This window comes from Paenibacillus sp. WG02 (assembly GCF_055396115.1).
In genome coordinates this window covers 1-115,343 of sequence record NZ_AP036016.1, presented here as the reverse complement: position 1 = coordinate 115,343, position 115,343 = coordinate 1, and the positions used below count along the sequence as shown (strand labels likewise).

Sequence of the window (115,343 nt, the reverse complement as noted above, 5' to 3'; positions counted from 1 at the left end):
CCCCTGTTGCCTCACTTAAATCATTTATGGTGATACCTTTGTTTTCACGCAGGTATTTCAAGCATTTATCATACTGCTGCTCCAAATCCTTTACACAATTCGGACAAACCTCAGCAAAGCCCTTTACGAATATTTTCCCACAACGTGGACAATTAGCTACATTCATGCCCATTGTATAGCCCCTCCTATTATTCCCAATTACCCAATTATTAATTCCAGTTTACAGCAATTCGACAGCGTTTGCACAATAATATTTTTGACAGATGTGGTGATATATCCTGTTATCGCGCCCATGTTAGTCCGAATACTTCAGCAGATAAATACTCTCCAAGAACCTTGGCACATTGATTCATGGTGCTTCCTGTCGTATAAACATCATCCACAATATAAATAACGTATGAGGCATTCAGGGATTTTCCCAAATAAGCATGAATCGAATCATTTACCTCAAAGACATGCTCCAAATCGTCCAGCCGTTCACTCCTCTTCTTAAAACTTTGTTTATCTGTATGCTTGGAACGCTTAAGGAGGGGTATTACAGGAATCCCTATTCTTTGACCTAGTTCAATTGCCATCTGCTCTGCTTGATTAAACCCGCGTTCCAGCATTCTGCGCTCGCTTACAGGCACGAAAGTGATAAGCTCCTTCACAGAACCGGATTCTGAGGGAAAAGTGTCTCTAACCTTATGTAATAAGTGATACGAATGAACAAGCATTTGTCCGAGGACCGTTTTCAAACGCTCATCTCCACGATACTTATATCGCGCCAATAATTCCTTCATCGTTTCATCATATCTGACAGCGCTACGGCTTCTTACAAAATAGAAATGCGGCCTCCGTTGACAATCTGAGCACAACTCCCCTCGTCCACAAGTTGGACAAAGCGCTTCTCGAATCCAAGGAATTCGTGTGTAACATGAATGGCAAAGTCCTAATTCATCAACTCGGAGAGTGCTATTCTGCTTGCAGAGCGAACATTCTTTTCTTAGCGGACTAAGAAGCGAAGCCACCGAACCTATCACTTTTTTAATCAAAATTCTCATATCCAATTGCTGATAGCTCATTCATTTCCCCCTTAATAAATAACCTTGTTTACGCGCGATACGATTCATCTGCTTAATTTGTCGAATGGCCTCCTTTTGAGATTGCGTGATTTCTTTTGCTGCAAAATAGACCTTCCCTGCCGGATCGTCCTGCGATCTACCTGCACGCCCAGCCATCTGAACAAGCGCTGCTTCATCGAATAGCTGCGAGTCGGCATCCATAATGAACACGTCTGACTTGGGAACCGTGACTCCTCGCTCCAAAATCGTTGTTGTGACCAGCACTCGGATCTCTCTGTTTCGAAAAAGTTGGACATTTTCTGTTCGAGCAAGATCCTTTGATGAAGTTCCTTCGATGCATATAATGGCTTCACTTTTATCATGGCTTAATTTAACCCTTAGTAGATTAACCATCGACTCAACCAATTGAATGTTGGGGACAAAAACAAACACCTGCGCACCTCGTTCCACCGAGGCCACCAACTTAGTAAATAATGACCTCGGCAATGTTTCTGACTGAATCACTTTCCTAAGAGGTGGGACCGAAACCAACTGAGGTACTGGCAATGGGTGCCTATGAAAACGTACCGGAACCCGGACATGTGGTAATCGCCCCCGCTTTGCAGCTTGCCTAACTGCTCTCGGAGGTGTGGCCGAAAGCAAAATATTCGTTCCGCTTGGCTTACAGACTTTAGCTGCCGCATAAGTAAGCATGGGATTGTTATGGTAGGGGAATGCATCAATTTCATCGATAATGACAAGGTCAAAGGCCTCATGAAAACGGAGCAGTTGATGCGTTGTCGCGATCGTGATCTGCCCCTGCTCCCAGCGCTGTTCGCTTCCACCATACAGCGTCACCACGCTGTAAACGGCAAAAGCGCGACCTATTCGTGGTTGCAGCTCCAACACCACATCTTTACGAGGTGTCGCGATAAGTACGCGCCTTCCTCTCGCAACAGTGTGATGGATAAATGGAAAGATCATCTCCGTCTTTCCCGCGCCGGTAACTGCCCAGATTAGAAACCTTCGAGGCGTCCGATCGTTCCTTTCTGCTCGTGATTTTACTCTTGCTCGCGCCCACGGTCCGACCTCTGCCATCTCCCCGCTTATATAGCGCAGTCCCTCCAGAGAAGCCCTCGCTTGTGCATCGCTCAGCCCCCACGGCTCCAAATAGGTACGAAAATGCTCATATGGAGCACTTTCCTCATGGTCACTCTGTCCCCGACGAGACTCCACCACGCCCTTCCCAACTGTTACTATCTCCTCCGACCGCCCAAGAATAAGCAAAGAACAAAACCGCGACCTCCCCATGGTCAAGCATTCTTCACAATAAGGGCATGCTTGTCCGCAATGTAGGCAGTCCGACCAAAACATGCGCTCCTCACCACTGCCGCAACGATTGCAGCGATAGGCTATCATTTTCCTAAATCCTTTGCGCCAATCTCTGCGCTCCATAATCTCCAGTCCATTCCCCACTTCTAAGTCATCGTTGAGATGACCCAGTTGCAAGTAAGATATCCAAGCATCCTCAGAGTGGAGATCTATCCCAGCAGCCTCCAACAGCTGTTGAAATTCCTCAATAAGCAGCGACCTCCCGCTGCAAGCTTCAACAATCTTGGCGTATACCGTGGCATTCAACGGTATTCTTGGAAACATTCCTTGTCTCCACATTTCATAGCGAATCATTTTCATATCCAAATCTTTACCGTTTGGTATCTCACATTCTTTTGCTATAAGACGAAAACGTTGCAGCATTCTCCCGTCATCCATCCCGAACTCGAATAAACGCTCCCTCCGAAGCCTCTCAAGCATCCGCACACCCTGCCCTAACGAAATAAAAGGTTCGAACAGTACGAGGCCGGCGTCGGCTGCGTATTGCTCGAACCAATATTGGATGTCCGTTTGCGAGTGAATCGTTAATCGCCACTCCCATTCTTTCCCCAAACTTACTGCGTAAAGTTGAACCTTCATTCCTCACCGTACTCTCTTTGTAATCTAAGTACTTGAAACCGTTGCCTTCAACCGACATGGATCTTCACAAGATCCTCCCTGCTGCTTAGATGAACGACCGTCACTGGTTCATTATCGTGTTGACGTAAATAATGGTCAACCGCATCATAATCCGTCTGATAGCGCAGCTCTAATGCATGGCTAAGGGATAAGCGCTCAATGATTTTCCTCGTATCGTCGGACGATCCTTCATCGAAAACCGTTGCCTTTACTTCATTGCCCTTAAATCGCGAGAAAAAAAACAGAGAGCGAATATACCATTCAATTTGGTTTTGATTATTTTTGGTGACGAGCAGCACATTAGCTGTTTTCCTGCTTCTCCCTCTGCGGGTTCCGAGCAATAAATGGAGCACAGCAATGCTGATTCCGTAGCAACCTAAGATCCAAAGCAATCCAATCCACATAGCGGTCCCTCCCTTACCTGCAGTGTATGCTGCAAAGTTAAGGGGGGTTCCTCTCGTAAAATGGAGATTACAACGTTACCCAACCATTTTTGATTGCTATAATAACCGCTTGTGTACGATCATCAACTTCCATTTTTTGGAGGATGCTGCTGACGTGGTTTTTCACCGTTTTTTCACTGATATAGAGGAACTCTCCGATAAGCTTATTGCTCTTACCTTCCGCCATAAGACGAAGAACTTCTGCTTCACGCTTGGTTAGCGGACTATTTGCATTATGTATGTATTTAAGACCAGAATCTTTGACACCTTGACCGGAACCAACTACACCCACATCATCCAAATAGGTCATACGTCTAAGTTGATTAATCAGCTTGCCAGTAACCTTCGGGTGAATATAAGCATGACCTGCCACTACGGAACGAATCGCATTAATAAGCGACTCCGCTTCCATATCCTTCAGCAAATAACCTGAAGCCCCTTTGCGAAGAGTTTCGAACACGTAGCTCTCATCATCATGAATGGATAAAATGATTACTTTGATGTCTGGAAAAATAAGCTTAAGCCGTTCAGTCGCTACAACGCCATTCTCGAGAGGCATATTAATATCCATGAGAACAATATCCGGCGTAATTTGATTACATAGCTCGATAACCTGGATACCATCACCGCACTCACCGATGACTTCCATATCATCTTCCATATTAATAATTCGTTTAACACCTTCGCGAAACAGCTGATGATCGTCCGCAATGACAATATGCACATTGCGTTTATGACTCGCCGTGTTGTCCATTCTGATTTTCCTCCTTGTTCTCTCCAACGCCGCCGATAGGGATTAGCATCGTAATTTTTGTACCTGAATCTTTTTCGGACTCTAGAACCATCGTGCCTTCCAGCAGCTCGACACGCTCACGCATGCCCAGCAAGCCAAAATTATTCCCCTTGGCTATTCTTTGTTCTGTCTGCGGCACGTCGAAACCGATCCCGTTATCTACAACGTAGATTTGCACTTGATCCGGCTCCAGTGTGAGCTCAACAGATAGGAAAGTAGCTTTTGCATGCTTATTTACATTAGATAAAGCTTCCTGCACAAGTCGGAAAATAGCAATTTCAAGCCCAGACGGAATGCGAGTCTCCTTGCCTACGAGATTAAACTGTGTGCGAATTCTATACTTATCTTCGAAATCCTGTACATATTTACGCAGTGTCGGAACGATTCCTAAGTCATCGAGCGCCATCGGACGGAGGTTGAAGATGATCTTGCGAACTTCTTCAAGCCCCCCTCTGACTTGACCCTTCAAATCTACTAATTCTTCCTTCACCGCGGGAATATCCTCTTTTACAAGCATACGCTGGGCAATTTCGGTTCGAAGCACAACATTCGCCAAGGTTTGAGCCATACCATCGTGAATTTCACGCGCAATTCGCTTCCGCTCTTCCTCTTGGGCCAAAATGATCTTCAAACCGAGTAGTTGCCTGTTCTTGGCGGATTCGAGTATACGAGTCACCTGATTAAGGTCGCCTGATAAATATTCCAGTACCACATTCATTTGCGATACGATTGTTTCTGCTCGCTCCACCTGCTTGTCCACATTTTTCGTGCGAACTTGCAGATCATTGCGCCGAGTCTTTAGATTATTTTCTTTTTCCCTAGCAATTGTCAGCTGTAATTGAAAAGCAATCGCGGCTTCATAAGCAATCTTGATATCTTCCTCACGGTACTTGTTGAAATCACGACTGACCTCCGTAAGTCGAATACGAGACCGCTTGTAATCCTTCTCCAAATTGTCAACCAGCTCGATGGTAACACTCGTTTCATACTTTATCTCTTCGAGCTCGCGAGTAAGTGACTCTTTTTCCAAACGAGAAGCTTCAGCGATTTCAAACATTTGATACTTGCTGCTCTCCATGACGTTAATTGCGTTTTTAATGACACGATCTATAGCGTCTGGCTGCAAATGAAACGAGCTCCTTTATAAAACAATATTAGAAATTAGTCTACCCCATATTGTATCATAGTTCTACCCGTTTGCCGTGTACTTCTAGCACTATTTATTCGATCGTTATCCCATAATTTTTGGGTTCCCAGCCTACCTTAAAGCCTAATTTCTCTGAAATGAGCCGCAAAGGCACCATCGTCACATTATTCATGATTTTAGGAGACACTTCAGCCGTCACACGATCCCCGTTTACAAGCAGATCAGCATTATCAATCCATAGGTCAATAAGCTTATCGCCTCTTACGACGGTTACCTTCCGCTCTTTGTCATCCCACTTCACATTGCCGCCTAATGCTTCTGTTACGAAACGAATCGGAACCAACGTATTATCATTCACAATCGTCGGTTCTTGCTCCAATGTATAGGATTTATCATTCAATGTCGCTTGCTTCTTATACACATTCAGTTTTATCGTATTTTTCGGCAAAGCGGCTAGCTGTCCTTTGTAAATAAAAGAAATATCATCAATATTAATTTTCCCTTTGAGTGCTCTTTCATCCTGCCCATTCGCGGGATTAGCGACATATACACTCTTGATCTTGATCGGGAATTTGAGGTCGGACACATCAGCCGTTACCTTGCGCCAGCCTGTCCAGTTCATATTTTCAGTGAAACTCACGTAATTCAGCTTACCATCCGCATCAATAATTTCTGCACGCACCCAGTTAAAGCTTCCGTCACCAAGCACTTTGGCTGTGATAAAATCCGGTTCTCCTTCAATCGGAGCACCATTCATCCCATTGAATCTAGCATAAGCTGCTTTAGTACCAGTTCCTTTTGTAAAATCATACGAAATTTCCAGACTTTTATTACCGCTAATTGGCACAATATTAACTGCGGAGACAACCTCTGCCGGGTACTTATCACCTGTTGTCATAACCGCAAATTTATCAAGATCATACCAAACCTTTTCCTGGCCAATAGGCAGTGTAACCATTGTGCTATAACCATCATATCTCGCAATAACTTGAGCAGCTTGAGAGCCCGAAGCGCTATCCACATGAAGAATACCGTCTTTCAGAGTCCCTTTAATCCCACTTAGCTCCCAAGTCGCTGATGCCGGAGGCAATTCACGTGTTGCGCCACTTCTAGTCGTTACAGATATGGGCAGCTTGAAATCCCCGCCTTCTGTAAGTGAAAAGGATCCTGAGTTAAATTTCATGGAAGTTATCTGATCTCTTCCGACAACCTCAACGTCCATGGATGCTGAACCTTTGCCTGACTTGGCAATGATTTGCGTTTTACCAGGTAGTGTCGGTGTAAACACATTATCTTTGAACGCTCCGTTCGTCGTGGAACTACTCCACTGTGGAACAATACCATCTACGGAAATCGGATTATAATAATCATCGTAAGCTTTAAATTGATAAGTGCTGGATTCATTCATGAATAAAATATTTTGACCTTTTAAAATAAGTCCCTTCAAATCGCCCTTAGGTGCTGTCGAATACACACCCACACCATTTACAACCGAACGCTGATTGCCATTCTCTGTTTTATTAACTAGCTTCGGATCAAAATCTCCGAGTGGTCTTGAAACCATCTGAGTCGATCCCCCGCCATCCAGAACCATCCCTCTCCAAACGCCAGCACTAATCATAAACTGTTGAAGCTCTGGAAGCGTCATTCCTGCACTGCCTGCACTACGATCAGAAGTAATGATATAAGCCGTCTTCATGTCTTTGGAGTAGCCTATAGCCGTTCGGGAACGTGGGCTGTAGCCACTGAAATCTCCAATATTACGTGTAAAATAACTCGGCTTCGCCTCATCCACTAGCAGTGTGCTGCCGCCAATGAGCATTTTGAAATTCTTCCAATCATACGTCTTAGACGCATCATGCGGGACCATATCATATTTGGTAGTGATCTTATCTCCGACTTTGAAGTGATTTACGATGAACTCCCTAGCTAGGCCTGAGCCTCTGAGGATATAGCCATCTGCAGGAGCTACCATTTTAATATTCGTATCTACGGCAATTTCCTTGACCACATCATTCTGTATGAGTGCTTCCGTTGGAACATGGGTTCCATCTACCGCACGCTGCGTTAAAGCCCAAGCATTCGTATAGAGGAAAAGTCCATCTGCGATCATTGCAACATCGTTATCGTCCCAATAATACGTTTTGTTCACACCGCCAAGATCAAAAGAAGTCCCGTCCTTCGCCGTCACCCTGCCTTGAAAATCAAAAATATCAATAATCGGTTGATTACTCTTCGTAATTGCAAAAGAATAAAGTCCAGATATTTTCGCCGGGGTCGCCATTACTTGACCATTCGTAATTTGCGCGCCTTCCGGAACACCTTCCGCTTGTGTATTGAAGAAATCCCCATTCACACCTGCCACGGCACCGGTATCTTTCACCATCCCCAGAACACTCTGGTTTTTCGTGAACTGATTCTTCGTTCCAGCCATTGCGTCTATCTTCACGTTCGGATTCGTCAAATCGACCTCTACCACATTGGCGTTCACCGAAACGTCCTTATTGCTTCTCGTTGTTGTCCAAATGTAATTCTTCATAACTGCACCAGATGTAATCGTCTCCTGCGAACTAAGTGTCAACGTCGGCCCTGCCGCGTTTACCGTAGTCCCCGCCACCAATTGCCACACCAATGCGCAAGCCAGCGCACCCATTCCTACTTGCTTCTGTACCGTCATGTTGCTTTTCCACTCTCCTCTTTCAGTCTAAGACTAGTATCTATCTTTTTGAACGTACTTATATAGACTCATAAACTAGTAAAAAAGTTACGATAGATTGAGAGTTGTATTTATACGTCAAAAATATGACCAAGCACCAGAAAAATAAAAGAGAGCACGACCCTAATCGGATCTGCTCTCTGCTTGAGATGCTTGATATTATAATTAAAGGATTCGTTTTATTTTAGCTTCGTGTTCAATGGAACGTGCGGATAAGAGTTCGATAATCCTATGCTGCTGCTCTTGAATGACTTCAATTCTCTTCACTGTTTCATTGGTCTCCAGAACAGCTTGTTTAATTTGAGCTTGTTCTAATTCCAATCTGTCCAATCGATTGTCGATTCCATCTAGTCTCTCTATTACAGGTGATAATTCAGCCTTAAGTAACGCGGTTAGTGCTTCTTTCAAGTCATTATCCAACATCATCACTCCCGATCCATTTACTTAATTCTGTTTTACGATTATACCATAAAAATTGACTCTCATGCATCTTCCGGCTACATATATATTATACCATAAAATAGAAAATAAAACAAACATATGTTCTCTTTTTATTGTGATTTCCAGTTATCAAAAATGCAAAAAAGTCGCCCAATAAGGACGACTTTCATTATTTTAAACCAATGCTTGTGCTTTCAAAGACTCAGCTTTATCTGTGCGCTCCCAAGGAACATCCAGATCATTACGGCCAAAGTGGCCATAAGCAGCTGTTTGACGGTAGATTGGACGACGCAGGTCAAGCTCTTTGATGATTCCCGCAGGACGAAGGTCGAAGTTAGAGTGAATCAGCTCAACAAGCTTCTCTTCACTAACTTTACCTGTACCAAAAGTATCCACAGCAATGGACACTGGACGAGCTACACCAATTGCGTAAGCTAATTGAACTTCACATTTTTCAGCAAGTCCAGCAGCTACGATGTTTTTCGCAACATAACGTGCTGCGTATGCACCGGAACGGTCAACTTTCGTTGGATCCTTACCAGAGAATGCGCCGCCGCCGTGACGAGCATAACCACCGTAAGTATCAACGATGATTTTACGACCAGTCAAACCAGCATCCCCTTGAGGTCCGCCAATAACGAAACGGCCAGTCGGGTTAATGAAATAGTTTGTGTTCGCATCCAGCAAGTGAGCTGGAACGATTGGGTTAATGACATGTTCTTTAATATCTTTTTGGATTTGCTCCAACGTAACTTCTTCACCATGCTGTGTGGATACAACAATTGCATCAACACGAACTGGTTTATCATCTACATACTCAACCGTTACTTGTGTTTTACCGTCAGGACGCAGGTATGGAAGAGTTCCATTTTTACGAACTTCGGTCAAACGACGAGCCAATTGGTGAGAAATCGAGATTGGAAGAGGCATAAGCTCAGGCGTCTCGTTAACCGCGAATCCGAACATCAGACCTTGGTCACCAGCACCGATTGCTTCAATTTCCTCATCAGACATCGAACCTTCTCTTGCTTCAAGAGCTCTGTTAACACCTTGTGCAATGTCAGGGGATTGTTCATTCAAAGAAACGAGAACCGCACATGTTTGGGAGTCAAAACCATACTTCGCACGCGTGTAACCAATTTCCTTAATTGTTTGTCTAGCGATTGCTTGAATATCAACATATTCAGAGCTTGAAGTAATCTCACCGATTACCAAAACCAAACCAGTTGCTACAGATACCTCACATGCTACACGAGCATTCGGATCATTGGCAAGAAATGCATCCAATACCGAGTCAGAAATTTGGTCACAAATTTTATCCGGATGACCTTCTGTTACGGATTCGGATGTAAATAAACGACGTCCACGTACTTGCGCCATATCATTCATCCTCCTAATATCATTTAGTATGTTTGAAAAGCTTCTACACGATGCCTCTATATGAAAAAAAGTGGGCCCGGCTTTAGCGGCAGCTTTTCACGCCAAACGGAATCCCTCTTTTGCGCTCAAGCGCTGACAAGATCCTTGAATTCCGCAATGGTAAAAATAAGAATCAAACAGTAATCCATAAATAAAGACAACAAAAAAATGAACCTTTCCCGATTGGAAAAGGTTAAATTAAATATTGACCTTCAATTAGTTATCTTACGTCATTTGTAGTCTAGTGTCAATGCAGAAAACCGTGAAGAAATTATGAATAATTCAACAAAATACATAAATATCTATAAAGAAAATAGCGCTTCTTCTGCCTTCTGAATCAATCTTTTAGTAATCGTTCCTCCTACAGCTCCCGCATCTCTCGAAGAAATATGTCCCCAGTAGTCTTCCTTCATAGAAGAGGAGGGAATCGCTCCCAATTCCGTAGCAAACTCTGTATCCGCATTAAGCGACATTTGCTTACCAACAGGCAATCCTAATTCAGCAGCAATCTCATACTTTAGAATATCCAAAGCCTTTTTCGATTCTGGAACCACTTTATTATTGTTTCTAGCCATAACAAACGCCTCCTTAGAGTTTTTGTTGTGATTACGACACTCCATAAGCAATTGCCGATGATGTGAGTACATCACTAGTATGGCTAGATTCCTGAAGTCGAACCGCATAAGAACTTGTCAGTTTGGGTAAAATTATGGAGAAGACTTTTATTGAAATACATGCAGTATTTAGCATAGCATTACACAAAAATTTTATTGAGCCGCCTTACTTCCGTCGGCATTCAACAATAAATAGCTTCCTCGTACCATGACAAAGATGTCTGCCGTATTCTTCGGCGACGGCTTAATACCGCGGCCTTCGGCCGGGAAGATCAAAAGATGATTCAGCGCGACTTCTGTTCCCGCTGGCAGATCTTTGCCTCCCGTTACATCCGGGATGCCATTTTCATCGTTGCTCACAGCGAGTACCTTGCCTGTTCGCACGATAAACTCAGCGCCAGCACCGGCGTAAAGCGTTTGTCCATTTTGCAATTGGACAACCTTCATTGTCGCTGGCGTGGAAGTGCCCGCGCCTCCGTTGCTCCCGCTAGGCTGGCCTCCGCCAGCATTGGCCGCGATCGCTGAGGCGACAAGCTCCTTCACCTTTGCTTCGCTTAAGGTGTTCTGGTCAAAGTAGCTCTTTGTGATCACCGGGTCGGTGGACGAGCCTGGGGATGGGGCTTCGGCTAGGACAGGATTAAACTGTGAAAGTACTAATAACAAAAGTATTGAACAAACAATTAAAGTTACTTTATTCATTTTTCACCTTCCAATAACAAAGAAAGACCCTCGCAAGGGCCTTTCTTGTTTTTAAAAATTAGCGCATAAGAGCTGTAACTGTTTTTCCACCAGAAATAGCTTTGATAGTGAAGTTAGTTACACCAGTACCGATTGTAATTGTTCCATTATTGTTAACAGTTACCGTACCACCAACTACATCAGTTACTACATACTGTAAACCTAAGAATTCACGGTATTTAATAAGTTCGTAAGTTGTGTACTCGACTCCATAATTGTCTACAACTTTAAGACCAGAAATTAAGTCCGCAGCTTGACGAGTTGTGTTAGCAGCCCAAACTGTACTTGTTGTTGCATCAGCAGTAATTGTGCTAGCTACAACTTGATCAGCCTTAACATTAACATCAAGAGTTGTATCAGAAGTTGAACCACCATTTGTTTTGTAAACTACAGTAATGGATGATTTACCAGCTTTGTTACCAATAACTGTAGCTTCGTTTCCATTTTGTACAACTTTTGCAGCATCTTGGTTGGATGAACTTGCACTTACAATTAGACCACCAGGAAGTTTAACAGCATCTCCTGATTTATCTTTTGCACTAACTGCAAGAGCTCTACCAATGCTGCTGTTGAATGCCCAATCTACTGATCCATCACCATCTACATCAGTCGCTGGAGTTGATCCATTAGTGACCAATAATTTATCAAAAGATGGAGTCAATGAACTATCAAGTGCAGCATATAAATCTTTAATTGCATTTACGCTGTAAGTAAGGTCAGCGTTTGGAACAACTGTCAAAGAACTATCGATAGTTTTCAAAACATTTGGCGAGGAAAGTAATGCATGGTTGGAATCTCTAAGTTGAATTAATTGTGCTTTAATTTTAGTAGTACCTGGTGTATTTCCAGCTGTTAGTACAAGACCTTTACTGTTAAAACCAGTTCCAAAATTAGCTGCAGTTACATCAAATGTTTGATCGCCAGCTTGATTATAAGTGTTAGTACCATCAGTATAGGTAGCATATGTGCTATCCGTTACTGTCACAGTTACTTTATAATCAGCTTGGTAAGCTGCAATTGTGCTACCCAATTTCTCACCGTATTGATCTTTTACAAACCATTTAACAGTTGTAGCTGCAGTTGCAATACCTTTTTGTGCTGGTTTGTCACCATCTAATACAATTGTTTCAGGTTTACGAGTAGATTGAACTGTAAAGCTTTGTTGTGCATTGTTTTGAACGTTTGCAGAATAGATACCAACGTTTACAAATACAACACTGTTAGCTGTTGCAGTTACACCATTAAGTTGTAATTGACCTTTGTGTTCACCGGATTGAACAATGGCAGCATTACCGTTTTTATAAGTATCGGATCCACCATTGATTGTGCCACCATCTGCAGGAATTGTTGCTCCAGATACAGAAATAGCAAATCTGTTACTGTTTGCGTTGGAAGCAATGTCAGAAGCAGACAATTTATTACCAGCAGCATCGTATGCTACGATAGGAAGATATTTAACTCCGTCACCTTCAGCCAAAACGCCAGTAAAGCTTCCGAATTCAACCTTATTCGCCACTTTTGTGGATTCAACTTTCACTGTAGCTGTCGCACTGCTAGCGCCAACGTATACAGTTGCTGTGTAATCACCAGTTTTTTCTGTGTTTTTATCCAAAGTAATTCTAACTTTGTCATAAGCGCCACCTGCAGATTGCTTCTTAACCGAAAGAGCATCAAAGCTGTATGGTGTAATGATAGCATCATAGTTAGTGCGAACTGCATCAACTGCACCTTCATCAACTACATCACCATATTGGTCAAATCTCGACAAAGCGAACTCTGCATAATCACCTGCTTCTGTTAAAGCAGTCTTAACATTTGGATATTTAGCAGCCCCAAGTTCGATTTTAGATACGATTGGCTCAGTTCCAATTTTATATGTTTTTTGAACAGATACAGATGTATTAGTCAAGAAGACGTTAATTGGAAGAACATCAAGCTCGGATTGGTACTCAGTATTAGTAGGTGCAGTTCCTGTAGCACCAGGTGCCATGTTTTTCCACTGAGTATTCAGTTTAATTTCAAGCAATCCTGTATCTTCGTTTCTTGTAACACTTTTAGATTCACCAAGAACGTATGCTGTGTAGCTACCACCATTGATACTAGCAACTTCGCCGTATTGGTTTTCAGCTTTGATTCTTATAGTTACGCTTTTGGATTTAGCGATTTTGTCGCTAGCATTTACGAAGCTAAGTTTAGTAACTTTTTCTGTTTCACCAGTAAATGTAGCAGTTGTTTTGTCAACACCAGCTGCATCAAGACCAGAAAGAGTTGCTGTGTAAGAACCATCGCTAATTTTCACATCTGTCAATGTAAGCACAACTGATTTCTTGTCATCAGCGAATTTAGCTGTTGTAGCAACAGCAACATTACCTTTTGTCAAAGCTACTTTTGCTTTGTCAGTATCAACCGGTTTATTGAAAGTTACAGTAACAGTTTTAACACCTGTTGCTTTAGCTTCAGTTACGGATACTTTACCTGGGGATACGTATTGAGCTTTCGCTTCATATGCACCAGTCAAAAGCAAGTCGCGAGTAGCGTTTGCTTGGCCGCCAAATTTACCGTCAGCGCCAGCTGGAAGAAGTTTCAACTCAAGAGCAAGTGCTACATAGCCTTGTGCCCAATCTGTTACAGTTGTATCAGTACCAGTTTTTGCTTTTGCAGCAGCATCTTTACCTAGAACGCGAACCAAGAAAGTAGCAAGTTGTTCTTTTGTTACTTTACCAGCTGGGTTGTAAGTACCTTCGCCATAACCATCAGTGATTCCATTAGCTTTAAGAGCTTCGATGTAAGGAAGCGCGTAACCGTTAGCTGCATCATCGGATTTAACGTCAGTGAAGCTGGAAGTTTTCAAATCTTTGTTAACTTCGATTCCAGTGATCAAAGCTGCAACTTTTGCGAATTGAGCACGGTTCATTTCGTCTTTAAGACCAAATGTAGTTTCGCTCACTCCATCAAAAATACCTGCGCTAATCAATGCGTCAAATTTTGCTTTTGTAGCTGCATCAAGATCTTTAAGATCTGTGAAATCAGCAGATGTTTTACCGAATGCTACGGAAGAAAACATGGATAATGCCATTGCTGTAGAAAGAATTACGGATAAACTTTTTTTCATAACCTTTTTTTCTCCTCCTTGAATATCTTTGGTTTTATTTTTTAGGTTGAATCTAACAATATTTGAGCTCGATTTACTCATTGTTTGGTTCACCCCCTTTCCAGAGTTAGAGCATAATATAACTAAGTTCGCTTGTGACACAATATTGCCACGCGGAAACTAGTAAACTAGTTAGAAAATATAGACAGTCACGCCAATGTATATTATACAGTGGTCGAATTGCCTCGTAAAGAATTATTTTTAAAAATACGTTTTGGAAATAGGAAATCATTTGTTTTTGTTTTCAAAGTATTAAACGCGTGTCTCGCAAAAAAGTTGCGCTTTTAAAAAAGAAATTTCAAAAATATTGTATAATGCAAAAAAAGAGGACCCTTGCGGGCCCTCTTTATCTTCAGTATTTCTTTAATTAGTTAACAAATGTCGTAACTGTTTTGCCGTTCGAAATAGCTTTAATGTTGAATTCTGTTACGCCTGCGCTGATTGTAATTGTGTGATCAGCATTTACTGTCACCGTTCCGCCTTTAACATCAGTCACTACATATTGGATACCAAGAAGATCTGCATATCTGTTTAATTCAGTATCTGTGTACTCCACACCATAGTTATCAACAATTTTAAGGTTTGGCAACAATTTATATGCATCTATCGTTGTCGTTCCTACAGTCGGTGTTGTAATGTCGTTATTACCATCTGCTGTTATAGTTGCTGCAACTACTTGATCTGTTTTCACATTAACATCGATTGTTTCATCTTTTGCAGATCCATCAGCTAATGTGTAAACAACTGTAATTGTTGCTTTACCTGCTTTGTTACCTATAACAACGACATCTCCACCATCTTGTGCTATCTGTGCGACGTTTTGATCGGAAGAAGCTGCACTTACTACACGACCTGTTGGAATCGCTACTTCATCTCCTGATGTATTCTTCGCTATAATCTCAACTTTTCTTCCAAGACTTCCGTTGAATACCCACTCACTAGCTGGTGTCATGAGTTTCTCAGAAGCTGCAACCACGCCGCTATCAAGAGTTGCATATAAGTCGCTTACTGGTTTCAAGCTGTAAGTTAAATCAGTATTATTTGCTACTACTTCCATGGAGCTGTCAATCGTTTTGAGTGTGCTTTCATTCGTAGCACCTGGGTTTTGGATTAGCTTCGCTTCAACTTTTGCTGTTCCTGCAGTTAGAGCCGTGAATTTCAGATCCTTGCTGTTGAAATCCTCTAAATGTGTAGCTGTGAAGTCATAAGTCTTATCAGCTGCTTGTGTCAGGTTTGTTGAGCCTAGTCCTGTGAAGTCAGCGTACGTTGAACCCGTTACCGTTACTAATACTTTGTAATCTCCATCGTAATCAGCAATCGTTTTATCTAATTTCTCACCATATTGGTCTTTTACAAACCATTTAACTGTTGTTGTTGCACCAGCAAGCGCTTTTTGTGCCGGTTTGTCACCATCAAGTACGATGGTTTCAGGTTTACGAGCTTCTTGAATTGTAAAGCTTTGTTGCGCGTTGTTCTGAACGTTAGCAGAGTAGATGCCTAAATTCATGAATACAACACTGTTAGCAGAAGCATCGATGGAATCCAGTTTGATTTGACCTTTGTGCTCGCCCGATTGGACAATCGCGTCATTTCCGTTATTTCCTGTTGCCGCTGTTGCACCAGATATCGAAAGGGAGAATCTTTTCGCTGCAGCTTGATCAGCGATATCTTGTGCGCTTAATTTGTTCCCATTCGCATCATAAGCAATGATAGGAATGTATTTGTTGGTGTCACCGTGTGCTAACACACCTGCGAATGAATCAAACTCTACTTTATTAGCTACTTTGGATGATTCGGCTTTCACTGTTGCGGTCGCACTTGCAGAACCTACATAAATCGTAACGGTGTAGTCTCCTGCTTTTTCAACTGCTTTATCTAAGCTGATTTTTACTGTATTGTAGTCGCCTGTTACCATTTTAAGCGCCTCAAAACTATACGGCGTAATTATTGAATTATAATCAGTACGGTTTGTCGGAATTGCTGTTTCAGGAATCACATCGCCGTACTGATCATAACGAGTGATTCCGATCTCTGCCACATCGCCAGTGCTTGAAAGTGATGTTTTACCAGTTGGATACTTTACTGTACCTAACTCTACCTTAGTTACATAAGGTTCTGTACCAACTTTAAAAGTCTTTTGAACAGATACTGAGGAGTTTGTTAGAAATACATTGACAGGAATAACATCAATTTCAGACTGATTCGCACTTGTATTCAGTGTAAGTTCTAGTAAACCTGTGTCTTCATTTCTAGTCAATGGTTGGGTAGCTCCAGATACATATGCTGTATAACTACCACCATTAATGGATGCATTTTCACCATATTGGTTTTCTGCTTTTACTTTTACAATGACTTTAGCTGATTTAGCAATGTGATCACTTGCATTTACAAAGCTAAGTTTTGAAACTTTTTCATTTTCAGCTGTAAATGTTGCTGTTGTTTTATCAACGCCAGCTGCATCTAAACCGGAAAGCGTTGCTGTGTAGCTGCCTTCGCTTACTTTTACATCAGTTAACGTTAGTACAGCAGATTTCTTATCATCAGCAAATTTTACCGTTGTTGCGATATCAGCAGTACCCTTTGTTAGAGCTAATGTTGCTTTTGCTGTATCTATTGGTTTGTTAAAGTTTACTGTAACTTGTTGTACACCCGTTGCTTTCGCATCTGTGACAGAAACTTTACCAGCTGGTACGTATTGTTGTTTTGCTTCATATGCACCACTCACAAGCAAATCGCGAGTTGCATTAGCCATGCCGCCGAATGTACCGTCAGTACCGTTGGAAAGAAGTTTCAATTCAAGTGCCAAAGCAACATAACCTTGTGCCCAACCAGAAACCGTTGTGTCTGTACCTGTTTTGCCTTTTGCTGCTGCATCTTGGCCAAGAACACGAACCAAGAAAGTAGCCAGTTGTTCTTTTGTTACTTTACCGGCCGGGTTGTACTGACCTTCTGCATAGCCATCAGTAACGCCTGCAGTTTTCAGAGCCTCGATGTAAGGAAGTGCATAACCATTGGCCGCGTCGGTTACACTAACATCAGAGAAAGTGGAAGTTTGCAAGTCTTTGTTGATATCAAGGCCCATGATCAATGCTGCTACTTTGGCGAATTGTGCGCGGTTCATTTCGTCTTTTAAACCGAATGTAGTATCTGATACTCCGTCAAAGATACCGGCAGAGATCATCGCATCAAATTTTGCCTGTGTTGCTGCATCGAGATCTTTCAAATCTGTGAAGTCAGCGGATGTTTTAGCGAATGCTAGGGATGAGAACATGGAAAGAGCCATTGCAGATGTAAGAACTACGGATAGTGTTTTTTTCATAAGGATTGTTTCCTCCTAATATTTTTAAAGTTTTTGTTAAAAACTAGTTTTCAGAAACAACTTTTTAAGAATCACTCTCTTTCTAATGTATGATTACCTCCCAGACAAGTTTAAGATTACTACTTATTTGTAAAGTAAATATGTATAGAAGCTGAATTTCCGCTAAAAGTTAGCTTAAAATAAACTGAAAATCTCTAATTGATCTCTATAAATCCTCTTATCATCCATTACTTCAAATAGAACTAGAACGCAAAACAAAGAAGACCCTCGCGGGTCTCCTCTATCTGCTCTATAACTTGTATTAGTTAACCAAAGTCGTAACGGACTTGCCATTTGCAATAGCCTTGATGTTGAACTCAGTCACGCCTGCGCCAATCGTAATTGTGCGGTCAGCATTAACTGTTACTGTTCCACCTTTAACATCAGTTACTACATATTGAACACCAAGTAGATCAGCGTATCTTACCAACTCAGCGTCTGTGTACTCAACGCCATAGTTGTCAACGATTTTCAAGTTTGGCAACAATGTGTTTGCAGCTACCGTTACTGGTGTTACAGTCGGCATTGTAATATCGTTAGATCCATCTGCTGTTACTGCTGCAGCAACGACTTGATCTGCTTTTACATTAACCGCAACGGTTTCGTCTTTTGTTGAACCATTAGCTAGTTTGTATACAACTGTGATAGTCGCTTTACCAGCTTTGTTACCTACAACAACGATATCGCCACCGTTTTGTGCTACTTTTGCAACATTTTGATCTGAAGAGGAAGCACTAATTACACGACCTGCTGGGATTGCTACTGCATCTCCAGATGTGTTCTTAGCTGTAATTTCTACTTTTCTTCCAAGACTTCCGTTAAATACCCACTCCGTTGCTGGCGTCAAAAGCTTCTCAGCATCTTTAACTACACCACTATCAAGTGTTGCATACAGGTCACTTACTGGCTTGATGCTGTACGTTAAATCTGTAGTGTTCGCAACAACTTCCATGGAGCTATCCACGGTTTTTAGAGTGCTTTCGTTCGCTTTACCAGGGTTTTGGATTAGCTTCGCTTCAACTTTCGCTGTTCCTGCACCAAGAGCCGTAAGTTTTAGATCCATGTTGTTAAAATCTTTAAGATTTGTAGCTGTATACTCATACGTTTTTGGAGCTGCTTGTGTCAGGTTTGTTGAACCTAGACCTGTGAAGTCAGCAAACGTAGTACCTGTTACAGTCACGAGTACTTTGTAATCTCCATCATAATCAGCAATCGTATTGCCTAGTTTCTCGCCGTATTGGTCTTTAACAAACCATTTTACTGTTGCTGTTGCTCCAACAAGTGCTTTTTGTGCTGGTTTGTCACCATCAAGTACGAGTGTTTCTGGTTTGCGAGCTTCTTGAATCGTGAAGCTTTGTTGTGCGTTGTTTTGAACATTAGCAGAGTAGATACCTAAGTTGACGAATACTACACTGTTAGCGGAAGCATCGATCGAGTCAAGTTTAATTTGACCTTTATGCTCACCTGTTTGTACAATCGCATCATTTCCGTTGTTACCAGTTGCAACTGTTGCGCCGGAAACGGAAAGGGAGAATCTTTTTGCTGTTGCTTGATCAGCAATGTCTTGTGCACTTAATTTGTTACCATTCGCATCATAAGCAACGATCGGGATGTATTTATTTGTATCGCCATGTGCTAATACGCCATTAAGTGAACCAAACTCAACTTTGTTAGCTACTTTTGAAGATTCTGTTTTTACCGTTACTGTTGCACTTGCTGAACCAACATAGATCGTTGCTGTGTAGTCTCCTGCTTTTTCAACTTCTTTATCCAAGCTGATTTTCACAGTATCATAATCGCCAGTTGCAAGTTTAAGAGCATCAAAGCTGTAAGGCGTGATAACTGCATCATAAGCCGTACGGGTTGCTGCTATTGCACCTTCAGGGATTACATCACCGTACTGATCGTAACGTGTGATTCCGATTTCTGCAACGTCGCCTTTGCTGGAAAGCGTCGTTTTACCCGTTGGATATTTCACTGTACCTAACTCAACTTTCGTTACGTAAGGCTCAGTTCCAACTTTTAATGTTTTTTGTACCGATACAGAAGAGTTCGTTAAGAATACATTCACAGGAATAACATCAATCTCGGATTGTTTAGCACTTGTGTCAAGTGTAAGCTCTAACAAACCTGTATCTTCGTTTCTAGTCAATGCTTGAGAAGCACCCGCTACATATGCTGTATAGCTTCCACCATTGATTGAAGCATTTTCACCATATTGGTTTTCTGCTTTTACTTTTACAATGACTTTAGCTGATTTAGCAATTTTATCACTTGCATTTACAAAGCTAAGTTTTGTCACTTTTTCATTTTCAGCTGTGAATGTTGCTGTTGTTTTATCAACACCAGCTGCATCCAAACCAGAAAGTGTTGCTGTGTAGCTGCCTTCGCTTACTTTCACGTCAGTCAATGTCAGTACAGCGGATTTTTTATCATCAGCGAATTTGATAGTAGTTGCGATATCAGCAGTACCTTTTGTCAAAGCAACTGTTGCTTTTGCTGTATCTACGGGTTTGTTGAAGCTTACTGTTACTTGTTGTACGCCAGTTGCTTTCGCGCCAGTGACAGATACTTTACCAGCTGGTACGTATTGTTGTTTTGCTTCGTATGCGCCGCTCACTAGAAGATCGCGAGTTGCGTTAGCCATACCGCCGAATTTACCGTCTGTGCCGTTAGAAAGAAGTTTCAAGTCAAGTGCAAGTGCTACATAACCTTGTGCCCAATCAGAAACGGTTGTGTCTGTACCTGTTTTACCTTTTGCTGCCGCGTCTTGACCAAGAACACGAACTAAGAAAGTAGCCAGTTGTTCTTTTGTTACTTTACCAGCCGGGTTGTACTGACCTTCCGCATAGCCATCAGTAACGCCTGCAGTTTTCAAAGCTTCGATGTAAGGAAGTGCATAACCATTCGCTGCGTCGGTTACACTAACGTCAGTGAATGTCGATGTTTTCAAGTCTTTGTTTACTTCCAGACCCATGATCAATGCCGCTACTTTCGCGAATTGTGCACGGTTCATTTCGTCTTTAAGACCGAATGTTGTGTCAGTCACGCCGTCAAAAATACCAGCAGAGATCATCGCATCGAACTTTGCTTTTGTTGCTGCATCCAGGTCTTTCAAGTCTGTAAAGTCAGCAGACGTTTTAGCGAATGCTAGGGATGAGAACATGGAAAGAGCCATAGCGGATGTAAGAACTACGGATAATGTTTTCTTCATAAAGGGTTGTTTCCTCCTAATATTATGAAAGTTTTTTGTTATAAAAACTTATAACCAACGGGGCGACTTTTGAATCTCGGTATGATTCTATGTAGCTTCGCGTCTATCACCTTGGCTACATGAATTAGTATACGCGACTGTATGCATAATTTCATTGATAAGTATTTTCCAGTTGAACTGTAGCCTACATATAAAGAAAGAAGGCCCTCGCGGGCCTTCTTAGCTTGTATTAGTTAACCAAAGTCGTAACGGACTTGCCATTTGCAATAGCCTTGATGTTGAACTCAGTCACGCCTGCGCCAATCGTAATTGTGCGGTCAGCATTAACTGTTACTGTTCCACCTTTAACATCAGTTACTACATATTGAACACCAAGTAGATCTGCGTATCTTACCAACTCAGCGTCTGTGTACTCAACGCCATAGTTGTCAACGATTTTCAAGTTTGGCAACAATGTGTTTGCAGCTACCGTTACTGGTGTTACAGTCGGCATTGTAATGTCATTAGATCCATCTGCTGTTACTGCTGCAGCAACTACTTGATCTGCTTTTACATTAACCGCAACGGTTTCGTCTTTTGTGGAACCATTAGCTAGCTTGTATACAACTGTGATAGTCGCTTTACCAGCTTTGTTACCTACAACAACGATATCGCCACCGTTTTGTGCTACTTTTGCAACATTTTGATCTGAAGAGGAAGCACTAATTACACGACCTGCTGGGATTGCTACTGCATCTCCAGATGTGTTCTTAGCTGTAATTTCTACTTTTCTTCCAAGACTTCCGTTGAATACCCACTCCGTTGCTGGCGTCAAAAGCTTCTCAGCATCTTTAACTACACCACTATCAAGTGTTGCATACAGGTCACTTACTGGCTTGATGCTGTACGTTAAATCTGTAGTGTTCGCAACAACTTCCATGGAGCTATCCACGGTTTTTAGAGTGCTTTCGTTCGCTTTACCAGGGTTTTGGATTAGCTTCGCTTCAACTTTCGCTGTTCCTGCACCAAGAGCCGTAAGTTTTAGATCCATGTTGTTAAAATCTTTAAGATTTGTAGCTGTATACTCATACGTTTTTGGAGCTGCTTGTGTCAGGTTTGTTGAACCTAGACCTGTGAAGTCAGCAAACGTAGTACCTGTTACAGTCACGAGTACTTTGTAATCTCCATCATAATCAGCAATCGTATTGCCTAGTTTCTCGCCGTATTGGTCTTTAACAAACCATTTTACTGTTGCTGTTGCTCCAACAAGTGCTTTTTGTGCTGGTTTGTCACCATCAAGTACGAGTGTTTCTGGTTTGCGAGCTTCTTGAATCGTGAAGCTTTGTTGTGCGTTGTTTTGAACATTAGCAGAGTAGATACCTAAGTTGACGAATACTACACTGTTAGCGGAAGCATCGATCGAGTCAAGTTTAATTTGACCTTTATGCTCACCTGTTTGTACAATCGCATCATTTCCGTTGTTACCAGTTGCAACTGTTGCGCCGGAAACGGAAAGGGAGAATCTTTTTGCTGTTGCTTGATCAGCAATGTCTTGTGCACTTAATTTGTTACCATTCGCATCATAAGCAACGATCGGGATGTATTTATTTGTATCGCCATGTGCTAATACGCCATTAAGTGAACCAAACTCAACTTTGTTAGCTACTTTTGAAGATTCTGTTTTTACCGTTACTGTTGCACTTGCAGAACCAACATAGATCGTTGCTGTGTAGTCTCCTGCTTTTTCAACTTCTTTATCCAAGCTGATTTTTACAGTATCATAATCGCCAGTTGCAAGTTTAAGAGCGTCAAAGCTGTAAGGCGTGATAACTGCATCATAAGCCGTACGGGTTGCTGCTATCGCACCTTCAGGGATCACATCACCATACTGATCGTAACGTGTGATTCCGATTTCTGCAACGTCGCCTTTGCTGGAAAGCGTCGTTTTACCCGTTGGATATTTCACTGTACCTAACTCAACTTTCGTTACGTAAGGCTCAGTTCCAACTTTTAATGTTTTTTGTACCGATACAGAAGAGTTCGTTAAGAATACATTCACAGGAATAACATCAATCTCGGATTGTTTAGCACTTGTGTCAAGTGTAAGCTCTAACAAACCTGTATCTTCGTTTCTAGTCAATGCTTGAGAAGCACCCGCTACATATGCTGTATAGCTTCCACCATTGATTGAAGCATTTTCACCATATTGGTTTTCTGCTTTTACTTTTACAATGACTTTAGCTGATTTAGCAATTTTATCACTTGCATTTACAAAGCTAAGTTTTGTCACTTTTTCATTTTCAGCTGTGAATGTTGCTGTTGTTTTATCAACACCAGCTGCATCCAAACCAGAAAGTGTTGCTGTGTAGCTGCCTTCGCTTACTTTCACGTCAGTCAATGTCAGTACAGCGGATTTTTTATCATCAGCGAATTTGATAGTAGTTGCGATATCAGCAGTACCTTTTGTCAAAGCAACTGTTGCTTTTGCTGTATCTACGGGTTTGTTGAAGCTTACTGTTACTTGTTGTACGCCAGTTGCTTTCGCGCCAGTGACAGATACTTTACCAGCTGGTACGTATTGTTGTTTTGCTTCGTATGCGCCGCTCACTAGAAGATCGCGAGTTGCGTTAGCCATACCGCCGAATTTACCGTCTGTGCCGTTAGAAAGAAGTTTCAAGTCAAGTGCAAGTGCTACATAACCTTGTGCCCAATCAGAAACGGTTGTGTCTGTACCTGTTTTACCTTTTGCTGCCGCGTCTTGACCAAGAACACGAACTAAGAAAGTAGCCAGTTGTTCTTTTGTTACTTTACCAGCCGGGTTGTACTGACCTTCCGCATAGCCATCAGTAACGCCTGCAGTTTTCAAAGCTTCGATGTAAGGAAGTGCATAACCATTCGCTGCGTCGGTTACACTAACGTCAGTGAATGTCGATGTTTTCAAGTCTTTGTTTACTTCCAGACCCATGATCAATGCCGCTACTTTCGCGAATTGTGCACGGTTCATTTCGTCTTTAAGACCGAATGTTGTGTCAGTCACGCCGTCAAAAATACCAGCAGAGATCATCGCATCGAACTTTGCTTTTGTTGCTGCATCCAGGTCTTTCAAGTCTGTAAAGTCAGCAGACGTTTTAGCGAATGCTAGGGATGAGAACATGGAAAGAGCCATAGCGGATGTAAGAACTACGGATAATGTTTTCTTCATAAAAGTTTGTTTCCTCCTAATATTATGAAAGTTTTTTTGTTATAAAAACTTATAACCAACGGGACGACTAATGAATCATGACATGACTCTATGTAGCTTCGCGTCTATCACCTTGGCTACATGGATTAGTATACGTGACTGTTTGCATAATTTCATTGATAAGTATTTTCCAGTAACGAAATAAAAAAGAAAGACTGCATCCGATGAATCGGACACAGTCTTAAAATGATTTTATTATTTAGGAAGCTTTTTTTGCTGCTTCATTACACGAATCGCTACTTCAGCAGCTTCGGCACGTGTGAAGTTCTCTGTTGGATCAAAACGTTGAGTCAATTTCTTTTGGCCTTGAAGAAGTACATTATCTTTTCCTTCAATTAAAGCAGCCTTTGCAACAGCCTCCACAGAAGGAACTGCGTAGATATCAACGCTATTAGCATCCGTGAAGACCTTTTGAAGCGCCGCTAACGATTTCTTTTCATCTGAGGTCAGTTTCAGTTCCGCAGCTCTTGCTATAATTACAGCTGCATCTTGTCGCGTAATTGGAGCTCGAGGTAAAAATGTCCCGTTTGCATTACCACGAATGATCCCTGCCCTAAGCTGCCGCTTCTATGGATAAGAAGTTAGTAAGACCTGTAGGGTCTGTGAAACCTCTTTGAACATCCAAGAAGGTAGATGAATTGTTATTAAATGCACTTTGTTGTGTGTCTTGATTTAAAAGTGGAATATCAAAAATTTTAACTAGCATAGTGACAAACTCACCACGAGTAATTGCATCGTTAGGCATGAACTGATATGGCGTTTTTGGCAACATAATTCCTTTTGAATATAAGGTATCCAAATTATCTCTTGCCCATGGATGATTCGTCACATCATTAAAACTATCATCCATATACATAACCTGGAAATATCCAAACGAGTCTACTGGGACTGTTATTGTATTATTTTTCTGATCAACAATACCACCAATGTTTTTCCAGCTTGGTAAAGCAGGCCCTAAACCAGTAGGATTATCAAAATATCCAAACTGAAATACGGATATATATTTCCCTGCATCACTTGTTATATTGGAATCATAGCTGAGGGTTAGTGTCCCTCTTTTGGTTGGTACAACTAGGTCGTTATAATTACGCACATAAAATGCTGTTTGGCTAGGGTTTGTTGTATTCGGTAAAATACCACTACCCAAGTAAGCATCCTGCAGTCCTGGCGTTGAGGCATTGGACGTAGGCGGTATAATACCGGCATCGATCCAGTATTTTTTGCTAGCTGTTCTATAATGAGCTGGTGTAGTTAAGTAATTTACCCCAATTAAAGATTCATTAGGTTTATCAATTCTACCATCATCATTATTAGCAATCCCAAATAAAATCTGGCGGTCGGTTGTGATAAATTGCGTTGTACTTGTTCTATCATTACGCATTAATTTAGTGTCTTTAGGAAAATTAAGCTGAATTTGACCGTTAAATATCTTTAAGCTGCTAGAAGCAAGTGGCGTCTTGTATTGCTCGCCTTCAATATCTGTATTTGTATTGAAAAGGATAATACTTGCATTCGTTTTGGAGGTACCTCGATTAACAGTAAATTTGATGGTATTAGCTCCGGCTTTAAGGTTTTTTACTTCATAAAGGTATTTTTTATTTATTTTGTCATAGACAGCAACGTCTTTACCGAATGTTATTGAATCGGCATTATCAGCTTGAAGCTGTATCATATAAAAGTTTTGATTAATACTCGCCTGATCCAAACCACTACTATTTTTAATGATTTGGTTCTGTTGTGGGCTAATAAAAGCATAAGGTACAGGCTCACGTGTAATAGTAATTAATTTGTTCGCAGTTGATCCAGAAGTATTATTAGCTGAAACCAATTCAAATACATAATTCCCGTACTCAGACATTGAAATTGCTGATGGGTTTGGAACTGTAGGTGTACTAACTGGTGTGTTGAATACTTGCAAAGGCGCACTTGTAAGTATAGCGTTTAAAACAACTTGACCCCCTACAGGTATCAAAGCATTTGAGTAATTTGCAGGAGCTTTACGTAAATAAAGCGCTGTTCCTGGCGTTGCGCCAATTACTGAGTTAACAATCTCACCTTGAAATTGCACTGTTGTTGCTCTAGTCACATACGTGTCAGGCTGCGACGTTGCAATAAATTGCGGATTCAAAGGATCGGCCTCAACAGGTTTCAAATAGTTAATGGCCGGTACATTATTAGATAATACAAAAATATCAACACTAGATGTCGTAATAAGTTGACCATTTACTTTTAGCTGAACTTTGAACGTGTATTTGCCATCACCTTTAAAGATTGTGTTAAGTTCAGTACTGGTCAATTTAAATGCGCCATTATTTCCATTAGTTGGTATATTGCCTGCTGCTGGCGTTATCACGGTGCCATTAATTGAATATATCTCGGTGCCATAGTCAGCTGTAGGCACGTTTACTAACCGTCCTGTAATACAAGGGCCACTAGTACCTGTACCACATGTTAGTTTGCTTGAACTATCAACCACCATGCCTGTAAAAAGATTGTTGATGATAACATAAGGTGCACCTGAGATATTTAAACTATATTGTTTGGTCCCAGCAGTATATGCAGCTGCCCCGATATACGGAATAACTTTCATAACAACAGGTCCATCTGTAATGCCTTGCAAACTTATTGAAAAATCTTTTAACTGATTACCATTGGCATCATTAATTGCATTACCACTGGCATCTACAGCCGGTTTACTAACAGTAAACAATTTATTACCCGGACTTGGATTGGCAGGATAATTGACTCCATTTAACTGAATTTCCACAGCATCTGTGTTGCTACTAGCATAAGCTTCCAATGTCGCTGGAAATTCTGAGATTTGTGTTGTACCTGATGGACTAATAGCTGTCTCGTAAGCAGTCCCACCTACGGATGGGGTTCTCTTTATGTTAACATGATCAACATAAGGCTGATTTGGATCTACATAAGAATACGAGTATTGAGAAGTTGTTGTAAGTCCGTTGCTATCAGTAAACACAAAGTTCACTTGCTGAACGGTACTTATTGGATTTACGGGTAACTTACCCGTGAATACATAACCATAATAGTCCGCAGTTGAAAGCGCCGGTTTTTGGACCAATGTTGCAGAATTAAGAGTTGCATTGCTACCTGTGTTCAAAGAACCTGAAGTTGTAAGTGTAGGATTAATTGAAGTATTCGTAAAATCAAAGTGCAGTTTAGTACTGGCCATACCTGATGTATAAACGTCTACATATACAAACTGGGTAACGGTGCTGTTCGCACTTATTAATGGATTTTTAATATTGGCTGTCAATGCAACATCTTTAATGGGTGTTGCTGAGGCATCCTGCAAAGTTGGATTATCAACTAATTTTTGGTTTTGGGACGGATTGATGCCATTAAGATCAATGAATGCATTATATGCAAAAGCTTTACCATTATCGTAAATAAATGATCTATTCGTCGTGTAATAGTTAGTTAAATTATTAGCAACAAAGACTACTTTATTGTCCCCTGGGTTAAAATTCAAATCTGTTGGTCTTGTAGTATTGGCTACGTATGTAAAATTACCATTTTGAAAGGCCGCAGGTTGATAGACAGTTCCACCGTAATTGGCTTCAATGGCGTTTGCATTGGAAGATGTTCCTGTAATAGAAACTCCTGTATAAGGAGGCCCTTTAGGATATATACCACCATCTAAAAAGTCTACACCGTTAAATTGAAGGTTAGAAATATTCGTAACCGGTGTATAGTAGGCATATGCAGGCGTGGATGCAATATTCCCTGTAGTTCCGAACTTAATAGTAATTACGTTTTTACCCGGTGATAACTGAACATTTTTGAAAGATACTTCACTGCTATTGGATATACTTTTAACAGCTTTATTCGTTTTAATTGTACTTGTTTGATTGGTATTGGCATTAAAAATTTCATAATACATATCCGTAATTTGATCATCTGCAATGCCGTTAATCAATGCATCTACTTCAATTGGATTTACCGTAAATTTATTGACTAATGAGTCATCATAATTGCCTGGAGCAGGAGCGTTCGGATTTGGTGAATATAGATTCGTGATACTGATTGTAGCTGCCGCACTAACGGTAAGTGGCGGTAGAATTGCGAGCAGCAGAGCTATCATGAGGCTGATGCTAATCCACTTATTTCTTTTTTGCTTGGTTTTCAAAACTAGTTCCTCCTTATGTAATCTAAATGTTGTTAGTTTCGCCATGGTATAAGTATTATCTTCAACTTACTTGCTAGATTTCGACAATCCCTCCCATATTCTTCTACCATTCCACATGATTAGACGCGGCAAATAGCCAAAAGTTCTTGTACTCTACTTATCGGTCATAACGAAGGAAATGTTTAGAGAAAGAAAAAAATTCATAAAATGCAAAAAAAATCCAACCCGAAGGTTGGATTCTGATTTTGTAGCTTATTTGCCCATACGATCGCTCTGAACTTGCTTGCCCACAAGTCTCTGCAGGAAGTTCAGCACCGGCTTACGGCTCTTACTGATGATACCAATAGCTTCTGCTCCGACTAGCATAACTAGGAAGAGTGCCACGATGATCATGATAAGACCCCAAGTGGAATCTTGGGAGATAAAGACTGAGCACACCACCGCGCTGCCGCCGAAGATGGAGGCAATTCCGTAGATGATCAGTACGCTTGTACGATGACTGAAACCAAGCTGCAGCAAGCAATGATGCAGATGGCTTTTATCCGGTGCAGAGATCGGTAATTTATTGACGTAGCGGCGCATGATCGCAAAGAAGGTATCGGATAATGGCACGCCTAGAATCATTATAGGAATTAAGAGTGAAACAACGGCCGCTTGCTTAAAGCCGAGAATCGATAGTGTTGCTAAAGCAAAGCCTAGGAACAAGGCGCCGGAGTCGCCCATGAAGATTTTGGCCGGATGGAAGTTATAGAACATGAAGCCTATGATACTGCCTAGTAAAATAACGCAAAGTAAAATAACGGTAACATTGCCCATCATCAAGGCAAGAATTAGTATTGTAGTGGTAGCAATACCCGATACACCAGCTGACAAGCCATCTAGGCCGTCAATTAAGTTAATCGCGTTGGAAACACCGACGATCCATAATATCGTAATCGGAATACTTAACCAGCCAATTGGCAGGTTGGTCGTTCCGAAAGGAATGTTAACGAGGTCGATCTTAAGACCAAAGGAGACAACGATGCAAGCGGCAATCAATTGCCCGAGCAGCTTCCATTTGGGAGATAGCTGAAAACGATCATCCAAGGCACCCGTGACGACAATCACAAAGCCTCCGATTAGCAACCCAAATGCAGCATTGGAGTTAACGGCATCAAGTGCTGGAGAGACGACAAAATAAGCTCCGACGAATGCAAGGAATATCGCTAATCCTCCGAGACGCGGCATTATTCGGGTATGTACCTTACGATGGTTAGGGGCATCAACGGCTCCAACCCAGAAGGCAAATTTTTTGACTAGGGGTGTCAGCAGCAGCGCCATTAAGCAAGCAGCGATAAACCCAATCGCATATAATCCATACATGTCTTCTTCACAGCTCCTCTTGTCTTGGGTGGCAGGTAATCCGCCGAAATGAATTATACTCCCATTTGCTCACAAATACCACTGCTAAATTCATCTGAAATGACCGTTTTCAGCCAATTTTCATAAATATTTTCATGGTTTGGTGACTTTCTCTTTGTCCCGCATCACTTTCAATGCGAATTTTGGGAGTAGAAGCATTCGTTTGTAGCGCCAAGGCTCCTGCATTAGGCGGTAGAACCACTCAAGACGTAGTTTTTGAAATAATACGGGTGCTCTTTTTAGCTTGCCCGAAAGAACATCAAAACTTCCCCCGACACCCATCATAACAGGGACACCAATCTGTTGTTTGTATTTCCCAATCCACGGCTCTTGATTTGCAGCAGATCTTCCTACGAGAAGAATATCCGGAGCCGCATCCACGATATCTTGAATCACTTCAGCATCCTGCTCGTCTTTAAAATATCCATCACGTACGCCAACAAGCTTTATCCCCGGATAAGTAGTACGAAGCTTCTCAGCTGCAGCTTGGATAACCTCATTGGAAGCACCAAGTAAGTAAACTTTCCAACCTTTTGACTCTCCGACTTTCATCAGCTCATGGATCAAATCATAGCCTGGAACCCGTTCTACAACAGGCTCACCTACGTATTTAGCCGCCCAGACGACACCGGTTCCATCAGGAACGATGAGTTCAGCGCGCTGCATCATGCTCAGATAAGCAGGATCCTCTTGCGCAGCCATGACCATAATGGGATTGGCGGTAATGACCTGATGGGGTTGTCTTTGTTCAATAACGTTCGCAAGGTAAGCTACGGTTTGGTCCATGCTCATTTTGGAGATGGGCACTCCGTAGATGCGAACTTTGGGTACAGCATTCGCAGATGCGACCTTAGATTGGATCGTTGTTGATGTTGAACTCATAGATATCTCTTCCTTTAATTGACGTTGGAAATCGGATTTTGGTTGCTTTTTTATTATTTCCTATTTGTTAGTTCTTTGTTTGTAAAAAGAAATGATGCGCTGCGCAGGAAGCTGAGCCTGCGCTTTGAGCTCTTCAATGGCGGCGCGGCAGGACGCCGCCCAAGCCTCTCGGCCGGCCAGCAGGCGCTGCGCCTCGGCCGCGAAGGCATCCGCATCGAAGCGAGCTGTCGATGCGGCGGCTTTCATGCCAAGCCTATGGAGGAACTGGTCGATCTTCGGATCGTACGAGATGCCTACCATAGGCACGAACTGCGAGGCTGCATAAATCAAAGAATGCAGCCTCATCCCGATCAACAGGTCGCATTCCGCGACCTGCGCGAGCATATCCTGCGGATGGGCGATGCCTCGCACCATCTCCACCCGGGACCCGTGATCACCGAGTCGGTCGATCACGAACTGCGACGCCACCTCATCCGAGGGGAGGTGGAAGGGCAAGAACCGCAGCCGCACGTTCGCATCGGCTGCGAGCAGCACTTGCAGGGACCGCGAGAGAGCTTCCAGCTCTGAGCGGTCCTCATTCCAGAAGCGGACGGACACGCCTATCGTCCGCACAGAACCTTCCGGCGCGAGGTCCGACGCGCCGCCAACAGAACCGCGCCGCGGCAAGCCCATGACCGGGTCAGGCACTACCGTAATGCGCTCCCGCGGGAGTCGCATCTTCCCTAATAAGTCAGCGGACTCCGTGTCGCGGACCGACACATACGCGCAGCGCTGGAACACGCTGCGGATCCAGCCATAAAACATAGGGCGGCTAACTGGCCCGATGCCCTGCGAGTAAATAAAAGTGGGCTTGCCCAGCCACTGCGCTATTTTCAAAACAGCCAAGTAATACGGGATCGTCTTTGAGCTTGTAGCATCCTGCAATAAACTGCCACCGCCGCTTATCAAACCATCGGCTTCACGCAAGGCTCGAAACAGCGAACCAGGCTTCATGCGATGATAGGCCTTCACACCATACATCGCTGTTGTTTTCTCAGGATTAGCAGAAAGGACGATAGGCTCTATCTGTATGCCTTGCTCTCGACTTTGCTCCTGCAAAGCAATCAAAATCGATTGCAGCACAGCCTCATCGCCGCTGTTATCGAAGCCATAGTAGCCAGATAGCGCTATTTTGACGACTGTGGCACCCATCGTTTCCAACTCCTTGTGATTATTTCCCAAGCTGCAATTAGAACGAGGCCAATCAAAGTACCAAACATAAGACCGTAGGTTATACGGATCAAAGAGATATGAAGCGGTGTATGCAAGTGAGCGAATGTATCTACAATAGAAAGCTGCCCAATTACACCGATGAAGATCAAATAGACGGCATGTCTATAACGAACTGACAAATATGCGCCTAGCAGGAACAACGGATGTGCGAACAAAAATTCTTTGGTTCGAGGGCGCACGCCCAATGTATTTTCCAAGAAGGAGCGGAATAATTTTTCAAGAGTAGAAGCCTGTCCTTCATTTCCTGTACGTGACAAGTAATAATAAACAGCGGCTAGAGCTACACCAGCGACTACAATCCATAGCACACTAATGTAGGAAGAAAGGATACTGCGAATATTCGCAAGCTTATCTCTGTATGTGTTATTTTCGCTAAAGAATAGTAAATACACACCTGCGATTGCAATTGGAAGCAAATGCAGTACGCCAACGCCGCGGAACTGCTGCAGCACGAGTGAATACGTAATGTGATTGAGAAGTGCTACTTCGTAAACGACACCAATCAACGAAATCGCAGATGTTTTGATTAGTGTCCATAAAGCGTAAGCAAGACCTGACTTCCATTTCGCTGCGGCTCCTGAACGAACGGAACGAATGGCCAACATGATCGCTATGCTCGGTGCGCTAATGGCTGCACTTAAGGCAAGTCCTTGCGCGTATAGATTAGCCGAAAGTGTATGCAAAGCAATAAGTCCAAGTATACCTAAGACGAAGAGGAGCAGCATGGCTTCCGGTACGAAGAAGGACACCATCAGCACGATTAAACTAGCTCCGCCAATCAGCATGAAGATGCGGGCGATCTTCTGCCAGCCTGTCGTTTTTACGTCAAATGGCTCAGCTGGTCCAAGCGTAAACCCGCCTTGTTGTATGCGAGGAATAGCGCCATCTTTTCCTTGCAAACTTTCGTAGTAAGCTGCTAACGGATCGACGATTTTGCCTTTATCCAAGCTTTTGACTGGCCTTGCATTCAAGAACACCATGCGGATATTGCGGTCTTTCACTGCAAGGACAAAACGATCCGCTACGCCTTGAATGCGATCCTGCAGTTCCGATTTTTTGAGCGGCTCTGTTAACTTTTCTCCGTCTTTCTCTGTGAACGAATGCAATCGAACGACGTTATAATTCGTTTGCTTCGATAGTGTACTAAAACCTTTTTGCGGCTCTTTTAATAGCTCAATAGCAGCTAGGCCAATGCCGTTTTTATTAAGAAGATCTGCCATTTTATTCAGGTTAATTTCTGTATTTTCTTCCGTGTAGCCCGGAACTTCATTGCCATCGACAATGATGCGCTTCACGCCGAAATCATGCAGTTGTTTCAGCAGTCGATCCATTTCATTGGTTACAAATGGTCTGCGATTCGATAGACGAACCACGATTTGGAACCCTTGATTTTTCAGCATTTGTAAGGTCATCGGGTCTGGGTCCATCCCCTTGATCGATGCATCGTCCATGCTCATTTGGATGATGAGTCCGTTTCTATTTTTGAAACTCCACGGCTTCGTAGCAACCTTCAGATCCGCGAACGTTTTCTGAATCAAAGGCTCCAGCTTCTGTTGTGTGGCACTGTCTGCGTAAAGCACGTAGGTAAAATTCTCGTTAGGATCACCCAAGGTCTGGGTAAGTGCAGCAGCGTCTCGTGAGTTATATACCTCGATGCGGCGGCTCTCTTTAAGCTCCGCTAGTGTACTCTCATACACAGCCATTGAGCCAATGCCCGCTGCTTTCATATTCTTCAACTGCTCAGCGACAAAAGCTTGCGGATTCGTCTGAATATCCGAAATATCCAGTAAATCACGATAATCGAAAACAAACTCGACTTGGTTGGCCGAAGTTTCCGTTTGGTGACGCGTGTAAGCTAGCGGCAGGGAGACTACCATTCCAATAATGACGAGCCACCATAGGATTTTTTTGAGAGGTTTATTCCATGTTTGATACCGTTGTGCCAAGTTGTCCACTCCTTAGAATCTTTCCGATAGAAAGCTAACTTCGTAAAGCATGTACTTACATTCGAAAACCCCTTCAGTTCCTGCCTCGGGTAATAGGCTAAATGAATGCGGATTTAATTTCCATCTATTCATTAGACGACCTATCCCTGACTTAGGTTCTGAAGAGGTTCAGTTTTCCTATTTCATTATCCGTCTACACGGTTAAGCACATATTGAATAATGCCATCCAGTTGCTGTGCGGCTGCTGGACCTGTAGATCCTTGTACCGCAAAATAAAACTTAATTTTCGGTTCCGTTCCTGAAGGACGCAAGCAGAACCATGAACCATCATCCAGCTTAAATTTCAGCACATTTTCACGAGGAAGGCCATTTATGCCCTCTGCGTAATCTTCCACTTGGCTTACACGAGTGCCACTGATCACCGTTGGTGGATTCGTTCTCCAAGCCTCCATGATGCGCCCGATTTGTTCCACGCCGTCTTTCCCTTTCAGCGTCCTTGATTCCAGCTTTTCCAAAAAGTAGCCAAAGGATTCGTACAGCTCTTGAAGTACTTCATATAAAGTCTTGCCTTGCTTCTTATAATAAGCTGCCGCTTCAGCAATCAGCATCGCTGCGATAACAGCATCCTTATCTCGGGCATAGTCCCCGGCCAAGTAGCCATAACTTTCTTCGTATCCGAATAAGAACGTATACTCACCATTTTGCTCGAACTGGGACATTTTCTCCCCAATATATTTAAAGCCAGTTAGCGTATTTAATGTAGGAATCCCATAATGATTCGCGATAACTGCGCCCATTTCACTTGTAACGATCGTTTTGACGACGACGCCGTTCGCAGGCAGTGTTCCACGCTCTTTCAAGCTTGATAATAAATAATTTACTATGATAGCACCAGACTGATTACCTGACAAAACGACATACTCGCCGTTCGGATCCTTCACAACAGCACCCATGCGATCAGCATCAGGGTCGGTTCCGATGATGATATCGGCGTCCCACTCTTTCGCTTGTGCAATAGCGAGTGTGAAAGCTTCCCGCTCCTCTGGATTCGGAGACTTAACCGTCGAGAATTGGGCATCCGGCAGTTCTTGCTCGGCTACAACACGTACTTGTCCGAAGCCAACTGCTTTCAACACTTCGCGTACCGGCACATTGCCTGCTCCATGCAAAGGAGTGAAAATGATGCGGAAATCGCCTTCGATCTGCTTAATCACGTCCGGGTTCTGGCTGATCGCCGTTACGGCCTGGATATAAGCTTGGTCGACCTCTTCCCCTATCCAGGAAAGCAGTCCTTGCGCTTCCGCTTCTTGTTGCGTAATTTTCTTGACCTTGTCGAAGGAATCGATGCTCTGTACTTGTGCAATGACCTGCTCCGCAAACTCAGGAACGAGTTGTCCCCCGTCTGCTCCATATACTTTATACCCATTATATTCAGGTGGGTTGTGACTAGCTGTAACGACAACCCCTGCGGACGCACCTAAGTATCTCACGGCAAAGGATAGCTGTGGTGTCGCGTGCAGTGTTTGAAAGAGATAAGCCTTAATTCCATTCCCTGCGAATACGAGAGCAGATTCTAAAGCGAACTCTGGCGACATATGACGTGAATCATAAGCTAGAACAATGGAAGGACTTGCAGCGCCTGTCCCTTTCACATATTGTGCCAAGCCTTGGCTTGCGCGTCCAACGGTATACACGTTGATTCGATTCGTTCCAGCGCCAATCACGCCGCGAAGTCCTCCTGTGCCAAATTCAAGGTCTTTATAAAAGCGATCCTCAATTTCTCTCTCATCTTCCCGAATAGCACGCAGTTCTTTCTTCGTTTCGGCATCCACTGCTGGATCCTCTAACCATAATTGATACTCTGTTTGTACACGCGTCATAGTAGTCAGGTTCATCTCCTTTTTATCTATGGGTTATTTATTAGCAAGGGCGAACATAAGCTCGCCTTCGACTACCACTTTGTCGCCTACCTTAGCCACAGCTTGGCCTTTGACAATGGTTCCTTTTACACGTGTAATCGTCATTTCTAAAGTTAGTGTATCACCAGGTACGACCTGTTGTCGCCAGCGAATACCATCTGCACCCGCAAATAAACCAATTTTACCTTTATATTCAGGCATCGACAGAACAGCCACAGCACCTACTTGTGCCAAAGCTTCAACAATCAGCACACCGGGCATAACCGGATAGCCAGGAAAGTGTCCTGCGAAGAACGGTTCATTGATCGTAACATTCTTTATACCTACAGCTCTAACCCCTTCTTCGACCTCCAAAATACGGTCAACAAGCAGGAAGGGTGGGCGATGAGGAATGATCTCTTGAATCTGGTTAATATCTAGCATAACGGTTTAAAAACTCCTTTCAAAATACTTGTATAAAATACAAGGTAATCACTTACAATAGGGGTGTCCCTTCATTAACTGCAGAAGTGAAGGTTCATATAGGGAGAGCTTATGTACAGGGGCTGTGTAACAGACTTATGCATAGGCTCTTTTTTCGTAGCATACATTAATTTTTCATTTTAGCTCTTCGATTTAATACAAGGAACTGAAGAATATAAATGAAGGAAGTTAAGAATGAGACCCCGATTACAAACCATAAATAGGTCATAGCAAAGGTTAAATGAAAAACGATGAAGAGGATAGCAAAATAGTAGAGAACCGTCGTTAACTTTCCCATCACATTGGCGGGAACCGTTAATTTGCCCCTGAAATGAAAGAAGGCAGAGCCCACAATCATACCTAAATCACGAATGAACATCGCCGCAGCTGCCTGCCAAGGAATCAAGCCCGATATGAGCAGGGATAGGATCACTGCAATCATCATGCTTTTATCAGCGAGTGGGTCCAGCATGACACCAACGGGTGTAATAAGTCCGCGAGTTCTTGCGATATAGCCATCTAGGATATCCGTAAGTCCGGCTGCCAGTAAAATAATAAAGGCAACTTGGATATGACCACTAAAAAAAATCACGAGGTACACAGGGATTAGAACAAACCTGCTGATAGTGAGCATGTTCGGTATATTCAAAGTACCCCTCCTGCGCGTTAGTATCCGATATCTGGGACATTTAGCCTTCATTCATTATACCGCTGCTTAGACAAAAATAAAACTCCCACGAGGGAGTTAGAGTTATTTCGCAAATACCAGATCGTATAAGTGCCGCCAAGTACTCATATGAAAAATTTCCCCCGCTGGCTGATGACCAAGCTTGGAGTAACCTACCCATAGGCCAATAAAAACGGCCAGCACGCATAGCACAGGAATTCGAATGATTTTGAAAATAAGCCATATAATATTCAGCCATTTCGGCCTTGTTTTCTTCTTTGGTGGAGCAGGCTTGTCTGACATCGAGCCCTATCCCTCCCTTTCTAAGATCAGGCGCGCAAATTATTAGCGATATTCATCATCTGATCCGAAGATGTAATAGCTCGGGAATTGAGTTGAAGCGCTCTTTGCACGATAACCAGATCTGTCATTTCATCCGAAAGCGTAACGTTAGATTGCTCCAGAAAACCCTGCATGAGACTAACACGGTTAGCCGGGTTATCAACCAAAGGGTTCACATCTTGTAAGATATTTGCCTTCTCAGCAGCCGTTATGCCATTAGGAATAGCATAAAGGTTATCTCCAACGTCTTGGAGCAGCTGTGGACGTACAACGCGAACTAGCTTGATCTGTCCCAAATTAATGGGTGCAGCGCTTGGATCCTGCTCATTATATCCTTTGATCGTACCGTTCGGTTCAACGACAGGTCGAAAACCAGCCGGCACACGGATTGGACTAATATTCGCTCCTGTACCATCCACACCCGTGATGAAGTGGCCTTCTTTCGTTGTAAGGACGGTACCGCCAGTCGCATCCGGACTTAAACTGAAAGCACCATTACGAGTCCATGCAGGTTGGAACACTTGGTTGCCGTTCTCATCTGTCTTACTCATGGATACTTCAAATAATCCGTCACCTTGAATGGCAAAATCCGTCACATTCCCCGTAGACTGAATAGGTCCTTGGGACAAATTAGTCTGGATTTGCACCAGCCTCGAGCCCCACCCTTGGTTAAAACCAAGCGGCGAGAACCGGCCTAACTGACGGAATCCTTCTGGCTGCGACTTGACGTTAGTCAGAACGTCCTCGAAGGAGGCTTCCTTCTTCTTAAACCCGTTCGTATTCACATTCGCGATATTATTGGAGAGAATATCCAGCTTTTGCTGTAAGCTATGCATGGATACCGATGAGTTAATCATAGAATTGTTCATGGTCCTGCCCCTTCGCCAGCTAGATTAGACGCGCCCAACTTCATTCGCGGCTTTTTCCATACTTTTATCATAAGATTGGATCACTTTTTGGTTTGCTTCATAAGCGCGAAGCGCTGACATCATATCAACCATCGATTGCGCGGAATCAACATTAGAGCGTTCTATGAAGCCTTGACGAACTTGTACTTGGTCACCTGCAGCAACCTGCGTTACAGTTGCTTCATCGCCTGGATTAATGCGCAGCAGCCCGTTACCTTCACGCAGCAATAGATTCGGATTCTCTGCACGCGAGAGCATTAATCCTATGGGTTGACCCGTCGGCCCTAGAAGCGGAAGACCATTCGCATCAATGAACTCACCCTTGTCTGTAACCTTGAAGGAGTGAATCGGTTGACCCGCTCCATCAATCAGCAGCAGGGGTTGTCCATCTCGGCCTAGCACAAGGTTCCCGTTGGCATTAACTAGCTGGCCTGCCGTATCAACGGTGAACTTTCCGTTCAAGGAATAACGCTGCTCACCATTCGCGTTCAACACCGTAAACAGTGCCTGCGGCTGAAACGTGCGTTGTCCATTCGCGTCCACGAACTTACCTGAAGCATCAAAGGACATACCAGGCACTTGTATTTTGGAAACAAGGGCAAAATCGAAAGGGTTTTGCGTTTCTTGCAAATCACCCTGTGCATGGAGGGAGATGCTCTCCTCGGAAAATACACCTAAACTCATCTTCCCAATGGGGACTGTCGAGGCACCTTGTCCACCGCGAATCGTCGATATCAGCATCTCCGGGAACGATCGAGACAAAGCATTGCCTTGTTTAAAACCCGGGGAATTAATGTTGGCAATATTATTCGTAATGGTATCGTGTCTGCGCTGTTCGGAGATCATGCCTGCCGCCGCGGTATACAGTCCTCTTAACATCTCTTCACCTCTTAGGTAGTATGTCTAATTAAAATTTACGTTTGGTAACCTTGTCTAGGTTATCGAGCATAATGCCTGTTCCTTTAACGACACAGGACATCGGATCTTCGGCAATTAATACAGGTACTTTCAGCTCGTCCGCCAGCAGTTGATCAAGCCCGTGAAGCAATGCTCCGCCGCCTGTCAAAATAACACCACGGTCAATAATGTCTGCCGATAGCTCTGGAGGTGTTCTCTCCAATACACTTTTGGCCGCCGTCACGATGGAGGAAACCGGATCCCACAGCGCTTCTTGTACTTCACTGGAGTGAATCGTGATCGTCAGTGGCAAACCGGATACCATATCTCTACCGCGAATATCCATCTCTTGATCTCTACCGTGTGGATATACCGTTCCGATTTTCAGCTTGATATCTTCGCTCGTCCGTTCACCAATCAGCAGCTTGTACTTATTTTTGATATATTTCGTGATCGCAATATCGAACTTGTCGCCTGCAATCTTAATGGAGGAGGAGGTGACGATGTCACCCATGGATAACACGGCCACATCCGTCGTCCCTCCGCCGATATCTACAACCATATTGCCGCTAGGCTGGAAGATGTCCATGCCGGCACCAATTGCTGCTGCCTTCGGTTCTTCTTCCATGAATACCTCTCGGGCACCGCTGCGCTCAGCCGCTTCGCGGATCGCCTTCTGCTCAACCGAGGTGATGTTGGTAGGGGCGCAGATCAGTATTCTCGGATGAGAATACCAATTCTTGCCCCCTACTTTCGCGATAAAATGCTTCAACATCATTTCCGTAATATCAAAGTCCGCAATAACGCCATCTTTCAATGGACGAATCGCGATAATGTTGCCGGGAGTTCTTCCCACCATGCGGAAAGCTTCTTCTCCTACAGCCAGCACGCGTTTCGTATCGCTTTCAATCGCTACAACGGAAGGCTCATCGAGCACAACACCGCGTCCTTTTACATGAATAAGCACATTCGCCGTGCCGAGATCTATTCCAATATCCTTGCTTAACATTTCTAATTAATCCTCCCTAAACCTACCGTCCATCCCGTGAAGAATCGGCGCTCTTGTATATATTTCTAATTATAAGCTAAATTCGTTATAAATGCATTAATTCCTCTTTTTGCGTGAAATTTCGACAAGTCCAGTTATAGGAAACCTATCGGGATGAAGGGTACATTTAGGACTTAACCGTGACCAGGTTTTCGGAATGCTTCGGATTTCGAGTTTTTCGGTACTTAATTTTCGTCGCTTCTCCTCCTCTTAGGTGCCTGATGGACTTGTGATACTCCAGAATGTGCTTCACCTGATTGGCCAGGTCCGGGTTGATTTCCGGTAGTCTTTCCGTCAAATCCTTGTGCACCGTGCTTTTGGAAACGCCGAATTCCTTAGCAATGGTGCGAACCGTATTCTTGGTCTCGACGATACAGGTACCAATCTTAATGGTTCGCTCTTTGATGTAATCGTGCACTCCCCTCGCCTCCCTACTCGAGATAGTTTGGTAAAGTATATGAGGGGCATGACTAGATATTCTACGTAGCCAAGCCTGACAAGCCCATTTCCCATATTTATTTTCAAAATAATCAGGAATAATCGATTCTGGCGCCCTTCGGACAAGCGTTTTTAGCAAAATGGATGCGAAGCAACGTAAAAACGAATCCATATCTCCATGCAAAAAAGCAGCAGGATTTACCCGCTGCCTTAATTTATGTAGGCTGTCGCCTATGCGTCGAACCGAATTACTGCTTAGCGTTTAAAAGCGTTTCTGGATTAACCGCTGCATTATCACTAACTTGGCGGACTTCAAAGTGCAGATGCACGCCGTCCTCTTTCTCGAACTCGTTGCGTCCTGCTTTCGCGATGATATCGCCTTTTTTCACTTCAGCGCCTTTGGCTACTTTCACATCGGACAAGCTTTGGTAAATGCTGGTCAAGCCGTTGCTGTGTGTAATTTCTACGAGACTGCCAACAACCGGATTCTGCTCAACCGCAGTCACCTTGCCGCTTAGAGCAGCTAATACATCAAATGCTGAACCATCTTTGGCTTTCAAGTCAATTGCAGTATGCGGCGTCAATTGATCGTTATATTGAATCATTGCCGCCTGCTTTACTTCATTCGTTGCATTCGTGTCATAGAAGGGGATGGAGACTTCGACTAGTGTTCTGTCTTTAACAGGCCACTGTATCGTTTCGGTTTGTGCGTTGACCGCAACGGCCCCGTCCGGTGCTTTGGAAGTGTCTGTCGCTTTGTCGCTGGTAACCTTAATGCCCAGATCTTCTTGGCTGACTGTCTTCTTCCCGGCGTCCTGGTACACCCACATTAAGGTTAAGATAATTGCTGCTGCTGCCATATACGTTGCTGGGAATACCCACTTCTTAGCAAGCAACCTCTTCCATGTGGATGTCGTACTTTGTGCTCCTTGTGCAGTTTTAGGACTTCTTCTTTTTGAAAACCTTTGTTTTGATCATTCATGGTTATCACCTCATCAACCATTCTTGACACATTTAAAGGTTTTATACTTGAAGAAAGATATTTTTATAGAAACGGTAAAGGATTACGATTTTTGGATAAAAGGTGTCGCTTTTTCGATAGAGATGCCTGTGTAATAATAGGTTACAATTTGCTCCGCGGTTTTACCTTCCTTCGCCATACCATTGGCGCCCCATTGACTTAGGCCAACACCGTGGCCATATCCGTAGGTGGTAAACGTGATTTTGGAGCCTGACCATGTCCACGTAAATTGAGAGGATGCTAGTCCTAGCTTCTCTCGTACTTCACGGCCTGAGAATATTTTACCGCCTATCGTTATAGCTTTAATCCGGTGGCCGGCCGACCACGCTAGTACTTTCATATTTTTGGTGCTTGTACCTGTTGTTGCAATACTCGTAACGCCTAGCTTCTGAAGCATACTCTTGTAACTGAAATCAACAGTTTCCTGATAGCGAGAAGATAGCTTAATATCCCAAGGGCTTGGTACACTGCGCAGGTAAGGACTCTTGAACGGCCAGTAATCTTCCGAGTTTTCAGTATATCCATTACTAGTCGAGAAAAAGGTGGCGTTGATAGGTTTATGCTCATAAGTGAGGATTAGATCTTTGGTTTCATTCACGGCTCTATCGATTTTGGCCATATTCGTCTCGTAATGCTTGTCCCATCTGTCTCTTAGCTCTTGATCCGTGATATAAGCTTGATGCGCAGTTGTGTCTGTCACAAGTGCATCGTTAACCGGCATATTGCTGTAATCCTTCTCTAGCACTCTACGCACAACATAAGTCCTGGCTGCCATAGCCTGCGCTTTGAGCGCCTCCAGCTCGAATTCCACCGGCATTTCGGCGGCGAGCACACCTTTCACATACTGTTCCAGCGGTACCGTCTCAATCGTCGCTTTCTTGGTCAAATAGACGGGGATCATTAAGCCTTGTTCCGTGATAGTTTCCTTGAGCAGTCCGTCTTTCACTATTTGGATAGGAGGTTGCCCGCCGCCATCCGGAATCTTCTTAACTAGCAATCCTGGAACGATAATAGTCACACATAGCATGGAAGATAAGCAAACAGCCATCCATAGGATGACCCTGTGGTTAATCACGCGTTTCTTCTTCAACTTCATCTAAGCAGCCTCCATAAGCGCGTTTACTAGCAGGTAGTTGATATGACTTAGCTTATGAGAGGGATTGCTAGAATAGAACAATGGACTATCTTGTAAAATGCGTGAGAATGTGGATGCTAGAGCATCCGGGGAACCTCGACCGTTGCTTGTAACTGTGCAGCCACTGCTTTTCCATTATTACGGAGTGCTGGTAAGCATCGTTGTACTTCGTCACATTAATGCACAAGTTCCCATGACAGATCAAACCGCCACTAGCAAGAATAAAAATGCATGTACTATGATTTCATGCCTTGTACAAGCCGACTACCAGTCATCTTCATCTAACCGCAGAACTCATAAGGCGCTGTTCAAGTTACATTAGTTGTAAAACATGCAGTTAAATTAGACTCAGCAACCCTATTTTTATGAATTACCTGCATTTCCTACATCAAATTCACCCGATATGCTCCAATTTGTACTTGAGTCAATAGAGTGGACACAAAAAAAGGTTAAGAAATTAGTTTAGCTTGCTTGTAATACTGCATTTCAAACTTGACTGGGGACAAATAGCCGAGCTTGCTGTGCGTACGCTTCCGGTTGTAGAAAAACTCAATGTACCAGTAGATTCGCTGGTGTGCTTCTTGGCGGCTTTGAAATTTATACCTGTACACCAATTCCCGCTTGAGGATGCTGTGGAAAGCCTCTATACAAGCATTATCGTAGCAGTTACCTTTTCGGCTCATGCTACGAATCATATGGTATTTTTTCAGCTGTTTACGGTATTCACTGGACGCATACTGCGATCCGCGGTCTGAATGATGAATAAGGCCCTTAGGCGGTCGTTTGGCTTCGTATGCCTGGTTTAAGGCATCTAGCGTCAGTTCCACAGTCATGCGATTGCCGAGCTGCCAGCCGACAATTTTGCGGGTAAACAAGTCAAGAACGCTTGCTAAATAAAGGTTTCCTTGACGCGTGTGGATGTACGTAATGTCGGTAACCCATACTTGATTCGGTCTTGTACACACATCAAAATGCTGATTCAGCCAATTAGGCGCAATAGGGTGGCTATGATTTGAATCCGTTGTTTGTACGCTGAATTTCGCTACAGCTTGTGAGCGTAATCCCTTCTCTTTCATGATGCGTCCAACCGTTTTGACAGCGACTTTGAAACCTTTCTTTCTCAGTTCCTCTGTGATCTTCGGACTCCCGTAATTCCGATCTGAATCCAAGTACTCAAATTCGACCTCTTTAGCCAACGCTTCTCGGCGCTTTTTCCGCTCACTTGGGGCTGTCAATCGCCATTTATAGTAACCGCTCCTGGATACACCTAGTACGCTGCACATCTTCTCAACTCGAAATGTAGAACGGTGGTCATCAATGAACTTGAATCTCACTTCGGGTCTTTGCTGAAGATGTGCAGCGCCTTTTTTAAGATGGCTAGCTCTTCCTCTAGGTCTTTGTTTCGCTGCTCCAAGTCTTTCACGATCTGATCGTGGCTGCGCAGATTCCCACTGCCCACGAAGGGCTCATCTGGAAATTGGCGATATTTACTCACCCATCTGCTCAAAGTCTTCGCTGGAATGTTCAGTTCGTTTGCAATTTCCGTGATCGATTTACTATGTTGTTGAATGTACTTTACCGTTTCCTCTTTAAACTTTTGATTGTAACGTTGGCGGGATTCACTCATCTTGGACACCTCGTAATTTGGATAGATCTATTATCTAACTCCCCAATTCGTTGTGTCCACTATTAAGTCTAAATGCAATTGAATCCTTTGAGGTACTATTTGCTGCACATTTTGCAGGTAATTACCTCCAAATAGCATACAAAGAATATTTTTGATGCACTAAATGCATCATTGTTTCGCACTTATTCTCACAAAACGAGGGGGCATAAGGGCACACAACAAAAAAGAACCATCGGAGTTACCTCCAATGGCTCTTCAAACTAGGCAAGCGTCGGCTGAATGTTGAAAAAACCCAACTCCGCAACTTCTTGCTCCACTTCTTGCGGCACGGATCTTTGAATATCGGCACCTAGCTCACGCAGAACGTCAGTAATATCGACATACCCGCGATCAATATGGTGAACGCCAGTAATCTCGGTTTCACCTTCTGCAGCTAGCGCCGCTAGAATAAGGGCTGCTCCTGCCCGAAGGTCTGTTGCGCATACCTTCGCACCCTGCAGCTTGGCATTGCCGCTTACGATAGCTGTACGGCCATCGACTTTGATATGAGCGTTCATGTTCGTGAACTCCTCAACATGCATGAACCGATTCTCGAACACGGTCTCGGTCACGAGGCTCGTGCCGTCCGCCACCATCAGCAGCGCCATCATTTGCGACTGCATATCGGTTGGGAAGCCCGGATACGGCAGCGTCTTCACGTCAACGGCGCGAAGCGGCCCCGAAGCGCAGACACGAATACCGTTCTCATCTTCTTCGATGATAACGCCCATTTCTTGCATTTTAGAAATAACAGGTCGGAGATGGTCACCAATAGCGCCCTCCATATACAGTTCACTACCAGTAATAGCTGCGGCAATCATATATGTACCCGCTTCTACGCGATCCGGAATAACCGTATGTACAACCCCACGAAGTTTCTCTACGCCTTCAATGCGAATAACACCTGTTCCTGCCCCGCGAATCGTCGCGCCCATGGCATTCAAGTAATTCGCCAAATCGACAATTTCCGGCTCTTTAGCAGCATTCTCAATGATGGTTGTGCCCTCAGCGAGCGTAGCAGCCATCATGATGTTCTCGGTTGCGCCTACACTGGCTACATCGAGATAAATTTTGGCACCCTTCAGGCGCCCTTTCACTTTAGCTTCGATATACCCTTGACCCAGTTCAATATCGGCACCCATCGCTTCAAAGCCTTTGAGATGCTGATCAATTGGCCTTGTGCCAATCGCACAGCCGCCTGGGAGCGAAATTCTCGCTTGACCCAGCCTTGCTAACAAAGGACCCATCACGAGGAAAGAGGCTCTCATTTTACGGACTAGATCATAAGATGCTTCACATGTGGTAATGTTGTGAGCACGAACACGAATAACCTGACGGTTATATTCGACTTCGATACCCAAGCTTTGCAATACTTTATTAATGACTAGTACATCGTCAAGGGGAGGCGCATCATGGATGACGCTTTCACCTTCCGAACCCAGAATGGAAGCTGCAATAATCGGTAGAACCGCATTCTTTGCTCCGTTGATTTTCACATTGCCAGCTAACTTTCGGCCACCGCGGACGATAATTTTGCTCATCATGGTCCCTCCGCGCACTTATTTTAAATTACAAGGTTTTGCACATTTCCTAAGTTTATCATTTCAACCCATACAGTTACAACTGTGTTCTTTTGGTATTCAAACTGCCCTACATAGAGTTCGGAGAAGGATTCGTTTTTCGCTCCGTTCTATTATCCATTGTTGACAACAAACTTGTTCATTATTCGAAAAATGTGATTAAAACATCTTTCCGAAGCCCATAGAGAGGCCTAAATATTGAATAAAAAAACTCGCAACCAAGTGTCCGAGGGCAATAGAAAGCAAAATTTGCAGCATAATCGCTTGAGCAGCCTTAGGCCTTTTGAGCAGGACATCGAAGCGGAACGCTTGCAGCGCCCACCACGATAGGCCAATACACATGATGTAGACAGCAATATCCACCATATTCATCATCGAAGCATATTTCGCCGCTTCACTCCATTTACCTGTATCTGCCATAAGTCACTCCTCTTCGGTTTTACCGATTGATTACTTTTGCGAGCAGTGTTACGAACTCAGCTCGTGTGGCTTGCTCATCAGGCCGGAAGGTGCCGTCCGAATAGCCGCTAATCCAACCATCCGCCGACATTTGTTTCAAGATCCCTACACCCCAATACGAATCATTCACATCGCTAAAAGGGGAGTTGCCCCGTCGTTTCCCTGTCATATTCATACTGCGGGCAAGCATCTGTGTCATCTCCATACGTGTAAGCGTACGATCTGGCCCGAATGTTCGGTCCGGGTAGCCGTCTACAATATTCGCTTGAACCGCTTTGGCTACGTAATCGTATGCCCAATGCGAAGCATCCATATCACTGAAACGCAGACTCCTGACGCTTAGACAGCTTCAAAGCTCGCGTCAATACCGTTGCTGCCTCCGCACGGGTAATGGGCTGATTTGGAGCAAAACGGTAGTTTCCATATCCGCTAATCACGCCTTGCTCCGTAAGCTGGCTAATGGCATCCTTTGCCCAGTGCCCCTCAATATCAACAAATCCGCTCACCAGCGCGTAACTGCTTACTTTTAACCGATACATTTGACTCATAAACCATTGGTTGGCTTGAAGCTTGATATAATAAGTGCCTGCAGGTAAAGTTTTCTCAATAAAAAATTGATCTGACCCATAATCATTTCGATAAAAGCCTTGTTCCTTCAAAGAACTATCATATAGCGTTGCATATAAAATGCGTGATGTCGGTATGTTCGTTAAACGCACTTGGGCGAGGCCGTCTTTGCTCATGCGGAATTCGAACCAATCCACATCATCATTATTGTTAAATAAACCTTCATACACGGAGTTCATCGCAGCAAAAGTAGCTTGATACGATTTATCATTCGGCTCATTCGGATCGATTAACTTCGGCGTGTACTCAATATCTAACGTGTACTCACCCGTAATTGGCTCGGAGTAGTCCTTTACATTGCTAACACGAATGTAATATTGACCAGGGAGCAGATCCATTAGATTGCTGACCTCGGTACCTCCATCTCCAGCTTGGTCGATCGTAATCGCCTTCTCCCCTTCCTTCTGAAAAAGGATCATGGGGTCTATACGCCCTGTATCTACGGATAGTCTGATACGCATTGTACCTGAGTTTTCTAGGGATATGGCAAACCAATCCAGATCTCCTTTTTGATGAAAAGTACCTCGGATCGTTTGACTTCGAGCAGGTAATACGAAAGCTTTATACTGCTTATCATTATCCTCAAATGGATCCTTATAAATAATAAAATCCGTTCGCATCGAATAATTTAACGCCGTCTTACGGGAACGATCCACCGTCTGAAGCTGCACGTACGTGCGCCCTTTGGTCACAGGGACCGTGAAAGGCTGACTTCCGTCCGAGGTACTGTTCGCGATAAACGTTTCTCCGGAATCGAATCGCACTCGGATACCCGAGCTATCTGCGTTATTCAGCCATAATTTAATAAAACCATCATAGGGCGCATCAATGGCGTACCAATCTTGGTCTTGTGCCGAGCTAAGATCAGCTCTAATAGCTGTATGAATCGACAATACGGCAGCCTGATTCATAGTATCGTTAGGCTCAAAGCGATCCTCTTTGTACGGCTTCGTCAGTGCCAAGTCCACTCTTAACAAGCCATAGCCCGTTTTGGGATCCCATCCCCCTGGCGTCAAGTCTTCTGCCGTCTGCTCGAGCTGCGCACGAACTTGATACACGTTCATACTCGGGTATTTGCCCCATACCAAAGCAGCGGCTGCGGCAACCTGGGGGGCAGACATGGAGCTTCCATCTTGGTACTGATAACCGCCACCCAGTGCTGTTGTATATACATCCCAAGGCGCTACAAGATCCAGTTCCGGCCCAAAATTCGAACGAGGGTCAGCAAGCTTTTCCGAATTAACGCCCCCTACAGCTAGAACAGTTGGATAGGCCGCAGGGTATTTCACACTCGTACTTTCATTGCCCACTGCGGCAACGAGAAGAACATTGTGATCCTCTGCGTACTGCACAATGCCTTCCATATACTCGGAATATTTGTTCAACCCTAGGGAAAGCACCACTATTTTCGCACCGTGATCCACGGCGTATTTAATGCCTTCGCCAAGCTTGGCTTCGCCGCCTGTTCCGTCGGCCTCCAATGCTTTGATTGGCATAATCTTCGCATTAGGGGCAATGCCTGCAATACCTTTATCGTTATTGATCGAAGCCGCAATGACACCTGCTACGTTCGTTCCATGTCCATTATCATCTTGAGGCTTTTTCGAAGGCTGGAGCAGGTTCGCACCATCGACCAAATTACCTACTAAATCAGGATGCGTAAGATCAACGCCCGTATCGACGACCGCTACGACAATAGGCGTCCGGGAATCTCCTGCTGCAGCCCATGCTTGATCGATATGGATCATGTCCAGATAGGTTTGTTTCACCCTCATAGGATCCGTCGACACCGGGTAGGCTGCTTCTACTTTCGTTATCATCCCTGTAAGTCCCACAACAAGCATCATTAGTACAATGAGCCAAAGGTGTCGAGTATATTTCATGAAATCACAAGTCCTTTTTGTTGGTTGATCTTTTTTCCTTCTCTATCTATACCACATTACCCGTCTTCTCGATACCTATAACGGTTTTTCGTCGCAAAAAGTTCAGAACTTGAGCAAAAATATTTTTGCGTGTATGTATGGGATGGCGGTAGTCCATCATTCTCATGTATATTGTACATCGAAATGACGGGCCGTGAAGTCCTTGGAATAATTTGCTGCAAAAGCGCGAAAACCAAAACGAACAAATAAGCGCGAAAACCGCGCTTTCAGCGAAAGTTCGGTGAGCTGATGCTCGCCAACAGCGTCTGAGAGGTCGGAAATCGACTTCTCAGATGACCGTCCCGCGCGTCCGTACTGAGAAAGGTCAGAAAACGCGCTTAAATTTCCAATACAAACAAAAAAGCCTTCCCCCAATTTTACAGGGAAAGGCTTAGTCATACAGTTACATAATCAGAAAATCTTTCGTCAAGGTGAAAATGGCCTCAATGCCTTTCAGCACAAGGTGCGGGACAACGCCCAACGCCACGCTGATGAGGGCACATAACCAAACCGTTATCCCTAACGGAATCGACACCTTAATCTCGGCAGGCTCGTAATCGCTGCGCATAAACATTTGGCGTACGATGCCAAAGTAGTAATAAAAGGATACTACGCTAGTAGCGATCATCAGTGACCCTAGCCAATAATGCTGAGTCTGCATCGTTCCTAGGATGATGTAAAGCTTCCCGAAAAACCCGCCAGATAAAGGAATACCAGCCAATGAAAGCACGATAAGCACCATGGCTACTGCTGTTATTGGGGCCCTGTAATAGAGACCGCCGAAACCTTTTGCCTCGGTATGTCCTTCTGCTTGCTCAATGATCATCAGCACTGCGAAAGCTCCGATGTTCATAAACAAGTACGCGATCAGATAGAAAATAAATTCAGAGAAGTTCGCGTAGTGAGTACCGGAAAAGTAAGTTCCGATCGGAACGAGTAGGTAACCTGCATTGGCAATTCCTGAGTAGGCCAAAAGCCTTTTCATATTCGTTTGCTTCAGCGCAATGAAATTACCGGTTACCATCGCAATGGCCGCCATTACCGATATAGCAAGGAACACATCCGATTGAAAACTGCTTCCTTCAAAACTGCTAAATCCAAACAACACGTAAAATACGCGGAATAGGATGGCGAAGCCGGCGCCTTTGGATACGACAGCCAAGAATGCCGTCACTGGCGTCGGTGCGCCTTGGTACACATCCGGTGCCCAGCTGTGGAACGGGGCAGCGGCGATTTTGAAGCCGAAGCCAGCCAATAGCATGAAGAATGCTACATAAAGCAGCGGTTCGTAAGCCGTTACGAGCGTTGGAAGAGCAGCACCAATTTGCGATAAATTGCTGGAACCGGCCATTCCGTATAAGAAGGACATGCCGTACAAGATGATCGCAGATGAAATACCGCCCATGACCAAATACTTGAAGGCACCCTCGTTCGATTTGTTATCTTTCTTCTTCATAGCTACGAGCAAGTACGAAGTAATACTCAACAGCTCCAACCCAACGTACAGCGTGATAAGGTCACCCGAGGATGACATAATCATGGCACCGAGTGCGGCTGGCAGATAGAAGTAGTAATACTCCCCGACATGCGGGATGGCATCTTCTTTGATGAAGCCTACGCTCATCAAGATAACGAAGCCCGTACCTATTAAAGTGAACAATTTGAGCAGGTTCGAGAAATCATCCACTCTGTAGCTATTGTTGAGCAGACCAATAGCCTCTTCCGGATTCAACTGCAGAACAACGAATATCGCGGAAATAGCGATGCCAACCAACGTCAGCCATCCAATGATCGAGCGACTAAGTCTGTTTGGGAGGACCAAATCCAAGAGAGATAGGATGATCGCGGTGGCAACCAGCGAAAGCTCAGGGAGCAGATGCACTAAATCAGCGACATGGAGTCTTATCTGTTCCACCGGTCTAACCTCCTATCTTCCCGGCTACGCTGTGGATCAATTGATCCAAGCTGCCTATCGTTTGCTGTAGCGGCTGACTCAGCACGTCTGGGTAAACACCGAGCAAGAGAATGAACGCCACCAATGTAATCATCGGCACCGCCTCGATTAATCTGGCGTCGCGCATGCCTTGCAGCTGCAGGTTCGGCTGTTTAGGGCCGAACGTGATGTTCAGAACCCCGCGCAGCACGTAAACCGCGGTAAAAATGATCCCCAGTGTACCGACGATCGCGTACACACGGTGCGTTTCAAAGAGTCCGAGAAACGCGAGGAACTCACTGATGAAGCCGGATAAGCCCGGCAATCCGAGCGATGCCATACCAGCGACCAGCAGAATGCCGCTGATGAAAGGTACCGAGCTGGCTAGACCTCCTAACTGGTCGAGCTGCGTCGTTTGGGTCCGCTCGTAGATGCTTCCTACGAGCAAGAACATCAGGGCCGAAATGAGGCCGTGCGAAATCAGTTGGAACACGGCGCCCTGCAGGCCCGACACGTTGAACGCGGCGAGACCGAGCAGGACGATGCCCATGTGGCTAATACTCGAGTAGGCCAGCACGAGCTTGAAGTCCTTTTGCACCATGGCGAGAATCGCGCCGTACACGATGTTGATGACACCGAGGAGCGCCAGCATCCAGGCCCACTGCTTGGCTTCCCCCGGGAAGAACAGGATGCCGAATCGGATGAGGCCGTAGGCCCCCATTTTCAGCAAAATCCCGGAGTGAATCATAACAACAGCAGGCGGAGCCTCTGTATGTACTTTGAGCATCCATGTATGGAACGGGAAGATCGGCAGCTTAATGCCAAAGGCGACCAGCAGCATAATGAACACGGTCCACTTCATGGTCGGACTAAGGAAGAACGGCGATCCTTCTTGATTGACATAAGCGGCGGGATCTTGCAGCAAATTATGTGCAATCGCATGAATGTCACCGCTGTAGTAAATGACAGCTTCTGTCTGTGAAGGCACCTGATTAAATCCAGCCGTGCTGACTAGAATTAAGAACGCGATCAACATGATCGCCGAGCCAAGTCCATTGTAAAGCAGGAAGCGGTTGGCAGCTTGCTCCCGGTTCATATACCCCCAAATACCAATCAAGAAGAACATCGGTACGAGCGTAATTTCGAAGAACAAGAAGAACAAGAACAGATCCTGTGCCATGAAGACACCGAACATACCGGTTTCCAGCAGCAAGAACAGAATGAAGTACGTTTTCCAGCGTTTCTTGATATACACCGAAGCTAAAGCAGCCATTGACGAGATTAGTGCGGTTAGAAACACGAGCGGCAAGGAAATGCCGTCTACCGCGAGCGAATACTTAAACTCGAAGAAATACGAAGTAATTTGTTGAATTCCCTCATGGTTAAGCGGAACCTTGATCCAATCCAGCTGTTCTTTGTACTGAATCGGATCACCTTGATAGTTGTAATCACTATACAACCACGCCGCCAAAATAAGCGGGATCAGTGTCGTGACAATCCCAATTGTTTTAATCAAACGGCCTCGATCACCACGGATGAAGAGCAAGACTAGAACGCCAAGCAGAGGCGAGAAGGCGATCATACTTAGGATGGGTATACTAGCCAGCATGGATGAACCTCCTTCCTGCGATGGCGAGTACCAGAATCAGCATCCCCAAAATCATGATGACACCATAGGTTTGTAGTTGACCATTTTGGAGACGTGAGCCTAATCGCCCTAGTCCGACCACAGTAAAGGCGACCAAACGCACAATACCGTCAACGATATACACATCAAACAGTTCGAGTATCCAGCCTAAACCGCGAAGCGGTTTTACAATGACACCGTCATAAATTTCATCAATAAAATATTTACGATTCAACAGCGTATACAGCCACGGCATTTTACTGGAAACCACATCGCGCGGAATCGTACGTTTGAGGTAGATCAAGTAACCGAGCCCAATTCCAAGCACTCCAGCCAGTGTGGACAAAATAATAACGGTCCAATTGGCTTTTTCATCATGATCATGCCCTGTCAGCCATTGACTGAGCCATTCGTTAAACGGTGTATTCACAAAGCCCGCAACAACAGCTAGCACAGCAAGAATAATCAATGGCGTGGTCATTGTTGCCGGAGATTCATGGGGTTCATGAGCGGTATGCGATGCATGACCATGATCATCGTGATTGTCAGCTGTTTTTGCTTTGCCTCTAGGCGATCCCATAAACACGAGGAAGAACAGACGCGACATATAGAACGCCGTGAAGAAGGCAGCAATGACACCGACCCAGAACAAGAGTTGGTTATGCTCGTAGGCTTCTGTCAAGATCATATCCTTTGACCAGAATCCTGCGAAAGGGAAAATACCTGACAGTGCCAGCGTGCCTATCGCGAATGTCCAGGTCGTGATTTTCATTTTGCGGGATAAGCCGCCCATTTCGTTAATGTCTTGCGTATGAACAGCGTGAATCACACTGCCTGCGCCCAAGAAGAGCAGTGCTTTGAAGAAGGCGTGCGTGAACAAATGGAACATTCCCGAAGTATAGGAAACACCAATCCCCAGCGCCATCATCATATAGCCGAGTTGACTTACTGTCGAGTAGGCGAGAATACGTTTGATATCGTTCTGAGCAATACCAATTGTGGCCGCAAAGATTGCCGTGAAACCACCCACATAAGCGACAACAAGCAAAGCATCCGGCGATGCGTGGAAAATATCAAAGGTTCGCGAAACGAGATACACCCCAGCGGCAACCATCGTTGCAGCGTGGATTAGCGCACTTATCGGCGTTGGACCTTCCATGGCATCTGGCAACCATGTATGCAGCGGAAATTGACCAGACTTACCCATCGCCCCGATGAAGATTAGTATAGCAATCCATGTGATGATCGTTGGGTCGATTTTGCCCGTTGTAAAAGCATTATGAATAGATGTGAAATCAAGTGCATGCCCTGGCATATACCAGAACAGCAGCAGAATGGCAATAAACAGACCCACGTCCCCGATGCGGGTAACGATGAATGCCTTTTTCGCAGCAGCCTTCGCCTCTGGCTTGAAATACCAGAATCCAACGAGCAGGAAGGAACACACCCCTACAAGCTCCCAGAAGATGTACAGCTCCAGCATATTTTCCGAGATGACAAGGCCAAGCATGGAGAAGGAGAACAAAGCGATATAGCCAAAAAACACATGAATTCGCTCGTCGCCTTTCATATAACCTTTGGAATAAATATTCACCAGCAAAGACACCAATGTTACAATCACGAGCATCAAGGCGTTCAGATTGTTAACCTCGAAGCCCATATTCAGCGTGAAATCGCCCACTTGCAGCCAGTGCAGCTTATTCCACGTGTAATCCTCCACTTTACCGCCAATTCGTTCAACGAAAATCAGCAAAGCCACGATAAATGAGGCCAGCATCGCGAAAATGCTGATGTAAATACCTAGATCTTTTAATTGACGTCCCATAGCCGTAAGCGCTAGAAAAGCAAGCAGCGGAAACAACGGAATGAGCCAGGCGTACTGTGAATAGTCCGATACCATATCCTTGTTAGCCTCCTAGCGCTTCATAGAATCCAAATCCGTAACTTCTACTGTCCCTTTATTTCTGTAAATGGTAATTAGAATCGCGATCCCAACAGCCGCCTCAGCAGCTGCAATGGTGATGTTGAAAAGTGAGAAAATCTGTCCGGTAAGAGCCGGATGGTCACCAAACTTCGAAAAAGCAATCAAATTCAAGTTCACCGCATTCAGCATAAGCTCAATCGAAAGCAGAACGATAACCCCGTTCTTCTTCGTTAACGCACCGTATAAACCGATGCAGAACAGGATTGCCGCCAGCGTGAGATAGGGAGTAATGATATTGCCCACAGCTAATCCTCCTCTCTCTTCGCGACCACGATGGCACCGATGAAGGCTACCGTCAGCAGCACCGACATGATTTCGAAAGGAATAACGTGCTCGTTATAGAGCAGCTTTCCGATTTCTAATGTGTTATCCTTGCCTGCATCCAGGGTACCCGAAGCGACGAAGGTCGTTTTTTGTATGGCATAAAATAACACCCCGAACAGTCCCAAAGCACCAATAATCGCTAGACCTTCATGCCAAGGACGCTTAGGCTCCTCTTCTTCCCCTTGTCTGTGCCTCGTCATCATAATGCCGAAAATCATCAGAATCGAGATTGCCCCTGCGTAGATCAACACTTGCACGAAAGCTACAAACTCAGCCTCAAGAATGACATACAGCCCAGCCAAACTAATAAATGTAAGGGCAACGGCAACGACCATATGAACGACTTTGGTAAAAGAAATCATAAAGATGGCTCCGCCAATAGCAAGTAGAGCGAAGACGAAGAAAGCCCAGCTTGAACCGTTGGATAAGAAATCACCAATTCCGCTAAACATCTTTCTTGGCCCCCCCTTTTGGCAAGGCTGAGTTGTTCTCTTGACGGATATTTTGCGTGTTCTCGCTTAACCACTGCATATTTTTGAACAGATCATCACGACTGTAGGTACTCAGCTCAAAATTGTTCGTCATGACGATTGCTTCTGTCGGACATACCTCCGTGCAGAGATCGCACAGAATACAAATTTCGAAGTTGATATCGTAGGTATCGATAACCTTGCCCTTTTTCTCTGGGTCGGGGTTCGCTTTACCGGTTAGCGTAATACACTCCGTCGGACAAACGCGTGCACATTGATTACACACAATGCATTTCTCTGGATCAAAATATTGAATACCGCGAAAGCGGTCCGGCATTTTAATCGGGACGTCAGGGTACGCGTACGTTATTTTTTTCTGTGTCATACTTTTAAACGTTACGCCTAAACCTTTCATTATGCCCTTCATTCGTTTCCCTCCTTAGAGTTTTGCTTTAGCAAAACTGACTTCGAAAGCATGCCTGCGAGCAAAAACTGGCTTATGTCGGTGTGATCTGGGCAGTATCCAGAAATCCTTTTCGCGAGAGGAACGTCGATGCGCTATTTGTTCCTTTTCTTCGATAAAAAGCGCTTCAACGGAACGTCGTTCCGCTATTCGCTTGAAATAGATGCTTTTTCCATTGTTTCGGTCTTAATAGCGTATCGTAGTTCCCTTTCGGGATCGAAAACAGCATTTTGCCAGAATTAAGGTACTCAGGTTCCGCTTGATCATCACAGAAGCCTATTCTACATGTTTTCAACCTATAGCAATGCTTTCTACTTTTTTCCTACATGATGGTCATTACGATCGCCGTAATCAGCATATTAGCCAGTGCCAGTGGAAGCAGCACTTTCCAGCCGAATCCCATGAGTTGGTCTACCCGTACACGAGGCAGCGTCGCGCGCAGCCAGAATAGGAAAAACACAACCGAAGAGAATTTCAGCAGGAACCAGATAATACCCGGAATGAAATCAAGGAATGGGAACGGCGAGTGCCATCCACCCAGGAAAATCAAGCTCGTAAGGGAAGCAATGACGAATACGTAAACATACTCTGATAGCATGAAAAAAGCGAAGCGGAAACCGCTGTATTCCACATGGTAACCAGCAACAAGCTCAGATTCCGCTTCCGGTAGGTCAAACGGCGTTCGATTGAGCTCCGAGACCCCGGCTATAACGAAAATGATGAAGCCTAGAATCTGGGGAATGAAATTCCAATGCCAGAAACCGCCTGTTTGATGATCAACGATCGTATGTAGATTTAAACTACCCGTCATCATGATAACACCAATAACAGAGATAACGAGCGGTACCTCGTAACTAATCATTTGTGCCGCAGAACGCATACCGCCTAGAAGCGCATATTTGTTATTCGATGCCCAACCGCCGAGGATAATACCAATCGTAGAAATCCCCGTTAAGGCTACATAAAAGAGCAGTCCGACATTCAAATTCGCATTAAACATCCGATCCGAAAATGGAATCGTCGCAATGATCGTGAACGAAGGGATAAACGTAATGATAGGTGCCAGAATGAAAAGCTCGCGTTCAGCTTTCTTAGGAATCGTATCCTCTTTGATTAGAAGCTTGAAGACGTCTGCAACACTTTGCAGAAGCCCGAAAGGCCCTGTGCGGTTCGGTCCGATCCGCATCTGCATCCAGCCGATAACCTTGCGCTCGAAATAGATCGCATAGGTTACGAAGCCTAGAACCAACATCAGCATAACGATGCCCCAGAACAGGAAAACGAAGAAGTTCGTCCACGTTAGACTCTCCTCCAATAAATTCACCATTAGGCATCCACCTCCCCAACGACAATATCGATGCCGCCTAGAATCGTAATCAAGTTGGTCATCGACTCACCGACCAGCAGTTTGGGCAAAATTTGCAGATTCACGAAGGAAGGTCTGCGGAATTTCAGACGGAAAGGCTCTTGTTTCCCTCGGGAAATAATATAGCAGCCAATTTCCCCGCGCGGTGACTCAATGGCCGAATACACTTCTCCTTCTGGAGGACGAATGACTCTAGGCACCTTGCCCATGGTTTCGCCTTGCTCCGGAAACTGTTCCACGGCTTGCTCTAGGATACGAAGCGATTGTTTGACTTCTTCCATGCGCAGCAAGTAACGATCATAACAGTCACCGCCGCTGCGAACAGGCACGTCGAACTGGAAGCGGCTGTACAGGCTGTACGGCTGCGTTTTGCGGATATCCCAGTCTACACCCGTACATCTTAAGTTAGCGCCGCTAAGGCCATACGCAATGGCTGTCTCTGCATCATACTTGCCTACTCCCTTGATACGGGATAGGAAGATTTCATTCCCCGTTACTAACGTGTGATATTCTTCCAATTTACCGTACATATACGGAATAAATTTCTTAACTTTATCGATCCAACCCTCTGGAGCGTCCCATTTCACCCCGCCTACACGCATGTAGTTGTAAGTTAAACGAGCGCCGCATAATTCGTTGAACAGATCAATGATGATTTCCCGATCACGGAAAGCGTATAAGAACGGGCTCATAGCGCCGATGTCCAGCAAATAAGTGCCCCACCATACCATGTGAGAAGCGATGCGTTGAAGCTCCATCACGATTAAGCGAAGAAACTCTGCTCTTTCTGGCACTTCAAGCTGCATCATTTTCTCTACGGCATTCACAAGCACATAGTTGGTCGTCATCGCCGATACGTAATCCATACGGTCCGTGTAAGGAATAATTTGTGTATAGCTAAGGTTCTCAGCTAGTTTCTCTGTTCCTCTATGTAGATAGCCCATCACGGGTATTGCTTCTTTAATAACTTCCCCATCCAGCTTGACGATCACGCGGAAAACCCCGTGCGTACTAGGATGCTGAGGACCAACATTTAACAGGAGTTCTTCTGTCCGTAACACGAGCTACACCTCCGGGTCAAGCGGTTCGTAATCTTTGCGCAGTGGATGGCCGACCCAATCGTCAGGCATCATGATTCTTACTAAGTTAGGGTGACCTGGGAAATCGATGCCCAGAAGGTCATACACTTCCCGCTCATTCCAATTCGCGGTAGCCCATACTGGAGTCACAGAAGGAATGCTTGGCAGCTCTCGATCTGTTTTCACTTTCACGCAATACTCATTCTTATGTGTAAGGGAAAGTAGATGATACGCCACCTCTAGGTGCGTCTCTTGGTCCACGCCCGAGAGATTGCGCAAGTAATCGCAGCGCAGCTCTTCATGATCCCTAAACGTTAGCGCGGCTTGCTCCCAGCGAGAGCTGTGAATGACCACGTAAGGGCGATGCGCGTCCCTTTCGTTGATGAATGCATCGACGACGGCGTCTTCGCCTACGTCGGCTTTAAGGATGTTGACCAGCCGATCAAGCAGCGGCTGGTTCGGTGAAGGCTCCTTCGGCGCTTCAGGCTCCGCCGACTCGGGCTTCGCCCCGCGCGCGCTAGCTCGCGCAGCGCGTGCTTCAGCGGCGGCCTGGGCTTTGGCCGCCTTCTCATCGTCCCCAGCGTCCGCAGACACTGGGGCTTCGGCTCCAGCCGACGCGGGCTCGCCCGTCGGCTCAGCGGCCGCCCGCGCAGCGAGGCGGGCGGCTCTCGCCGCGGCGCGCTCCGCTGCCGCGTCACTGCCCTTCGCTGCGCTAGCGTCGCCGCTGCTTGCAGCATGCTCCGCAAGCTCAGCCGCAGGCGCGTCGCTCGGCTCGCTCGTCGTCTGCGCAGCCGGGTCAGCTGCTTGTATCTCCGCCGCGCGATCTACCGCAGCCTGCACGTCAGCGCTAAGCGGCGTTTTACTCGCGCGTGCCTCTGGCGTAAGCTCGCCTACTTCTGCGATCGCTTCCTCTAACGGCGACTCATTCACTTTCTTACTATCAGCAGTCGGAGACGGGGCTACCTTATCCTCCGGCTTCTTCTCATCACTCATCGATTGGTCACCTGCTTCCCAGTCTTCGCTTCATAGCGAATCTTCTCCTGAAGCTTGTTTATCCCATAAATGAGTGCAGCCGGGTTCGGTGGACAACCCGGTATATAAACATCAACCGGAACAATTTGGTCAACTCCCTTAACAACGGAGTACGACTTCACATAAGGTCCACCTGCCGTAGCGCAGGACCCCATCGCAATGACCCATTTCGGTTCGGGCATCTGTTCGTAAAGACGGCGCAGCAAAGGAGCCATTTTCTTCGTTACTGTCCCGGCCACAATCATGACATCAGATTGTCTAGGAGATGTACGGAAGATGACTCCGAAACGGTCTAAATCATAGTGAGATCCACCAGTACCCATCATTTCAATTGCACAACAAGCCAGACCAAACGTTAACGGCCAAAGCGAATTACTGCGAGCCCAAGCTTTCACTTGCTCCAGTGTCGTCATAAAGACATTACGGTTTAACTCTTCCCGCTCTTCGGGAGATATCGACTCTAGACTGAAGTCCATTGCAGCACCTTCTTCTTCCAAGCGTATATTAATCCAATGGCAAGCAAGGCTACAAAAATACACATTTCCACTAAGGCAAAAAGTCCGAACTGATTAAAAGCAACAGCCCACGGATACAGGAACACGGTTTCCACATCAAAGATGACAAACATCAAAGCAAATAAATAATAACGAATGTTAAATCGGATTTGTCCCTCACCTACAGGCTCATTACCACTCTCATACGTCGTATACTTCTCATCGACGGGTTTACTCGGTCTTAACCATTTGCCAGCCGTTAGCGCTACAATAGGGAGAAGAATACCTAACCCTAGAAAAATCGCTACGATTACATAGTTATTTGTATACATCATGTGAATGTAACCGCCTCCATTCGTATTTGCTTTTCTTATGCGTGCTACTAGTTTTGGTAATATTCACCTTCAATATTATAACAAAAAGCCTTTTGGGCGTCGATGACTAATTCCAAGCCCCACTTTTCATCAGTCCTAGTGAGTAGATTTCCCAAATGTATCCTACTCTAATCATGCAATTAATAAAGTGAACAGTCATTTATCGATTGGGGCATTAAGTGAGGAAGGCACGTATATTTGCGCGGCAGGAAAATCGGTTTAGCTCTTCCTGTCCGAAATCGGGACAACCTACAGCTTGGCATCACGTTCAAATATCTTAGGCTAAGCAAAGCACCGTCCTTGGAGCAAATAAGAGTCTCTAGAAGCTGTTATTTGCCGAAAATATGGGCTGATACAGGGGAATAGGAGTCTCCAAAGACTTTTATTTCCTAAGATAAAGGACCAAAACATAACTCTGAGAGCAAATAAGAGTCTCTAGAAGCTTCTATTTACCGAGAATTTAGCTGATTTAGCGAAATAGGAGTCTCCAGAGACTCTTATTTTCTGAGATACAGCACAACCACCGCTTTTGGAGCAAATAACAATCACTTACATTCATGTTATAAAAAGAACCACCAACCCACGATTTAAGTGTGAACTGGTGGTTCTTTCTATCATTCATCTGAACTGTGTAGACAGCCTCAACTTTCTATTCAAAAAAAAAGCGGAGGAACCAAAGTTCCCCCGCTTTTCACCAAACATCTATTATTTCCCGGACACACTGATACGATTTAATGCTCTTTGAAGAGCCGCTTCCGCACGTTTGAAGTCAACGTTGTCTTGCTTTGTTTCAACAAGTCGCTTCTCCGCACGTTCTTTCGCTGCTTTCGCACGATCGATATCAATTTGTTCTGGTAGCTCGGCGCTTTCCGCCAGTATAACCACCTTATCCTTGCGCACTTCCATGAAACCGCCGTTTACCGCGATGATTTCGTCTTTAGAGCCCTGTTTCTTCACAGAAATAGGCGCAATTTTCAATGGAGTGACCAACGGAATGTGATTCGGCAGAATTCCAAGCTCCCCTCCGACACCCTTTACACTAACCATGTTCACTTGTTCAGCGTACACTTTGCGCTCAGGGGTAACAATTTCCAGTAGGAATGTACTCACTTGGATTCTCCTTCCTAAACTTTACCGTAGGGTAAACTATCTTCGTAGCATTGCCTTAGCGTTCAATCAAGCAAAACAGGCTTCGTGAGCATGATTTGCGTTGGATTAGAATCAACTTACAGCGTTTTAGCTTTCTCGATAGCATCCTCGATCGTACCCACATTGTGGAATGCAACTTCAGGAAGATTGTCGTGCTTGCCTTCAAGAACTTCTTTGAAGCTGCGCACGGTATCCTTCATTGGTACATACAAGCCTGGGAATCCGTTGAACGGCTCAGCAACATGAAGCGGCTGAGACAAGAACAGACGAAGACGACGCGCACGAGTAACGACCAATTTGTCCTCATCAGACAACTCATCCATACCCAAGATCGCGATGATATCCAGAAGCTCTTTGTAACGTTGAAGAATTTGTTTAACGCCTTGTGCTACTTTATAGTGCTCTTCACCAACGATTTCTGGCGTCAAAACACGGGAAGATGAAGCAAGTGGATCTACCGCAGGGAAAATACCTGCAGCCGCGATGCTACGCTCCAAGTTCGTTGTTGCGTCCAAGTGAGCGAAAGCCGTTGCTGGAGCCGGATCCGTATAGTCATCGGCAGGAACGTAAATCGCTTGAATGGAAGTAACGGAACCTTTTTTCGTGGAGGTAATACGCTCTTGCAATTGACCCATTTCTGTAGCTAGGGTTGGTTGGTAACCTACCGCGGAAGGCATACGACCTAACAAAGCGGAAACCTCGGAACCTGCTTGTGTGAAACGGAAGATGTTGTCGATGAAAAGAAGAACGTCTCTTCCTTCTTCGTCACGGAAATACTCAGCCATTGTCAAACCGGACAATGCAACACGAAGACGTGCGCCTGGAGGCTCATTCATTTGACCGAATACCATCGCTGTTTTTGCAATAACGCCGGAGTCTTTCATCTCGTGGTAAAGGTCATTACCTTCACGAGTGCGCTCACCAACGCCCGCAAATACGGAGATACCGCCGTGCTCTTGTGCAATGTTGTGAATTAGCTCTTGCATTGTTACCGTTTTACCTACGCCGGCACCACCGAAGAGACCAATTTTACCACCTTTTGCATAAGGAGCCATCAAGTCAATAACTTTGATACCTGTTTCAAGAATCTCTGATTTTGTCGACAAGTTGTCGAAAGCAGGAGCTTCTTTGTGAATTGGGCTGCTTAATGTACGATCAACGTTCTCGTCACCATCAATTGGATCACCCAATACGTTAAATACACGACCCAGTGTTGCTGCACCAACAGGTACAGTAATTGCTGCGCCAGTATCTGTTGCTACTGCGCCACGAACAAGTCCATCAGTCGAGGACATTGCTACGCAACGTACGAGGTTGTCACCAAGGTGAACAGCCGCTTCAACCGTCATAGTGGAAGTTTTTCCACTATCGGTTCTTTCAATTTTGATTGCATTCAGAATTTCAGGGAGTTGTCCGCGTTCGAACTCAATGTCGACGACAGGCCCTGTAATATTCACAACGCGCCCTTTGCTCATGGTTTCCCTCCTAAGTAAAGCTTGTGTCTCCATAGAGACCGTTTATCATTATGCGTTCGCGTTAGCTCCAGCGACGATTTCCGAAATTTCTTGCGTAATCGAAGCTTGGCGTGCACGGTTGTAAGCCAATGTGTAGCTGCTGATCATTTTCGTTGCATTCTTCGTTGCGGAGTTCATCGCTGTCATTCTCGCGCCAAACTCACTCGCTTTACCTTCCAGAACGGCACTGTAAATAAGCGTCTCAGCATATTTAGGGAGCAGCACTTCCAGAACGCCTTCCGGTGACGGCTCATACTCATAGCTAGCAGTAGCCGTTACAGTTACTTCCTCCATTGGAAGCAGACGAATCATGGTTGGAATTTGGGTAATCGCGTTTTGGAACTTATTGTAAATCAGGAACAGTTGGTCATACGTACCGTTAACGAAATTAGCGACTGCTGCTGTTGCAACAGGCTTAATATCCGAAAATTTCGGCGTATCCGGAAACACCGGTTACTTCTTCAACAATCGGAATATTTCGTTTCGAGAAGAAATTGCTACCCTTACGTCCGATTACGAAGATGGAGTACTCAGCTGTTGATTTATGATTTTCACGAATCTCAGTCATTGCTTTACGCAACACGTTTGCGTTGTAACCACCAGCGAGACCACGGTCGGAAGTAATGACCAAATAGGCCGTTTTCTTCACTTCACGTGATTGTAGCATAGGGTGCTTCACGCCTTTAGTGCCAGCTGCAATGCTTGCAACCACTTCCTTCAACTTTTCGGAGTACGGACGTGCCGCTTCCGCTGATTGCTGCGCTCTACGTAAGTTCGCTGCTGCAACCATTTCCATTGCTCTTGTGATTTGCTTCGTGCTTTGTGTGGATTTGATTTGGCGCTTAATCTCGCGCATTCCTTTTGCCATACCTGCTCACCTCTCTTTTGAGGCTTAGAAAAGCCTTCATTCGAAGACCTGAATTCAGGCGTCCGCCTGCCCAGGAGTCACATGGTAGCGAGAGCTTCATTTAACATGAAGCTCTGCCCTCATGATTTATTCAGAAACTGCAAAGCTCTTTTTAAATGTATTGATTGCATCAACCAATGCTTTATCGTTATCCGCAGTAATATCTTTCGTGTCACGAATGCTATGCAGAACTTCAGGACGGTTGGATTCCAAGAAAGCAATGAACTGAGCTTCAAAACGCGTTACATCTTGAACTGGAATATCATCCACATGACCTTTTACAACTGTGTAAAGGGAAGCAACTTGCTTTTCCAATGACATCGGTTGGTGAACGCCTTGTTTCAAGATTTCAAGCGTACGAACCCCACGATCCAAACGTGCTTTAGTCGCTCTATCAAGATCGGATCCGAATGCGGCAAACGCTGCAAGCTCACGATATTGAGCCAAGTCTACACGCAGTGTACCGGCAACTTTTTTCATCGCTTTCGTTTGAGCGGAGCCCCCTACACGGGATACAGAGTTACCAACGTTAACCGCTGGACGCTGACCGGAGTAGAATAGGTCGGACTCAAGGAAGATTTGACCGTCCGTAATGGAAATTACGTTCGTTGGAATGTATGCGGAGATATCGCCCGCTTGTGTCTCGATGAATGGAAGTGCAGTAATCGAACCGCCGCCAAGCTCATCGTTCAATTTCGCAGCGCGCTCCAGCAAACGGGAGTGCAAGTAGAATACGTCCCCTGGGTAAGCTTCACGACCTGGTGGACGACGAAGCAAGAGGGACAACTCACGGTATGCGGCAGCTTGTTTGGACAAGTCATCGTATACGATAAGAACGTGCTCGCCTTTGTACATGAAGTACTCGGCCATAGCACAACCGGAGTATGGTGCTAACCATAGCATCGGTGAAGGCTCGGAAGCGGAAGCTGTTACAACGATTGTATAGTCAAGCGCGCCAGCAGCACGAAGGGTTTCAACAACACCTACGACTGTGGATTGTTTTTGACCGATAGCAACGTAGATACATTTCACGCCATTGCCTTTTTGGTTGATGATCGCATCGATCGCAATTGCTGTTTTACCTGTTTGACGGTCACCAATGATCAACTCACGTTGTCCACGACCTACTGGTACCATTGCGTCAATCGCTTTAATTCCCGTTTGCATAGGCTCATGAACGGATTTACGCGCCATAACCCCTGGTGCCATGTTCTCTACAGGGCGGAAAGCTGTTGTATTGATAGGACCTCTACCATCAACTGGTTGACCAAGTGCGTTTACTACACGGCCCAGAAGTTCTTCACCTACAGGAACCTCCATGATACGTCCAGTACGTTTAACTTGGTCGCCTTCACGGATATCTTTGTAAGGTCCAAGAATAACGATACCTACGTTGCTTTCCTCAAGGTTAAAGGCATAGCCAAGAACGCCGCTTGGGAACTCAAGCAGCTCGCCTGCCATAACGTTTTCCAAGCCGTGAGCACGAGCAATACCGTCACCTACTTGAATGACTGTACCTACATCAACTACTTGGATATCGGAACTATAGTTTTCAATCTGTTGTTTAATCAATGAGCTGATTTCTTCAGGTTTGATACTCAACGAACTTCACCCCTATTCTTACAGTGCTTATATTAAACTAACGCTTTGGCCAAACGATCAAGTTTGCCTGCCAAGCTTCCATCATATAAACGATCACCGATACGCACTTGAATGCCGCCGAGCAGCTTAGGCTCAACCACAGACGAAACACGGATCGTTTTACCTGTTACTTTACTGAAATGTGAAGCAATCTCAGCTTGCTGTGCATCCGAAAGTACGAATGCCGAGTATACCGTCGCACTCGCTTGACCGAGCGCTTCATTCGCAACCTTAGCATAGTCACTCGCCAAAGCGGAAAGAATCGACTGTCTACCTTTATCAATCAAGACAAGCAGCGTGTTCCACACCGGTTCGGAAACTTTGCCTTCGAAAATCTGCTTCAGCAGGTCCGTCTTAGCGGAATTCCCGATGTTCGGATGGTTCAGGAACTTCTGCAAGTCTGCATTGTCCCTAATCGCACTAGCTACAGATTTAAGCTCTTCTTCAACTAGGGAAATGATATTCTTTTCCTTCGCTACTTCGAACAGAGCTTTGGCATAACGCTTCGCTACGACGATGTCACTCATACGTTGCCTCCTACCTCTTTGAGGTAATGCTCAACAAGTTCTTCTTGTGACTTTTCATCGATTTGTTTCTCGATAATTTTGGATGCGATCAGAACGGACATCGCGCCAACTTGGCTGCGAAGAGCGGCAACCGCTTTGTTCTTCTCATTTTCGATATCTTTAAGCGCTTCGTCTTTCAAACGAGTTGCTTCTGCACTAGCAGCATGAATAATTTCATCAGCTTGCTTGGAACCAGTGTGCTTCGCTTGCTCAATGATGTCATAAGCTTCCTTACGAGTTTGTTGCAGCGCTTGCTTTTGTTCCTCTAACAGTTGATCAGCTTGCTTGCGGCTCGCTTCAGCTGTTTGAATTTGATCTTTAACCAATTGTCTGCGTTTCTCCATCATGCCGAACAGAGGACCGAACGCAAATTTAGAAAGCAACAAATATAAAATTAAGAACGCGATAAGTTGTATCCAAAATGTGGACCATTCAATATGCAAGTAACGTCACTCCCTTCTGATAACATGGGCAAAACGAAGGCGTGGTGGCGACTACGGCCATCAACGCCAAGCGGTTTCTTAAGCTTTTCCCATAAAGATGAACGCAAGAACCAATGCAACGACCGGCATTGCCTCAACTAGACCTACCCCGATAAACATTGTTGTTTGAAGCGTACCACGAAGTTCTGGTTGACGGGAAATACCTTCCAAAGCGCGACCTACGATCAAACCGTTACCAATACCTGCACCTAGTGCTCCCAAACCGAATACGATACCTGCTGCTACTAATGCTATTGCTCCCATTGATAAAATCCTCCCTTAAACTCTTAAGTTTGTTGTTTTTATAAGTGACTCGAGACTTCCCGAGGTAAGTCTTACTCTTAATGCTCTTCTTCGTGAATCAACGTTTGCGAGATGTAAACCATTGTTAGCATCGTGAATACGAAAGCTTGAATAGCACCTACGAACACACTGAAGCCCTGCCATACGAAGAGAGGCGCAATTCCAAACCAACCTGCTCCAACAATGACAGATATCATGATTTCACCTGCATAAATGTTACCGTAAAGACGGAACGCAAGCGTAAGTGGCTTAGATACAACTTCAATTAAATGAAGGATCAACATTGCCCCTTTGAATTCAAAATAATGCGCGAAGTAATGCTTTGTGTTACGTGTTATCCCTAAGAAGTGACTTAGTACAATAACGATAACGGTTAATGCTCCTGTTACTGCGATATCAGCTGTCGGTGATTTCCACCAAGATACATGATCTTCTGTCACGATCGAGAAAGGGAGACCAAGCATATTGCCGATAAAGATGTACATAATGAGCGTAAGACCTAGTGCGATAAAACCTTTGCCATGCTTGGAACCAATCGTGCTTCCAATAATACCTTCTACAAACTCAATCGTCCATTCCATGAAGTTTTGCAATTTCGAAGGATTTGTTACGGATGCTCGGCTCGCTCCTGCGATTGCAAGAATTAGCACGATAACTGTGGTAATCCCGATCATCATCAATGCTGATGCATCGAAATGAAAGCCTAACCACTCAAACTCTGGTACCTTATGTTCCATATTTTCCATTTTCACCCCTTTCATCCATTGAAGTTACATCGTGGAATTACTTCTTAGACTTCCTAATAGAAAGAATACCCAGTACGAGTGTTGCCAATTGAGCAAAAAAGTATCCAACGATCGTCGTCGTTAATGCGACTTGCTCGGGATACCGAACGGCAACCAGTCCTACGAAGCCAGCGATGGCTGCTCTTGTCAGAAAACCAAGGGTCACCTTGCGCCCTTTCTGCTCTATCGCAGCTGCTGCCAACTTGTTGATTTTCCAGGCTAGGAACCTTGCATTAATCATGCTCGCAACAGCTCCAAGCATAAGACCGGCAAAGTAAACCCGGTAATCGACAAAAAGCGCCCATGCAGCCAAACAAAAGGATAAAAAGAAAAGAAACACATTTTGAACCGTTTTCAGAGTGGCTGAAAAGTCATCCATTATAGCCCTCCGTACTGCTTTATCATGAAGTAAATGCTAATGATTCCGGTTACAAGCCCCAGCAAAAATCCGCCCAACAACCAGAACTGTCCCCCAAGCGTATGGCTTAGCCAATCACCGAAGAAATACCCAGCTGTTAAACAAACAACGAGATCAATTCCAATCGCGCTAGTTAACGCTACTGCTCGCCATGGATTATCATTGGAATCTGGCCGTTTCATCGCATCCTCCTGAGAGTTTTCCACATGGGAAAACCCGTCTCGCAGCATAGTGCTACGAATCCTCATTCATTGTATCGAAGCCATGCAAGGTTTGTCAATTGACATAACTTCACATGTCCCTTCACTCAAAACTCCTCAGAGCCTTGCGGCTCTAAGGTTTGCGAGTTTCCAAACCAAACAGTGGAACTGTACGCTGTAGCGTTTGTCATGATTTTGTCACGGTTAGAATGCTTCCGGACGCTCAGAGGTCTTGCCGAAGTGATAAAGTATCGCTTGCACGATACGTTCAGACGATTTTCCATCCCCATAAGGGTTGGCGGCTTGACTCATTTTGTTGTATAAATCTGGATCTGTTAGAAGCGCGCGAGCACGCTCATAGACCACTTCTTCATCCGTTCCAACGAGTTCAAGCGTACCTGCCTGGATACCCTCAGGACGTTCTGTCGTATCGCGCAGAACTAGAACCGGCACACCAAAAGACGGCGCTTCTTCTTGAAGACCACCAGAGTCTGTCAGAATCATATGGGCGTGCGGATAGAAGTTGTGGAACTCGAATACGTCAAATGGGTCAACCAGCTTGATGCGTGGGTGATTGCCCAGAATCTCATGTGCCGGTTCCTTGACCGCAGGACTTGGATGAACAGGATAAACGATCGCAATATCTTCGAACTCATCGGCAATGCGTTTCACAGCACGGAAGATTTGACGGTGAGGCTCACCTTGCGCTTCACGGCGATGCGCCGTCATTAAGATCAGTCTTGCGGCCCGCTGCCCACTCCAGAACAGGGTGTTCGAATTTCTCTTGAACCGTGTATTTAAACACATCCGTCACGGTATTCCCTGTCACATAAATCTGAGATTCTGATTTATTTTCTTTCCGCAGATTGTCGGCGGATTGCTGTGTAGGCGCAAAGTGCAGATCTGCCAGCACACCCGTTAATTGACGGTTCATTTCCTCTGGGTAAGGGGACATTTTGTTCCACGTACGAAGACCTGCTTCGACATGTCCCACTTGAATTTGCTGCATAAATGCCGCATAGCTTGCAAGGAATGTTGTCAACGTATCGCCATGTACGAGAATTAGGTCAGGCTTAGCTTCTTGGAAGACAGGCTCCAAGCCTTGCAGTACACGCATTGTAATCTCATTCAGCGTTTGACGGTCTTTCATGACATTTAAATCGAAATCCGGTTTAATTTTGAAAATGTCGAGCACCTGATCCAGCATTTGTCGATGCTGCGCTGTCACACAAACTAGGGACTCAATATGCTCAGGATGCTTTTCCAGCTCCAAAATTAGCGGAGCCATCTTAATCGCTTCGGGTCTTGTTCCGAAGATCGTAATGACTTTTAAACGTTTCATCGGTTTCTTCTCCCTTTAGAGCCAATTATTTAGTGCCGAACAGACGATCTCCCGCGTCACCAAGTCCCGGAACGATATAGCCGTGATCGTTCAGGTAGTCGTCAACGGCAGCTACGTAAATATCAACATCCGGATGCTCTTGTTGAACTGCTTTGATCCCTTCTGGTGCTGCAATTAAACACATCAGCTTCATTTGCGTACAGCCTCTGCGTTTCAGTACTTCAATCGCCATATTCGCGGATCCACCTGTGGCCAGCATCGGGTCAATAACAATTAACTCCCGCTCCAGAACATCTGTGGGCAGCTTTACATAGTACTCGACAGGCTGAAGCGTGTCAGGATCACGGTAGAGACCAACATGTCCAACTTTGGCAGCCGGAATCAGCTTAAGAATCCCATCTACCATACCAAGACCAGCACGCAGGATTGGAATGAGTCCCAGCATTCTGCCCGAAATAATACGGCAATCTGCCGTAGTCACAGGCGTTTTCACCTGAACATGCTCAAGCGGAATATCTCGCGTAATCTCGTAGGCCATTAATGTCGCAACCTCGTCCACGAGATCTCGAAAATCCTTCGTTTTCGTATTCTCATCCCGAATATAAGTTAGCTTATGTTGAATTAGCGGATGATCACAAATAAATAACTTCCCCATAATTTCCTCCTAAAAAGCTGCATTTTATATGTATTTCACAAAAAAATATCGTCATGGTACGACAAACCTCGTCCATTATATCATATGTTATCCAACTTATCCTCTGTAAAACCAAAGCTTCCGTGAATATCCATTTTTCAAGAAAAAACCACTAGGATTATTCACCCTAGCGGCTTTGATATAACATAATATCAGCTCAATCTACGATTTCGGGGCAGAACCAGATATTCTTGAAATCGAACCAACCGAGCGTGTTGAAAGAAATACCTTGAAGGTGCGGGCTATACACTAATTGTTGAGTCGTATGAACAAGAAATAAGACCGATTGGTTTTGCGATAATAATCCTTGCATGGAGCGGATTCGTTGTAAACGTATCTGACTGTCAGGCTCATCTTCGATTGAGGCAATTGTTTCATCGAACGTTCTGCGTTGCTCATCGGTCGCGTATACGCGCAGCGGTAAGTTGCCTGTTTTGTACATCTCAATCAGACAACGGGCTTCATCGTCATCTGCGACAACCCCGCCGAGAATGATATCTGCACACTGCATCCTATGAACCTTGGACATTTCTTCAAATGAACATTCCTGGAAAGCAACCTGAATTCCGATGTCTAGGCAGCGAGCATGAACCCATTCAGCTAAGGCACGGTTTTTTGGGGTGAAAATCATCGTTATCGGCTGGCCTTCATATCCGCATTGCCTTAATAATTCTCTAGCTCGTTCAGGCTGGTCATCTTCCGGCTGTTCGACTGGCGAATCGGACGGCAAGAAATCCGCGGCAGGTATTGCATTATATAACCCCAATTCCTTAATCATGCCGCTGCGGTTAAGAACTAATTGTAGCGCTTGGCGGAAATGGAGATCCTGCTGAGGCCCTTCCTTTCGTAAATTAAAGACCAGCATGCTAGAACCTAGCATCATGATTTCTTTTTTACACCAATGCGCCGGTACCGGCTGTTTAGAATGACTGAGCTTGCCCATTTGGAAATTCAGCTGCTGCCACCTTCGCTCGCTGACCATTTCCGGAACGCATAGCAGTTCAATACGATCCAGGTGGGCGGGCTCCCGGTAATAATCCTCGAACACTTCGAAGGTTACGCCCCCTTCATCATACCTCGTAATCCGGAACGGACCCGTCCCGACGGGCAGCATGCCTGGATCGCTCACTTTCTGAGCGCTGTACACATCAGCCGGTATGATTGCAGCCTGGTAGGAACTTACGTAATGAGGAAACATATAATTCGACGCCTTTAACTCAACTCTAATGGTCAGCCGATCCACTGCGCGGATTTCTTTAACGGATTCCAGCAGCCATCGGTTTGGAGAATTTTCCGTGCCGAGCGTGCGCAGCCTATTTAGCGAAAAGACAGCATCTGCCGAAGTCATCTCACGCCCATGATGGAATCGCACCCGCTTACGCAAATAAAACGTCCAGATCGTTGCATTCTCATTACATTCCCAGTCATGCGCTAAACCTGGCTCTAGGCAGCCGCATTCAGGACTAAAATACAGCAGCGTATCGAAAGCCTGCTTCACGAAATGGAGATCGCCAGAGAAGAGCACATCCACAGGGTCTAGGGTCAGAACTCTCATCTGCATCGGCAATCGAAGAGTTTCAGGATCGCCGGACTCAAGGGTTCCTTTATACCCAAAATAACTCCCAAGCCAAGCTAAGAATCGATCCATGACTCCTGAATCCAATCCTTCTATTTGAAACAAACTCATTGCACTGTTCAAATTCCCCTGTTCAACAAGCATTTTCGCTTCCGTAAACAAAAGATCTTCGACAGAGGCTAGAAACCGGATTGTAGATCGATTTCCGCGCCCGCGACCCGGTGTCCAGGAAATCCACGCCATCTCAATCATCTTGCGAATCAATATTTTCACATTGCGTTCCGTACAATACAGGTAACCGGCTATTTCTTCAACGGACACGGGCACATCCATATCGGTTTGTTGAAAATTGTGTACTCGCATGATTGCTGATTTCAACTGCACGTACTGTAAAACAAGCTGCATGGATGCAACCTCCTTTTACACGAATTACCAAGAAGTATAGGTCTGCCTCCCTACTTTCGTCAACAGCCTTTAGACGGATAAAAGGGTAAAAAAAAGCCGACTCCAGAGAGCCGGCCTGAACTTTTTTTTGAACAAGAAATTAATAAGTTAAACCAGGGTAAAGCGGATACTGCGCTGTCAGGTCTTTCACTAAACCGCGTGCTTTCTCTAGAACAGCTTCGTCTTTCGGGTTTTTCAAGGTAAGCCCAATCACTTTCGCGATTGTTTTCATCGCTTCTTCATTCATACCACGGGATGTTACAGCCGGTGTACCTAGACGGATACCGCTAGTAATGAACGGACTTGTTGGGTCAAAAGGAATCGCGTTTTTGTTTGCTGTGATACCAATTTCGTCTAGAACGTGTTCAGCGTCTTTACCCGAAATGTTCAAGTTGCGCAAATCGATCAGCATCAAGTGGTTATCTGTACCGCCGGAAACTAAGTTAATACCTTCAGCTGTTAAAGCAGTCGCCAATGCTTGTGCATTGTTGATCACGTTTTGTCCGTATGTTTTGAAATCTGGTTGCAGAGCTTCACCGAAGGAAACCGCTTTTGCTGCGATCGTGTGCATCAAAGGACCACCTTGGGTACCAGGGAAAACCGCTTTGTCGATTGCTGCCGCCCAAGATTTGCGCGTAAGAATCATACCGCCGCGAGGACCGCGAAGCGTTTTGTGTGTTGTTGTCGTTACGAAATGTGCGTGCGGCACTGGGTTCGGGTGCAAACCAGCAGCAACAAGACCTGCGATATGAGCCATATCCACGAAGAACAGCGCTCCTACATCATTAGCAATGGAAGCCAAAGCTTCGAAATCAATTGTGCGCGGGTAAGCACTTGCGCCAGCTACGAGCATGCGAGGCTTGTGTTTGAATGCAGCTTTACGAACATCGTCGTAATCAATACGGAAATCTTTCTCGCTTACACCGTAAGCTACGAAGTTGTAGAGAATACCGGACGCATTCACGGGGCTGCCGTGCGTTAAGTGACCACCATGTGCCAGGTTCATACCCAGTACCGTATCACCAGGGTTTAGAGCTGCCAGGTAAACAGCCATGTTGGCTTGTGCGCCGGAATGCGGTTGAACGTTCGCGTGCTCAGCACCGAAAAGCTCTTTTGCACGATCGCGAGCGATATCTTCTACGATGTCTACGTGCTCGCAGCCGCCATAGTATCTTTTGCCTGGGTAACCTTCTGCATATTTGTTCGTTAACACAGTACCCATAGCTTCAAGAACAGCTTGGCTAACGATGTTTTCAGATGCGATAAGCTCAATTTTGTCGCGTTGACGGGCAAGCTCAAGGTTCATAGCTGCTACAATTTTAGGATCTTGTTTACTCAAAAAGTTTGTCATATTAAAATTCCTCCTACAGGGTAGTCTTATCTGTTAAGTCTTATTCATTGAGGTAATAGCTAGCAATCCGCATCAGGTGCGGCTGTTTGATAGAGTTGTTCCGCTTCATCAGGCAGATATACAGCTCTTGTACCGCCAATCAGCTTAGGCCGGGTAAAAGCCATCGTTACATAGGCATGGCCAATGTTACGTACTGGCGGCCTTGCTGGCACAGCAACTGGGCGCAAATGCATCCCGATGAGCGTGCTGCCAATATCGATTCCGGCATGTGCCTGAATCTTCTCGACAACGACCGGCTTCGTGAAATGGCGATACGCATAGGAGGCCATCGAGCCTCCGGCTCTGGCACCGGAATGACAGAGACAGGCTCAAGCTGAGGCATGCTCGCTAGCAGCTCTTCCTCAATAACGATCGCACGGTTCAAATGCTCGCAGCATTGAAAGGCTAAGTGCAGTCCGAACTCGCGGCTTATTCCTTGCGCCGTTTCAAAAATCGGCTTGGCCGCATCCAGCGTCCCCGATGTACCGATCCTATGCCCGAGAATTTCACTCGTGCTCGTTCCGATAATCAGAATGTGACCTGATCTGAGATTGCCGACTTTGACCAATTCCCGAAGATTCGTTTCCATAGCCTCGGCAACATTAGATAGAATGGAATCTGTCATCGTGATCCCTCGTTTCTGGAATTTTCCGTTAGGAAAAATTCTATGGGTGCAGTGTGAAACGATCTTCGATACTTTGCACTTTGTTAATACGATTTTGGTGTCGAACACCTTGAGAAAACTCAGTTTCGAGCCAAATTTTCACGATTTCCTCTGCTACACCCGGTCCAATAACACGTTCCCCTAAGGCAAGTACGTTCGTATCATTGTGCTCACGCGTCGCTTTCGCTGAAAACAGATCATGTACGAGTGCACAGCGGATGCCCGGAACCTTATTCGCGGCAATCGACATTCCGATACCCGTTCCGCAAATCAGAATACCTTTGTCCGCATCGCCGGATACCACTTGCTCACAAACTTGAAGCGCATAGTCGGGATAATCAACCGAATCTGCGCAGCTGCAGCCATAATCGACGACTTGGTGACCTAATGACTCAATAAAAGGAATGATAACATCTTTCAAACGATAGCCTGCATGATCTGCACCTAAGGCAATTTTCATGAATAGAACGCTCCTTTGCTTGTTCGAATTCGACCATCCTATTATATCCCAAAGCTCACCAGAAAACGAAAAAAAGAGCGGACACGCTAGAAAACGCGCGTTGCTCTTTTGCCCAGGCGACCGGCCGTATAGCTCAATGCTCCACTGTGGTTACTCCCACTCGTCGCCAGTTACATTGAGTCTTGATTAGTACCTCTATTTTATCGCATTCTACCCCATGTGTAAAGATGTATCCGCAATTCGTAAATCTCGTACCTGAGTTATTTGGAGCCTTCGTTTCGTGCACGTATTTTCGGAATCAATTTATCTAAACTCCCGCTGATCTCCTCAGCCGTTTGTCGGTAAATCTCTATTGAGCCTCCGAACGGGTCCGAAATGTCAAAGTCAGGAATCGCATGTTCAAGTTTATAAATGCGGCTTCTTTCTTCTACAGATACTGCTTGCGAAAGAGCCTGTTTGAGCTGAAGCTCCGTAACGAGCTGCTCCCTTTCCTCAATCGCCTGTAAAATATGAGCGTCATCCTCTACGTACTCTTTGAGTGTAAAAGTCTTCTCAATCGCACCCGGAAACCGCTGGATAACCGTACGCTTATGTCCCATCGTCATCGTCAAAATAAGATCAGCCCAATTCACTTCAGACTCTTGGATCGCCAAAGAACTTATGGGCTCCTTGAAACCCGCTTCCTGTAGAAGCGATGCACTATTTCTGGAGATTGGACCGCCCGTCACCGCGGAAACGCCTGCTGAACGAACCTCCGCCGCAAGCCCTTCTTGGTGCACCTTGATACGCAGCAAACCTTCTGCTAATGGACTGCGGCACGTATTTCCTGTACAAACAAATAGAATTCGCAACATGATTCCCTCCTAATCATAAGCATAAGCTAAGACGAAAACTTTTACACCCCTATTGTATCATAGTAAAAACTTGATCCCAAAAGTGAGTAAAATAAGCCCGCCAAACGCCTCGCCATACTCACCTACCCAGCCGCTTACCCGCCTGCCAACCAACAAACCGGCAATGGATAACAAACCCCCAAACAGACCAAATATCAGCACGGTCAACACAATATCCGTAGCAAACATGCCAAGGGATACACCCACAGAGAATGAATCAATACTAACACTAAGTGAGAAGATCGTCAGGCCCCAAGCTGACCGATGATCAAAAGAAGTCGCTTCTTCTCCTCGAATCGAACTATACACCATATGCGATCCCAAAAGAATGAGCAAACATCCCCCAGCCGCTGTAGCGACATTCCCGAGCAGCAATGAAACATATTGCCCCATAAACATCCCCATCAAAGGCATGAGAACGTGAAATATACCAATCACGAAGCTAATTTTCATAATATCAATCAAACGAATACCCTTCATCCCTATGCCAATCCCTAAGGAAAAAGCATCTAGGCCCAAAGCAATCGCCATAATAATAATTGTTACCAGCTGCCCAAATTCCACCCCAGATGCGAGCATGCGCTATCCCCCTTGTCCACGTTTCTCTCTCAAGATATGCGGACAAACAGGGAATCATGCTAGCTAAACACGTACAAGCCGATGACCGGCTGCTTTACGAAGACGATTCATAATCGCAAGGCCAATCCCCGTTTCTGGACAACCCTCTGCAGCAATATATTGAATACCTTCTTGATCAAACTGCCTTAACGCAGCGTAAAGATCCTGAGCAATTGTTTCCGGTTGCGTTAACGATCCGCAGGCAATAACCAAATCTGCATGGTAACGAGAAGCTCTTTCCTCAAATGTAAGAATACCCGTTGACTCACCTCGTGTTTTGGCGGCATCAATATCGTGTTGGATCCATTCAGCAACAGCTTCTGCATCTTCGCCTTGAACGATATGCATAAATCCTTTTGGTGCGTAATGTGTATATTTCATCCCAGGAGCACGTGGTGTTTCGGCATCCTGCACCTCTCCCCGCTCTGGCTCATGAATCCGAATAGCAGGCAGTTCCGATTGCAGCTGCTCCGCCGTAACACCGCCAGGACGCAAAATATATAACTCACCTGCTACAATCTCGATCACAGTTGACTCGACACCAACCCCAGTTGCACCACCATCCACGATCCCGCCAATCCGGCCATCTAAATCATCTCTGACATGAGAGGCGAGTGTTGGACTAGGTCTGCCTGAGCTGTTAGCACTCGGCGCGGCTATGGGTAGCCCCGCTTCACGAAGAAGCTGCAATGCCACGGGATGATCTGGTATACGCACACCCACAGTTTTAAGACCAGCGGTTACTAACGGCGAAATGCCACCTGTTTTCACAGGCAGCACTATCGTAAGAGGACCCGGCCAGAAAACCTCCATAAGCTGGCGATGATCTGCCGAAATACGATCCGACAGAATTAAACTTGATAGCTGCTCGACATCCGCAATGTGGACAATAAGCGGGTTATCCGAAGGCCGACCTTTCGCTGTGAAAATCCCTTCAACCGCTGCCGTATTCGTCGCGTCTGCCCCAAGTCCATACACCGTCTCTGTTGGAAAGGCGACTGTTTCACCGCTTCGTAGAAGCTGGGCAGCTTCAGCTAATTCCATGCCTATCTCGGTGCCAATTCCCTGATCCACTTTCCAGTATTTTGTCACGATCATCTATCATCCTAACTTCAAATATAATTCTGATCCTAAGTCGGAATAGGTGACTTTCTTAGCTAAACCACGATACGATCTTCTTCACCATTTCCCAGATAAAAAACTTAATTTGTGGCTGCTTAGCATCACTGTCTTTAACGACAGGGTTAGACTTGTCGGGTTTAACTGTTGAAGCAGCTTTACTGACTTTCGTTGCAGGTGCAGGAGAGGATTGCACCTTCCCATCACCTTCTGTTTTCGCTACAACAGCAGCCGATGCTACCGCTTCTCCGGATAAGGAATCCACGAAACATAATGGCGGAAACAACACACACCACCAGTTCTGACCTTCCCCCGATCCAATTGTCACGCGCAGCGCTTCATATTCTCCTGCCGGGTACACTTCATTTCCGTACATTTTTGTTGGAAAAGGGACTTTACCTAGCTCAACTGTATGTGAATAGCTATAGCCACGTGCTTCAATCATTTGTCCAACAAGAACATCAAATTCGGACAAATGGGCTCTAACCACGGCTCTTGCGTCATCCAACGTTTGCGGCCCAACGACCCACTCCTGCATACGAGCAATAATAGCATCACGAATCTCGCGTTTCAACGCTTGATCCTGCGGCGAATCCGAGTTTGCTAGAATACGTAAGCGAATAGATTCTTCCGGTATCGTAGGCGAAATAACCGCCGCATTCGTACGATTCGATTCCCAACAAGTTATCATAACAATAAGTGCAAAAGCTACTAATAATAAAGATTTATAAGAATGACGATTAGTTCTCTTAACCATGAGGAAAAGCCCCTTTCCCTTCGCTTCTACTAGCCAGTATGGGCAATAAGAAGAGGAGCTAAACCTAGTAATCTATTTAAATTTGTGAAAAATGATAGAGTTGGGTGAGATGGGATCGTTGGGTGGCGTTCAGGCTGATGAGGATGGGTTTAGCGGTGAAAAATGCCATGATAGCTCGTCTATAAGAGTGAAAAACATCGCTATAGTGACTCTTCAACTCATACAAGTAGTTATAGCGATGAAAAACACTCTTAGCATATACCAATACCTCCCAAACAACCTGATAGCTCGTCTGTAAGAGTGAAAAACATCGTTAAAGTGACTGTTCAACTCTTACAAGTAGCTGTAGCGATGAAAAACACTCTTAGCAGGCCCGATTACCTCTGTACCATCCTAAATATCGCGTTCGTTCCCAACGCTACGAACTCCCTCTAGTCTCGCGATCGGATCGCGATCACGTGGCGATCAATGCCCTGGAAATCCGGCACGAATCGGATCTCGTCCCAGTCCGCGGCGGCGCGCAGCATCGCCGCCACAGCCTCCGCCTGCCGAATGCCCACCTCGAACCCGACCACGGTCGGGATTCGCGGGAGCTGCGGCAGCTGCGAGATCATCCGGCGGTACAGGTCGAGTCCCTCGACACCGCCGAACAAAGCCGTGTGCGGCTCAAACAGCCGCACCTCCGGCATCAGCGCCGGCAGGTCGCCATCAGGGATATACGGTGGGTTAGACACCAGTATATCCGGCGCGATCCGGCGCGCAATAAAGGGCTCGAGAAGATCCCCCTCGAGCCACTCCACCCGCGCAGCCACGCCGTGGCGCTGCGCATTCACACGAGCCATCTCCAGCGCTGCCGCGGAGATGTCGCTGGCCGCCACGCGCCACGCAGGGCGCGCGTGCGCCACCGTCACCGGGATCGCTCCGCTCCCGGTGCCCACATCCGCAAGCAGCGGAGCGCCTTGCGGGAACAAACGCGAGCCCTCGTGGAGCAAAGCTTCCACGAGCAGCTCCGTCTCCGGCCGCGGAATCAGCACGGCCGGGCTAACCTCAAAAGGAAGGCCGAAGAAATCCTGCTCGCCGGTAATGTACTGCACCGGCTCACCCGCGGCCTTCCGCTCCACTAGCTGGCGCCACGTCTCCGCCAGCTCCACAGGAAACTGTTCCGGAAATCGGAACAGCAGCTCCGTCCGACTGCAGCCTAACAGGTGCTGCAGCAGCAGTTCCACACAGGAAGCAGCCTCGGACACACCGAGCTTCCCTAAAAAAGAAGAAGCCTCAACAAAGGCTTCTCTTATACTCTTAGCAGCAGTCGGCATCACATTGCCTGCTCCCCGTTATCTAAAGCATCGGACTGCGCTGCAATCGTGAGTGCCGAAACGATTTCTGCCATGTCACCATTAAGCACAGTTTCTAAGCGATGCAAAGTCAAACCAATACGGTGATCGGTAATACGGCTTTGCGGGAAGTTATACGTACGAATCCGCTCGGAACGGTCACCCGTACCAACCTTGCTTTTACGCTCGCCCGCATATTTCGCTTCCTCTTCCTCACGCATTTTATCGGAAATACGTGTACGAAGTACGCGCAGTGCTGACTCTTTATTTGAGTTCTGGGATTTCCCATCCTGACAAGTCGCTACGATACCCGTAGGTACGTGCGTCACACGCACAGCGGATTTCGTCGTATTAACCGACTGACCGCCCGCTCCACTGGAACAGAATGTATCCACTCGAATATCCGCGTCATGGATGACAATCTCAACATCTTCCGCTTCCGGCATAACCACTACCGTCGACGTTGAAGTATGGATTCGTCCACCTGATTCCGTTACAGGAATTCGTTGTACACGGTGCGCCCCACTTTCATACTTCAGCTTACTATAAGCGCCTTTACCCGTGATCATGAAAATGATCTCTTTAAACCCGCCCAAATCGTTCACAGAAGCATCAAGAATCTCCGTTCTCCATCCTTGCGCGTCAGCATAGCGCGTATACATGCGATACAAATCGCCCGCAAACAGAGCAGCTTCGTCGCCGCCTGCCGCACCGCGAATTTCGACGATTACGTTCTTATCATCATTAGGGTCTTTAGGCATCATGAGCATTCTAAGTTGTTCTTCCAACTTGGCTGATTGCTCGCTTAGTTCTTCAATCTCCATTTTGACCATTTCACGCATTTCATCGTCCAGCTTTTCGTTCTGCATCACTTTAGCATCGGCCAGCTGTTCGCTCACACTTTTATATTCGTTATAAGCATCATAAGCTTCTTGAAGATCAGATTGCTCTTTCGAATATTCTCTAAGTTTCTTTGTATCACTCGTAACATTCGGGTCACACAGCAGTTCGCTTAATTTTTCATAGCGGTCCACAATGGACTGAAGTCGATCCAACATATAGGATCACTCCTTTCTTTACTTTTTTTATTGATTACACATTAAATCGGAAATGCATGACGTCCCCGTCATTCACCACATACTCTTTACCTTCGAGACGCACTTGGCCTTTTTCTTTCGCACCATTCATCGACCCAGCAGCTGCCAAATCATTATAAGAGACGACTTCAGCACGAATAAAACCACGTTCGAAATCGGTATGAATAACGCCAGCCGCCTGAGGAGCTTTCGTTCCCTTGCGGATTGTCCATGCTCTTACTTCTTGCACCCCAGCTGTGAAATACGTGTACAAGCCAAGTTTTCTATACGCTGCTTTAATCAATCTATTCAAGCCGGACTCTTGAAGTCCCAACTCTTCGAGGAACATCGCTTTTTCTTCGTCTTCCAGCTCGGCGATTTCGGATTCAACCTTCGCACTGATCGACACCACTTCATTGTTTTCGCCCTCAGCAAACTCCTTCACAATTTTCACAAAAGGATTTTCATCTGCTGTTGCTACTTCATCTTCACTCACGTTTGCCGCATAAAGCACCGGTTTCATGGTCAATAAATGAAGGTCGCGCACGAGAACCTTCTCATCTTCGCTGAGATCCAGGCTGCGTGCCGGTTTATCTGCATAAAGCGCTTCTTTAATACGCTCTAAACACTCCACTTCAGCAACAACCTTTTTGTCGCCGCCTTTGAGGTTTTTGCGCGAACGCTCGATCTTCTTCTCAACCGACTCAATATCGGCCAAAATTAATTCAAGATTAATCGTTTCGATATCGCCGATCGGATCCACTTTACCGGAAACGTGGGTAATATTATCATCTTCAAAACAACGAACAACATGCACAATGGCATCCACTTCACGAATGTGTGCCAAAAATTTATTTCCAAGCCCTTCGCCTTTGCTCGCGCCCTTTACCAAACCCGCAATATCTACGAATTCAAAGGCTGTCGGGACAATGCTCTTAGGCACAACAATCTCTACCAGCTTCTGCAATCTCTCGTCTGGTACTTCAACTACCCCAACATTCGGATCGATCGTACAAAACGGATAATTCGCAGATTCTGCCCCCGCCTGTGTAATTGCATTAAACAATGTCGATTTTCCTACGTTCGGTAGACCGACGATACCTGCTTTCAAAGCCATTGTAGTTACAACTCCTTAATTTTCGAAAATCATCCTTCTTATTATATAGCACTTGGACCTCAAAAAAAAGCCTGAAGGCTATTGATTCGCCGCAGACTTTTTTTCCGTTGCTTTTTTAAATTGCGCTTCCCGCTTCTGTATGAAGTAAGTTTCGATCTGATTGGTAAGGATAAAACCCCTTAAAGCATTGGTTTTTTCCTGCGGAATGTCGATATAGCTAGCCCCATAATAGAAACCATTTTCAACCTTTTCTTTTCTTACAATTTCCATCGAACAAGGCATCGTAAAGCCCAAATCCAACTCGACTTCAAGCTGCGAATGCTTTTGAACAATTTTATCAATCATAGCATTATCATTTATGGTAAAACCTAAGCCGTTGATGGATATATTTTTGATTGAGATACCAAGCGGGTTCTCAAATTGATGTTTATTCCTTTTATTCATATCCTTAAGCCCGAATAAGAGACCTGTATGTTCCACATCCACACGTGGGAATTCCCGTTTTTCTGCGAACTTCTTCCGATTTTCAGGTGGATTAATGACTATGACCGAGCCGAATTCTTTGGCAACAACGGTTGTATTCATCACAAACAAGCCGGATTTGGTATAAACCGTCATTTTCGCTTTATCACCAAGTTGAAAGACATCGTATTCCGGTAATTCTACCTCTATAATGTCTCCTAGTGCATAGGTTAGCACGCCCGTGGCTACGAAATCGTCCTTTCCCAACACAGCCTTACTATCGATCAGCACATCAGCGTCATATCCCTCCTTGCTTCCGTAATATTTCATGACGTTATATCCTTTGGCCATTATAATTAACACCTCTCCCTTTACCCAAGTTGTTCCCTATATAAAAATAGACTGCCCCGTATGTAGGAGCAGCCTATTACCTTAATCAAAAAAGCATCGATTTTCGGTAACCAGGCTGCCATAGTTCCAATGGAACCGTAGACCCTCAGCTTTGCGTCCTTGCTTTTCAACAAGTTTGCCATTTTCGAACCTTGCTATCTTATTTCTACCTATCACGTTCAATATGGTCTAAAAGACCTACTAATATCTATCATTATACCTAGCCCAGATGCTATTATCAACAAAATTCCTTGCATCACTGTTCTTTTTGTTGTATGTAATGTAGAAAGATTAAGTATCCACAGCTTTTTAAGTTATCCACAAAGCTATCCACAGGTTGTTAACAACGGAATGAATGTTCGATTGTTATGCACATGTGGATAAAAATATACTAGCGAGGTGTCCCCCTGTGGATGAACATATCCCATGGATGAAAGAAGCCATTCTCGAGGCTCTCAAAGCTGAAGCCATCCGAGAAGTACCGATTGGAGCGGTTATTGTCCATCAAGGTCAAATCATTGGCCGCGGCTACAATTTACGTGAAACAACCCTAGATCCTCTCGCTCATGCCGAAATGATCGCCATCAAACAAGCGAGCGAACATCTTGGGGCCTGGCGTCTTTTGGATTGCCAGCTCTATGTTACCCTAGAGCCTTGTCCGATGTGTGCGGGCGCGATTGTGCAATCGCGGATTCCGCAGGTCATCTACGGCACCATTGATCCGAAGGCTGGCTGTGCCGGAACGCTCATGAATTTACTGCAGGAGGACCGGTTCAATCATCGTGTCGATGTCGTTAGCGGCGTCTTGCAAGAAGAGTGTTCAACGATGCTGACCCAATTTTTCCGTAAATTACGCGGTAAAGCTTAGAAGTTCCTGCATCTAATTCTGCATCGCCGCTGCCAACTCAGCCAGTTTATTCATCGTATTCCAATTGCGTGTTGTCGCCGTATCCCCAAGCTTCTGGATATTGCTCGCAAGTTTAGAATCCAGAACACTTTGACGAAATAGAAAATAAATCTCACGCCCTTTGATCTGGAATTCATCCACATCACTGATTCCTTTGGACAAGATGTCAGAGGTTTGCTGCGGAGGATCTTCCGATAGCACAGAGATTTGGATCGTTTCGCCTTCTAATAAAGCATCCGCTTCAAATGGACAAGTCGCAAGAATCTGCGCCAGCTCCTCTATCGTACGCAAAATGACCGAAGGTGAGACGCCTACGGCTTTGCTGATCTCCTGCTCGATACGCTGGCGCAGCGGTTCTACCGCCTCCTCCGACATGAACAAGACATTGCCGCTCTGCAAATACGTTTGCACCTTAGCAAGTCCCGCCCCTTCCAGTGTCTTTTTCAAATCCGCCATCTTGATCTTGTTCTTTCCTCCTACGTTAATACCACGCAGAAAACCAATGTAAACTGTCATTTCAGCATCCTCTTCCTTTTATCAAATATGAGGTATTCATTGAATAAGATTTACTTGAGTTTTATGGATCGAATGACGAAGTAAATAATCGTACCCAGAATGAAAAGCAGTACAATGCTAAATACCCACATATTTAAAGCAAAACTTTTTCCCCATGCAATTTGAATAAGAGTCCATTCGACAAACCCGAACATCACAACGATCAGCATCTTTAGACAGTGCATAAATAAGCGTGCATTTACATATTGCCGGTTGGCATTTTCATCGGTAATTTTGTAAGGATAATTAAACGTATGGGGGTATTTGCTTAAGACTGTTAAACCTATATATAGGATCAAAGTCATCACTGGCAGCAGAATAAGACTATATTTGTTTCCCCAACCATCTTCTTTCCCTTGACCATTAATATGTATCGGTATGCGTTCTGGTATCAGGGTCCAGACATAGGCTAAATAAGCAAAAATACTCAAAATGACTAGGACGGAGAATCCATCCAGAATTTTTTCAGTACTTGTTTTTGAAAGTATGAGTACAGGTTGTTTGTCCAAAATAACACTTCCTCTCTTACCAAATTAAAGGAAATAAAAGTTAATCCCTAATCTATTCTTCACTTTAAATGAACATTCCTTGTCTCAAAGAAAAACGACTACTCAAAAGGTTGCGCCACGAATACCTTCGTGCTATTATAATTCTTGCTATGCGCCCGTAGCTCAGCAGGATAGAGCAACAGTTTCCTAAACTGTAGGTCGTACGTTCGAATCGTATCGGGCGCGTATACATTCAAAATTTAAACGCCAGTAACGGTTAATAGCCGTTCTGGCGTTTATTATTTTTAGAAGTACCCTACCTCTAATTTTCCTCTATTGTTCTGGGCAATGATTACTTTTTAAGGCTGCATTCATACTATCTTTAAATTTGTTGATATATTGCTCAAACCCTTTGGGGTCCGAACTGCCGTTTCCGTTGTATGACTCTGCTGCATCTTGCATTTGTCTTGCGTAATTGGTCATAATCTCCCGACAAATTGGTCCTGAAACAGGTGCTGTAGAAGTTGGAATTGGTGTAGGGACCACTGGAAGAATATTGGGAGTCGACATGTCTGTCGTTTCGTTTACCTGCTGGAATCTCCACTTTTTTATATATTCAAACTCTGATGCTTTGTTCTTAAGAAATTCCTCCGCATCCGTTCGATTTATTGCAATAAAACTCATTACTCTATGATTATGTATGGTACTTACAATCAGCATTTCCGCGGGTGAATTGGCAACAAAGCTAGATAGAAAGATGATATTATCGTTATCTTTGTTTGAATCATTGGATAGTTCTAGATCTATTTTCATATATGGACCATGTTCATTGTAAATAAGCTGAACATTCTTGGCACTATGTTCTTTGGCTTTCGCGTTTAGTGACGGAATACTAGAGGTGAAGTCTTTTGTAGGATTAGGGAAGGTAAGATCCACATTATATTTCTCAGAATCCCACGTTACAGAGGCACCGGTTTGTTTCAAAAGATAAAGTGGCACTAGGGTACGACCATCTCGTATAGTGGCTGGCACATCTTCTACATGAAGCTCTTTTCCTCCAAACAAAACGTTTACGATTGGATCACCACTATAGTCACCATGAATACTTGATGCATGGACTATTCCAGTAAAGCAAAGAAACAATAGAACGGTTGCAATCATCTTCTTTTTTGTCATATACATTAGTCCCCTTTTAAAAATTTAACGTAAGTCAGTCTTTAGTACTTCGACATTTGGATAGATATCCCTATTCAGAATTTTTTAAACGCCAAAAGAACCTTGCCAGCCGATTTCCACCCATTGTCTTTTTTTTGCAAACATCCAATCATAGCCTTGCTGCAATCGATGTTCTATAATAAAACGAAAGATTTATTAGTCCTCATTTCGATTCAAGAACTTAATCCGAAAGGAGCTCCCTCTTCGATGACAAGCATCAAAGCTTCATCCTCCTATCGCATTCCGCTCTTCTGTATCGTCACACTGCTGTTCTGGATGTCGATGTATACGAGCGTTCCCATTATGGCGCCTTATGTAGAATTCCTTGGAGGGAACCACCAGTTGGCCGGATGGATTGTCGGCATGTACGGGATCTCCCAAATGCTGCTGCGAATTCCTGTAGGCATCATGTCAGACCGGTTTCATAAGAGGAAGCTATTTATTACCTTTGGCCTGCTGTTCACGGCTCTAACTGGTTTAGGACTGTGGATCACTCATGATTTCACATGGATCCTTATTCTCCGAGCACTAGCAGGCGCAGCCGCGGCAACTTGGGTGGATTTTACCGTATTATTTACGAGTTACTATAAGCATGAAGATTCAACGAAAGCGATCGGAACGATCTCCTTCTTCAATTCACTTGGGCAGGTTTTAGGTATTCTCGGAGCAGGATGGGCGGCAGATTCCTTCGGCTGGGAGGCCGTCTTCATTTTGGGAGCTGTGCTTGGCATGATGGGGATGATTGGATCCCTTTTCCTAGTAGAAAAAGTGGAGCTCGATGCGCCTAAAATTACGATGCGCGGTATCGGTGATGTTGCGACGGACCGCACGCTGCTGTTCGTATCCTTACTCGCTATCTTGTCGCAAGTTCTCATATTCGCAACTGTTTTCGGATTTACGCCCGTTTATGCAACCCAGCTTGGAGCTGATAAATTCTCCTTATCGATGCTTTCGTTATTTGCCAACGTACCGGTAGCGTTAGCTTCCTTATTTGGCGGGCGGCGATGGGCTGTTAAGTACGGGGAAAAGCGCATGGTTGTATGGGGCTTTATTCTTATGGGGATATTTACATTCACGATTCCATTTACGCATCATCTTTGGGTGCTGATGGTTACTCAGGCTTTTGCCGGCTTTGGTCGCGGACTTTCTTTTACCTTACTTATGGGGATGAGTATTAAGCATATGCCTGCGGATAAGCGGGCAACGGCAATGGGGTTTTTCCAAGCCATTTATGGACTAGGCATGTTTATTGGTCCCGTTCTTATGGGGATAATCGGCGACTGGTTCTCTCTGAATCAAGGGTTTATTGTGTTGGGTGTACTTGGTGTTTTGAGCGCACTTCTGTCTCATTGGTTCGTACGAAGTACGCCTTCTCAGCTTCAAGCCAAACCTAGCAGTTCATCTGCAGCACTTTAGCAAGGGGAACGGATCTTGAAGATTCGTTCTTTTTCTTTTTGAAAACGTGCAGGGGTACAGGTGGTTGCCTTCGTCTATTCATGCGGAGAGGAGGAGAAGCATATTCAGGAACAAGCACTCGTAAAGCGTATTTTGAATGGCGATGAGGCCGCATTCCGTGAGCTTGTAACCACATATCGTCACTATTTGTTCCAAACGATCTTTGCCATTGTGCGCCATGCTAAGGATGCCGAAGATTTATCGCAGGATGTTTGGACCCGGATCTATTTCTCCCTCCCTCAGTATCAAATGAAGGGTCTGAAAACCTGGATGACTCGCATCGCAGTGAACCGGGCTATTGATTTCAAACGATCGGCCAGCAGGCGAAGGGAAGAAATGACGGTCTGAGATGGAGGAACCCCTCCAATCCTCTGACACTTATCCTTACACGGAGCATGGTGTGGAACAGGAAGTGATGTTGAATGAGACGACTGAGCTCGTGCGTAAGAAGCTTCATCAAATCCCTTCCAACTATTATGAAGTATTAACGGCCTACTATATTCATCATCAGTCGTATCAAGATATTGCCAATGCCCAAGGTGTAACGGTCAAAACGGTCGAATCCAAGCTATATAGAGCCAAGCAGTGGCTCCGCAACAATTGGAAGGAGGAGGAATTCTTGTGAACCATTATAAGGAACAAGCGTGGAAGCAATATGTGGAAGAGCGTCTGTCACCCGATCTTTTAAGTGAAATGGAGCTTCATCTGTATCAGTGTGATGAATGCTTGACGATATATATGACATGTTTGGAACAAATGGAAACTATACTTCCGGTCATGGAAAGGGATGCGCAAGGGTATGTGGATGCCATCATTGCCCGTACGACAGGAACTAAGCGTTCTTGGTACCACTCAACTATGCTGCATTATGGTATTGCAGCAGCAGCTACGCTCATTCTGGTAGCTACCGGCTTCTTTCACGGAATTTCGCAGGAATTGGACTCTGCTGGTTCGTTCAAAGCCATTAACTCTTTAAACACCTCTTCCTCCCTACAAACAAATAAACCGATATCCGACCAATTATTAAATAAAACTCTGACGTGGCTAGACACGTTGCAAAATAAATAAACACAAGGAGGTTACACCATAAATGCCAAACAAAAGCAGCCTAGTTGCTTTCCTGCTGTCCTTCCTGCCTGGAGCAGGCCATCTATATATGAACCGCCTATTCCGCGGGGTCCTATACGGTGGTGGGGTCTTTGGATCGTTATTTCTTTTTTTCATGGGAGTAGCTATTTTTCACGCCCCGAAAGATTTCCTGATTCTTCTTGCCTTGCTGGCCGCCTTGATATGGTTTGTGAATATGATTGATATGGTTATTTTTCTACTGCGCTCGCAGCCCTATCGCTTGCCTGGTTCTTATGGCTCTGAACAACAAGAGCATGCTTCCTGGGACGCCAATCCTTATTCCAATCACATTGCTGGGCAACAAGAAAAAACAAAAGTTATGCTGCTCTCTTTCATTCCTGGACTCGGACATTATCAGCTTGGATTGATGCATAGAGGTCTTACGGCGATGGTCTCCTTCTTTGGGGTTGCGATATTAGTATTCTTCGTCACCATCATGACGCATAACGAAGGCTTTGCTGCCTTTCTCTTGGCCTTGCCAGTACTGTGGTTTTACACGATGTTTGATGCTCTGAAGCAACAGGGAAATAAACAAGCGGGGTTAGAACTCGTAGATCGCAGTATTTTCGAAGACTTCCACTTTGGGGATGACTACGGACGCAAAAACCGGACATTGGCAACAATTATCGCCATTTTTCCAGGTGCAGCTCACTTGTATCTCTCAATGACGAAACGCGGCGTCCAGCTGATGGCGATCTTCCTTTTCTCCATTTATATATTGGATGTACTCCGCTTGTCTCTGTTTTTGTTTTTGATCCCGATCCTCTGGTTTTTTAGCTTTTTTGATGCTTTGCAGAGCATTACGAAGTACGAAAATGGTACCATAATTGATAAACCAATTATCGAGAATTGGACAGCTTATTCACGACCCATTGGCATGGTTCTGATCTTGCTTGGCAGCTACTATGTCTTAAAAGATGTTGTTGTTCAATTTTTGTATCAAATTCTACCTAACGCTAGGAATTACATGTATTTAATTACAAATTTCAGCCAAACCTTCATAGTTGCCCTGTTGCTGATCGGTGGAGGCGTACGTTTATTATTGAACCGTAAACAGCACGTTTCAACGTTTTCGACTTTTACGGATGATGTTCATTCGTCATCTCACCGATCTAATCCAATGCCTCAACAATTTTTAGAAATCGACGAAAAAAAGAACCCCTAAGGGTTCTTTTTTGTCGGTGTTGATGGTTTCTTTAAAACGTGTTACACGTAAACCTTAGGAAAATCTGCTTATAAAACACGGTAAGTGTCTTTGGCACATCCCCTCCAGCCTGATTATAACAGGTAGAAAAGTCCTCTATGCAATGGTTGTTTCCCTTTCGCTAAACGCTCCAACGGAACCACACCTCTCTGCTCACCGACAAAATATAGTATGTCCGGGTCTTCGGTTTTTAAACATTTTGTAAAGATTTTTTTCTAAATTCTTATTTAATGCCCGTGTCCCTGGCCTTCCCCATGAGTACCCCTAGAGTGATTCTGATTCTTTACTTTCTTAGATCCTGATAGTGGATTTGGACTATTATTACGATCACTATTCTTTACTGAACCGTTTTCTACCAGACTATCCCCTGCGGAATAAGATTTCTGTTTAGCCATTTAGTGATTCCCCCTATTCTTGTCATGGTTTAATGCATCTTGATGTCTATTATCATTGACTTGCTGCTGCACTTGCTGAGCCTGATGGCTGTTAACAGGGCTAGCTTCAAAATCTTTGGCTACATTCTGCAAATTTTTATCAACCGCTCTTTGTCTTGTCACTGTGAACTCCTCCTTTGCCCTTTAGGCGTGTGTTACTCTCTGCAAGGCTTGTGCGCATTCATGGATATGGCGAACGTAATCATCCACCAGATTCTGCACAATTTCGCTGGTCTCATCAATGTGTGTAGTGCCCTGCTGCACATCAGTCAGTTCGACCATTACTTCTCTGTCGTCCACGTAGGTGACTTTAAAATCGATTGTATAGCCCGTATGCCCCGCCGCCATTATATGAACCCTCAATGCCTGAGGATCGGCCTCATCGGCCCATACACGCGCCTGATCGGTTGGCTGCAGCGTTGTCGGGAGTACCGTCATCCACTCATTTACCAATTCAGCTTGATTAATCGTTAGCTTGTCAGCTTTGCTCATAGGTAACACCTCCACATGTATAAAATGCGGAGGCTACCTGTCTTTTATCCATGTAAAAAAACAACAAAAAAAGCCACACGATTCTTGAAGAATCGCATGACTTCTTGGTTAGGGTATTACCATGGTTACGGAGAGGGTGGGATTCGAACCCACGGAGGCTTGCACCTCGGCGGTTTTCAAGACCGCTGCCTTAAACCACTCGACCACCTCTCCACGATAGGTGTCTCCTGGTGGGGAGACAACCTTGTGCAGTGACAAAAAGCATTGTAGCACAGATCTTATAGGAGAATCAAGTGCTATTTTTTTGTAATCACTTTGACGTTGTTCATGTAAGGGATGAGAACCTCAGGAACCAATATTGAACCGTCAGCTTGCTGATAATTTTCGAGAATTGCAGCCACTGTACGACCAAGCGCAAGGCCTGATCCATTCAGCGTATGTACAAATTCCGGCTTCGCCTTCGCATCTCTGCGGAAGCGAATATTCGCTCTGCGAGCTTGGAAGTCTTCGAAGTTACTGCAGCTGGAAATCTCACGGTACGCGCCGCTGTTAGGTAGCCATACTTCCAGATCGTACGTCTTAGCCGACGTAAAGCCGATATCCCCTGTGCAGAGTGACAGCACACGGTAAGGCAGCTTAAGCAGCTGTAGAACGCGCTCAGCATGCCCTGTAAGCTTCTCCAGCTCATCGTAGGAGTCTTCGGGCTTAACTAGCTTAACAAGCTCAATTTTGTTGAATTGGTGCTGTCTGATTAAGCCGCGTGTATCTCTACCTGCAGATCCAGCTTCTGAACGGAAACAGGCACTGAATGCAACGAAATTAACAGGAAGCTGCTCGTTCGTAAGAATATCTTCCCGATGATAATTCGTAACCGGTACTTCCGCTGTTGGAATAAGGAAATAATCCGAATTCTCAATTTTAAACACATCTTCCTCAAACTTAGGAAGCTGTCCTGTTCCCGTCAAACTCTCACGGTTAACGATATAGGGAGGCAGCATCTCTTCATAACCATGCTCATCGCTGTGCAGGTCCATCATGAAGTTAATCAATGCACGCTCCAGCCTTGCACCTAGCCCTTTATAGAAAACGAAACGCGAACCCGTCACCTTCGCCGCAGCTTCGAAATCCAGTATGCCCAGCTCTTGCGCTACTTCCCAGTGCGGTTTCACGTCATAATCGAATTGTGGAATCTCGCCTACTCGGCGCAGTTCCACATTCTCTTCTTCTGTGCGGCCGACAGGAACGCTTGCATGGGGCATATTCGGGATGGAAAGCAAAATCTGCTGTAAGGACTCGTCCAGTAAGCGGATCTCGTCATCGAGCTCTTTGATGCGGTCTCCGACGACTTTCATTTCTTGGATCAGCTCATCCGCATTCTCGCCGGATCTTTTGCGCCCGGCTACCTCTTGAGATACCGTATTTCGGCGGTTTTTGAGCTGCTCCGTTTCTTGTAAGAGCTCTCTACGCTTCAAATCTAATTCCGTGAAGCCGTTCAACTCTTCAATTTGTTTACCGCGGTTTTGCATTGCAGCTTGCACAGCTGCCAGATCACTTCGAAGTAACTTTACATCAAACAAGGAGATTCCTCCGTTAGCGCAAAATGGTTAGAATATGGAAGCAAGCACCTTTACCGGCTATAATCCGGTGAGATCAAGGTGCTTGTACCATCAATTATGCTTGTCTTTGCTTTACCATGTCTAAGAAATAGCTGTGCAGACGGAAGTCGTCTGTCAGCTCTGGGTGGAACGACGCCGCAAGGAGATGCCCTTGCTGCGCTGCGACGATCTGGCCGTCATACGTAGCCAGTACATCTACTCCCGGTCCCACCTTCTCGATGAGTGGGGCCCGAATAAAGACAGCGCGAACGTTCTCGTCGATGCCTTTGATCGGCAAATCCGTCTCAAAGCTTTCGCGCTGACGACCGAACGCGTTGCGAGCCACCGTGATATCCATCAGCTCAAGGTGAGCTTCCGGCTGTCCGGTGATCTCTTTCGCGATGACAATCAACCCCGCGCAGGTGCCGAAAATCGGCTTGCCCGCGGCGGAAAATTCCTTCAGCGCATCAATGAAACCATAGGTGCGCATTAACTTGCCGATTGTCGTACTCTCTCCACCAGGTAAAATAATACCGTCAAGATCAGCTAGCTGCTCAGTTCGTTTGACAACGACGCCTTCGGCGCCAGCCTTCTCGATCCCACGAATATGTTCTGCTACCGCGCCTTGCAGCGCGAGAACTCCGATCTTCGTCATTACCAGCCGCGCTCCTGCATACGCTCGGAAGCTTGCAGCTTGGAAATTTCGATTCCCTTCATAGGGGCACCCAGGTTTTTGGAGATTTCTGCAATCAATTTATAGTCTGTGTAGTGAGTTACGGCTTCAACAATCGCTTTCGCGAATTTCTCAGGGTTATCGGATTTGAAAATACCAGATCCAACAAATACACCGTCAGATCCAAGGTGCATCATAAGCGCTGCGTCTGCAGGTGTGGAAACACCGCCAGCTGCGAAGTTAACAACAGGCAATTTACCTGTTTCGTGAACTTGTAGAAGCAACTCATAAGGAGCGCCAAGTGTTTTCGCTTCAAACATCAATTCATCCTTGGACATCCCTTGGATTTTGCGAATTTGACCTTGAATTGTACGCATATGACGAACAGCTTCTACGATATTGCCCGTTCCTGGCTCACCTTTGGTACGAAGCATGGAAGCACCTTCACCGATACGACGCAAAGCTTCACCAAGATCGCGGCAACCACATACGAAGGGAACCGTGAAATCACGTTTGTTGATGTGGAATACTTCATCCGCAGGTGTAAGTACTTCACTCTCATCGATATAGTCAACGCCTAGGGATTCAAGAATTTTCGCTTCAACGAAGTGTCCAATTCTTGCTTTCGCCATGACTGGAATGGATACTACTCTCATCACATCTTCAACAATTGAAGGATCAGCCATACGGGAAACGCCACCAGCTGCACGAATGTCAGCGGGTACGCGCTCTAGCGCCATAATTGCAGACGCGCCAGCTGCTTCTGCGATTTTAGCTTGCTCGGCATTCATTACGTCCATGATGACGCCGCCTTTTTGCATTTCGGCCATACCAGTTTTAACGCGGGAAGTTCCTGTTTCCATTCTTTATTTCCTCCTATAGCTTCTATGCCAATTTCATGTAGTTACCTACACGATTCGATAGTAAATCTTCTAAACAATTATTTTACATGAAGGATGGTTAATATACAACCCATTTTCTGGTCTAGGAACCGCCTTTAATCCCTTTAAACAAATCGCTGAAGAAGTTCGTGAACGAGCGGAACAAGAGACGAATCCAGCTGCCTTTTTGTACATCATCATTGGCGATTAGATCAACTGTTTTATCTTGTCCATTGTAGCTTACCTTCACTTTACCGAGCGTATCGCCCTTCGTAATTGGAGCTACGAGCTTACTCTCTTCCAGTGGCTCTGCCGTAATTTTAAAGTCTGTATCTTTCGCACCTTTTCGAGTGACGAATGTCAGACCTGTTTTTGTCACGAGAGGCACTTGTGTTTGAACGCCTTTCTTAATGTTTACGAATTTCAATGAATCTATTTCTTGCTTAGCATTTAGGAAAGGTTTAATTTCAAAATTATTAAATCCATAATCGAGCAGCTTTCTCGTTTCGTTGAAACGCTCCGGTTCTGTTTTGGTACCCATGACAACAGAGATAAGACGCATTCCGTTTCGTTCAGCAGTCCCTGTAAAACAGTACCCTGCATCATCGGTAGAACCAGTTTTCAAACCGTCTAGACCTTGATAAGCATACTTTTTAAAATTCGTGTTGCTCTGATTTCCTTCTAGCATCCAGTTCCAATTGATCATTGGCGTTTTATCCGTAGCTCTTAATTTTAAAGATGGGATTTTCGTGAATTCAAGAATTTCTTTATGATCTTTAAGGATATTATAGGCCAGAATGCCGGCATCTCGCGCAGTCATTTTGGTCTCGCCTTCAATAGATGCCGGCGGATTTTTGAGATCAGCACGTGAAAGTCCAGTAGCGCTAATGAAATGAGCTTTGTCCGACATACCGAGTTGTTTGGCTTTCTCGTTCATCATTTTCGCAAAATTCTCTTCCGTACCTCCGAGTAATTCTGCAAAAGCCACGGAAGCATCATTCGCGGAGTAGATGGACATTGCATTAAACATATCTTTAAAGGTCAGGGTTTCATTAGCGGCAATCAATTGACCTGAACCTATGACATCCGCAGCATTTTTACTTGCTGTGACGGGAGAATCCCATTTATATTTACCTTCTTTAATACTCTCCATCGCAAGATATTCTGTCATCATTTTAGCCATACTCGCCGGAGGGAAAGCTTCATCCGCATTAAATTCATAGAGCACAGCTCCTGTGCTTGCTTCCATAATAATGGCAGATTTAGCTGCTACTTTAGGTTCATTGTTAGCTGGCGTTGGTGTCGTTGAGGCCGCTGGAGCTGCTGGTGCAGTCGTGGCTGCAGGTGCTTTGGTATCCGCGGCATATGTTGGTTGTATATGTAAAAGTAAGGATTGAGCAATTAAACTAACACCTAACACCAAAGCAACCTTTTTCTTTGTAAAACTTAAAAATCTCACAATTTCACTCTCCCTAGTGATGTAATAACACGTTATATTGTACCACACCCCATTAGACAAAAAAAAGAAGACGTAGGTTCAATTCCCACGCCTCCAATTTCATCCATATTGTGACAAATTACAACGAGTAATTAGGTGCTTCTTTGGTAATTTGAATATCATGCGGATGGCTTTCTTTTAAGCCTGCACCGGTAATTCGAATAAACTGCGTATCATGAATAAGTTCTTGAATATTGCGGGCCCCACAGTACCCCATACCTGAGCGAAGACCGCCCACGAGTTGATACACCGTATCTGCCATAGGCCCTTTATACGCTACACGACCCTCGATACCCTCAGGAACAAGCTTGCTCTCGTTCTCTTGGAAATAACGGTCCTTGCTGCCTTCCTTCATCGCCCCTAAGGAGCCCATACCCCGATACACTTTGAATTTACGCCCTTGGAAAATCTCCGATTCACCTGGACTCTCATCCGTTCCAGCAAAAAGACTACCGATCATAACCGCACTGGCTCCGGCCGCGATCGCTTTGACAACATCCCCGGAGTACTTGATACCGCCATCTGCGATAATAGGGACTCCAAACTCTGCAGCAGCTTGCGCACAATCATAAATAGCTGTAATTTGAGGAACACCAATTCCCGCAATTACCCTTGTTGTACAAATGGATCCAGGCCCAATACCAACCTTCACCATGGATGCTCCAGCTTTAATGAGGTCACGTGTACCGTCACCTGTGGCTACATTTCCTGCGATGATAGGCAGCTCCGGGTATTGTGCTCTAAGCTTTTTCACAGTTTCTGCAATATTAATGTGATGACCATGCGCAGAATCTACGACAATCACGTCGATGCCGGCTTTTACAAGAGCTGCAGCTTCTCTCCATAACGTCCTTAGCAACACCTACAGCTGCGCCTACGACTAAACGACCCTGTGCATCCTTAGCGGAGTTAGGGAACTGAATGGCCTTCTCAATATCTTTAATGGTGATTAAACCCTTAAGCTCAAAATTCTCATCGACCAAAGGCAGTTTCTCAATTTTATGCTTTTGAAGAATGCCTTCCGCTTGTTGAAGCGTAGTCCCTACAGGAGCCGTAACCAGATCTTCTTGAGTCATTACTTCTTTAATTTTAATGGAATAATCATGTACAAAACGCAAGTCACGGTTCGTTAAAATCCCCACCAGCTTGTTCGCTTCATTCACAATCGGTACACCAGAAATGCGGTATTTCGCCATGAGTTCTTCTGCGTCATAAACATGATGCTCCGGTGTAAGTGAGAAAGGATTCGTGATAACGCCACTCTCTGATCTCTTAACACGGTCAACATGCTCAGCTTGAAGCTCAATGGTCATATTCTTATGGATAATCCCGATACCGCCCTCTCGTGCCATCGCAATCGCAAGCGCTGACTCCGTAACAGTATCCATAGCAGAGCTAATAAATGGGATATTTAATTTCACATGAGGCGCGAGCACGGTTGAAACATCGATCTCCTTACCGAACACTTCAGACTTTCTCGGCACCAACAATACATCATCAAACGTTAAACCTTCCTTACCAAACTTGTCTTCCCTCACAACACTTATTCCTCCTTAGAGCTCTCTATGAAAGAAAGCTTTGTTCGAATGAATCTTCTCATTCGTTTTGTTATATGATTGCAATCTTAACAAAAGCCTATTTTTCGTGTCAAGGAAAAGGACAAGTCTACCGGCTAACCTTCGGCCTGAATAAGTCAATTCCGTTAACGATACGAATACGTGCTGCTCGAGTTCCATAACAAAAATTGTTCCACACCCTGCTCCTTAGCCGCTTTAATTTGCTCTTTAACATCAATCGTTCCATATTTCTTATGCGGTTTTACCCAAGTAGCTGTAAAATCTTGATACCACGGTCTTATTTCCGCAATTTGGCTATCCGTCTGCTTTAAGATCTGGTTCTTCCCATTTGCATCGCTGATCGCTTTACGAATAACCGCATAGGGCTGTAAATCGGGATTCTTAATCCCATATACCCCACTTGTATAATGAGATGGATACAACATAGGTGAGATATAATCAATTTGCTTACTGATCATCGACCAATCTTGTCCAATGCCCATATCATTATCAGATGAAGTGGTTAATCCAAAGACATCAGCAGATAAATAAGCTTGTCCACCAATTTGTTCTTTAGCTTTCTTGAGGAAATTCTCAATTACCTGCGCTTTCGTCCAATGATTAGGGTTATCGAATTTAACCTCCTGATCTACTTTCTTGCCGTTCTCAGGAAATCTCACATAATCAAACTGAATTTCATCGAAACCTAATAAAGCGGCTTCCTTAGCAACTTGAATGTTATACTCCCACACCTTTTCCTTATAGGGATCCACCCAAGCTGTTCCCTTACTATCCTTCCACACGTTCCCCTCTTGAGTCATCATGGCATAACTACTTTTTTTCATGCTTAAATAGGGATCTTTAAAAACAACGACACGTGCAATCGTATATATGTGTTTCTCCTTTAACCTTAGAAGTGTGGCTTTCAGATCACGAATAATAACGTGGCTATTCGCCCCTATCTCATTTACCAAAGGAACCGTTGACGGATATGTAACTTGTCCCGAATCATTCTTTACATCGATAACCATCGCATTCAAATCGGTTTGATCTACTAGGTCAATCAGTTGCTCAAATTTATTGCCTACCGCTGACCAGGCAGATACGTAAATCCCTTTGACAATCTGCTTCTCAGGTTTATGAGGCGTATTCTTGACCTCAACAGAAGACAGTTGCTTCGCTTCTTTGATTGAGATGGGCATTGTTTTCCCTAAATTGTTCAAAGCGCCTAGCGGATCTGTAGCATCCTTGATGGAGTCCATCTTTGCCGAGCAGCCACTTGCTATCTGTATCACTAAGAAACCAAGAAACCAACCACGCAAACCTCTCCTGTAGATCGATACATCCATACTAATCCCTCCTCATAGGGCTAGTATGGTTTAATATGTCGCATTGTACTGATGTAAAAAAAGAGTCTTTCTGGAATTTCTTCCAAAAAGACTCTTTTATAAGTGCTTGGCAACGTTCTACTCTCCCAGAACCCTGCGGTTCAAGTACCATCGACGCTGGAGGGCTTAACGGTCGTGTTCGAGATGGGAACGCGTGGGTCCCCTCCGCCATCATCACCAAACAGTCAAAGCGTGGTTTGCGCCTTGAAAACTAGATACGAAACTTACGTAAAGGTTTGAATTGCTTAGGTTTTCTGGGCCCCAATCAAGTATTCGGAATTCGCTACAAAGCTTATCTTCACTTGGTTGGGAATTGGTTAAGCCCTCGACCGATTAGTATTCGTCAGCTGCATGCATTGCTGCACTTCCACCTCGAACCTATCAACCTCGTCGTCTACAAGGGGTCTTACATACTGGGAAATCTCATCTTGAGGGGGGCTTCGCGCTTAGATGCTTTCAGCGCTTATCCCCTCCGTACATAGCTACCCAGCGATGCCTCTGGCGAGACAACTGGTACACCAGCGGTACGTCCATCCCGGTCCTCTCGTACTAAGGACAGCTCCTCTCAAATTTCCTACGCCCGCGACAGATAGGGACCGAACTGTCTCACGACGTTCTGAACCCAGCTCGCGTACCGCTTTAATGGGCGAACAGCCCAACCCTTGGGACCTACTTCAGCCCCAGGATGCGATGAGCCGACATCGAGGTGCCAAACCTCCCCGTCGATGTGGACTCTTGGGGGAGATAAGCCTGTTATCCCCAGGGTAGCTTTTATCCGTTGAGCGATGGCCCTTCCATTCGGTACCACCGGATCACTAAGTCCGACTTTCGTCCCTGCTCGACTTGTAGGTCTCGCAGTCAAGCTCCCTTATGCCTTTGCACTCTGCGAATGATTTCCAACCATTCTGAGGGAACCTTTAAACGCCTCCGTTACATTTTAGGAGGCGACCGCCCCAGTCAAACTGCCCACCTGACACTGTCCCCATACCGGTTCACGGTACCAGGTTAGAACTCCGATACGATCAGGGTGGTATCCCAACGGCGCCTCCACCCAAGCTGGCGCTCAGGCTTCAAAGGCTCCCACCTATCCTGTACAGATCGTACCAAAGTCCAATATCAAGCTGCAGTAAAGCTCCATGGGGTCTTTCCGTCTTGTCGCGGGTAACCTGCATCTTCACAGGTATTAAAATTTCACCGGATCTCTCGTTGAGACAGCGCCCAAGTCGTTACGCCATTCGTGCGGGTCAGAATTTACCTGACAAGGAATTTCGCTACCTTAGGACCGTTATAGTTACGGCCGCCGTTTACTGGGGCTTCAATTCATAGCTTCGGGTTGCCCCTAACCACTCCTCTTAACCTTCCAGCACCGGGCAGGCGTCAGCCCGTATACTTCGCCTTGCGGCTTCGCACAGACCTGTGTTTTTGCTAAACAGTCGCTTGGGCCTTTTCACTGCGGCCCCCTCGGGCTATTCACCCTACCGAGGCACCCCTTCTCCCGAAGTTACGGGGTCATTTTGCCGAGTTCCTTAACGAGAGTTCTTCCGCGCGCCTTAGAATTCTCTTCTCACCCACCTGTGTCGGTTTGCGGTACGGGCACCTTCGCCTGGCTAGAAGCTTTTCTTGGCAGTGTGAACTCATGACCTTCGGTACTTAAAGTTTCCCTCCCCATCACAGCCCAGCCTTACGATGTGCGGATTTGCCTACACATCAGCCTCACTGCTTGGACGAGCATCCATCAGCTCGCGTCACTATCCTTCTGCGTCACTCCATCGCTCATAACGGCTACGGTGGTACAGGAATTTCCACCTGTTGTCCATCGACTACGCCTTTCGGCCTCGCCTTAGGTCCCGACTTACCCTGAGCGGACGAGCCTTCCTCAGGAACCCTTAGGTTTTCGGCGGATCAGATTCTCACTGATCTTTTCGTTACTTATACCGGCATTCTCACTTGTATGCGCTCCACCTGTCCTTACGGTCAGAATTCAACGTACATACAACGCTCCCCTACCCATGCACATACGTGCAAGCCATAGCTTCGGTGGCGTGTTTAGCCCCGTTACATTTTCGGCGCAGAGTCACTCGACCAGTGAGCTATTACGCACTCTTTCAATGGTGGCTGCTTCTAAGCCAACATCCTGGTTGTCTGTGCAACTCCACATCCTTTCCCACTTAACACACACTTGGGGACCTTAGCTGATGGTCTGGGCTGTTTCCCTTTTGACAATGGATCTTAGCACTCACTGTCTGACTCCCGGATTTAAGTTTGTGGCATTCAGAGTTTGACTGGACTTGGTAACCCTTGGCGGGCCCCGCACCCAATCAGTGCTTTACCTCCACAACTCAACATCCGAGGCTAGCCCTAAAGCTATTTCGGGGAGAACCAGCTATCTCCGAGTTCGATTGGAATTTCTCCGCTACCCCCACCTCATCCCCGCATTTTTCAACATGCGTGGGTTCGGGCCTCCAGTGAGTGTTACCTCACCTTCACCCTGGACAGGGGTAGATCACACGGTTTCGGGTCTACGTCCACGTACTAAAGCGCCCTATTCAGACTCGCTTTCGCTGCGGCTCCGCCTTTTCAGCTTAACCTCGCACGGGAACGTAACTCGCCGGTTCATTCTACAAAAGGCACGCCATCACACATAAAGAGTGCTCTGACTTTTTGTAAGCACACGGTTTCAGGTTCTTTTTCACTCCGCTTCCGCGGTGCTTTTCACCTTTCCCTCACGGTACTGCTTCACTATCGGTCACTAGGGAGTATTTAGCCTTGGCAGATGGTCCTGCCGGATTCCGACGGGGTTTCACGTGACCCGCCGTACTCAGGATACCTCTAGGGGTTTCGTTCGATTTAAGCTACAGGGCTTTTACCTTCTATGCCGAACCTTTCCAGATCACTTCGCCTACCGAACTAACCCCATAACGAGGTCCTACAACCCCAAGGAGCAAGCTCCTTGGTTTGGGCTATTCCGCTTTCGCTCGCCGCTACTGACGGAATCACTTTTGTTTTCTTTTCCTCCAGGTACTTAGATGTTTCAGTTCCCTGGGTATGCCTCTACTATTGCTATGTATTCACAATAGAGTAACTGCGCATTACCACAGCTGGGTTCCCCCATTCGGACATCCCCGGATCAAAGCCTGCTTACGGCTCCCCGAGGCATTTCGTCGTTCGCCACGTCCTTCTTCGGCTCCTAGTGCCTAGGCATCCTCCGTGTGCTCTTTCTAGCTTAACCACTAAAAAAAGTTATTGATTCATGCATAGTCCGAAGACTACACAACCTAAGTTCTTACTTTACGTTTTGTTTCGTTATCTAGTTTTCAAGGAACAAGATTGAAGGTAAATTCATCCTTCAAAACTGAACACGAGTGAGTAAGCTGTTTTGTGCTTTCGCACTTGACTGGTCTTATCAAGACCGAGTCTCCATAGAAAGGAGGTGATCCAGCCGCACCTTCCGATACGGCTACCTTGTTACGACTTCACCCCAATCATCTACCCCACCTTCGGCGGCTGGCTCCCTTGCGGGTTACCCCACCGACTTCGGGTGTTGTAAACTCTCGTGGTGTGACGGGCGGTGTGTACAAGACCCGGGAACGTATTCACCGCGGCATGCTGATCCGCGATTACTAGCAATTCCGACTTCATGCAGGCGAGTTGCAGCCTGCAATCCGAACTGAGATCGGCTTTTAAGGATTGGCTCCACCTCGCGGCTTCGCTTCCCGTTGTACCGACCATTGTAGTACGTGTGTAGCCCAGGTCATAAGGGGCATGATGATTTGACGTCATCCCCACCTTCCTCCGGTTTGTCACCGGCAGTCATCTTAGAGTGCCCACCCAAAGTGCTGGCAACTAAGATCAAGGGTTGCGCTCGTTGCGGGACTTAACCCAACATCTCACGACACGAGCTGACGACAACCATGCACCACCTGTCTCCAGTGCTCCGAAGAGGGCGCCTATCTCTAGGCGTTACACCGGGATGTCAAGACCTGGTAAGGTTCTTCGCGTTGCTTCGAATTAAACCACATACTCCACTGCTTGTGCGGGTCCCCGTCAATTCCTTTGAGTTTCACTCTTGCGAGCGTACTCCCCAGGCGGCATACTTACTGTGTTAACTTCGGCACCGAGGAATCGAATCCCCAACACCTAGTATGCATCGTTTACGGCGTGGACTACCAGGGTATCTAATCCTGTTTGCTCCCCACGCTTTCGCGCCTCAGCGTCAGTTATAGGCCAGAAAGTCGCCTTCGCCACTGGTGTTCCTCCACATCTCTACGCATTTCACCGCTACACGTGGAATTCCACTTTCCTCTCCTACACTCAAGTCAACCAGTTTTGGATGCGAACCGGGGTTGAGCCCCGGGCTTAAACACCCAACTTAATTGACCGCCTGCGCGCGCTTTACGCCCAATAATTCCGGACAACGCTTGCCCCCTACGTATTACCGCGGCTGCTGGCACGTAGTTAGCCGGGGCTTTCTTCTCCTATACCGTCACACAAAGAGCAGTTACTCTCCTTGCTGTTCGTCTAGGGCAACAGAGCTTTACGATCCGAAAACCTTCATCACTCACGCGGCGTTGCTCCGTCAGACTTGCGTCCATTGCGGAAGATTCCCTACTGCTGCCTCCCGTAGGAGTCTGGGCCGTGTCTCAGTCCCAGTGTGGCCGTTCACCCTCTCAGGTCGGCTACGCATCGTCGCCTTGGTAGGCCGTTACCCTACCAACTAGCTAATGCGCCGCAGGCCCATCTATAAGCCACAGATTGCTCCGTGTTTCATAATTCTCTCATGCGAGAAAACCAGTTATCCGGTCTTAGCTATCGTTTCCGATAGTTATCCCGATCTTATAGGCAGGTTACCTACGTGTTACTCACCCGTCCGCCGCTAGCTTATCCCGAAGGATAAACCCGCTCGACTTGCATGTATTAGGCACGCCGCCAGCGTTCGTCCTGAGCCAGGATCAAACTCTCCATAATAGTAAAACTATTTGAAAGCTTAATTGCTCATTTGCGTTGCTAGCGAGATTTTGCAATCTCTTTTTGAACGATTTCTCGTTCGTGCTTACTCACTCGTTGTTCAGTTTTCAAAGATCAATTTCTTTCGTTTTAATCCTTCGCCCCTCAAAGGCGACTTGATTAATATACCACATCAGCCTATTCGATTGCAAGAACTTTTTTTAATTTCTTTCGTTCTTTCGTTCGACCGCCGAAGCGACAAGGAGTAATATAACAAATCTATTAGCGGAATGCAAGCTTTTCTTTTCATTTCTTAATAATCGGGTAGGAGGCTACCCATTAATTGAATAGCCGACCTCCCACACCACCGTACGTACCGTTCGGTATACGGCGGTTCCTAAGTTTACGCAGTGACTTGTCGATAATAATCTGAAAAGAATAAGAATCCGAGTCCTTTGATCGTGTTATTTCCGAGGGATTTGTTGAGGATTGGGCTATTGGAGGTTCTCCAATAGCTCTTTCTTGTGTTGGCGTACTCCCATGCTTTCTGTTTCTGGATTCCGAGTAATTGCAACATTGCGAACTTTGTCTGCACTCGTTTCCATTGTTTCCAGTAGATCATGCGGATTCGCCTTCTCATCCATTCGTCCGTAGTTTGGAGCAGTTTCTTCATGTCGGCTATTTTGAAATAGTTGACCCATCCCATTATGTAGCGTCTAAGTTTCTCCACACGATCTTCATTTCCTACTCCATTACTTCTGGATGTAAGCTCCTTTATTTTAGCTTTCATCTTTGCAATGGATTTCGTGTGAATTCTGACCCTTGTTTCTCCATTTCGCGGATAGAATGAGAATCCAAGAAATTTGACTCTCGTCGCCTCGTCCACTACCGTTTTCTCCCGATTCACTTTGAGAAATAACTTCTTCTCGATGAAAGGAAGAATGTTCTCTAGTGTCCGCTCGGCGCTCCTTCTACTTTTGCAAAAGATGAGAAGGTCGTCCGCGTATCGCACAAACTTATGATCGCGGCTTTCCAACTCCTTATCCAGCTCGTTTAGCATGATGTTGCTCAGTATTGGACTTAAGTTTCCGCCCTGCGGCACGCCAACTTCGGATTCCTCAAAGCGATGTTTCACGATGACGCCAGCTCTCAGATACTTATGTATGAGCGAAATGACTCGCCCGTCTTTGATGGTTCTCGATAGCACTTCGATGAGCTTATTTGGGTTAACCGTGTCAAAGTATTTCTCTAGGTCCATGTCGACTACATATTTGTATCCTTCCTCTATGTTATTTTGGCTTCTCCTGATGGCATCGTGTGCGCTCCGCTTGGGGCGGAATCCGAAACTGTTCTCTGAGAACTGCTTCTCGTAGATGGGTGTAAGTATTTGGGCAATTGCCTGCTGGATAACTCGGTCCACGACGGTCGGGATTCCTAGATTTCTTTTCTTTCCGTTCTCTTTCGGTATTTCTACCCTTCGAACGGCATTCGGACGATAGTTTCCGTCCAGAATGGACTGCCTGATGTTCTCTCCGTTCTCTTTGAGATATTGCAGAAGTTCATCTACTTTCATCCCGCCGATACCATGAGAGCCTTTATTCGCTTTGACCTTTTTGAACGCTTGGTTCATGTTGTCTCTGCTCACGATTTCCTCAAGTAGTCCCTTCTTCGGCTCAGTTGCGTTGGTGTTGCCTGTTTCAGTTATCCTCTCAGGATTGTGCACTCCCGCATATCCTTCATGTTCCGCATTATCTTTCTGCTTGGAGCCTTCTCCTCGAAGTTGGCTGCCCTTTATTCCTGTATTGGTAACTTTCATTGACTAACACCTCCTAAGGTTCAGCCCTTCCCTCATGTCGTCGACTACATCAGGTACTATGGCCTCTGCTGACTTCTCATGATAAATTTTATTTCAACCGTGATTCGAAATGATCTTCTCACGTCCATGAGATCTCCCACGGTAAGACGATTCACTTTCCTTCCATGTACCCACATCATTTACATTGGTATGTCCGTGTAGTTATTGGACTTCGTTTTGTTATGCAAACTCATCCCATACCTTATGCCTGATAATGTTCGTGTTCCTTGGGTCGGAATTTTGCCTCCAGCTTCCTTCAGATTCCACCTTACGATGGACACCCTTGCTCTTGGCTAGTGGTTGGTAACTACAAACCCCCACAGTGGACTTTCACCACCTAGTTAATCGCCATGCGTGGCGCACATAAAGAAAACCCCCTTTAGCAGGGGGCTAACATTATTCTCTATGTCTTTTAAATATGACCAATAACATCTTGAATGAATAGGCTTCTTTCTAATGTTAAATTAACGATCGTGCCATTTACGTTAATCCAAGGTCTAGTAGGATGAGAGCGATCGGAGAATATAATTTCACCCACACGGTTATCGCTTAATTTTACAATCGTTCCATTGCTGATTTGTGTGGACTTGTTCATAAATACTTGAACCAGGGTTGGATCTACTTTGCCGAATGACTCAGTGAAGAGCTGCTCAAGTACAACATACGGTGACAACGCCGTTTTATAGTAACGTTCATTGGTCATAGCGTTATAAATGTCAGCAATCGCTACTATTTTGGCATACATGTGAATCTTATCGCCTTTAACTCCTAAAGGATAACCAGATCCATCCTCACGTTCATGATGCTGAATGGCTGTTAATTTGACACCTTCGTTAATACCGGAAATATTTTTAAGAATCTGATACCCGATTAGCGTGTGCTGTCTAATCTCATCCATTTCGGATGTAGTCAAGGCTCTCTTCTTCTCAAGAATAGCAGGATCAACTTTGGATATACCGATGTCATGTAAGAGACCAGCTAAAGCAATTTGCATCAAATCTTTCTGAGGAAGCCCATGCCATCTAGCTAATGAATAAGCGGTTAAGCTGACCTGAATACATTTGTGATAGATATAATCTTGCAAACTGCGATTTTTGGGTGTGAAGGTAAGTACTTTATAGGCATCAATATGTTGAATGAGCGCTTCAAGACCGTTTCGAAGATCTAAGATAGGAAGCGGTTGTCCACCATTAGCGAGATAAAAGACACGTTTAAGCAGCTTCAACATATTCTGATATTCCAAATAAAAAGGATGAACGGCTGCAACTTCATTCGATTTCGTTTCTTCACTCGTGGCTTCGGGCTCTATACCATTCTTAGACTCAATAAAGACAGATGAAATAAGAAATGCTTTTAGAATCTCAATGTCTCTTTCATTAATGACTTTTCCTTTGTTGAAGAGCACATTTCCTAATTTTGTTATTACGTTATCGCCTAATCTTTCACCATATTTTAATTGAGAAACGGCTACTGTCGGCACAATCATTCACTCACCTTAACTTATCGTATACTTCTTATTGTAAAGTAAAAAGGATGGGTTTGTAAGCCCCATCCCGACATTTTATTCTTCTGTATCTGCTGCTTCTGTTTCTTCCCAATCGCCGTCTTCCTCATTCTCGCTTTGCTCTTCATTCTTCTGCACGCGAGCTAAGGTTCCAACTTCATCGTCTTCACGAATATTGATTAAGCGCACACCCTGCGTGTTACGGCCCATCATTGAAATCCCGTCCATACTAGTACGAATAACAGTACCCGATGCTGTAATAATCATAAGATCCTCATCATTTTGCACCACTTTAAGACCGACAATAGGGCCGTTCTTATCTGTGACGTTTAAGGTCTTAATCCCTTTACCACCGCGTGTCTGGATCCGATATTCAGAAACAGGCGTTCGCTTACCAAAACCTTTGGTCGTTACAATGAGTACACTGTTATCTTCATGGACAACGTCCATATCAATAACCGTATCTTCTGGATCCAGGTGTATACCTTTAACTCCAGTAGCAGACCTACCCATGGAACGAACATCTTGTTCTGGGAAATGGATGGACATGCCGAGCTTGGTTCCCATAATAATGCCTTGGTTACCGTCAGTCAGCTTAACACCAATGAGATCATCATCTTCCCGTAAATTAATAGCGATTAATCCGCCTTTACGAATGTTTGAATAATCGTCGATTGGAGTCTTCTTCACAACACCTTGCTTCGTTGCAAAGAATAAGTATTGCTCTGTTTCAAAGCTTTCTACCGGAATCACCGCGTTAATCGTCTCACCTTGCTCGATTTGGATTAAGTTAATGATTGGTGTTCCACGAGCCGTCCGGCTCAAATCCGGAATCTCATAAGCTTTCAGACGGTACACTTTACCTTTATTCGTAAAGAACATCAAATAATGATGCGTGTTCGTCACGAATAAATGTTCAACGAAGTCATTGTCCTTGGTATCCATACCAACAATGCCGCGTCCTCCACGCTTCTGGTTCCGATACGTCGTAACCGGAAGACGCTTAATGTAACCCGTATGCGTAATCGTGATAACGACATCTTCACGCGGGATGAGGTCTTCATCTTCGATGCTTTCCTCACCAACCGTAATTTCGGAACGTCGCTCATCGCCGAATTTCTCTTTAATTTCATTCAATTCTTCGCTAATGATCGCTAGAATTAGCTTCTCATCGGCAAGAATCGCTTTAAGCTCAGCGATTTTCTTCATAAGTTCAGCATACTCAGCTTCGATCTTCTCACGTTCTAAGCCCGTTAAACGCTGTAGACGCATATCGAGAATAGCTTGAGCTTGATCGAGGCTCAAATTAAACGTCGTCATGAGCCCTTCTCTAGCTTCTTCCGTCGTACGGGAAGCACGAATCAAGGCAATCACTTGATCCAAGTGATCAAGTGCGATGCGTAAACCTTCCAGAATGTGAGCACGCGCTTCGGCTTTGCGCAGATCAAACTCAGTTCTACGGCGAATAACTTCTTGCTGATGCTTGAGGTAATAATGCAGCATCTCGCGAAGATTTAGAACTCTTGGTTCGCCGTTGACGAGTGCAAGCATGATAATACCGAAGTTCGATTGCATCGCCGTATGTTTAAACAAGTTATTCAGAACAACATGCGGATTGACGTCGCGACGAAGCTCGATGACAACTCGCATACCGTTGCGGTCGGATTCATCTCTAAGATCCGTGATACCATCAATCTTTTTCTCACGAACAAGTTCCGCAATTTTTTCAACTAATCTAGCTTTATTTACTTGATAAGGCAGCTCATTAACAATGATTCTAGCTTTATTATTGTTTTCTTCAATAACCGTTCTAGCGCGCATCGTAACAGAGCCTCTGCCTGTTTGATAGGCTTGCCTAATCCCCTCACGGCCTAGGATAAAGCCAGCTGTAGGGAAATCCGGTCCTTTGATAGCTTGCATCAACTCAAGAGGTGTGATATCCGGATTTTCAATCAACATCTGGATACCTTCGATAACCTCACGAAGATTATGAGGAGGAATATTCGTGGCCATCCCTACCGCAATCCCGGAGCTTCCGTTCACAAGTAAGTTCGGAAAACGAGAAGGGAGAACTACCGGTTCATTTTCTTCGCCATCATAGTTAGGCTTATAGTCAATTGTCTCTTTGTTAATATCACGAAGAAGCTCCATCGCGATCTTCGACAAGCGAGCTTCGGTATAACGCATGGCTGCTGCCATGTCACCGTCGATCGATCCAAAGTTACCATGACCATCGACCAGCATATAACGAAGTGAGAAATCTTGCGCCATTCGGACCATCGTCTCATACACCGCAGTGTCTCCATGAGGATGGTACTTACCGATGACTTCACCAACGATTCTCGCCGATTTCTTATGTGGTTTATCTGGAGACATACCTAGTTCAGACATCGCAAACAAGATACGACGATGAACAGGCTTCAGACCGTCTCTTACATCTGGCAGTGCACGACTGACAATGATACTCATCGCATAGTCTAAGAAAGATGTACGCATTTCGGTCGAAATGTCAATTTCTTTGACTTGCGAATGTAATTCTTCGCTCATGAATGTTCCTCCTGAAAGCTTACATCGTTAGCAACGTCTAGGACGTTAGATATCTAGATTTTTCACGTACTTCGCATGTTCCTCGATGAAATCTCTTCTAGGTTCTACGTTATCTCCCATCAATGAATCAAAGAGCGTATCTGCTTCAATCGCATCTTCGATCGTCACTTGCAGGAATGTACGGCTTTCCGGATCCATCGTCGTTTCCCACAATTGTTCTGGATTCATCTCGCCAAGTCCTTTATAACGCTGTACATTGACTTTGGCGCCTTCACCGAACTCCTGCATGATGACTTCTCTTTGCTTTTCGTTATACGCATAGCGAACCGTTTTATTTCTTTCGAGCTTGAAAAGTGGAGGTTGTGCAATATACACATAACCGGATTCAATTAATTTTTTCATGTACCTGTAGAAGAAAGTAAGCAGAAGCGTACGAATGTGTGCTCCGTCAACGTCAGCATCAGTCATAATAATAATTTTGTGATAACGTGCCTTAGCGATATCGAAATCGTCACTGATCCCAGTACCAAAAGCTGTAATCATCGCACGAATTTCCGTATTGGACAGAATGCGATCCAATCTAGCTTTCTCTACATTCAAAATTTTACCGCGAAGTGGAAGAATCGCTTGGAAGTGACGATCACGCCCTTGCTTAGCGGATCCACCTGCAGAGTCACCTTCTACGATGTAAATCTCACTGATAGAAGCATCCTTGGAAGAGCAATCTGCTAGTTTACCTGGCAGAGCACTTACTTCCAATGCGCTTTTACGGCGAGTCAATTCTCTCGCTTTACGCGCAGTTTCCCTGGCTCTTGCCGCTTGAATCCCTTTTTCAAGAATCTTCTTCGCAACCGATGGGTTCTCTTCCATAAATGTTTGAAGCTTCTCGGCAAATAGCGATTCTACAATACCACGAACTTCACTATTTCCTAGTTTGGTCTTCGTTTGACCCTCAAATTGAGGCTCAGGAATTTTCACGGAAATAATGGCAGCAAGACCTTCGCGCACATCATCCCCCGATAAGTTGGAGTCACTTTCTTTCAACGAATTACTTTTGCGGGCATAGTCATTCAAGATCCGCGTTAGCGCGCTTTTAAAACCGGACTCGTGAGTACCACCCTCGTGTGTATTGATGTTATTCGCGAAGGAGTAAATATTTTCCGTATAGCTATCGTTGTACTGAAGGGCAATCTCAATGGAGATATTATCCTTGGAGCCTTCCACATAGATTGGCGTCTCATTGACGACCTCACGGTTACGGTTTAAATGTTGAACGAAGGAAACAATTCCACCCTCGTATCTATGTGTATTGACCGTGTCCGTACGCTCATCAATTAAATTAATCTCGATTCCTTTATTCAAGAAAGCGAGCTCGCGAATTCTGGATTGAAGAATGTCATAGTCATACTCTGTCGTTTCCTTGAAAATCTCCGGATCTGGCTGGAACGTAACCGTGGTGCCCGTTTCTTCGGTTTCACCTACGACTTTCACATCATATTGCGGCGTTCCGCGGCGGTATTCTTGTTGATGAATTTGGCCTTTATTCTTTACTTGTACAGTTAAGTGCTCAGACAGCGCATTAACCACGGAAATACCTACACCGTGCAGACCACCTGATACTTTGTAACCGGAATCCTCGCCACCGAATTTACCACCTGCGTGGAGCACGGTAAGTACAACTTCAAGTGTTGGTCTTTTCAGCTTGGCATTTTCACCGACTGGGATTCCACGGCCATTATCGATAACGGTAACACTATTATTCTTATGAACGATGACGTCAATCTTGGTACAGAAGCCGGCCAAAGCTTCATCAATACTGTTATCGACAACTTCCCATACGAGATGATGAAGTCCACGGGCACTGGTTGAACCAATATACATACCCGGTCTTTTGCGAACGGCTTCTAAACCTTCCAGAACCTGAATCTGACTATCATCGTACGCATTTTGATTCACAGACATGTTAATCTTCACCTGCTTTTCTATAGTGAGAGAAACCTCTATCGAAGTCATTCAAACGAGCGACCGCGCTTAGAGGACAGTATATTCGCCAATAAGAAAGCTGCTTTCGGAAAGCCGAAATCTTATACTTTCTTATGTGGGGAGAAAGGGTTAATTCGTTAACAACTGATGCGCTCTTTTCTTGAGCGTGGTTGAGGAAATTGGAGAATAATACACTTTACTCTTCGTAACCACGAGCGATTTGCAATCTTCATCGCCGATTTGCTCTGTTTTTTTATCTTTTAAAGCTTGCTGTATGAATTGTTTCGATATTTTGGAAGATTTCTCTATTGAGATATCGAAAATAGCAATCAGTTCGGATGCTCTAATAATTTTCTCTCCACCCAAATGAATAAACATGCTCCTCAGCTCCTGCCGCTTACATTTCCTTTCAAAACATGAAACACGGAAGCATGATCCAGTTGATCCAAATGGACACTTTCTAGACCTGTTGTTGTAATAAAAGTTTGGACTTTCTGCTGAAACGTACGGATCAGTTGTGTCTGTCTATACTCATCAAGCTCGGATAACACATCATCCAGCAATAATAGGGGATACTCGCCAACTTCCTCATGAATGAGCTCTATTTCCGCAAGCTTTAACGATAACGCTGTTGTTCGCTGCTGACCCTGTGATCCATACGTTTGGACTTCTTTGTCGTTGATGTAAAAAAGAAGATCGTCACGATGAGGGCCCACTAACGTAACACCTCTTCGGAATTCCTGATCCCTAACCAAAGATAACTTTATCATAAATTGGTTTAATAAAACAGATTCATCTTCAAACGGTGTCATATCAAAAGAGGGGGAATACCGAATCAGAAGCTCCTCACTATCGTTTGTAATCCCTCTATGGATCGTTTCCGCCCATTGTTGTAGCTTCTTAATAAAGCTTTGACGTTTTTTCATAATTTTAACACCATACTGTGCTAATTGTTCATTCCAAATGTCTAACATCGCGTCTGGTGCGGTTTTTCCTGGGAAAGATTGCTTTAAATAATTGTTCCGCTGCACCAATATTTTCTGATATTGCGATAAGTCATGCAGATAGGAGGGCTGTACTTGGGCAATCTCCATATCGAGGAAACGCCTTCTAACACCAGGAGTTCCTTTGACGATCTCTAAGTCTTCCGGAGCAAACATGACGACGTTCAAAGCACCGATAAAGTTACTAAGCTTCTTTTGTTCGAGGCCATTGATTTTCGCTTTTTTACCTTTGGTCGAAATGGAGAGATCCAGCTTACAGCTGCCATATCGCTTCTGAATTTCCGCATGCAGCTGTGTATGCTCACCGTTCCAGCCAATTAATTCTTTATCCTGATGGGTGCGATGTGATTTTGTCATGGCCATTACATAGATGGATTCTAACAAATTTGTTTTGCCCTGGGCGTTAGGCCCAACGAATATGTTCACATTGCTATCCGTTGTTAGCTCAATCTGGTCGTAATTTCTGTAATGACTGAGTACGAGTCTGTTCAAAAACATGGGCGGCCATCCTCCTGGGTTAATCCGATCAGGAGTTAACGACTTCGAATTGTCCGAAACCCTCCACGGTTACCACATCTTGCGGCACGAGTTTCCGGCCTCTACGATTTTCAGCTTGTCCGTTCACTTCAATTTTTGTATCCACAACAAAAAATTTGGCTTGTCCACCTGTGGATATACAGTCCGATAATTTCAGAAACTGTCCAAGTGTAATATAGTCCGTATTTATGGGGATCTGTTTCATATAACGCACTCCTTAATTCGTTGTTCGATACGGCAAAATAAGCTGCAGAATGTTTGTGGAATCTTGTGGTTTCATGATGATTGGCTGCATAGCTCCCGTAAATCCGATGTGAATGAACTCGGAATCAAGAACTTTAAGCGCATCGAGCATATATTTGGAGTTAAATGAGATTTTGAGTAACTCACCAGCAATATGCTGCAGGTTAATTTGCTCTGTTACTTTTCCAAGTTCGGAAGAACTTGAAGATATCTCAATCGTCTGGTCTTCAAGCATCATCATTTTCACAATGTTCGTCTTATCTTCTCTGGAAAGCAAGTAAGCACGGTCAATGGCTTCAGCCAATTCTTTAGTTGGTACGACCATTTCGGTTTGAAAAGATTGCGGAATCAGCTTAGATGTATCCGGGTAAGTTCCGTCTAGAATACGAGAATAGAACAAAATTGAATGAATTTTGAATAAAACTTGATTGTCGGAAATAACTATATCTATAAGGGAATTCTGATCCGGCAAAATTTTGCTTAATTCGTTCAGAGTTCGGCCTGAAATAACTATGTTAGGAAGTTGATGGGCATTATCATTATCAACGGTTACTTCTCTGCTAGCAAGTCGATGCCGATCACAAGCAATGAATTTGAGTTTATCACCTGAGATGTTCCAGAGCACACCCGTAAGAATAGGCGTAGACTCATTCGTTGATACGGCATAAGAAGTTTGCTTAATCATTGTTTTCAGCAAATCGCTGGGTAAACGAAGCATTTTACTTTCTTCGATTTCGGGCAACAGCGGATATTCATCGGGATCGAGCCCCATGATTTGAATCTCAGAAGAACCTGAACGAATAATTGTTTGAAAGTTATTTCTTACTTCGATTTCGATTAATTGTGCAGGTAGTTTACGTATAATTTCAACGAAGAATTTGGCTGGAAGAACGACGCTGCCGGCTTGAAATAGTTCAATAATTTTAATCTTGTCATTTTCACTAGGGGTAAAGCTTTGAATGGAAATATCCGTATCGCTTGCTGTAAGGGTTACACCGCTTAAGGTTGCATCTATTTTGATCCCTGTAAGGATAGGTATGGTTGTACGAGAGGATATGGCTTTGGAAACGTGACCAATGGATTCAATTAAATGGTCTTTTAGGATGGTTAATTTCATGATTTCACTCCTGTGGTTCTTTTTTTCATTGCGTTAGCATAATCATTATATAATAACATTCTTTATTAGTAATAGCAGTAGGGGCACTGGATATGTGGATATGTGGATGAATCTTATATAAATCAAGCCTATCCACATGTGAATAGATTGTGCATAGGCTTAGCCAAAATTAAATGTTATCAAGAGGGGTTCTTGATGCGTTCTGTCAGATTATGAACGATCTTATAAAGATCCTGATCTACTTTCAGTTGCTCTGATATTTTATCATGGGCATGGATAACCGTCGTATGGTCACGGCCACCAAAATTATCTCCGATTTTCGGCAAAGAGAAGTCCGTCAGCTCACGTGCCAGGTACATCGCGACCTGTCTAGGAAATGCGACGGCTTTTGTACGCTTACGAGCCTTGAAATCCTCTAGCTTCAAACCATAGAATTCTCCAACCCGCTGCTGAATATCCTGTATCGTGATGACTCGTGGTCGATTTGATGGAATGATATCTTTCAATGCTTCAGCTGTTAGATGCACGCTAATATCCTGATTAATAAGGGACGAGTACGCAACTACTCGAATCAAAGCACCTTCAAGCTCACGGATATTCGTATCGATTTGGTTCGCGATATAGATCATCGCTTCATTCGGAATCTCCAGATTCTCTGCTTTTGCTTTCTTGCGGAGAATGGCAATGCGTGTTTCTAAATCAGGGGGCTGAATGTCTGTAATTAATCCCCACTCAAATCTAGAGCGTAACCGATCCTCCAGGGTTGGAATTTCTTTGGGCGGCCGGTCACTAGAGATAATAATTTGTTTGCCTTCTTCATGAAGCGCATTAAATGTATGGAAAAACTCCTCTTGCGTACCTTCTTTACCAGCGAGGAATTGAATATCATCAATCAACAAAACATCGATCGTTCTATATTTATTACGAAATCCTTCGCCGCGGTTATCACGGACCGCATTAATAAATTCATTCGTGAACTTCTCTGATGAAATATATAAAACACGTGCTCCTGGGTTATGTTCTAACACATAGTGGCCGATAGCATGCATCAAATGGGTCTTACCTAAACCAACTCCTCCATATAGAAAGAGGGGATTGTAAGCTTTAGCCGGCGCCTCGGCAACAGCCAGGGATGCAGCATGAGCGAATCGATTGCCGGATCCGATAACGAACGTATCAAAGGTATACCTAGCGTTCATCATATTGGTGAAATTTTCTTCCCCTGTAACAATCGCAGGACCTTTTGGCGGGAAAACGGTTGGTTGGACTGCTGTAGACTGAGATTTCTGTTCTTCCGTTTCAATGATGAATTTCACAGAAACCTGTTTACCCGTAAAGTCATATATGGTTCCTTCAATTAGCTTGGTATAGCGGCTTTCGAGCCATTCCTGAGCAAAATTGTTGGGCGCACAAATAACGACAGTTGAATCATTAAATACTGTCGCTTTCGTTGATTTAAGCCAAGTGTCGAAGCTTGGTTTACTTAGTTTAGTTTGAATAATCGTTAAAATTTGCTGCCATAAGTCCGTAGAATGGCCTTCCACAGTAATTCACTCCTTTGAAATCAAACATGTGGCATAAGGCCAGTAAAGATATGTTCGGTTTATAAAGCTTTATTGTTAAATCTCGAAAATAACCTATTCA

The 115,343-nt window shown here is 45.0% G+C and carries 94 protein-coding genes, 2 tRNA genes, 3 rRNA genes, 5 pseudogenes and 2 riboswitches (1 of these 106 running past the window's edge); of the genes and pseudogenes, 7 read left to right on the top strand and 97 right to left on the bottom strand.

The window, feature by feature from the left end:
* The 72 genes and pseudogenes from ACBP55_RS00520 to ACBP55_RS00165 form a co-directional block, all read right to left on the bottom strand.
* Positions 1–172, bottom strand: partial view of a TIGR03826 family flagellar region protein gene (locus ACBP55_RS00520; RefSeq protein ID WP_464648983.1) — the 5' portion only. Its footprint begins 251 nt before the window's first position; only the first 172 of its 423 coding nucleotides appear in the window; it begins with the start codon at positions 170–172; its stop codon lies off the left edge, out of view.
* Positions 173–281: 109 nt separating this feature from the next.
* A complete protein-coding gene (locus ACBP55_RS00515; protein ID WP_464648981.1) occupies positions 282–782 on the bottom strand; it encodes a ComF family protein in 501 nt (166 codons plus the stop codon).
* Between the two features lie 282 nt (positions 783–1,064).
* Positions 1,065–3,014 (bottom strand): ATP-dependent helicase ComFA, encoded by a 1,950-nt coding sequence (locus tag ACBP55_RS00510; RefSeq protein WP_464648980.1) that lies wholly within the window; start codon positions 3,012–3,014, stop codon positions 1,065–1,067.
* A 47-nt stretch (positions 3,015–3,061) separates the two neighbouring features.
* Positions 3,062–3,457, bottom strand: a complete 396-nt coding sequence (locus ACBP55_RS00505) for a hypothetical protein (RefSeq protein ID WP_464648978.1) — start codon at positions 3,455–3,457, stop codon at positions 3,062–3,064.
* Between the two features lie 67 nt (positions 3,458–3,524).
* The gene (locus ACBP55_RS00500; protein ID WP_029194926.1) at positions 3,525–4,250 is read right to left on the bottom strand and encodes a response regulator; all 726 of its coding nucleotides are present in this window, start codon (positions 4,248–4,250) and stop codon (positions 3,525–3,527) included.
* A complete protein-coding gene (locus tag ACBP55_RS00495) occupies positions 4,228–5,415 on the bottom strand; it encodes a sensor histidine kinase (RefSeq protein WP_268617269.1) in 1,188 nt (395 codons plus the stop codon). The genes ACBP55_RS00500 and ACBP55_RS00495 overlap by 23 nt, the downstream gene beginning before the upstream one ends.
* A 94-nt stretch (positions 5,416–5,509) precedes the next feature.
* Entirely contained in the window at positions 5,510–8,113 is a 2,604-nt protein-coding gene (locus tag ACBP55_RS00490) for a stalk domain-containing protein (RefSeq protein WP_464648977.1), read from the bottom strand.
* 204 nt (positions 8,114–8,317) lie between these two features.
* A complete protein-coding gene (locus tag ACBP55_RS00485; protein ID WP_464648975.1) occupies positions 8,318–8,578 on the bottom strand; it encodes a hypothetical protein in 261 nt (86 codons plus the stop codon).
* Positions 8,579–8,767: 189 nt separating this feature from the next.
* Positions 8,768–9,973, bottom strand: a complete 1,206-nt coding sequence (metK, locus tag ACBP55_RS00480) for a methionine adenosyltransferase (protein ID WP_173189756.1) — start codon at positions 9,971–9,973, stop codon at positions 8,768–8,770.
* A 341-nt stretch (positions 9,974–10,314) separates the two neighbouring features.
* Positions 10,315–10,587, bottom strand: coding sequence for a small, acid-soluble spore protein, alpha/beta type (locus tag ACBP55_RS00475; protein WP_464648973.1), 273 nt, complete (start codon positions 10,585–10,587; stop codon positions 10,315–10,317).
* Between the two features lie 192 nt (positions 10,588–10,779).
* Positions 10,780–11,325 carry a hypothetical protein gene (locus ACBP55_RS00470; RefSeq protein ID WP_464648971.1) on the bottom strand — a complete coding sequence of 182 codons (546 nt, stop codon included), beginning with the start codon at positions 11,323–11,325 and terminating at the stop codon, positions 10,780–10,782.
* Between the two features lie 58 nt (positions 11,326–11,383).
* On the bottom strand, positions 11,384–14,557 hold the full coding sequence (locus ACBP55_RS00465; RefSeq protein WP_464648969.1) for an S-layer homology domain-containing protein: 3,174 nt from the start codon (positions 14,555–14,557) through the stop codon (positions 11,384–11,386).
* Positions 14,558–14,882: 325 nt separating this feature from the next.
* The gene (locus ACBP55_RS00460) at positions 14,883–17,834 is read right to left on the bottom strand and encodes an S-layer homology domain-containing protein (RefSeq protein ID WP_464648967.1); all 2,952 of its coding nucleotides are present in this window, start codon (positions 17,832–17,834) and stop codon (positions 14,883–14,885) included.
* Between the two features lie 301 nt (positions 17,835–18,135).
* On the bottom strand, positions 18,136–21,087 hold the full coding sequence (locus tag ACBP55_RS00455) for an S-layer homology domain-containing protein (protein ID WP_464648965.1): 2,952 nt from the start codon (positions 21,085–21,087) through the stop codon (positions 18,136–18,138).
* A 229-nt stretch (positions 21,088–21,316) separates the two neighbouring features.
* The gene (locus ACBP55_RS00450; RefSeq protein WP_464648965.1) at positions 21,317–24,268 is read right to left on the bottom strand and encodes an S-layer homology domain-containing protein; all 2,952 of its coding nucleotides are present in this window, start codon (positions 24,266–24,268) and stop codon (positions 21,317–21,319) included.
* Positions 24,269–24,502: 234 nt separating this feature from the next.
* A complete protein-coding gene (locus tag ACBP55_RS00445) occupies positions 24,503–24,853 on the bottom strand; it encodes an S-layer homology domain-containing protein (RefSeq protein WP_464653196.1) in 351 nt (116 codons plus the stop codon).
* A gap of 7 nt (positions 24,854–24,860) precedes the next feature.
* Positions 24,861–28,457, bottom strand: coding sequence for an S-layer homology domain-containing protein (locus ACBP55_RS00440; protein ID WP_464648963.1), 3,597 nt, complete (start codon positions 28,455–28,457; stop codon positions 24,861–24,863).
* Positions 28,458–28,709: 252 nt separating this feature from the next.
* Positions 28,710–29,819 carry a glycosyltransferase family 4 protein gene (locus ACBP55_RS00435; RefSeq protein WP_029195630.1) on the bottom strand — a complete coding sequence of 370 codons (1,110 nt, stop codon included), beginning with the start codon at positions 29,817–29,819 and terminating at the stop codon, positions 28,710–28,712.
* Between the two features lie 132 nt (positions 29,820–29,951).
* Positions 29,952–30,740, bottom strand: coding sequence for a WecB/TagA/CpsF family glycosyltransferase (locus ACBP55_RS00430; protein ID WP_464648961.1), 789 nt, complete (start codon positions 30,738–30,740; stop codon positions 29,952–29,954).
* Positions 30,741–30,800: 60 nt separating this feature from the next.
* Complete coding sequence (gene csaB, locus ACBP55_RS00425; protein ID WP_464648959.1) at positions 30,801–31,931, bottom strand: polysaccharide pyruvyl transferase CsaB; 1,131 nt, start codon at positions 31,929–31,931, stop codon at positions 30,801–30,803.
* Positions 31,907–33,967 carry a DUF5693 family protein gene (locus ACBP55_RS00420; protein ID WP_464648957.1) on the bottom strand — a complete coding sequence of 687 codons (2,061 nt, stop codon included), beginning with the start codon at positions 33,965–33,967 and terminating at the stop codon, positions 31,907–31,909. The genes csaB and ACBP55_RS00420 overlap by 25 nt, the downstream gene beginning before the upstream one ends.
* Before the next feature lie 176 nt (positions 33,968–34,143).
* Positions 34,144–35,847 carry a phospho-sugar mutase gene (locus ACBP55_RS00415; RefSeq protein ID WP_464653195.1) on the bottom strand — a complete coding sequence of 568 codons (1,704 nt, stop codon included), beginning with the start codon at positions 35,845–35,847 and terminating at the stop codon, positions 34,144–34,146.
* Positions 35,848–35,871: 24 nt separating this feature from the next.
* Entirely contained in the window at positions 35,872–36,300 is a 429-nt protein-coding gene (fabZ, locus tag ACBP55_RS00410; RefSeq protein WP_029195635.1) for a 3-hydroxyacyl-ACP dehydratase FabZ, read from the bottom strand.
* A gap of 166 nt (positions 36,301–36,466) precedes the next feature.
* The gene (locus ACBP55_RS00405; protein WP_246310090.1) at positions 36,467–36,988 is read right to left on the bottom strand and encodes a CDP-alcohol phosphatidyltransferase family protein; all 522 of its coding nucleotides are present in this window, start codon (positions 36,986–36,988) and stop codon (positions 36,467–36,469) included.
* Positions 36,989–37,090: 102 nt separating this feature from the next.
* A complete protein-coding gene (locus tag ACBP55_RS00400) occupies positions 37,091–37,309 on the bottom strand; it encodes a DNA-directed RNA polymerase subunit beta (RefSeq protein ID WP_464648955.1) in 219 nt (72 codons plus the stop codon).
* Positions 37,310–37,335: 26 nt separating this feature from the next.
* Complete coding sequence (locus ACBP55_RS00395; RefSeq protein ID WP_464648953.1) at positions 37,336–38,217, bottom strand: flagellar hook-basal body protein; 882 nt, start codon at positions 38,215–38,217, stop codon at positions 37,336–37,338.
* A gap of 24 nt (positions 38,218–38,241) precedes the next feature.
* Entirely contained in the window at positions 38,242–39,135 is an 894-nt protein-coding gene (locus ACBP55_RS00390) for a flagellar hook-basal body protein (RefSeq protein ID WP_464648951.1), read from the bottom strand.
* Positions 39,136–39,163: 28 nt separating this feature from the next.
* Positions 39,164–40,162 carry a rod shape-determining protein gene (mreB, locus tag ACBP55_RS00385; protein ID WP_029195639.1) on the bottom strand — a complete coding sequence of 333 codons (999 nt, stop codon included), beginning with the start codon at positions 40,160–40,162 and terminating at the stop codon, positions 39,164–39,166.
* 166 nt (positions 40,163–40,328) lie between these two features.
* A complete protein-coding gene (spoIIID, locus tag ACBP55_RS00380) occupies positions 40,329–40,619 on the bottom strand; it encodes a sporulation transcriptional regulator SpoIIID (protein ID WP_029195640.1) in 291 nt (96 codons plus the stop codon).
* A 268-nt stretch (positions 40,620–40,887) separates the two neighbouring features.
* Positions 40,888–41,535 (bottom strand): peptidoglycan DD-metalloendopeptidase family protein, encoded by a 648-nt coding sequence (locus tag ACBP55_RS00375; protein WP_464648948.1) that lies wholly within the window; start codon positions 41,533–41,535, stop codon positions 40,888–40,890.
* A gap of 168 nt (positions 41,536–41,703) precedes the next feature.
* Positions 41,704–42,756: a stage II sporulation protein D gene (spoIID, locus tag ACBP55_RS00370; RefSeq protein ID WP_464648947.1), complete on the bottom strand. Its 1,053-nt coding sequence runs from the start codon at positions 42,754–42,756 to the stop codon at positions 41,704–41,706.
* Between the two features lie 488 nt (positions 42,757–43,244).
* Positions 43,245–44,168 (bottom strand): annotated as a pseudogene (locus tag ACBP55_RS00365) (IS3 family transposase); the annotation flags it as partial.
* A complete protein-coding gene (locus tag ACBP55_RS00360) occupies positions 44,126–44,422 on the bottom strand; it encodes a transposase (protein ID WP_464644117.1) in 297 nt (98 codons plus the stop codon). The gene ACBP55_RS00360 and the pseudogene ACBP55_RS00365, both read right to left, overlap by 43 nt.
* A 260-nt stretch (positions 44,423–44,682) precedes the next feature.
* On the bottom strand, positions 44,683–46,002 hold the full coding sequence (gene murA, locus ACBP55_RS00355) for a UDP-N-acetylglucosamine 1-carboxyvinyltransferase (RefSeq protein WP_173192301.1): 1,320 nt from the start codon (positions 46,000–46,002) through the stop codon (positions 44,683–44,685).
* A gap of 198 nt (positions 46,003–46,200) precedes the next feature.
* The gene (locus tag ACBP55_RS00350) at positions 46,201–46,461 is read right to left on the bottom strand and encodes a DUF1146 family protein (protein WP_235550826.1); all 261 of its coding nucleotides are present in this window, start codon (positions 46,459–46,461) and stop codon (positions 46,201–46,203) included.
* Between the two features lie 19 nt (positions 46,462–46,480).
* Positions 46,481–46,813, bottom strand: a complete 333-nt coding sequence (locus ACBP55_RS00345) for an S-layer homology domain-containing protein (protein WP_464648944.1) — start codon at positions 46,811–46,813, stop codon at positions 46,481–46,483.
* Between the two features lies 1 nt (position 46,814).
* Entirely contained in the window at positions 46,815–49,010 is a 2,196-nt protein-coding gene (locus tag ACBP55_RS00340; protein ID WP_464648942.1) for a S8 family peptidase, read from the bottom strand.
* Positions 49,011–49,452: 442 nt separating this feature from the next.
* Positions 49,453–50,964: an NADH-quinone oxidoreductase subunit N gene (locus ACBP55_RS00335; protein ID WP_464648940.1), complete on the bottom strand. Its 1,512-nt coding sequence runs from the start codon at positions 50,962–50,964 to the stop codon at positions 49,453–49,455.
* 4 nt (positions 50,965–50,968) lie between these two features.
* Positions 50,969–52,591, bottom strand: coding sequence for a complex I subunit 4 family protein (locus ACBP55_RS00330; RefSeq protein WP_464648938.1), 1,623 nt, complete (start codon positions 52,589–52,591; stop codon positions 50,969–50,971).
* Positions 52,581–54,509 carry an NADH-quinone oxidoreductase subunit L gene (gene nuoL, locus ACBP55_RS00325; protein WP_464648936.1) on the bottom strand — a complete coding sequence of 643 codons (1,929 nt, stop codon included), beginning with the start codon at positions 54,507–54,509 and terminating at the stop codon, positions 52,581–52,583. The genes ACBP55_RS00330 and nuoL overlap by 11 nt, the downstream gene beginning before the upstream one ends.
* A gap of 15 nt (positions 54,510–54,524) precedes the next feature.
* Positions 54,525–54,836, bottom strand: coding sequence for an NADH-quinone oxidoreductase subunit NuoK (nuoK, locus tag ACBP55_RS00320; protein WP_464648934.1), 312 nt, complete (start codon positions 54,834–54,836; stop codon positions 54,525–54,527).
* A 2-nt stretch (positions 54,837–54,838) separates the two neighbouring features.
* On the bottom strand, positions 54,839–55,369 hold the full coding sequence (locus tag ACBP55_RS00315) for an NADH-quinone oxidoreductase subunit J (RefSeq protein ID WP_029195650.1): 531 nt from the start codon (positions 55,367–55,369) through the stop codon (positions 54,839–54,841).
* On the bottom strand, positions 55,362–55,814 hold the full coding sequence (nuoI, locus tag ACBP55_RS00310) for an NADH-quinone oxidoreductase subunit NuoI (RefSeq protein WP_029195651.1): 453 nt from the start codon (positions 55,812–55,814) through the stop codon (positions 55,362–55,364). Before nuoI ends, ACBP55_RS00315 begins: the two co-directional genes overlap by 8 nt.
* A gap of 358 nt (positions 55,815–56,172) precedes the next feature.
* On the bottom strand, positions 56,173–57,177 hold the full coding sequence (nuoH, locus tag ACBP55_RS00305) for an NADH-quinone oxidoreductase subunit NuoH (protein WP_464648932.1): 1,005 nt from the start codon (positions 57,175–57,177) through the stop codon (positions 56,173–56,175).
* A complete protein-coding gene (locus ACBP55_RS00300) occupies positions 57,177–58,277 on the bottom strand; it encodes an NADH-quinone oxidoreductase subunit D (RefSeq protein ID WP_029195653.1) in 1,101 nt (366 codons plus the stop codon). Before ACBP55_RS00300 ends, nuoH begins: the two co-directional genes overlap by 1 nt.
* A 3-nt stretch (positions 58,278–58,280) precedes the next feature.
* A complete protein-coding gene (locus ACBP55_RS00295; RefSeq protein WP_464648930.1) occupies positions 58,281–59,288 on the bottom strand; it encodes an NADH-quinone oxidoreductase subunit C in 1,008 nt (335 codons plus the stop codon).
* On the bottom strand, positions 59,285–59,803 hold the full coding sequence (locus ACBP55_RS00290) for a NuoB/complex I 20 kDa subunit family protein (RefSeq protein ID WP_029195655.1): 519 nt from the start codon (positions 59,801–59,803) through the stop codon (positions 59,285–59,287). Before ACBP55_RS00290 ends, ACBP55_RS00295 begins: the two co-directional genes overlap by 4 nt.
* Entirely contained in the window at positions 59,788–60,153 is a 366-nt protein-coding gene (locus ACBP55_RS00285; protein WP_464653194.1) for an NADH-quinone oxidoreductase subunit A, read from the bottom strand. Before ACBP55_RS00285 ends, ACBP55_RS00290 begins: the two co-directional genes overlap by 16 nt.
* A 747-nt stretch (positions 60,154–60,900) precedes the next feature.
* Positions 60,901–61,305 (bottom strand): F0F1 ATP synthase subunit epsilon, encoded by a 405-nt coding sequence (locus ACBP55_RS00280; RefSeq protein WP_029195657.1) that lies wholly within the window; start codon positions 61,303–61,305, stop codon positions 60,901–60,903.
* A 116-nt stretch (positions 61,306–61,421) separates the two neighbouring features.
* The gene (gene atpD / locus ACBP55_RS00275) at positions 61,422–62,819 is read right to left on the bottom strand and encodes a F0F1 ATP synthase subunit beta (RefSeq protein ID WP_029195658.1); all 1,398 of its coding nucleotides are present in this window, start codon (positions 62,817–62,819) and stop codon (positions 61,422–61,424) included.
* A gap of 48 nt (positions 62,820–62,867) precedes the next feature.
* Positions 62,868–63,726: pseudogene (gene atpG / locus ACBP55_RS00270) on the bottom strand (ATP synthase F1 subunit gamma).
* Positions 63,727–63,852: 126 nt separating this feature from the next.
* Positions 63,853–65,367, bottom strand: coding sequence for a F0F1 ATP synthase subunit alpha (atpA, locus tag ACBP55_RS00265; RefSeq protein ID WP_029195660.1), 1,515 nt, complete (start codon positions 65,365–65,367; stop codon positions 63,853–63,855).
* Between the two features lie 32 nt (positions 65,368–65,399).
* Positions 65,400–65,933 carry a F0F1 ATP synthase subunit delta gene (locus tag ACBP55_RS00260; RefSeq protein ID WP_029195661.1) on the bottom strand — a complete coding sequence of 178 codons (534 nt, stop codon included), beginning with the start codon at positions 65,931–65,933 and terminating at the stop codon, positions 65,400–65,402.
* Positions 65,930–66,415 carry a F0F1 ATP synthase subunit B gene (gene atpF, locus ACBP55_RS00255; RefSeq protein ID WP_464648927.1) on the bottom strand — a complete coding sequence of 162 codons (486 nt, stop codon included), beginning with the start codon at positions 66,413–66,415 and terminating at the stop codon, positions 65,930–65,932. Before atpF ends, ACBP55_RS00260 begins: the two co-directional genes overlap by 4 nt.
* Positions 66,416–66,493: 78 nt before the next feature.
* The gene (gene atpE, locus ACBP55_RS00250) at positions 66,494–66,718 is read right to left on the bottom strand and encodes a F0F1 ATP synthase subunit C (RefSeq protein ID WP_028556930.1); all 225 of its coding nucleotides are present in this window, start codon (positions 66,716–66,718) and stop codon (positions 66,494–66,496) included.
* A 77-nt stretch (positions 66,719–66,795) separates the two neighbouring features.
* Positions 66,796–67,494, bottom strand: a complete 699-nt coding sequence (atpB, locus tag ACBP55_RS00245; RefSeq protein ID WP_028556929.1) for a F0F1 ATP synthase subunit A — start codon at positions 67,492–67,494, stop codon at positions 66,796–66,798.
* A 46-nt stretch (positions 67,495–67,540) separates the two neighbouring features.
* On the bottom strand, positions 67,541–67,921 hold the full coding sequence (locus tag ACBP55_RS00240) for an ATP synthase subunit I (protein ID WP_464648925.1): 381 nt from the start codon (positions 67,919–67,921) through the stop codon (positions 67,541–67,543).
* The gene (locus ACBP55_RS00235) at positions 67,921–68,142 is read right to left on the bottom strand and encodes an AtpZ/AtpI family protein (protein WP_464648923.1); all 222 of its coding nucleotides are present in this window, start codon (positions 68,140–68,142) and stop codon (positions 67,921–67,923) included. Before ACBP55_RS00235 ends, ACBP55_RS00240 begins: the two co-directional genes overlap by 1 nt.
* Before the next feature lie 222 nt (positions 68,143–68,364).
* Positions 68,365–69,448: pseudogene (gene wecB / locus ACBP55_RS00230) on the bottom strand (non-hydrolyzing UDP-N-acetylglucosamine 2-epimerase).
* A 79-nt stretch (positions 69,449–69,527) separates the two neighbouring features.
* Complete coding sequence (upp, locus tag ACBP55_RS00225; protein WP_029195667.1) at positions 69,528–70,157, bottom strand: uracil phosphoribosyltransferase; 630 nt, start codon at positions 70,155–70,157, stop codon at positions 69,528–69,530.
* A gap of 196 nt (positions 70,158–70,353) precedes the next feature.
* Positions 70,354–72,177, bottom strand: coding sequence for an ABC transporter substrate-binding protein (locus ACBP55_RS00220; protein ID WP_464648921.1), 1,824 nt, complete (start codon positions 72,175–72,177; stop codon positions 70,354–70,356).
* A gap of 139 nt (positions 72,178–72,316) precedes the next feature.
* Positions 72,317–73,567 (bottom strand): serine hydroxymethyltransferase, encoded by a 1,251-nt coding sequence (locus ACBP55_RS00215; RefSeq protein ID WP_268616733.1) that lies wholly within the window; start codon positions 73,565–73,567, stop codon positions 72,317–72,319.
* Between the two features lie 59 nt (positions 73,568–73,626).
* Positions 73,627–74,231, bottom strand: a pseudogene (locus ACBP55_RS00210) (TIGR01440 family protein).
* Between the two features lie 40 nt (positions 74,232–74,271).
* Positions 74,272–74,730 (bottom strand): ribose 5-phosphate isomerase B, encoded by a 459-nt coding sequence (gene rpiB / locus ACBP55_RS00205; RefSeq protein ID WP_029195671.1) that lies wholly within the window; start codon positions 74,728–74,730, stop codon positions 74,272–74,274.
* Positions 74,731–74,833: 103 nt separating this feature from the next.
* Positions 74,834–74,914: riboswitch (ZMP/ZTP riboswitch) on the bottom strand.
* Between the two features lie 76 nt (positions 74,915–74,990).
* On the bottom strand, positions 74,991–75,584 hold the full coding sequence (locus ACBP55_RS00200; RefSeq protein WP_464648918.1) for a low molecular weight protein arginine phosphatase: 594 nt from the start codon (positions 75,582–75,584) through the stop codon (positions 74,991–74,993).
* Between the two features lie 57 nt (positions 75,585–75,641).
* Positions 75,642–76,202: a manganese efflux pump MntP gene (locus ACBP55_RS00195; protein ID WP_029195673.1), complete on the bottom strand. Its 561-nt coding sequence runs from the start codon at positions 76,200–76,202 to the stop codon at positions 75,642–75,644.
* A gap of 63 nt (positions 76,203–76,265) precedes the next feature.
* The gene (locus ACBP55_RS00190; RefSeq protein ID WP_464648917.1) at positions 76,266–77,339 is read right to left on the bottom strand and encodes an L-threonylcarbamoyladenylate synthase; all 1,074 of its coding nucleotides are present in this window, start codon (positions 77,337–77,339) and stop codon (positions 76,266–76,268) included.
* Positions 77,340–77,394: 55 nt separating this feature from the next.
* Positions 77,395–78,117: a stage II sporulation protein R gene (spoIIR, locus tag ACBP55_RS00185; RefSeq protein WP_464648915.1), complete on the bottom strand. Its 723-nt coding sequence runs from the start codon at positions 78,115–78,117 to the stop codon at positions 77,395–77,397.
* A 431-nt stretch (positions 78,118–78,548) separates the two neighbouring features.
* Positions 78,549–79,433 (bottom strand): peptide chain release factor N(5)-glutamine methyltransferase, encoded by an 885-nt coding sequence (gene prmC, locus ACBP55_RS00180; RefSeq protein ID WP_464648913.1) that lies wholly within the window; start codon positions 79,431–79,433, stop codon positions 78,549–78,551.
* Positions 79,433–80,509: a peptide chain release factor 1 gene (gene prfA, locus ACBP55_RS00175; RefSeq protein WP_464648911.1), complete on the bottom strand. Its 1,077-nt coding sequence runs from the start codon at positions 80,507–80,509 to the stop codon at positions 79,433–79,435. Before prfA ends, prmC begins: the two co-directional genes overlap by 1 nt.
* A 34-nt stretch (positions 80,510–80,543) precedes the next feature.
* Positions 80,544–81,644: a redox-regulated ATPase YchF gene (ychF, locus tag ACBP55_RS00170; protein ID WP_464648909.1), complete on the bottom strand. Its 1,101-nt coding sequence runs from the start codon at positions 81,642–81,644 to the stop codon at positions 80,544–80,546.
* A gap of 78 nt (positions 81,645–81,722) precedes the next feature.
* Complete coding sequence (locus tag ACBP55_RS00165) at positions 81,723–82,457, bottom strand: PilZ domain-containing protein (RefSeq protein WP_464648907.1); 735 nt, start codon at positions 82,455–82,457, stop codon at positions 81,723–81,725.
* Positions 82,458–82,559: 102 nt separating this feature from the next.
* Positions 82,560–82,647, bottom strand: a riboswitch (cyclic di-GMP riboswitch).
* Between the two features lie 279 nt (positions 82,648–82,926).
* Between ACBP55_RS00165 and tadA the strand changes: the two genes are divergently transcribed.
* Positions 82,927–83,364, top strand: coding sequence for a tRNA adenosine(34) deaminase TadA (gene tadA, locus ACBP55_RS00160; protein WP_464653193.1), 438 nt, complete (start codon positions 82,927–82,929; stop codon positions 83,362–83,364).
* 12 nt (positions 83,365–83,376) lie between these two features.
* Here tadA and ACBP55_RS00155 read toward each other — a convergent pair whose 3' ends face one another.
* Both ACBP55_RS00155 and ACBP55_RS00150 read right to left on the bottom strand, forming a co-directional pair.
* Complete coding sequence (locus ACBP55_RS00155; protein ID WP_464648905.1) at positions 83,377–83,919, bottom strand: DUF1697 domain-containing protein; 543 nt, start codon at positions 83,917–83,919, stop codon at positions 83,377–83,379.
* Between the two features lie 50 nt (positions 83,920–83,969).
* On the bottom strand, positions 83,970–84,467 hold the full coding sequence (locus tag ACBP55_RS00150) for a DUF1648 domain-containing protein (protein ID WP_464648904.1): 498 nt from the start codon (positions 84,465–84,467) through the stop codon (positions 83,970–83,972).
* 151 nt (positions 84,468–84,618) lie between these two features.
* On the opposite strand from ACBP55_RS00150, the gene ACBP55_RS00145 reads away from it, so the two are divergent.
* Positions 84,619–84,692: transfer RNA gene (locus ACBP55_RS00145), tRNA-Arg, on the top strand.
* A gap of 87 nt (positions 84,693–84,779) precedes the next feature.
* Here the strand turns inward: ACBP55_RS00145 and ACBP55_RS00140 are convergent.
* The gene (locus ACBP55_RS00140; RefSeq protein WP_464648902.1) at positions 84,780–85,622 is read right to left on the bottom strand and encodes a hypothetical protein; all 843 of its coding nucleotides are present in this window, start codon (positions 85,620–85,622) and stop codon (positions 84,780–84,782) included.
* Positions 85,623–85,868: 246 nt separating this feature from the next.
* Here ACBP55_RS00140 and ACBP55_RS00135 point away from each other — a divergent pair, with 246 nt between their 5' ends.
* The 5 genes from ACBP55_RS00135 to ACBP55_RS00115 are packed head-to-tail and all read left to right on the top strand — an operon-like array spanning position 85,869 to position 89,409.
* Entirely contained in the window at positions 85,869–87,077 is a 1,209-nt protein-coding gene (locus ACBP55_RS00135) for an MFS transporter (protein WP_464648900.1), read from the top strand.
* Positions 87,078–87,137: 60 nt separating this feature from the next.
* On the top strand, positions 87,138–87,464 hold the full coding sequence (locus ACBP55_RS00130) for a sigma factor (protein WP_464648898.1): 327 nt from the start codon (positions 87,138–87,140) through the stop codon (positions 87,462–87,464).
* A 1-nt stretch (position 87,465) separates the two neighbouring features.
* Complete coding sequence (locus ACBP55_RS00125; RefSeq protein ID WP_464648896.1) at positions 87,466–87,741, top strand: RNA polymerase sigma factor; 276 nt, start codon at positions 87,466–87,468, stop codon at positions 87,739–87,741.
* Positions 87,738–88,184 (top strand): hypothetical protein, encoded by a 447-nt coding sequence (locus ACBP55_RS00120; protein ID WP_464648894.1) that lies wholly within the window; start codon positions 87,738–87,740, stop codon positions 88,182–88,184. The genes ACBP55_RS00125 and ACBP55_RS00120 overlap by 4 nt, the downstream gene beginning before the upstream one ends.
* Before the next feature lie 22 nt (positions 88,185–88,206).
* On the top strand, positions 88,207–89,409 hold the full coding sequence (locus ACBP55_RS00115) for a hypothetical protein (protein WP_464648892.1): 1,203 nt from the start codon (positions 88,207–88,209) through the stop codon (positions 89,407–89,409).
* 266 nt (positions 89,410–89,675) lie between these two features.
* On the opposite strand, the gene ACBP55_RS00110 is transcribed toward ACBP55_RS00115, so the two are convergent.
* The 22 genes and pseudogenes from ACBP55_RS00110 to dnaA form a co-directional block, all read right to left on the bottom strand.
* Positions 89,676–89,843: a small acid-soluble spore protein P gene (locus ACBP55_RS00110; protein WP_127528150.1), complete on the bottom strand. Its 168-nt coding sequence runs from the start codon at positions 89,841–89,843 to the stop codon at positions 89,676–89,678.
* Positions 89,844–90,005: a hypothetical protein gene (locus ACBP55_RS00105; protein ID WP_464648890.1), complete on the bottom strand. Its 162-nt coding sequence runs from the start codon at positions 90,003–90,005 to the stop codon at positions 89,844–89,846.
* 21 nt (positions 90,006–90,026) lie between these two features.
* Positions 90,027–90,374, bottom strand: coding sequence for a hypothetical protein (locus ACBP55_RS00100; protein WP_464648888.1), 348 nt, complete (start codon positions 90,372–90,374; stop codon positions 90,027–90,029).
* A 128-nt stretch (positions 90,375–90,502) separates the two neighbouring features.
* A tRNA-Ser gene (locus ACBP55_RS00095) sits at positions 90,503–90,587 on the bottom strand.
* Between the two features lie 83 nt (positions 90,588–90,670).
* Positions 90,671–91,951, bottom strand: coding sequence for a serine--tRNA ligase (serS, locus tag ACBP55_RS00090; protein ID WP_464648886.1), 1,281 nt, complete (start codon positions 91,949–91,951; stop codon positions 90,671–90,673).
* Positions 91,952–92,045: 94 nt separating this feature from the next.
* On the bottom strand, positions 92,046–92,624 hold the full coding sequence (pdxT, locus tag ACBP55_RS00085) for a pyridoxal 5'-phosphate synthase glutaminase subunit PdxT (RefSeq protein WP_036633183.1): 579 nt from the start codon (positions 92,622–92,624) through the stop codon (positions 92,046–92,048).
* The gene (gene pdxS, locus ACBP55_RS00080) at positions 92,624–93,505 is read right to left on the bottom strand and encodes a pyridoxal 5'-phosphate synthase lyase subunit PdxS (protein WP_029195693.1); all 882 of its coding nucleotides are present in this window, start codon (positions 93,503–93,505) and stop codon (positions 92,624–92,626) included. Before pdxS ends, pdxT begins: the two co-directional genes overlap by 1 nt.
* A gap of 121 nt (positions 93,506–93,626) precedes the next feature.
* Positions 93,627–94,982, bottom strand: coding sequence for a D-alanyl-D-alanine carboxypeptidase family protein (locus tag ACBP55_RS00075; RefSeq protein WP_464648884.1), 1,356 nt, complete (start codon positions 94,980–94,982; stop codon positions 93,627–93,629).
* A gap of 118 nt (positions 94,983–95,100) precedes the next feature.
* Positions 95,101–96,559: pseudogene (gene guaB / locus ACBP55_RS00070) on the bottom strand (IMP dehydrogenase).
* Positions 96,560–96,723: 164 nt separating this feature from the next.
* Positions 96,724–97,926 (bottom strand): putative glycoside hydrolase, encoded by a 1,203-nt coding sequence (locus ACBP55_RS00065; protein WP_464648882.1) that lies wholly within the window; start codon positions 97,924–97,926, stop codon positions 96,724–96,726.
* 104 nt (positions 97,927–98,030) lie between these two features.
* Positions 98,031–98,147 (bottom strand): 5S ribosomal RNA (gene rrf / locus ACBP55_RS00060).
* Positions 98,148–98,278: 131 nt separating this feature from the next.
* Positions 98,279–101,194 (bottom strand): 23S ribosomal RNA (locus ACBP55_RS00055).
* Positions 101,195–101,388: 194 nt separating this feature from the next.
* Positions 101,389–102,930, bottom strand: a 16S ribosomal RNA gene (locus ACBP55_RS00050).
* The 16S, 23S and 5S rRNA genes sit together here, the layout of an rRNA operon.
* A 382-nt stretch (positions 102,931–103,312) precedes the next feature.
* Positions 103,313–104,725 carry a group II intron reverse transcriptase/maturase gene (ltrA, locus tag ACBP55_RS00045; RefSeq protein ID WP_464648880.1) on the bottom strand — a complete coding sequence of 471 codons (1,413 nt, stop codon included), beginning with the start codon at positions 104,723–104,725 and terminating at the stop codon, positions 103,313–103,315.
* Positions 104,726–105,176: 451 nt separating this feature from the next.
* Complete coding sequence (locus tag ACBP55_RS00040) at positions 105,177–106,244, bottom strand: HD-GYP domain-containing protein (protein WP_464653574.1); 1,068 nt, start codon at positions 106,242–106,244, stop codon at positions 105,177–105,179.
* Positions 106,245–106,325: 81 nt separating this feature from the next.
* Positions 106,326–108,815, bottom strand: a complete 2,490-nt coding sequence (gene gyrA / locus ACBP55_RS00035; RefSeq protein ID WP_268614648.1) for a DNA gyrase subunit A — start codon at positions 108,813–108,815, stop codon at positions 106,326–106,328.
* 45 nt (positions 108,816–108,860) lie between these two features.
* Entirely contained in the window at positions 108,861–110,777 is a 1,917-nt protein-coding gene (gene gyrB / locus ACBP55_RS00030; protein ID WP_464648877.1) for a DNA topoisomerase (ATP-hydrolyzing) subunit B, read from the bottom strand.
* Between the two features lie 150 nt (positions 110,778–110,927).
* On the bottom strand, positions 110,928–111,176 hold the full coding sequence (remB, locus tag ACBP55_RS00025; protein ID WP_029196167.1) for an extracellular matrix regulator RemB: 249 nt from the start codon (positions 111,174–111,176) through the stop codon (positions 110,928–110,930).
* 5 nt (positions 111,177–111,181) lie between these two features.
* On the bottom strand, positions 111,182–112,300 hold the full coding sequence (recF, locus tag ACBP55_RS00020) for a DNA replication/repair protein RecF (RefSeq protein WP_464648876.1): 1,119 nt from the start codon (positions 112,298–112,300) through the stop codon (positions 111,182–111,184).
* A 28-nt stretch (positions 112,301–112,328) separates the two neighbouring features.
* Positions 112,329–112,544, bottom strand: coding sequence for a S4 domain-containing protein YaaA (gene yaaA / locus ACBP55_RS00015; RefSeq protein ID WP_464648874.1), 216 nt, complete (start codon positions 112,542–112,544; stop codon positions 112,329–112,331).
* A 12-nt stretch (positions 112,545–112,556) separates the two neighbouring features.
* Complete coding sequence (dnaN, locus tag ACBP55_RS00010; RefSeq protein WP_029196164.1) at positions 112,557–113,699, bottom strand: DNA polymerase III subunit beta; 1,143 nt, start codon at positions 113,697–113,699, stop codon at positions 112,557–112,559.
* A gap of 179 nt (positions 113,700–113,878) precedes the next feature.
* A complete protein-coding gene (dnaA, locus tag ACBP55_RS00005; RefSeq protein ID WP_464648871.1) occupies positions 113,879–115,243 on the bottom strand; it encodes a chromosomal replication initiator protein DnaA in 1,365 nt (454 codons plus the stop codon).
* Positions 115,244–115,343 lie beyond the last annotated feature (100 nt).

Bases quoted from the DNA above. Each gene is read 5' to 3' on its own strand.
- ACBP55_RS00515 (WP_464648981.1), bottom strand. From the start codon at position 782: ATGAAGGAATTATTGGCGCGATATAAGTATCGTGGAGATGAGCGTTTG.
- ACBP55_RS00510 (WP_464648980.1), bottom strand. From the start codon at position 3,014: ATGAAGGTTCAACTTTACGCAGTAAGTTTGGGGAAAGAATGGGAGTGG.
- ACBP55_RS00505 (WP_464648978.1), bottom strand. From the start codon at position 3,457: ATGTGGATTGGATTGCTTTGGATCTTAGGTTGCTACGGAATCAGCATT.
- ACBP55_RS00500 (WP_029194926.1), bottom strand. From the start codon at position 4,250: ATGGACAACACGGCGAGTCATAAACGCAATGTGCATATTGTCATTGCG.
- ACBP55_RS00490 (WP_464648977.1), bottom strand. From the start codon at position 8,113: ATGACGGTACAGAAGCAAGTAGGAATGGGTGCGCTGGCTTGCGCATTG.
- ACBP55_RS00485 (WP_464648975.1), bottom strand. From the start codon at position 8,578: ATGATGTTGGATAATGACTTGAAAGAAGCACTAACCGCGTTACTTAAG.
- metK (WP_173189756.1), bottom strand. From the start codon at position 9,973: ATGGCGCAAGTACGTGGACGTCGTTTATTTACATCCGAATCCGTAACA.
- ACBP55_RS00475 (WP_464648973.1), bottom strand. From the start codon at position 10,587: ATGGCTAGAAACAATAATAAAGTGGTTCCAGAATCGAAAAAGGCTTTG.
- ACBP55_RS00470 (WP_464648971.1), bottom strand. From the start codon at position 11,325: ATGAATAAAGTAACTTTAATTGTTTGTTCAATACTTTTGTTATTAGTA.
- ACBP55_RS00465 (WP_464648969.1), bottom strand. From the start codon at position 14,557: ATGAGTAAATCGAGCTCAAATATTGTTAGATTCAACCTAAAAAATAAA.
- ACBP55_RS00460 (WP_464648967.1), bottom strand. From the start codon at position 17,834: ATGAAAAAAACACTATCCGTAGTTCTTACATCTGCAATGGCTCTTTCC.
- ACBP55_RS00455 (WP_464648965.1), bottom strand. From the start codon at position 21,087: ATGAAGAAAACATTATCCGTAGTTCTTACATCCGCTATGGCTCTTTCC.
- ACBP55_RS00450 (WP_464648965.1), bottom strand. From the start codon at position 24,268: ATGAAGAAAACATTATCCGTAGTTCTTACATCCGCTATGGCTCTTTCC.
- ACBP55_RS00435 (WP_029195630.1), bottom strand. From the start codon at position 29,819: ATGTATGGATTATATGCGATTGGGTTTATCGCTGCTTGCTTAATGGCG.
- ACBP55_RS00430 (WP_464648961.1), bottom strand. From the start codon at position 30,740: ATGAGTTCAACATCAACAACGATCCAATCTAAGGTCGCATCTGCGAAT.
- csaB (WP_464648959.1), bottom strand. From the start codon at position 31,931: ATGGGTGCCACAGTCGTCAAAATAGCGCTATCTGGCTACTATGGCTTC.
- fabZ (WP_029195635.1), bottom strand. From the start codon at position 36,300: ATGCTAGATATTAACCAGATTCAAGAGATCATTCCTCATCGCCCACCC.
- ACBP55_RS00400 (WP_464648955.1), bottom strand. From the start codon at position 37,309: ATGTCAGACAAGCCTGCTCCACCAAAGAAGAAAACAAGGCCGAAATGG.
- ACBP55_RS00395 (WP_464648953.1), bottom strand. From the start codon at position 38,217: ATGAACAATTCTATGATTAACTCATCGGTATCCATGCATAGCTTACAG.
- ACBP55_RS00390 (WP_464648951.1), bottom strand. From the start codon at position 39,135: ATGTTAAGAGGACTGTATACCGCGGCGGCAGGCATGATCTCCGAACAG.
- mreB (WP_029195639.1), bottom strand. From the start codon at position 40,162: ATGTTAAGCAAGGATATTGGAATAGATCTCGGCACGGCGAATGTGCTT.
- spoIID (WP_464648947.1), bottom strand. From the start codon at position 42,756: ATGAAGTTGAAGAAGAAACGCGTGATTAACCACAGGGTCATCCTATGG.
- ACBP55_RS00360 (WP_464644117.1), bottom strand. From the start codon at position 44,422: ATGAGTGAATCCCGCCAACGTTACAATCAAAAGTTTAAAGAGGAAACG.
- murA (WP_173192301.1), bottom strand. From the start codon at position 46,002: ATGAGCAAAATTATCGTCCGCGGTGGCCGAAAGTTAGCTGGCAATGTG.
- ACBP55_RS00350 (WP_235550826.1), bottom strand. From the start codon at position 46,461: ATGGCAGATACAGGTAAATGGAGTGAAGCGGCGAAATATGCTTCGATG.
- ACBP55_RS00345 (WP_464648944.1), bottom strand. From the start codon at position 46,813: ATGGATGCTTCGCATTGGGCATACGATTACGTAGCCAAAGCGGTTCAA.
- ACBP55_RS00340 (WP_464648942.1), bottom strand. From the start codon at position 49,010: ATGAAATATACTCGACACCTTTGGCTCATTGTACTAATGATGCTTGTT.
- ACBP55_RS00330 (WP_464648938.1), bottom strand. From the start codon at position 52,591: ATGCTGGCTAGTATACCCATCCTAAGTATGATCGCCTTCTCGCCTCTG.
- nuoL (WP_464648936.1), bottom strand. From the start codon at position 54,509: ATGGTATCGGACTATTCACAGTACGCCTGGCTCATTCCGTTGTTTCCG.
- ACBP55_RS00315 (WP_029195650.1), bottom strand. From the start codon at position 55,369: ATGTTTAGCGGAATTGGTGATTTCTTATCCAACGGTTCAAGCTGGGCT.
- nuoI (WP_029195651.1), bottom strand. From the start codon at position 55,814: ATGAAGGGCATAATGAAAGGTTTAGGCGTAACGTTTAAAAGTATGACA.
- nuoH (WP_464648932.1), bottom strand. From the start codon at position 57,177: ATGGTGAATTTATTGGAGGAGAGTCTAACGTGGACGAACTTCTTCGTT.
- ACBP55_RS00295 (WP_464648930.1), bottom strand. From the start codon at position 59,288: ATGAGTGATGAGAAGAAGCCGGAGGATAAGGTAGCCCCGTCTCCGACT.
- ACBP55_RS00290 (WP_029195655.1), bottom strand. From the start codon at position 59,803: ATGGACTTCAGTCTAGAGTCGATATCTCCCGAAGAGCGGGAAGAGTTA.
- ACBP55_RS00285 (WP_464653194.1), bottom strand. From the start codon at position 60,153: ATGTATACAAATAACTATGTAATCGTAGCGATTTTTCTAGGGTTAGGT.
- atpD (WP_029195658.1), bottom strand. From the start codon at position 62,819: ATGAGCAAAGGGCGCGTTGTGAATATTACAGGGCCTGTCGTCGACATT.
- ACBP55_RS00260 (WP_029195661.1), bottom strand. From the start codon at position 65,933: ATGAGTGACATCGTCGTAGCGAAGCGTTATGCCAAAGCTCTGTTCGAA.
- atpE (WP_028556930.1), bottom strand. From the start codon at position 66,718: ATGGGAGCAATAGCATTAGTAGCAGCAGGTATCGTATTCGGTTTGGGA.
- atpB (WP_028556929.1), bottom strand. From the start codon at position 67,494: ATGGAACATAAGGTACCAGAGTTTGAGTGGTTAGGCTTTCATTTCGAT.
- ACBP55_RS00240 (WP_464648925.1), bottom strand. From the start codon at position 67,921: ATGGATGACTTTTCAGCCACTCTGAAAACGGTTCAAAATGTGTTTCTT.
- ACBP55_RS00235 (WP_464648923.1), bottom strand. From the start codon at position 68,142: ATGAAACGGCCAGATTCCAATGATAATCCATGGCGAGCAGTAGCGTTA.
- upp (WP_029195667.1), bottom strand. From the start codon at position 70,157: ATGGGGAAGTTATTTATTTGTGATCATCCGCTAATTCAACATAAGCTA.
- ACBP55_RS00220 (WP_464648921.1), bottom strand. From the start codon at position 72,177: ATGCAGCTTGTTTTACAGTACGTGCAGTTGAAATCAGCAATCATGCGA.
- ACBP55_RS00215 (WP_268616733.1), bottom strand. From the start codon at position 73,567: ATGACAAACTTTTTGAGTAAACAAGATCCTAAAATTGTAGCAGCTATG.
- rpiB (WP_029195671.1), bottom strand. From the start codon at position 74,730: ATGAAAATTGCCTTAGGTGCAGATCATGCAGGCTATCGTTTGAAAGAT.
- ACBP55_RS00200 (WP_464648918.1), bottom strand. From the start codon at position 75,584: ATGTTGCGAATTCTATTTGTTTGTACAGGAAATACGTGCCGCAGTCCA.
- ACBP55_RS00195 (WP_029195673.1), bottom strand. From the start codon at position 76,202: ATGCTCGCATCTGGGGTGGAATTTGGGCAGCTGGTAACAATTATTATT.
- ACBP55_RS00190 (WP_464648917.1), bottom strand. From the start codon at position 77,339: ATGATCGTGACAAAATACTGGAAAGTGGATCAGGGAATTGGCACCGAG.
- spoIIR (WP_464648915.1), bottom strand. From the start codon at position 78,117: ATGGTTAAGAGAACTAATCGTCATTCTTATAAATCTTTATTATTAGTA.
- prmC (WP_464648913.1), bottom strand. From the start codon at position 79,433: ATGCCGACTGCTGCTAAGAGTATAAGAGAAGCCTTTGTTGAGGCTTCT.
- prfA (WP_464648911.1), bottom strand. From the start codon at position 80,509: ATGTTGGATCGACTTCAGTCCATTGTGGACCGCTATGAAAAATTAAGC.
- ychF (WP_464648909.1), bottom strand. From the start codon at position 81,644: ATGGCTTTGAAAGCAGGTATCGTCGGTCTACCGAACGTAGGAAAATCG.
- ACBP55_RS00165 (WP_464648907.1), bottom strand. From the start codon at position 82,457: ATGGCCAAAGGATATAACGTCATGAAATATTACGGAAGCAAGGAGGGA.
- tadA (WP_464653193.1), top strand. From the start codon at position 82,927: ATGAAAGAAGCCATTCTCGAGGCTCTCAAAGCTGAAGCCATCCGAGAA.
- ACBP55_RS00155 (WP_464648905.1), bottom strand. From the start codon at position 83,919: ATGACAGTTTACATTGGTTTTCTGCGTGGTATTAACGTAGGAGGAAAG.
- ACBP55_RS00140 (WP_464648902.1), bottom strand. From the start codon at position 85,622: ATGACAAAAAAGAAGATGATTGCAACCGTTCTATTGTTTCTTTGCTTT.
- ACBP55_RS00135 (WP_464648900.1), top strand. From the start codon at position 85,869: ATGACAAGCATCAAAGCTTCATCCTCCTATCGCATTCCGCTCTTCTGT.
- ACBP55_RS00125 (WP_464648896.1), top strand. From the start codon at position 87,466: ATGGAGGAACCCCTCCAATCCTCTGACACTTATCCTTACACGGAGCAT.
- ACBP55_RS00115 (WP_464648892.1), top strand. From the start codon at position 88,207: ATGCCAAACAAAAGCAGCCTAGTTGCTTTCCTGCTGTCCTTCCTGCCT.
- ACBP55_RS00110 (WP_127528150.1), bottom strand. From the start codon at position 89,843: ATGGCTAAACAGAAATCTTATTCCGCAGGGGATAGTCTGGTAGAAAAC.
- ACBP55_RS00100 (WP_464648888.1), bottom strand. From the start codon at position 90,374: ATGAGCAAAGCTGACAAGCTAACGATTAATCAAGCTGAATTGGTAAAT.
- pdxT (WP_036633183.1), bottom strand. From the start codon at position 92,624: ATGACGAAGATCGGAGTTCTCGCGCTGCAAGGCGCGGTAGCAGAACAT.
- pdxS (WP_029195693.1), bottom strand. From the start codon at position 93,505: ATGGAAACAGGAACTTCCCGCGTTAAAACTGGTATGGCCGAAATGCAA.
- ACBP55_RS00065 (WP_464648882.1), bottom strand. From the start codon at position 97,926: ATGGATGTATCGATCTACAGGAGAGGTTTGCGTGGTTGGTTTCTTGGT.
- ltrA (WP_464648880.1), bottom strand. From the start codon at position 104,725: ATGAAAGTTACCAATACAGGAATAAAGGGCAGCCAACTTCGAGGAGAA.
- gyrA (WP_268614648.1), bottom strand. From the start codon at position 108,815: ATGAGCGAAGAATTACATTCGCAAGTCAAAGAAATTGACATTTCGACC.
- gyrB (WP_464648877.1), bottom strand. From the start codon at position 110,777: ATGTCTGTGAATCAAAATGCGTACGATGATAGTCAGATTCAGGTTCTG.
- remB (WP_029196167.1), bottom strand. From the start codon at position 111,176: ATGTTTATTCATTTGGGTGGAGAGAAAATTATTAGAGCATCCGAACTG.
- recF (WP_464648876.1), bottom strand. From the start codon at position 112,300: ATGTTTTTGAACAGACTCGTACTCAGTCATTACAGAAATTACGACCAG.
- yaaA (WP_464648874.1), bottom strand. From the start codon at position 112,544: ATGAAACAGATCCCCATAAATACGGACTATATTACACTTGGACAGTTT.
- dnaN (WP_029196164.1), bottom strand. From the start codon at position 113,699: ATGAAATTAACCATCCTAAAAGACCATTTAATTGAATCCATTGGTCAC.